The organism is Methylobacterium adhaesivum (assembly GCF_022179065.1).
GTDB classification, from domain to species: Bacteria; Pseudomonadota; Alphaproteobacteria; order Rhizobiales; family Beijerinckiaceae; genus Methylobacterium; species Methylobacterium adhaesivum.
Window position 1 is genome coordinate 225,240 of record NZ_BPQD01000001.1, and the last position, 110,414, is coordinate 335,653.

109 protein-coding genes (2 of these 109 cut by a window edge) are annotated in these 110,414 nt (G+C 70.4%); 47 read left to right on the forward strand and 62 right to left on the reverse strand.

The genetic code is table 11. The features are described 5' to 3' along the window. The 14 genes from MFF01_RS01050 to MFF01_RS01115 form a co-directional block, all read right to left on the reverse strand. Positions 1–649, reverse strand: the 5' portion of a protein-coding gene (locus MFF01_RS01050; RefSeq protein WP_238221259.1) for an ATP-binding cassette domain-containing protein. The gene continues 209 nt to the left of window position 1, outside the view; the window shows 649 of its 858 coding nt (coding positions 1–649); its start codon is at positions 647–649; its stop codon lies off the left edge, out of view. Between the two features lie 44 nt (positions 650–693). Further along, positions 694–1,479 (reverse strand): aliphatic sulfonate ABC transporter permease SsuC, encoded by a 786-nt coding sequence (gene ssuC / locus MFF01_RS01055; protein WP_238221260.1) that lies wholly within the window; start codon positions 1,477–1,479, stop codon positions 694–696. A 4-nt stretch (positions 1,480–1,483) separates the two neighbouring features. Beyond that, positions 1,484–2,434 carry an aliphatic sulfonate ABC transporter substrate-binding protein gene (locus MFF01_RS01060; RefSeq protein WP_238221261.1) on the reverse strand — a complete coding sequence of 317 codons (951 nt, stop codon included), beginning with the start codon at positions 2,432–2,434 and terminating at the stop codon, positions 1,484–1,486. After that, positions 2,431–3,012, reverse strand: coding sequence for an FMN reductase (msuE, locus tag MFF01_RS01065; RefSeq protein ID WP_238221262.1), 582 nt, complete (start codon positions 3,010–3,012; stop codon positions 2,431–2,433). The genes MFF01_RS01060 and msuE overlap by 4 nt, the downstream gene beginning before the upstream one ends. Positions 3,013–3,409: 397 nt before the next feature. Next, positions 3,410–3,850, reverse strand: coding sequence for a protein tyrosine phosphatase family protein (locus MFF01_RS01070; RefSeq protein ID WP_238221263.1), 441 nt, complete (start codon positions 3,848–3,850; stop codon positions 3,410–3,412). A 217-nt stretch (positions 3,851–4,067) separates the two neighbouring features. Further along, the gene (dnaQ, locus tag MFF01_RS01075; protein WP_238221264.1) at positions 4,068–4,793 is read right to left on the reverse strand and encodes a DNA polymerase III subunit epsilon; all 726 of its coding nucleotides are present in this window, start codon (positions 4,791–4,793) and stop codon (positions 4,068–4,070) included. A gap of 58 nt (positions 4,794–4,851) precedes the next feature. After that, positions 4,852–5,460 carry a dephospho-CoA kinase gene (gene coaE, locus MFF01_RS01080; RefSeq protein WP_238221265.1) on the reverse strand — a complete coding sequence of 203 codons (609 nt, stop codon included), beginning with the start codon at positions 5,458–5,460 and terminating at the stop codon, positions 4,852–4,854. Beyond that, on the reverse strand, positions 5,457–6,296 hold the full coding sequence (locus MFF01_RS01085; RefSeq protein WP_238221266.1) for a shikimate dehydrogenase: 840 nt from the start codon (positions 6,294–6,296) through the stop codon (positions 5,457–5,459). The genes coaE and MFF01_RS01085 overlap by 4 nt, the downstream gene beginning before the upstream one ends. Then, entirely contained in the window at positions 6,293–7,273 is a 981-nt protein-coding gene (locus MFF01_RS01090; RefSeq protein ID WP_238221267.1) for a cation diffusion facilitator family transporter, read from the reverse strand. The genes MFF01_RS01085 and MFF01_RS01090 overlap by 4 nt, the downstream gene beginning before the upstream one ends. Positions 7,274–7,373: 100 nt before the next feature. Next, positions 7,374–8,303: an AEC family transporter gene (locus MFF01_RS01095; protein WP_238221268.1), complete on the reverse strand. Its 930-nt coding sequence runs from the start codon at positions 8,301–8,303 to the stop codon at positions 7,374–7,376. Positions 8,304–8,344: 41 nt separating this feature from the next. Further along, positions 8,345–8,962, reverse strand: coding sequence for a Maf family protein (locus MFF01_RS01100; RefSeq protein ID WP_238221269.1), 618 nt, complete (start codon positions 8,960–8,962; stop codon positions 8,345–8,347). Positions 8,963–9,059: 97 nt separating this feature from the next. Next, positions 9,060–9,296 (reverse strand): hypothetical protein, encoded by a 237-nt coding sequence (locus tag MFF01_RS01105; protein WP_238221270.1) that lies wholly within the window; start codon positions 9,294–9,296, stop codon positions 9,060–9,062. A gap of 98 nt (positions 9,297–9,394) precedes the next feature. Then, on the reverse strand, positions 9,395–10,522 hold the full coding sequence (locus MFF01_RS01110; protein ID WP_238221271.1) for a glycosyltransferase family 61 protein: 1,128 nt from the start codon (positions 10,520–10,522) through the stop codon (positions 9,395–9,397). Further along, on the reverse strand, positions 10,519–11,349 hold the full coding sequence (locus MFF01_RS01115) for a pyruvate, water dikinase regulatory protein (protein WP_238221272.1): 831 nt from the start codon (positions 11,347–11,349) through the stop codon (positions 10,519–10,521). Before MFF01_RS01115 ends, MFF01_RS01110 begins: the two co-directional genes overlap by 4 nt. A 519-nt stretch (positions 11,350–11,868) precedes the next feature. Here MFF01_RS01115 and MFF01_RS01120 point away from each other — a divergent pair. Together MFF01_RS01120 and hemJ are read left to right on the forward strand one after the other, a co-directional pair. After that, positions 11,869–12,999, forward strand: a complete 1,131-nt coding sequence (locus MFF01_RS01120; RefSeq protein ID WP_238221273.1) for a uroporphyrinogen decarboxylase — start codon at positions 11,869–11,871, stop codon at positions 12,997–12,999. After that, entirely contained in the window at positions 12,999–13,448 is a 450-nt protein-coding gene (gene hemJ / locus MFF01_RS01125; RefSeq protein WP_238221274.1) for a protoporphyrinogen oxidase HemJ, read from the forward strand. Before MFF01_RS01120 ends, hemJ begins: the two co-directional genes overlap by 1 nt. Before the next feature lie 24 nt (positions 13,449–13,472). Here hemJ and MFF01_RS01130 read toward each other — a convergent pair whose 3' ends face one another. Beyond that, positions 13,473–13,898 carry a VOC family protein gene (locus MFF01_RS01130; RefSeq protein ID WP_238221275.1) on the reverse strand — a complete coding sequence of 142 codons (426 nt, stop codon included), beginning with the start codon at positions 13,896–13,898 and terminating at the stop codon, positions 13,473–13,475. 88 nt (positions 13,899–13,986) lie between these two features. Between MFF01_RS01130 and MFF01_RS01135 the strand changes: the two genes are divergently transcribed. Together MFF01_RS01135 and MFF01_RS01140 are read left to right on the forward strand one after the other, a co-directional pair. After that, positions 13,987–14,673, forward strand: coding sequence for a helix-turn-helix transcriptional regulator (locus MFF01_RS01135; RefSeq protein ID WP_238221612.1), 687 nt, complete (start codon positions 13,987–13,989; stop codon positions 14,671–14,673). Positions 14,674–14,765: 92 nt separating this feature from the next. Next, the gene (locus MFF01_RS01140; RefSeq protein WP_238221276.1) at positions 14,766–15,116 is read left to right on the forward strand and encodes a lysozyme inhibitor LprI family protein; all 351 of its coding nucleotides are present in this window, start codon (positions 14,766–14,768) and stop codon (positions 15,114–15,116) included. Between the two features lie 77 nt (positions 15,117–15,193). Here the strand turns inward: MFF01_RS01140 and hisG are convergent, their stop codons facing one another. The 3 genes from hisG to hemH all read right to left on the reverse strand — a co-directional run bounded on the left by hisG (position 15,194) and on the right by hemH (position 18,471). After that, entirely contained in the window at positions 15,194–16,168 is a 975-nt protein-coding gene (gene hisG / locus MFF01_RS01145) for an ATP phosphoribosyltransferase (RefSeq protein WP_056172589.1), read from the reverse strand. A 10-nt stretch (positions 16,169–16,178) separates the two neighbouring features. Continuing rightward, entirely contained in the window at positions 16,179–17,333 is a 1,155-nt protein-coding gene (locus MFF01_RS01150) for an ATP phosphoribosyltransferase regulatory subunit (protein WP_238221277.1), read from the reverse strand. A gap of 64 nt (positions 17,334–17,397) precedes the next feature. Then, entirely contained in the window at positions 17,398–18,471 is a 1,074-nt protein-coding gene (gene hemH, locus MFF01_RS01155) for a ferrochelatase (protein WP_238221278.1), read from the reverse strand. A 102-nt stretch (positions 18,472–18,573) separates the two neighbouring features. On the opposite strand from hemH, the gene MFF01_RS01160 reads away from it, so the two are divergent. From MFF01_RS01160 to MFF01_RS01175, 4 genes are all read left to right on the forward strand, one after another. Beyond that, positions 18,574–19,527, forward strand: a complete 954-nt coding sequence (locus tag MFF01_RS01160; protein ID WP_238221279.1) for a class I SAM-dependent methyltransferase — start codon at positions 18,574–18,576, stop codon at positions 19,525–19,527. Between the two features lie 72 nt (positions 19,528–19,599). After that, a complete protein-coding gene (locus MFF01_RS01165) occupies positions 19,600–21,129 on the forward strand; it encodes a bifunctional metallophosphatase/5'-nucleotidase (protein WP_238221280.1) in 1,530 nt (509 codons plus the stop codon). Between the two features lie 9 nt (positions 21,130–21,138). Further along, on the forward strand, positions 21,139–21,831 hold the full coding sequence (locus MFF01_RS01170; RefSeq protein ID WP_238221281.1) for a uracil-DNA glycosylase: 693 nt from the start codon (positions 21,139–21,141) through the stop codon (positions 21,829–21,831). Between the two features lie 97 nt (positions 21,832–21,928). After that, entirely contained in the window at positions 21,929–22,345 is a 417-nt protein-coding gene (locus tag MFF01_RS01175; RefSeq protein ID WP_238221282.1) for a hypothetical protein, read from the forward strand. A gap of 124 nt (positions 22,346–22,469) precedes the next feature. Here the strand turns inward: MFF01_RS01175 and MFF01_RS01180 are convergent, their stop codons facing one another. Together MFF01_RS01180 and MFF01_RS01185 are read right to left on the reverse strand one after the other, a co-directional pair. Next, positions 22,470–24,143, reverse strand: a complete 1,674-nt coding sequence (locus MFF01_RS01180; RefSeq protein WP_238221283.1) for a formate--tetrahydrofolate ligase — start codon at positions 24,141–24,143, stop codon at positions 22,470–22,472. A gap of 186 nt (positions 24,144–24,329) precedes the next feature. Beyond that, the gene (locus tag MFF01_RS01185) at positions 24,330–24,551 is read right to left on the reverse strand and encodes a heavy-metal-associated domain-containing protein (RefSeq protein WP_238221284.1); all 222 of its coding nucleotides are present in this window, start codon (positions 24,549–24,551) and stop codon (positions 24,330–24,332) included. 245 nt (positions 24,552–24,796) lie between these two features. Here MFF01_RS01185 and MFF01_RS01190 point away from each other — a divergent pair, with 245 nt between their 5' ends. Further along, positions 24,797–26,314, forward strand: a complete 1,518-nt coding sequence (locus MFF01_RS01190; RefSeq protein WP_238221285.1) for an EAL domain-containing protein — start codon at positions 24,797–24,799, stop codon at positions 26,312–26,314. A gap of 206 nt (positions 26,315–26,520) precedes the next feature. Further along, entirely contained in the window at positions 26,521–27,426 is a 906-nt protein-coding gene (locus MFF01_RS01195; protein WP_238221286.1) for a TIGR01459 family HAD-type hydrolase, read from the forward strand. A 90-nt stretch (positions 27,427–27,516) separates the two neighbouring features. On the opposite strand, the gene MFF01_RS01200 is transcribed toward MFF01_RS01195, so the two are convergent. Then, entirely contained in the window at positions 27,517–28,050 is a 534-nt protein-coding gene (locus tag MFF01_RS01200; protein ID WP_238221287.1) for a protein phosphatase CheZ, read from the reverse strand. Between the two features lie 154 nt (positions 28,051–28,204). Next, positions 28,205–28,588, reverse strand: coding sequence for a response regulator (locus MFF01_RS01205; protein ID WP_018046001.1), 384 nt, complete (start codon positions 28,586–28,588; stop codon positions 28,205–28,207). A gap of 265 nt (positions 28,589–28,853) precedes the next feature. Between MFF01_RS01205 and MFF01_RS01210 the strand changes: the two genes are divergently transcribed. Then, positions 28,854–29,876 (forward strand): bifunctional riboflavin kinase/FAD synthetase, encoded by a 1,023-nt coding sequence (locus MFF01_RS01210; protein ID WP_238221288.1) that lies wholly within the window; start codon positions 28,854–28,856, stop codon positions 29,874–29,876. A gap of 669 nt (positions 29,877–30,545) precedes the next feature. On the opposite strand, the gene MFF01_RS01215 is transcribed toward MFF01_RS01210, so the two are convergent. The 3 genes from MFF01_RS01215 to MFF01_RS01225 all read right to left on the reverse strand — a co-directional run bounded on the left by MFF01_RS01215 (position 30,546) and on the right by MFF01_RS01225 (position 33,330). Further along, positions 30,546–31,310, reverse strand: coding sequence for an anti-sigma factor family protein (locus MFF01_RS01215; protein WP_238221289.1), 765 nt, complete (start codon positions 31,308–31,310; stop codon positions 30,546–30,548). A gap of 207 nt (positions 31,311–31,517) precedes the next feature. Then, positions 31,518–32,129 (reverse strand): sigma-70 family RNA polymerase sigma factor, encoded by a 612-nt coding sequence (locus MFF01_RS01220; protein ID WP_238221290.1) that lies wholly within the window; start codon positions 32,127–32,129, stop codon positions 31,518–31,520. Between the two features lie 88 nt (positions 32,130–32,217). After that, positions 32,218–33,330 (reverse strand): patatin-like phospholipase family protein, encoded by a 1,113-nt coding sequence (locus tag MFF01_RS01225; RefSeq protein WP_238221291.1) that lies wholly within the window; start codon positions 33,328–33,330, stop codon positions 32,218–32,220. 363 nt (positions 33,331–33,693) lie between these two features. Here MFF01_RS01225 and ispG point away from each other — a divergent pair, with 363 nt between their 5' ends. Both ispG and MFF01_RS01235 read left to right on the forward strand, forming a co-directional pair. Next, positions 33,694–35,001: a flavodoxin-dependent (E)-4-hydroxy-3-methylbut-2-enyl-diphosphate synthase gene (gene ispG, locus MFF01_RS01230; protein WP_238221292.1), complete on the forward strand. Its 1,308-nt coding sequence runs from the start codon at positions 33,694–33,696 to the stop codon at positions 34,999–35,001. 224 nt (positions 35,002–35,225) lie between these two features. Beyond that, entirely contained in the window at positions 35,226–37,172 is a 1,947-nt protein-coding gene (locus MFF01_RS01235; RefSeq protein WP_238221293.1) for a potassium transporter Kup, read from the forward strand. Positions 37,173–37,263: 91 nt separating this feature from the next. On the opposite strand, the gene MFF01_RS01240 is transcribed toward MFF01_RS01235, so the two are convergent. The 3 genes from MFF01_RS01240 to MFF01_RS01250 all read right to left on the reverse strand — a co-directional run bounded on the left by MFF01_RS01240 (position 37,264) and on the right by MFF01_RS01250 (position 41,286). Next, complete coding sequence (locus tag MFF01_RS01240; RefSeq protein WP_238221294.1) at positions 37,264–37,671, reverse strand: GNAT family N-acetyltransferase; 408 nt, start codon at positions 37,669–37,671, stop codon at positions 37,264–37,266. Positions 37,672–37,675: 4 nt separating this feature from the next. Next, positions 37,676–40,570 (reverse strand): preprotein translocase subunit SecA, encoded by a 2,895-nt coding sequence (gene secA / locus MFF01_RS01245; protein WP_238221295.1) that lies wholly within the window; start codon positions 40,568–40,570, stop codon positions 37,676–37,678. Positions 40,571–40,980: 410 nt separating this feature from the next. After that, positions 40,981–41,286 (reverse strand): hypothetical protein, encoded by a 306-nt coding sequence (locus MFF01_RS01250; protein WP_238221296.1) that lies wholly within the window; start codon positions 41,284–41,286, stop codon positions 40,981–40,983. Positions 41,287–41,535: 249 nt separating this feature from the next. Between MFF01_RS01250 and MFF01_RS01255 the strand changes: the two genes are divergently transcribed. The 3 genes from MFF01_RS01255 (at position 41,536) to MFF01_RS01265 (ending at position 43,690) form a co-directional block, all read left to right on the forward strand. Beyond that, positions 41,536–42,426, forward strand: coding sequence for a peptidylprolyl isomerase (locus MFF01_RS01255; RefSeq protein WP_238221297.1), 891 nt, complete (start codon positions 41,536–41,538; stop codon positions 42,424–42,426). A gap of 121 nt (positions 42,427–42,547) precedes the next feature. After that, positions 42,548–43,108 carry a DUF4337 domain-containing protein gene (locus tag MFF01_RS01260; RefSeq protein WP_238221298.1) on the forward strand — a complete coding sequence of 187 codons (561 nt, stop codon included), beginning with the start codon at positions 42,548–42,550 and terminating at the stop codon, positions 43,106–43,108. Between the two features lie 78 nt (positions 43,109–43,186). Continuing rightward, complete coding sequence (locus MFF01_RS01265; protein ID WP_238221299.1) at positions 43,187–43,690, forward strand: phosphate-starvation-inducible PsiE family protein; 504 nt, start codon at positions 43,187–43,189, stop codon at positions 43,688–43,690. 8 nt (positions 43,691–43,698) lie between these two features. Here MFF01_RS01265 and MFF01_RS01270 read toward each other — a convergent pair whose 3' ends face one another. Both MFF01_RS01270 and MFF01_RS01275 read right to left on the reverse strand, forming a co-directional pair. Continuing rightward, a complete protein-coding gene (locus tag MFF01_RS01270; protein ID WP_238221300.1) occupies positions 43,699–46,017 on the reverse strand; it encodes a Tex family protein in 2,319 nt (772 codons plus the stop codon). Between the two features lie 83 nt (positions 46,018–46,100). Beyond that, positions 46,101–47,576 carry an OpgD/OpgG family glucan biosynthesis protein gene (locus MFF01_RS01275; RefSeq protein ID WP_238221301.1) on the reverse strand — a complete coding sequence of 492 codons (1,476 nt, stop codon included), beginning with the start codon at positions 47,574–47,576 and terminating at the stop codon, positions 46,101–46,103. Between the two features lie 228 nt (positions 47,577–47,804). Here MFF01_RS01275 and mdoH point away from each other — a divergent pair, with 228 nt between their 5' ends. After that, complete coding sequence (gene mdoH, locus MFF01_RS01280) at positions 47,805–49,715, forward strand: glucans biosynthesis glucosyltransferase MdoH (protein ID WP_238221302.1); 1,911 nt, start codon at positions 47,805–47,807, stop codon at positions 49,713–49,715. Between the two features lie 45 nt (positions 49,716–49,760). Here the strand turns inward: mdoH and MFF01_RS01285 are convergent, their stop codons facing one another. Then, positions 49,761–50,177, reverse strand: a complete 417-nt coding sequence (locus MFF01_RS01285) for a hypothetical protein (protein ID WP_238221303.1) — start codon at positions 50,175–50,177, stop codon at positions 49,761–49,763. A gap of 75 nt (positions 50,178–50,252) precedes the next feature. Then, complete coding sequence (locus MFF01_RS01290) at positions 50,253–51,428, reverse strand: trans-sulfuration enzyme family protein (protein WP_238221614.1); 1,176 nt, start codon at positions 51,426–51,428, stop codon at positions 50,253–50,255. Positions 51,429–51,607: 179 nt separating this feature from the next. Between MFF01_RS01290 and MFF01_RS01295 the strand changes: the two genes are divergently transcribed. Then, positions 51,608–52,126: a TspO/MBR family protein gene (locus MFF01_RS01295; RefSeq protein ID WP_238221304.1), complete on the forward strand. Its 519-nt coding sequence runs from the start codon at positions 51,608–51,610 to the stop codon at positions 52,124–52,126. A 28-nt stretch (positions 52,127–52,154) separates the two neighbouring features. On the opposite strand, the gene hemA is transcribed toward MFF01_RS01295, so the two are convergent. Next, entirely contained in the window at positions 52,155–53,471 is a 1,317-nt protein-coding gene (gene hemA, locus MFF01_RS01300; RefSeq protein ID WP_238221305.1) for a 5-aminolevulinate synthase, read from the reverse strand. Positions 53,472–53,796: 325 nt separating this feature from the next. Between hemA and MFF01_RS01305 the strand changes: the two genes are divergently transcribed. Further along, positions 53,797–53,967, forward strand: coding sequence for a hypothetical protein (locus MFF01_RS01305; protein WP_238221306.1), 171 nt, complete (start codon positions 53,797–53,799; stop codon positions 53,965–53,967). 137 nt (positions 53,968–54,104) lie between these two features. Next, entirely contained in the window at positions 54,105–55,394 is a 1,290-nt protein-coding gene (gene murA / locus MFF01_RS01310) for a UDP-N-acetylglucosamine 1-carboxyvinyltransferase (RefSeq protein ID WP_238221307.1), read from the forward strand. 44 nt (positions 55,395–55,438) lie between these two features. On the opposite strand, the gene MFF01_RS01315 is transcribed toward murA, so the two are convergent. After that, entirely contained in the window at positions 55,439–55,759 is a 321-nt protein-coding gene (locus MFF01_RS01315; RefSeq protein ID WP_373319584.1) for a hypothetical protein, read from the reverse strand. Between the two features lie 276 nt (positions 55,760–56,035). Here MFF01_RS01315 and MFF01_RS01320 point away from each other — a divergent pair, with 276 nt between their 5' ends. From MFF01_RS01320 to MFF01_RS01335, 4 genes are read left to right on the forward strand one after another with little or no spacing between them, the layout of a single operon-like run. Continuing rightward, a complete protein-coding gene (locus MFF01_RS01320; RefSeq protein ID WP_238221308.1) occupies positions 56,036–56,503 on the forward strand; it encodes a DUF2948 family protein in 468 nt (155 codons plus the stop codon). After that, positions 56,500–57,795: a histidinol dehydrogenase gene (gene hisD, locus MFF01_RS01325; protein ID WP_238221309.1), complete on the forward strand. Its 1,296-nt coding sequence runs from the start codon at positions 56,500–56,502 to the stop codon at positions 57,793–57,795. Before MFF01_RS01320 ends, hisD begins: the two co-directional genes overlap by 4 nt. Before the next feature lie 4 nt (positions 57,796–57,799). Continuing rightward, positions 57,800–58,300 carry a UPF0262 family protein gene (locus MFF01_RS01330; protein WP_238221310.1) on the forward strand — a complete coding sequence of 167 codons (501 nt, stop codon included), beginning with the start codon at positions 57,800–57,802 and terminating at the stop codon, positions 58,298–58,300. Between the two features lie 60 nt (positions 58,301–58,360). Continuing rightward, positions 58,361–58,822 (forward strand): arsenate-mycothiol transferase ArsC, encoded by a 462-nt coding sequence (locus tag MFF01_RS01335; RefSeq protein ID WP_238221311.1) that lies wholly within the window; start codon positions 58,361–58,363, stop codon positions 58,820–58,822. Here MFF01_RS01335 and MFF01_RS01340 read toward each other — a convergent pair. Then, complete coding sequence (locus MFF01_RS01340) at positions 58,800–59,678, reverse strand: C40 family peptidase (protein WP_238221312.1); 879 nt, start codon at positions 59,676–59,678, stop codon at positions 58,800–58,802. The genes MFF01_RS01335 and MFF01_RS01340 overlap by 23 nt on opposite strands. A gap of 228 nt (positions 59,679–59,906) precedes the next feature. Between MFF01_RS01340 and MFF01_RS01345 the strand changes: the two genes are divergently transcribed. Then, on the forward strand, positions 59,907–60,257 hold the full coding sequence (locus tag MFF01_RS01345; protein WP_238221313.1) for a hypothetical protein: 351 nt from the start codon (positions 59,907–59,909) through the stop codon (positions 60,255–60,257). Between the two features lie 40 nt (positions 60,258–60,297). Here the strand turns inward: MFF01_RS01345 and MFF01_RS01350 are convergent, their stop codons facing one another. The 3 genes from MFF01_RS01350 to MFF01_RS01360 form a co-directional block, all read right to left on the reverse strand. Beyond that, positions 60,298–60,981 (reverse strand): SDR family oxidoreductase, encoded by a 684-nt coding sequence (locus tag MFF01_RS01350; RefSeq protein WP_238221314.1) that lies wholly within the window; start codon positions 60,979–60,981, stop codon positions 60,298–60,300. 106 nt (positions 60,982–61,087) lie between these two features. Then, entirely contained in the window at positions 61,088–61,798 is a 711-nt protein-coding gene (locus tag MFF01_RS01355) for an MgtC/SapB family protein (RefSeq protein ID WP_238221315.1), read from the reverse strand. Between the two features lie 45 nt (positions 61,799–61,843). Next, entirely contained in the window at positions 61,844–62,743 is a 900-nt protein-coding gene (locus tag MFF01_RS01360) for an alpha/beta fold hydrolase (RefSeq protein ID WP_238221316.1), read from the reverse strand. Between the two features lie 258 nt (positions 62,744–63,001). Between MFF01_RS01360 and MFF01_RS01365 the strand changes: the two genes are divergently transcribed. From MFF01_RS01365 to panC, 9 genes are all read left to right on the forward strand, one after another. After that, complete coding sequence (locus MFF01_RS01365; RefSeq protein ID WP_238221317.1) at positions 63,002–64,006, forward strand: AAA family ATPase; 1,005 nt, start codon at positions 63,002–63,004, stop codon at positions 64,004–64,006. 8 nt (positions 64,007–64,014) lie between these two features. Beyond that, complete coding sequence (locus MFF01_RS01370; protein ID WP_238221318.1) at positions 64,015–64,938, forward strand: DUF58 domain-containing protein; 924 nt, start codon at positions 64,015–64,017, stop codon at positions 64,936–64,938. Positions 64,939–64,962: 24 nt separating this feature from the next. Further along, the gene (locus MFF01_RS01375; RefSeq protein ID WP_238221319.1) at positions 64,963–65,427 is read left to right on the forward strand and encodes a DUF4381 family protein; all 465 of its coding nucleotides are present in this window, start codon (positions 64,963–64,965) and stop codon (positions 65,425–65,427) included. A gap of 1 nt (position 65,428) precedes the next feature. After that, positions 65,429–66,445 carry a VWA domain-containing protein gene (locus MFF01_RS01380; RefSeq protein ID WP_238221320.1) on the forward strand — a complete coding sequence of 339 codons (1,017 nt, stop codon included), beginning with the start codon at positions 65,429–65,431 and terminating at the stop codon, positions 66,443–66,445. Then, entirely contained in the window at positions 66,442–67,371 is a 930-nt protein-coding gene (locus MFF01_RS01385) for a vWA domain-containing protein (protein ID WP_238221321.1), read from the forward strand. The genes MFF01_RS01380 and MFF01_RS01385 overlap by 4 nt, the downstream gene beginning before the upstream one ends. Further along, positions 67,371–68,291 carry a tetratricopeptide repeat protein gene (locus MFF01_RS01390; RefSeq protein WP_238221322.1) on the forward strand — a complete coding sequence of 307 codons (921 nt, stop codon included), beginning with the start codon at positions 67,371–67,373 and terminating at the stop codon, positions 68,289–68,291. The genes MFF01_RS01385 and MFF01_RS01390 overlap by 1 nt, the downstream gene beginning before the upstream one ends. Before the next feature lie 194 nt (positions 68,292–68,485). Continuing rightward, the gene (locus MFF01_RS01395) at positions 68,486–69,748 is read left to right on the forward strand and encodes a hypothetical protein (protein WP_238221323.1); all 1,263 of its coding nucleotides are present in this window, start codon (positions 68,486–68,488) and stop codon (positions 69,746–69,748) included. A gap of 62 nt (positions 69,749–69,810) precedes the next feature. Then, positions 69,811–70,215, forward strand: a complete 405-nt coding sequence (locus MFF01_RS01400) for a hypothetical protein (RefSeq protein ID WP_373319587.1) — start codon at positions 69,811–69,813, stop codon at positions 70,213–70,215. A 70-nt stretch (positions 70,216–70,285) separates the two neighbouring features. Then, positions 70,286–71,146 (forward strand): pantoate--beta-alanine ligase, encoded by an 861-nt coding sequence (gene panC / locus MFF01_RS01405; RefSeq protein ID WP_238221324.1) that lies wholly within the window; start codon positions 70,286–70,288, stop codon positions 71,144–71,146. Here panC and MFF01_RS01410 read toward each other — a convergent pair. From MFF01_RS01410 to MFF01_RS01425, 4 genes are all read right to left on the reverse strand, one after another. After that, a complete protein-coding gene (locus tag MFF01_RS01410) occupies positions 71,136–72,299 on the reverse strand; it encodes an extracellular catalytic domain type 1 short-chain-length polyhydroxyalkanoate depolymerase (RefSeq protein WP_238221325.1) in 1,164 nt (387 codons plus the stop codon). The genes panC and MFF01_RS01410 overlap by 11 nt on opposite strands. A 565-nt stretch (positions 72,300–72,864) precedes the next feature. After that, entirely contained in the window at positions 72,865–75,117 is a 2,253-nt protein-coding gene (locus MFF01_RS01415) for a xanthine dehydrogenase family protein molybdopterin-binding subunit (RefSeq protein WP_238221326.1), read from the reverse strand. Positions 75,118–75,129: 12 nt separating this feature from the next. Then, complete coding sequence (locus MFF01_RS01420; protein WP_238221327.1) at positions 75,130–76,143, reverse strand: FAD binding domain-containing protein; 1,014 nt, start codon at positions 76,141–76,143, stop codon at positions 75,130–75,132. Then, on the reverse strand, positions 76,140–76,646 hold the full coding sequence (locus tag MFF01_RS01425) for a (2Fe-2S)-binding protein (protein WP_238221328.1): 507 nt from the start codon (positions 76,644–76,646) through the stop codon (positions 76,140–76,142). The genes MFF01_RS01420 and MFF01_RS01425 overlap by 4 nt, the downstream gene beginning before the upstream one ends. Before the next feature lie 218 nt (positions 76,647–76,864). Between MFF01_RS01425 and MFF01_RS01430 the strand changes: the two genes are divergently transcribed. From MFF01_RS01430 to gltX, 8 genes are all read left to right on the forward strand, one after another. Then, positions 76,865–78,262 (forward strand): M20/M25/M40 family metallo-hydrolase, encoded by a 1,398-nt coding sequence (locus tag MFF01_RS01430; protein WP_238221329.1) that lies wholly within the window; start codon positions 76,865–76,867, stop codon positions 78,260–78,262. Positions 78,263–78,368: 106 nt separating this feature from the next. Further along, on the forward strand, positions 78,369–79,040 hold the full coding sequence (locus tag MFF01_RS01435; protein WP_238221330.1) for a hypothetical protein: 672 nt from the start codon (positions 78,369–78,371) through the stop codon (positions 79,038–79,040). Further along, entirely contained in the window at positions 79,037–80,881 is a 1,845-nt protein-coding gene (locus tag MFF01_RS01440) for a glycosyltransferase (protein WP_238221331.1), read from the forward strand. The genes MFF01_RS01435 and MFF01_RS01440 overlap by 4 nt, the downstream gene beginning before the upstream one ends. Next, positions 80,878–82,932: a glycosyltransferase gene (locus MFF01_RS01445; RefSeq protein WP_238221332.1), complete on the forward strand. Its 2,055-nt coding sequence runs from the start codon at positions 80,878–80,880 to the stop codon at positions 82,930–82,932. Before MFF01_RS01440 ends, MFF01_RS01445 begins: the two co-directional genes overlap by 4 nt. Further along, positions 82,929–83,798 (forward strand): hypothetical protein, encoded by an 870-nt coding sequence (locus MFF01_RS01450; RefSeq protein WP_238221333.1) that lies wholly within the window; start codon positions 82,929–82,931, stop codon positions 83,796–83,798. The genes MFF01_RS01445 and MFF01_RS01450 overlap by 4 nt, the downstream gene beginning before the upstream one ends. A 96-nt stretch (positions 83,799–83,894) precedes the next feature. After that, the gene (locus tag MFF01_RS01455) at positions 83,895–85,079 is read left to right on the forward strand and encodes an FIST N-terminal domain-containing protein (RefSeq protein ID WP_238221334.1); all 1,185 of its coding nucleotides are present in this window, start codon (positions 83,895–83,897) and stop codon (positions 85,077–85,079) included. 65 nt (positions 85,080–85,144) lie between these two features. After that, on the forward strand, positions 85,145–86,431 hold the full coding sequence (locus MFF01_RS01460; protein ID WP_238221620.1) for a hybrid sensor histidine kinase/response regulator: 1,287 nt from the start codon (positions 85,145–85,147) through the stop codon (positions 86,429–86,431). A 9-nt stretch (positions 86,432–86,440) separates the two neighbouring features. After that, positions 86,441–87,787, forward strand: coding sequence for a glutamate--tRNA ligase (gltX, locus tag MFF01_RS01465; protein WP_238221335.1), 1,347 nt, complete (start codon positions 86,441–86,443; stop codon positions 87,785–87,787). A gap of 7 nt (positions 87,788–87,794) precedes the next feature. On the opposite strand, the gene MFF01_RS01470 is transcribed toward gltX, so the two are convergent. Beyond that, positions 87,795–88,094: a hypothetical protein gene (locus tag MFF01_RS01470; RefSeq protein ID WP_238221336.1), complete on the reverse strand. Its 300-nt coding sequence runs from the start codon at positions 88,092–88,094 to the stop codon at positions 87,795–87,797. A gap of 197 nt (positions 88,095–88,291) precedes the next feature. After that, complete coding sequence (locus tag MFF01_RS01475; protein WP_238221337.1) at positions 88,292–89,311, reverse strand: tyrosine recombinase XerC; 1,020 nt, start codon at positions 89,309–89,311, stop codon at positions 88,292–88,294. 144 nt (positions 89,312–89,455) lie between these two features. Here MFF01_RS01475 and MFF01_RS01480 point away from each other — a divergent pair, with 144 nt between their 5' ends. Beyond that, positions 89,456–90,046 carry a histidine phosphatase family protein gene (locus MFF01_RS01480; protein ID WP_238221338.1) on the forward strand — a complete coding sequence of 197 codons (591 nt, stop codon included), beginning with the start codon at positions 89,456–89,458 and terminating at the stop codon, positions 90,044–90,046. A 5-nt stretch (positions 90,047–90,051) separates the two neighbouring features. On the opposite strand, the gene MFF01_RS01485 is transcribed toward MFF01_RS01480, so the two are convergent. The 8 genes from MFF01_RS01485 to MFF01_RS01520 form a co-directional block, all read right to left on the reverse strand. After that, positions 90,052–91,062, reverse strand: a complete 1,011-nt coding sequence (locus MFF01_RS01485) for a nickel/cobalt transporter (protein WP_238221339.1) — start codon at positions 91,060–91,062, stop codon at positions 90,052–90,054. Continuing rightward, complete coding sequence (locus MFF01_RS01490) at positions 91,053–91,736, reverse strand: DUF1007 family protein (protein WP_238221340.1); 684 nt, start codon at positions 91,734–91,736, stop codon at positions 91,053–91,055. The genes MFF01_RS01485 and MFF01_RS01490 overlap by 10 nt, the downstream gene beginning before the upstream one ends. A gap of 148 nt (positions 91,737–91,884) precedes the next feature. Further along, positions 91,885–92,235 carry a hypothetical protein gene (locus MFF01_RS01495; RefSeq protein ID WP_238221341.1) on the reverse strand — a complete coding sequence of 117 codons (351 nt, stop codon included), beginning with the start codon at positions 92,233–92,235 and terminating at the stop codon, positions 91,885–91,887. Between the two features lie 250 nt (positions 92,236–92,485). Then, entirely contained in the window at positions 92,486–92,959 is a 474-nt protein-coding gene (locus tag MFF01_RS01500; protein ID WP_238221342.1) for a cytochrome c-type biogenesis protein, read from the reverse strand. Further along, a complete protein-coding gene (locus tag MFF01_RS01505; RefSeq protein WP_238221343.1) occupies positions 92,956–94,962 on the reverse strand; it encodes a heme lyase CcmF/NrfE family subunit in 2,007 nt (668 codons plus the stop codon). Before MFF01_RS01505 ends, MFF01_RS01500 begins: the two co-directional genes overlap by 4 nt. A gap of 31 nt (positions 94,963–94,993) precedes the next feature. Continuing rightward, positions 94,994–95,518 (reverse strand): cytochrome c maturation protein CcmE, encoded by a 525-nt coding sequence (gene ccmE, locus MFF01_RS01510; protein WP_238221344.1) that lies wholly within the window; start codon positions 95,516–95,518, stop codon positions 94,994–94,996. 163 nt (positions 95,519–95,681) lie between these two features. Beyond that, positions 95,682–97,283 carry a c-type cytochrome biogenesis protein CcmI gene (ccmI, locus tag MFF01_RS01515; protein WP_238221345.1) on the reverse strand — a complete coding sequence of 534 codons (1,602 nt, stop codon included), beginning with the start codon at positions 97,281–97,283 and terminating at the stop codon, positions 95,682–95,684. A gap of 152 nt (positions 97,284–97,435) precedes the next feature. Then, the gene (locus tag MFF01_RS01520; protein ID WP_238221346.1) at positions 97,436–98,857 is read right to left on the reverse strand and encodes a sensor histidine kinase; all 1,422 of its coding nucleotides are present in this window, start codon (positions 98,855–98,857) and stop codon (positions 97,436–97,438) included. 111 nt (positions 98,858–98,968) lie between these two features. On the opposite strand from MFF01_RS01520, the gene MFF01_RS01525 reads away from it, so the two are divergent. Next, positions 98,969–99,208: a type II toxin-antitoxin system VapB family antitoxin gene (locus MFF01_RS01525; protein WP_238221347.1), complete on the forward strand. Its 240-nt coding sequence runs from the start codon at positions 98,969–98,971 to the stop codon at positions 99,206–99,208. After that, positions 99,208–99,609, forward strand: a complete 402-nt coding sequence (locus MFF01_RS01530; RefSeq protein WP_238221348.1) for a type II toxin-antitoxin system VapC family toxin — start codon at positions 99,208–99,210, stop codon at positions 99,607–99,609. The genes MFF01_RS01525 and MFF01_RS01530 overlap by 1 nt, the downstream gene beginning before the upstream one ends. 2 nt (positions 99,610–99,611) lie before the next feature. Here MFF01_RS01530 and MFF01_RS01535 read toward each other — a convergent pair whose 3' ends face one another. The 6 genes from MFF01_RS01535 to MFF01_RS01560 form a co-directional block, all read right to left on the reverse strand. Next, complete coding sequence (locus MFF01_RS01535; RefSeq protein WP_056090205.1) at positions 99,612–100,289, reverse strand: response regulator transcription factor; 678 nt, start codon at positions 100,287–100,289, stop codon at positions 99,612–99,614. Between the two features lie 30 nt (positions 100,290–100,319). Then, entirely contained in the window at positions 100,320–100,685 is a 366-nt protein-coding gene (locus MFF01_RS01540) for a PepSY domain-containing protein (RefSeq protein ID WP_238221349.1), read from the reverse strand. Positions 100,686–100,781: 96 nt separating this feature from the next. Beyond that, positions 100,782–100,982, reverse strand: a complete 201-nt coding sequence (locus MFF01_RS01545) for a hypothetical protein (protein WP_238221350.1) — start codon at positions 100,980–100,982, stop codon at positions 100,782–100,784. A 26-nt stretch (positions 100,983–101,008) separates the two neighbouring features. Continuing rightward, entirely contained in the window at positions 101,009–101,362 is a 354-nt protein-coding gene (locus MFF01_RS01550; RefSeq protein WP_238221351.1) for a hypothetical protein, read from the reverse strand. Positions 101,363–101,395: 33 nt separating this feature from the next. Further along, a complete protein-coding gene (locus MFF01_RS01555; RefSeq protein ID WP_238221352.1) occupies positions 101,396–101,896 on the reverse strand; it encodes a hypothetical protein in 501 nt (166 codons plus the stop codon). Between the two features lie 35 nt (positions 101,897–101,931). Next, positions 101,932–102,540 carry a lysozyme gene (locus MFF01_RS01560; protein WP_238221353.1) on the reverse strand — a complete coding sequence of 203 codons (609 nt, stop codon included), beginning with the start codon at positions 102,538–102,540 and terminating at the stop codon, positions 101,932–101,934. Between the two features lie 138 nt (positions 102,541–102,678). Here MFF01_RS01560 and MFF01_RS01565 point away from each other — a divergent pair, with 138 nt between their 5' ends. Then, complete coding sequence (locus MFF01_RS01565; protein ID WP_238221354.1) at positions 102,679–102,951, forward strand: hypothetical protein; 273 nt, start codon at positions 102,679–102,681, stop codon at positions 102,949–102,951. Positions 102,952–102,955: 4 nt separating this feature from the next. Here MFF01_RS01565 and MFF01_RS01570 read toward each other — a convergent pair whose 3' ends face one another. The 3 genes from MFF01_RS01570 to MFF01_RS01580 form a co-directional block, all read right to left on the reverse strand. Beyond that, positions 102,956–104,518 carry a DUF2793 domain-containing protein gene (locus tag MFF01_RS01570; protein WP_238221355.1) on the reverse strand — a complete coding sequence of 521 codons (1,563 nt, stop codon included), beginning with the start codon at positions 104,516–104,518 and terminating at the stop codon, positions 102,956–102,958. 306 nt (positions 104,519–104,824) lie between these two features. Further along, positions 104,825–108,694 carry a baseplate multidomain protein megatron gene (locus MFF01_RS01575; protein ID WP_238221356.1) on the reverse strand — a complete coding sequence of 1,290 codons (3,870 nt, stop codon included), beginning with the start codon at positions 108,692–108,694 and terminating at the stop codon, positions 104,825–104,827. Between the two features lie 59 nt (positions 108,695–108,753). Then, on the reverse strand, positions 108,754–109,197 hold the full coding sequence (locus MFF01_RS01580) for a DMT family transporter (RefSeq protein WP_238221357.1): 444 nt from the start codon (positions 109,195–109,197) through the stop codon (positions 108,754–108,756). A gap of 214 nt (positions 109,198–109,411) precedes the next feature. On the opposite strand from MFF01_RS01580, the gene MFF01_RS01585 reads away from it, so the two are divergent. Next, positions 109,412–109,798, forward strand: coding sequence for a LysR family transcriptional regulator (locus MFF01_RS01585; RefSeq protein WP_238221358.1), 387 nt, complete (start codon positions 109,412–109,414; stop codon positions 109,796–109,798). 181 nt (positions 109,799–109,979) lie between these two features. Here the strand turns inward: MFF01_RS01585 and MFF01_RS01590 are convergent, their stop codons facing one another. Further along, on the reverse strand, positions 109,980–110,414 hold the 3' portion of the coding sequence (locus MFF01_RS01590) for a hypothetical protein (RefSeq protein ID WP_238221359.1). Its footprint extends 654 nt past the window's final position; the window shows 435 of its 1,089 coding nt (coding positions 655–1,089); the start codon falls outside the window, past its right edge — the gene reads right to left on this strand; it ends in the stop codon at positions 109,980–109,982.

A 110,414-nucleotide genomic window follows, 5' to 3' on the forward strand; every position in this document is an offset into this window, starting at 1 on the left:
GCCAGATCTCCTCGATCATCGCCTGCATGCCGATGCGGGTGAGGGCGTCGAGGGCTCCCAGGGGCTCGTCGAGGGCCAGAAGGCCGGGGCGTGAGACGAGGGCGCGGGCCAGCGCCACGCGCTGGCGCTGGCCGCCCGACAGGGTGGCGGGCCAGACCCAGGCCTTGTCGGCGAGGCCGACTTCGGAGAGAGCGCTGAGGGCGCGGGCGCGGCGCTCGGCCTTGGTGCCGGTCTCGCCCAGGCCCACGGCGACGTTGTCCGCCACATTGGCCCAAGGCAGGAGGCGCGGCTCCTGGAACATGATGCGCTTCGGGGGCGCCCGCACCGCCTCGGATTCGAGGACGACGCGGCCGGAACTCGGCTGCTCCAGGCCGAGGATGAGCCGCAGCAGGGTGCTCTTGCCGCAGCCCGAGCGGCCGACCACGGCCACGAACTGCCCGGCCGGGATGTGGAGGTCGAGGTTCTCGATCACCGTGTGGCCGTCGAAGGCCTTCGACAGGTCGCGGACGGTGACGGCGAGGCCGCCCGTGGCGGCGCTCTCCGGCTGTCGGGCGCGGGGGGGCGGTTCCTTCGCCGGCCTGTCGGCCGGCTGCCAGAGGGGCAGGGTTTCGGGCGCGGCGTCGTGGGCGCGCAGGGCGGTGGCAATCATAGCCAGATCCGTTGAAAGTCTAGGCGGGAGCGAGGCTTTCAGCCTCAGACGGTCCGGTAGGCGGGATTCCAGGCCAGGCACGTGCGCTCGAGCCAGCGGGTCAGCACGTCGGCGAGCTTGCCCAACGCCGCGTAGATCACGATGGCGAGGACCACGACGTCGACGAGCATGAACTCGCGGGCCTGCATCGCCATGTAGCCGAGCCCCGAGGAGGCCGAGATCGTCTCCGCCACGATGAGGGTGAGCCACATGATGCCCAGCGCGTAACGCAGGCCGACGAAGATCGACGGCAAGGCCCCGGGCAGCACCACCCGGGTGAACAGGCTCCACGGCGACAGGCCGTAGACCCGGCCCATCTCCACGAGCTGCGGATCGACGGAGCGGATGCCGTGCAGGGTGTTGGCGTAGACGGGGAAGAACACGCCCAGCGCCACGAGGAAGAGCTTGGCCTCCTCGCCGATGCCGAACCACAGGATCACCAGGGGGATGAGGGAGAGATGGGGCACGTTGCGCACCATTTGCACCGTGGTGTCGGTGAGCCGGTCGGAGACCCGCGACAGGCCGTTGGCGAGGCCGAGGGCAAAGCCGATGCCGCCGCCGACGGCGAAGCCCGCCAGCGCCCGCAGGGTGCTGATCCAGAGATTGGCCCAGAGTTCGCCGGTGCGGCCGAGCTGCCAGCCCGCCGCGATCACGTCGAGGGGGGCCGGCATGAACCGGGTCGAGACGAGGCCGGCGGAACTCGCCGCCTGCCAGCCGAGGACGATGCCGAGCGGCAGCAGCCAGGGGGTGAGGCGCTGGGCTGCGCCGTCGAGGATGCGGGGACGTGCCATGGGATCAACCCTTCGCCTCCGCCCACACGGCGTCGGCGACGCGGATGGGCTTCGGGATGAGACCGGCCGCGTGGAAGCGGTCGGCGATGGCCTGTTGCTCGGCCACGAGTTCGGGCGTCATCGGGCCGATGACGTAGTCCGTGCGGGCGACGGCGCGCTCGGTGGCGGCGAGCGGCACCCCGGTGCCGCGCGACAGCAGGTCCGCGACGGCGGGCCGGTTGGCCTCGCACCACGTCGCCACGCCGGACAGGGTTTCGATCACGGCCTTCACGATCTCGGGCCGGGCCTGCGCCACGGTGCGGTTGGCGAGGAAGAAGTTGTTGGGCCGGGCGATGTCCGTCGCGAGCGCCAGGACGCGCACGCCGGGACGCCCCTGTGCGATGGCGAAGTAGGGGTCCCAGATCGTCCAGGCATCGACTTGCCCGCTGGCGAAGGCGGCCGCCGCATCCGCCGGCGCCAGGGTCACGGGGACGATGTCGGCGTAGGTCAGGCCGGCTTTCGCCAGGGCCGCCAGGGTGAGGTTATGGGAACTCGACGCCTTGGCGAAGGCGACGCGCTTGCCCTTGAGATCGGCCAGGGTGCGGATGGGGGAGCCCTCCGCCACGAGGATCGCCGCCCCCGACCCGGCCGCGCCCTGGGCCGCGGCGTAGACGAGGTTGCTCCCCGCCGCCTGCGCGAAGATCGGGGGGGCGTCGCCCGTCTGGCCGAAATCGATGCTCCCGAGGTTGAGCGCCTCGAGGAGCGGCGGACCAAACGAGAACTCCGTCCAGGCCACGGCGTATCCGAGGGATTTCAGACGCGCCTCAAGGACGCCCTGCTGCTTGGCGACGACGAGGATGCCGTTCTTCTGATAGCCGATGCGGAACACCGGGTCCGCCGCGCGGGCGGACAGGGGAGCGGCGGAACCGGCCGCCGCCGCGAGGGCCGCCGTGAGGAGGGTGCGCCGGTCGATCATCGGGCGGCTCCGGCCACGGCGCGGGCGGTCTGGCGCGCGGCCGAGGCGTGGATGAGTTGGCCGGCGAGCTGCCCGGCCGCATCGGCGACACGGGCGCGCACGCCGGGTTCGGTGAGGGCACCGTCGGTGAAGTCGGCGTCGGACGCGTAGACGGCGGTGGGCAGGGCGAGCGCCCCGAAGAACCCGAACAGGGGCCGGAAGGCGTGCTCGACCACAAGGGCGTGGCGGGCACCGCCGCCCGTGGCGACGATGGCGACGGGCTTGCCCGCGAGCGCCGTCGGATCGACGAGGTCGAACAGGTGCTTGAACAGGCCCGTATAGGCGCCCTTGTAGACCGGCGAGCCGACGATGAGGGCGTCGGCCCCCTCAATGGCCTCGACGATGCGCCGGGCCGGCAGGGACAGATCCTGGCGCGACCAGGCCGCCCCAAGGGCGGCACCGGCATCGACCATGTCGAACAGCTGGATCTCGGCCTGGACCTGGGTCTCGGTCTGCGCCGCGACAGCCTCGACGAGGCTGCGTGTCTTCGAGGGGCGCTGCAGGTTCGCGCTGAAACCCACGATGCGGGGACGGGTCATGACGGTTCCGATCGGACAGCTTTTCAAAGGATAAACAGCATCGCGAGAAGCAACGCTGTCTTCACGAAAAGATGTCCCACGGTCACCCGTCGGTCAATAAAACGTTCCCGCAAAGATCGGACCGGACAAAGATGAACTTAGTCTCGATCCCGACCGCGAACAGGATATTCTTTCGCGTCGCGCCCGCAGCCCTCGAAATCCCGGGTGCCCCGCACCATCGCGTCAGCCGGGGGTGTCATTCCGTCGCCGGGTCATCGCTCCGGGTCGAACGGGCGCAACCAGCCCCCTCTCCTGGAAGGAGAGGGAACCCGCGTTTCACCGCTTCGCCGAACTAATCCGGCGGGAATGGATGCGGGCTTCGCGATCCGGCGACCGCTTCGATCACGCGGAGGCCGGATCAGCCGGCGGTGTCGGGCGCGTTGGCGTCGAGCCAGGCGAGGGCACCCGTGAGGTCGAAGCCATGCCGGGTGCCGAAGGCCAGGACCTCGTCGCGCCGCATGCGGCCGTCGAGGACGGCGGCGAGGACGTGAAGGGTCAAGGAGCGCGTTCCGGAGCGGCAATGGGCAATCACGGGGCCGGGGGCGGCCTTCACCGCCGCGCGGAACGCGTCGATCTCGGCGCGGCCGAGGGTGGGACCCGTCACCGGCAGGTGGTGATAGGCGAGGCCGGCGCTGGCGGCGGCGACCGCTTCGGCCGCCGTGCCGGGCTGGCCGGGCTCCTCACCGTCGGGCCGGTTGTTGATGAGCGCGGTCACGCCCGCGTCCTTCAGGGCTTCGATCTCGGCGAGCGTCGGCTGGCTCGCCACCGAGAGGGTGTCGTCGATTCGGGTCAGTCTCATGGATCTCCTCCCGTGTGTTCTCTCGCTTGAGTCATACGGTTTCCGGTTGATCCATTCGGTCCGTCACAGGCGCGGGTCCCCTCTCCTGGAAGGAGAGGGACAGGGTGAGGTGTGTGACCTTTTCCGGAGAGGGCCCACACCTCACCCCAACCCTCTCCTTCCAGGAGAGGGGGCTCGTTGCGTCTTACGGATCAGAGGCGATCAACCGAAAACCGTCTCAGGCCGTGGCGTCCTCGCCGAGGTAGTCGCGCCACACGGAGGACGGTCCGAGGGTGGCGAGGAAAGCGGCATGGCGGGCGCTCTCCTCCGGGGTGAGGCGATGGCGCAGGCGGCGGGGCCCGAGGGGGATCCCGTCGTCGGCCAGCGCCGGGCCGGTCTCGGCCGTCACGGTCTCGACGGCAGCAAGTCCCAGGCTCGTCTGCTTGCCGCCGAGCAGCTCGACATAGACCTCCGCCAGGATCTGCGAATCGAGGAGCGCCCCGTGCTTCGTGCGCCGGGTGGTGTCGATGCCGTAGCGCACGCACAGGGCGTCGAGGGTGTTCGACGCGCCCGTGTGCTTGCGCCGGGCCATCTGCAGGGTGTCGACCACGTCGGCGAGATCGATGGGCGGGGGCGCCGCGGCGCCCAGCCGCGCATATTCCATGTTGAGGAAGCCGACGTCGAACGGTGCGTTGTGGATCACCAGGGGCGAATCCCGCAGGAAGTCGCGCAGGTCGTCGACGATGTCGGCAAACAGCGGCTTGTCGGCCAGGAACGCATCCGAGAGGCCGTGGACTCCGAACGCGCCCTGGGAGACCGGACGCGTCGGGTTGCAATAGCGGTGGAAGGTCACCCCAGTCTGGACGTGGTTGATGAGTTCGACGCAGCCGATCTCGATGAGGCGGTCGCCGTTCTTGGCGTCCGTGCCGGTGGTCTCGGTATCGAGGACGATCTCGCGCAGCATCGCTCGGGCCCATGGAGGATCGGAAAGAGGCCGACCATGCGCCCGAGACCCGGCGGGTTCAAGGCGGAGCGGGCGTTGCGCGCAGCCGCCTCAGGATCGCGTCGACCTCAGCCTCGGCATGGGCGAAGCCGAGGCTCGTATCGAGGACGAAATCCGCCCGCGCCCGCTTCTCGGCATCGGGCATCTGCTTGGCGAGGATCGCCGCGAAGGCGGTGGCCTCCATGCCGGGGCGGGCGAGCACCCGCGCACGCTGGACCTCGGCCGGAGCGGTGACGACCAGGACCGCGTCGCACCGGGTGTCCCCCCCCGTCTCGAACAGGAGGGGAATGTCGAGGACCGCCACGGGCGCGTCGGCGTGAGCGGCGAGGAAGTCGGACGCCGCCTGGCGGGCGAGGGGATGGACCAGGGCTTCCAGGGCGGCGAGGCGCTCTGGCTTGCCGATCACCGCGGCCCGCAGGCGGGCCCGGTCGACGGACCCATCCTCAGCCAGGGTGCCGGGAAACGCCGCCCCGATGGCGCGGGCGGCGGCACCGCCCGGCGCGTAGAGGGCATGGACCGCCGCATCGGCATCGTGGACGGGCACGCCGCGCGCGCGAAACATCGCGGCGGTGGCGGATTTGCCCATGCCGATGGAGCCGGTGAGGCCGAGGATGACGGGCCGGCTCATCGGCCCTGCAGATCCGCGACGAGGCGTTCGCGCAGGGCCGGCGTCACGGCGGGCCGCACGCCGAACCAGCGCTCGAAACCCGGCACGGCCTGGTGCAGCAGCATCCCGAGCCCATCGACGGCGGGCAGGCCCCACGCCCGGGCTGCGGCGAGCAGCGGGGTCTCCAGGGGCACATAGACGATGTCGGCGACGCAAGCCGTGGCCGGCAGCGGCGTCAGGTCGAGGTCGAGGGCGCCGTGGCCGACCATGCCGAGGGACGTGGTGTTGACGAGGAGACCGGTGCCGGGGAGCGCCGCCGGCAGGTCGGCCCAGTCGCAGGCGGCGACCCGCTCGGGGTCGAGGGCGACGAGCGCCTCGGCGCGGGCCCGCGTGCGGTTGGCGACGCGGATGCGGGTGAGCCCGCGTTCGAGAAGGCCGACCACGATGGCCCGCGCGGCGCCCCCGGCCCCGAGCACAAGGGCAGTCCCGCCGCTGCGCTCCACCCAATCGGCGCCGAGACTTCCGTCGAGATGGGCGATGAAGCCCGGCGCGTCGGTGTTGTCGCCGACGAGACGGCCCTGCGCATCGAACGACACGGTGTTGACGGCCCCGATCGCTTTCGCGCGCGGGGTCAAGACGTCGACCAGGGCGAACGCCGCCTCCTTGTGCGGGATGGTGACGTTGCCGCCCGTGAACCCGCACGCGCGCAGGGTCCGGAGGAATTCCGGGAACGCGTCGGGCGCCACGTCGACGCGCTCGTAGGAGCCTTCGATCCCATGCTCGGCGAGCCAGTGACCGTGGATCAGGGGCGAGCGCGAATGGGCGATGGGATGTCCGACAACGAAGGCCTTCGTCACACCACGTCCTCCGGGGCCAGGATACAGGCGGGGCCGTCCGCCCCTTCGATCTGCACGGTGGCGTGCCCGATGCCGAAGGTCTTTCGCAGATCCTCGGCGAGGCCGAGGAGAAACACGTTGCCCGGGTGGCCGCCCGGCATGACGAGGTGGGCGGTCAGCGCGATCTCCGTGGTGCTCATGGGCCAGATGTGGAGATCGTGGAGCATGGCGACGCCGGGCCGGGCCGCGAGGAAGCCGCGCACGGCCTCCGGGTCGATGTTCGGCGGCACCGCCGAAAGGGCCATGATCATGCTGTCGCGCAGCAAGCCCCAGGTCATCCAGACGATGAGTCCGGCGATGATCAGGCTCACCACGGGGTCGATCCACAGGGCGCCCGTGAGGACGATGGCGAGGCCGGCGAGCACGACGCCGAGGGAGACGGCGGCATCGGCCGCCATGTGAAGGTAGGCGCCGCGGATGTTGATGTCGCTGCCCTTGCCGGAGGCGAACAGCAGGGCGGTGGCGCCGTTGATCGCGATGCCGATGCCGGCCACCACCATCACGGTCACGCCCGCCACCGGTTCGGGGCTCATGAGACGCAGGATCGCCTCCCAGGCGATGGCTCCCGTGGCGACCAGCAGGAACACGGCGTTGAACAGGGCGGCGAGGATCGAGGAGCCGCGCAGACCGTAGGTGAAGCGGGGGCTCGGGGCGCGCTTGACCAGCACCGAGGCGATCCAGGCGACGGCGAGGCCGAGCACGTCGGAGAGGTTGTGGCCCGCATCCGCCACGAGGGCCATGGATTGCGAGGCGAAGCCGTAGCCCGCCTCGACGATCACGAACCCGGTGTTGAGGGCGATGCCGATGGCGAAGGCCCGCCCGAACGAGGCCGGGGCGTGGCTGTGGCCGCCATGCCCGCCGTGGCTGTGGCGATGGCCGTGATCATGGCCCACGTGATCATGGCCCACGTGATCGTGGTCGTGGTGATGTCCGGCCATGGAGTCTCCGTGGCGCCCGGCCGAAGGATGTTGCAGCCGTCGGGTGCCCTTAACGATGATGCCCGCCACGATCCAGCCGGGATGGCGACGCGGGTCCGATTCAGACGGCGATCCCCTGGAGGCTCAGCAGAACCAGGGGAATGGCGAGGCCGGCGAGCAGCGTCTGGGCCGCGATGATGCCGGCCATCAGGGGGGCGTCCCCGCCGAGCTGGCGCGCCATGATGAAGGAGGAGGAGGCCGTCGGCAGCACCTGGAAGATGAGGGCGGTGGCAGCCGCCGGTCCGTGCAGGCCGAGGGCGCGGCAGGCGAGCACCGTCACGACGGGCATCACCAGGAACTTGATCCCCGAGGCGACGAGGACCGGCCGCATCCAGGTCCGGGCCGCCGAGAGGTCGAGGGCGGCGCCGACGCAGAGGAGGCCAAGGGGCAGGGACGCTTGGCCCAGGGCCTTGAGCATCGGCTCGAGCCCCGGCGGTAGGCCGAGGCCCGTCGCCTGGAGCAGGATTCCGCCGCAGCAGGCGACCACCAGGGGATTGAGGCCGAGCTGGCGCAGGATGGCGGCCGGCCTCGGCCGCCCGCCGGTGCCGAAGCGGGCGAAGACGAGGACGCACAGGATGTTCACGGTCGGCACGATGGCGGCGTTCGCCACCGCCGCCAGGGCGACGCCTTGCGCTCCGAAGACCCCGATGGTCGCCGAGACGCCGACGTAATTGTTGAACCGGATCCCGCCCTGGAACACCGAGGTGAAGGCGGGCCCGCGAAAGCCGAGGCGTCGGTGCGCCGCCAGGAGGGCGACGGCGACGGTGCAGGTGGAGACGATGAGGACGACGGCGAAGGCGAAGACCGGCACGCCGTCGAGATGGGCCGTGGCCAGCCCATGCACGAACAGGGCGGGCAGCAGCACGTAATAGCTGAGGCGCTCGGCCTGCGGCCAGAACGTCTGCCCGAGAATGCCGGTCCGGCGCAGACCGGCGCCGAGGGCGATCAGCAGGCCGATGGGCACCAGGGCGAGGACGACCGAGGCGATCATCGCGGCCCCGCCGCGGCGAGGCCGAGTTCCCGATCGGACATCTAGAACGCCAGCAGGTCGCGGGCGCGCAGGCGGGCCAGGAGCGGAAGAAGCGGCAGGCCGAGGATCGTGGTGTGATCGCCGACGATCTCGGAGAACAGATGGATGCCGAGGCCCTCGAGTTGATAGGCGCCGACGCTCGCCGTGGCGCCCGGTCCGGCCAGGGCCACGTAGGCGGCGATGGCCTCGGGCGCGAGGGGCCGCAGGGTGAGGTGCGCCGTCTCGACGAAGGTCTCGGTCTCGCTGGCGCCGATCAGGGCCACGGCGGAGTGGAGACGGTGGGTGCGCCCGGCGAGGCGCCCGAGCTGCGCCCGGGCCGCGTCGGCATCGGCCGGCTTGTGGAACACCGCGCCGTCGCATTCGAGCACCTGATCGGCCCCGACGACGATCCGATCCGGGGCACAAGCGGCCACCGCCTCGGCCTTGGCGAGGGCGAGGCGCCGGGCGAGGTCGGCGGGAGCGAGGCCGAGGCACGCGGCCTCGACGGCGCGCTCGTCGACGCCGGGACTCCGGGTCTCGACGGCAAGGCCGGCGGCCGCGAGCAGCGCGCGCCGCGTCGGGCTGGTGGAGGCGAGGAGGAGCGGTTCGGCACCGCGCCACGGAGAAGAGGGGGAATCCATCGCCCCAGTGTCACGGATCGCCGCGACACGACAAGCCGCACGGGTGTGCCGCGCGGTCCCTCGTCCCCCGAACCGCTTCGTCGCGGCGCGAACTCAGTCAGCGACGCATGCTGCGGAAGCGGCAATAGCGGCCCTCGTCCTGGAAGCCGCCCGGACACCGGGCGACGCAGGCGCCGGCCGCGAATTTCAGCGGCGGGCGGCAGGAATATTTGTGGCTCTTGTTGCGGCTTTGATAGTCCTGCGCCCGGCCGGCCTCGGCGGGCGAGACGGCGGCGGCGACCGGCCATCCGACGATGAAGGACAGGAGGGCGGCGCGGGCGAGACGATGCGGCATCGGGCATTCCAGGCGGAGCGGATACCGCGTCAACCGGCCTGGCCCCCGGTTGGTTCGCGCGAGGCGTGCACCGGACGGGACGAGGCGGTCCCGCGTCGTCAGGCGTTCGGTCGGCCCCAGTCGATCCAGTCGAAGGCGAGGTCGAGATCGGCGGGATCGACGCCGAAGCCGCCCCCGTCCGGCGCCGCCGCGCCGAGGACGTAGCCGTTGCGGTGATCGAGGGCCTGATCGATGCCCGATTGCAGGAATCCGAGATCGGCCGTGTTGTCCCGCGCCGCCATCACGAGGGTGCCGGGCGGCGAGAACATCGAGGCGTGGAGCCCGGACCCGTACTCGCCGCAGAGGGTCCCGGCGGAGGCGAACAGCGCCACCTGCTCGCGGATGCCGAGCCGTTCGGGGGACACGATGGCGAACCCCCGCCGGCGCGCCGTCTCCTCGAACAGGGCGCGCTCGCGCAGGGCCCGGCTGCTGTGGGTGAGGGCATTCACCGAGCGCGCCACGAAGATTTTCTGCCTTGAAGGGCGGCGGAAAGGTCCGAGGCACCGGGGTGCCGCGGCCGCGCGGAGGGCGGCACAGGCCTGCACGAACAGGGGCGACACCCGGCTGCCGAACCGCAGCGCCGAGGGAACCACGAGGTCCCGGCACAGCACCACTTCGCGCGTGCGCTCGTAGAAGGCGCATTGGTGCGGCGCGATCCCGAGGAGCGCGAGCCAGTGCCGCGCGAAATCCGGCGTGTCCGACGGCATCAGGAACGTCAGCCGGCTGAGACGCTCACCGATCAGGCGCAGCAGATGGAGTTTGGGCAGAAAATCCACGAGCCAGTGGCCGTAGCCGAGATGGCCCGCTCCGGTGAGGAGCACGACGGGGTCGTGAATGTACCGGCGCGGCGCTTGGGCGAACCACGCCTGGGCCGGCGCGTAATGGGCCGCGATGTAGTCCGGGCCGACGTTGAGGTCATGACCGACGTTGAAGCGCCCCTCCGTCATCACGATCCCCTCGCCCAGCACAGTGGCGTCGCGCAGGCGGTAGACGGCGGCGCCGAGGACGACGCTCTGGGCGTGGTAGAGGCGCAGCCAATCGTCGGTGACGGCGCCGAGGAGCAGCGACGGCGCCGCAAGCTGCGCGCGATGGGCCCGGCCCACCGCGATCATCGATCCGCGCCCGCCCTCCACGGAGGCGCGCAGATCGACGGCGGCGTCCGCGATGGGCCGGCCCCCCGCGCTCACGCCACGAGGAACTTCAGCCGGTGCTCGCGATGCAGGTCGAGGATGGCGGCGGCCGTCTCCTCGATGGAGCGGCGCGTCACGTCGATGGTCGGCCAGCGGTGCTTCGTGCACAGGCGCCGGCACGCCGCGATCTCGTCGGCCACCGCCCCGCGATCGACATAGAGGGAGGAATCGTCGGCCTTGAGGCTGAGCAGGCGGTTCTGGCGGATCTGGACGATGCGCTCGGGGCTCGCCAGCAGGCCGACGAGGAGGGGCTTGCGTGCGTGCTCGAGGGAGGCCGGCAACGGCATTCCGGGCACGAGGGGGAAGTTCGCGGTCTTAAGCCCGCGATTGGCCAGATAGATGGCGGTGGGCGTCTTCGAGGTGCGGCTCACGCCCACCAGGATCACGTCGGCCTCGTCGACGTCGAGGGGCAGGTTGCCGTCGTCGTGCGCCAGGGTGAAGTTCATGGCGTCGATGCGCTTGAAGTACTCGGCGTTGAGCATGTGCTGGGCGCCGGGCCGGGCCGTCGAATCCGCGCCCAGATAGGATTGCAGCAGGGCGTGCACGGGCTGGAGCACGGAAAGGCAGGGCGAGCCTGTCTCGCGGCAGGCCGCCTCCAGGCGCTCGGTGAGATCATGGCCGACCAGGGTGTAGAGCACGAGACCGGGCGCGGCCTCGATCTCCGAGATCACCCGCTCGAGCTGCGGCCCGGACCGCACGAGGGGATAGACGTGCTCGATGGCCGAGACGCCCTCGTACTGGGCGGCCGCCGCGCGCCCGACATTGATCAGGGTCTCGCCGGTGGAATCCGACACGAGATGAAGGTGGAAGTAGCTGCGGCTCATCGCGAAAGCGGTCTCCTTGCGATCAGGAGACAAGGAGTGGTCCGGCCCTGTCCACCGCCTGCGCCTCAGGGGAGTCGATGAATGTGGATAAGCCGGCTCGCCACCGGGGTCCAGGCAAGAGCTGCCCCGACTTGTCGACTCTGGCGTACACACGCCGTCCGACGCACGTCGCCGCGACGCGGTTTTGGGAGAATCAGGGACCATGCGGCGCCGGGCGGCGCAGCGCAGTGCGCAAGGCACTGTTCGGCATCGTCTATCCGGGACATTGCTCCCAATCTGTTAAAGCCCTCTTAACGCCGTGGCGGCGGGGACGGCCTGTGGACGTTTTTCCGCTCCCGTCATCCGGCCCCCTAAAAGAAAAAACAGAGTCCTAGAATCTCTCTTTCCTTTTAGAAGGGCCGTGTGGGGATCGATCCGTGGCGATCTCGTCTCGAAGGACGGTCAGGACGGTTTTCGAGGGGAGACAGCCGGGTCATCGGTGCTACAACCCGGTCACGGAGCTTGAGTGTCGGAGATCGGATGAGCCAGGGTGATGGGGCGGACCGCGTGGTCCTGCGGGTGCTCTCCGGCGAGGCGCAGGCGCGGCCGCCCGCCTGGATGATGCGTCAGGCTGGCCGCTACCTGCCCGAGTACCGGGAGGTCCGCGCCAGGGCCGGCTCGTTCCTCGACCTCTGCTACAATCCGGATTTCGCCACCGAGGTCACCCTGCAGCCGATCCGCCGCTTCGGGTTCGAGGCGTCGATCCTGTTCTCCGACATCCTCGTGATCCCCGACGCCCTGGGTCAGAACGTGCGCTTCGTCGAAGGGGAGGGGCCGCGCCTCGATCCGATGGCGGGCCGGGCCGAGTTCGAGCGCCTGCGCCAGGCCGACGATCCGGCGATCTTCTCGCACCTGGCCCCCGTGTTCGAGACGGTGCGGCGCCTGCGGGCCGAGCTTCCCCGCGAGACCACGCTGCTCGGCTTCTGCGGCGCGCCCTGGACGGTGGCGAGCTACATGATCGGTGGGCGCGGGACGCCCGACCTCGCGCCGTCGCGGGCGCTCGCCCGCCACGACACCGCCCTCGTCGAGGCGCTCATCGACCGCCTCGTCACGGTGCAGACCGAGTACCTCGTGCGCCAGCTCGAGGCCGGGGCCGATGCCGTGCAGATCTTCGAATCCCATGCCGGGTCGCTCCCCGACGCGCGCGGCACTGCCGAGCCCGAGGAGGCCCCGGTCAACGAGGTCGCCGAGAGCGCCCTCCCGGAGGGGACCGAGCGCGATGCCCTCACCCGCTGGTCGCTCCAGCCCATCGCCCGGATGATCGCCGGTGTCCGCGCCCGCGTGCCCGGTGCGAGAATCATCGTGTTCGCCCGGGGCTCGGGCCTCGACGGTCACGCCCGCGTGGTGCCCGAGACGGCGGCCGATGCCGTGGGCGTTGACTGGTCGGTGGATCTGGCGGCGCTCAGGGGCCGTGTGCCGGCCTCGACGGTCACGCAGGGCAACGTCCATCCCGATACGCTCATCGAAGGTGGTGCGGCCCTGGACGCGGCGGTGGACGGCGTGCTCGCGGCCACGGACGGCCTGCCGCACATCTTCAACCTCGGCCACGGCATCACGCCGCAGACACCCATCGCCCATGTCGAGCAGATGCTGAAGCGGCTTCGCGGCTGATGGACAGCCTCTACCTCTGGATCAAGGCCCTCCACATCGTCGCCGTCATCTCCTGGATGGCGGCGATGCTCTATCTGCCGCGCCTGTTCGTCTATCACGCCTCCCTGGTGCCCGGGCCGCACGCGCAAGCGCAGTCGGAAACCTTCAAGATCATGGAGCGCCGGCTCCTCAAGGCGATCATGACGCCGGCCATGATCGCCACCTGGGTGTTTGGGCTCGCTCTCGCCTGGCAGAGCGGGTTCTACGCCGCCGGCTGGCTGCAGGCGAAGGCGGCCCTCGTGTTCGCCATGACCGGCATCCACGGCTGGCTCGCCCGCATGGTCAAGGACTTCGCCGCCGATCGGAACACCCGCGGCCACAAATTCTACCGGGTGCTCAACGAGGGGCCGACGCTCCTGATGGTCGCCATCGTGGTGCTGGTGGTGGTGAAGCCGGCGCTGTGGGGATGATGCCGGCGCCGTCCCGGCGCGGGGTCAGCGCGCGGCGGGATCGCCCGCGACGTCTAGCACCCAGGTGATGCCGAACCGGTCCGTCACCATGCCGTAGAGGGGCGACCAGACCGACGGGGCGAGGGGCTGCAGGACCGTCGCGCCCTCGACGAGCTTCTCCCAGTAGGCAGTGATCTCGCCGGCGGACTCGCCGCGCACCGAGACGAAGAACGCGGCCTCCCCGGGATGCCAGGGACGGCGCGACGGCACGTCGAAGGCCATCACCCGAAAGCCGGCGTCGGACACCACCTGACCCCAGATCACCCGATCGGCCTCGGCAGGCTCCTCGACGGCCCCGGCCTCCTTGTATGTAACGACCGTCTGCGTGCCGCCGAACACGGCCTGGTAGAAGGTGAGCGCGGCACGGGCCTCGCCACGGAAGTTCAGGTGGGTGACGGCGTTCACGGTCATGTCGGCCTCTTTGCGTCCGGGGTTGCCTTGGCTGGTCTGCCGAGGCCGTGATACGCCACCCCTCCTGACAGTTTCCGGCAGTTGAATGATGGCCCGCACCGACCGGCTCTTCCGGCTGCTCCAGGCGATGCGCGTCCTGCCCGCGCCCGTGACCGCCGCGCGGCTGGCGGAGGAGACCGGGGTCTCCCTGCGCTCGCTCTATCGCGACATCGACAGCCTGCGGGCGGCCGGGGCCCGGATCGAGGGCGAGCGGGGCTACGGCTACCGACTCACCGAGGATCACGCCCTACCACCGCAGACCTTCGACCGGATGGAGATCGAGGCCCTGGCCCTGGGGCTCGCCGAGGTCAGGCACATGGGCGATCCGGCCCTGGCGGAGGCCGCCGCCTCGGTGCTCGCCAAGGTCGCCGCGACCCTGCCGGACGCGAGCGAGCAGCACCTGTTCCACGCCGTTTCACACGTCTACCGTCCCGAGGCGCGCTATCCGTCCGGCCTCGACATGAGCACCCTCCGCAACGGCTGCTGGCGGGAGACGGCCGTCTCGCTCCGGTACGCCGACGGGGAGGGGACGGTCACCGAGCGGACGATCCTGCCGCTGGCCATCGTCTATGCCGACCGGCGGCTCGTCGTTCTGGCGTGGTGCTGCCTGCGCGAGGCGTTCCGCATGTTCCGGACCGACCGGATTCTGGAGGCGCGAGCCGAGGCGACGAGCTTCCGGCCGCGCCGCGCATCCCTGCTGCGCAGCTATCTCACGGAATTGCGGGCGCGTGCCTGAGGCGCCGGGAACCTGGGCCGTCATCGTGCGTGGTATCGGCATCCCCTGTCCGGCGCGGACGTCGCGGGATACGTGCCAGGAGAGAAATACCCATGTCGCCGATCCGCATGGCCGCCTTGGCCGCCGTTCTTTCCTGCGGACCGATCGGCACCGCCGAGGCGGCGAGCTTCCCCTGCGAGAAGGCGGAAGCGGCGGACGAGAAGGCCATCTGCGCCACCCTCACCCTCAACGACCGCGACGTCGAAATGGCGACGCGGTTCGAAATCCTGCGCGCCATGCTGCCCATGGGTGGCAACGCCAAGCTGCGCGAGGATCAGGAGACGTGGCTCGCCGAGCGCCGTGCCTGCGGCGCCGACATCGCCTGCCTCACCCAGGCCTATGACAGCCGGCTGAAGACCCTGCGCGCCGTATTTTCGGAGTTCACCAAGCAGGGACCGCTCTGAGTGTCTCTCACGGAACTCCGTTGCGCCGCCGTGCGCGGACCGCGAACCGACGGTGACCGGGAGTTTCGGGAGGCACGCTAACCCAGACGGGCGAGAAGCCGGTCCATCAGCGGGTTGTCCGGCGTGAAGGCGTAGTCGATCTTGCGCACGCTGACCGAGCCGGCCCCGGCCTTCACCAGGGCGTCGGCCAGATCGAACACCGCGTCGACGGGGCAGTGCAGCACCATCTCGCCCCGCCCTTCCGGGGCGCCGTAGGGCAGCTCGGCGTCGTGCAGGGCGGAGATGCCGGCGAGATCGATGTCGCCGTCGTCCGGCATGGCGGCCCGGACCTCGCGGGTGGTGCGGGCGCGCTCCTCGGCTTGGATGCGGCCGAGCACCGCCCGCAGGGCGTTGCGCGGGCTCGGGCCCCAGGCGGCGTTGAGGGAGGCGACGAGGTTCGCCTCCGAGCGCAGGATGATCCCGTCGTCGAGGATCTTCAGGGCGTTGGCGGCCAGCGTCGCCCCCGTGGTGGTGATGTCGACGATGATCTCGGCCGAGCCCGCCGCCGGCGCGCCCTCGGTGGCGCCCAGGCTCTCGACGATGCGGTAATCCGCGACCCCGTGCTCGGCGAAGAACCGGCGGGTGAGGTTCACGTATTTCGTGGCGATGCGCAGGCGCTTGCCGTGGCGCACCCGCATCTCGGCGGCGACCTCGTCGAGGTCGCTCATGGCTCGGACATCGATCCAGGCTTGCGGCACGGCGACCACCACCGTCGCCTGACCGAAGCCGAGCGGGGTCAGCAGTTCCACCTGTCCACGCGCCTCGGGGAGGGATTCGCGGATGAGGTCCTCGCCGGTGATGCCGAGATGGGCGGCGCCGGAGGCGAGCTGCGCGGCGATCTCGGAGGCCGAGAGGTAGCGCACCTCCACGCCGGGCACGCCGACAAGCTTGCCGCGATAGTCGCGGGCGCCCGTGTTCTGGGCGAGCTTGAGGCCGGCGCGGGCGAAGAAGGCGGCGGCGTTCTCCTGCAGGCGCCCCTTGGAGGGCACGGCGAGGACGAGGGGATCGGTCATCGGCGCCGGCTCAACCATGGGAGGTGTCGGAAGGGGCGACCCGCGAGAGCCACACGGCGCAGCCCACCGCCGGGACCGGGATCGGGCTGCCGAGATGCTGCAGCAACCCGTCGTAGCGCCCGCCGCCGACGAGGGGCAGGCCGGGGGCACCGGCCGCCGTCACCTCGAAGATGAAGCCGGTGTAGTAGTCGAGGTTGCGCGCGAAGCCCCCCGAGAAGGCGAAGCGTTCGACGGGCAGGCCCCGCGCGGCCATGAAGCCCGTGCGCTCCTCGAACAGAGCGAGCGCTGCTTCCAGGGGCGGATGGTCGAGGCCGGCGGAACGGATGAGATCCCGCATGGCCGTCGCGGCCGTATCGGGATCGCCCGCGATGGCCCGGTAGCGCTCGACCACGGCGCGGTTCTCGGCGTTGAGGCCGGCCCCCCCGCTCGCCTGGGCGGCGGCCTTCGACAGGAAGCGTTCGGCGATCTCGCCGGCGCTGCGCCCGCCGACCCGCGAGATGCCGGCGATGGACAGCACGTCCTCCACGAAGGCGCGCACGCCTCGGGGGTCCTGGCCCTGGATCGCCGCGAGCAGGCCCGCATGCGGGTCCTCCTGGCGCACGCCGTTGGTGACCTCGTCCAGCGACCGGCCGGCCGCGATGGCCCGCAGGGTCCGGCGCTTGGCGGCCGGGGGCACTGCCAGGGCGTCGAGGAGCGCGTCGAGGAGACCCATGTCGCCGAGCCGCACGGCGACGTCGCTCCGGCCCATGGCGGCGAGGCCCTCCAGGGCGAGGCCGAGCACCTCGGCATCCGCCGCCGGCGTGTCGGTGCGCCCGACGGATTCGATGCCGGCCTGGAGGAACTCGTCCGGCTCGTCCCGGCCGAGGCGAAACACCGGCCCGCAATAGCTGTAATCGGCCGTCGCGGCGGTGCCCTGCGCGAGGTGGTGCCGGCAGACGGGAATCGTGAATTCCGGCCGTAGGCAGAGTTCGGCCCCGCCCGCATCCTGGGTCACGAAGATGCGCCGGCGGATGTCCTCGCCCGACAGTTCGAGGAACGGCTCCACGGGCTGGAGCACGGGCGGGGTCACGCCCGCATAGCCGGCTTGCGCGAAATGGGCGAGCAGGCGCGCCGTACCGTGCGATTGTCCGCCAGCGATCGCGCCGCCGGTCTCCGGGTTCATCATAGGTCCGCCCGCCTCGTCATCGCGCCCTCGTAGCAACCGGAATCCGGCTTGGCGACCGCCCCGCTTATAGCCAGCCCTGCAATTCGCGCCGGACCACGGTCTCGATCACCTTGAGGCCCAGCGCCCCGTCGTTGAGGCAGGGAATGTAGGCGAAGTGCTCGCCGCCATTGTCTTCGAAATAGTGCCGGTTCTCGCCGTCGAGCTCTTCCAGGGTCTCGAGGCAGTCCGCCGAGAAGCCGGGTGCGACGATGGCCATGCGCTTGACGCCGCTCTTCGCCAGGGCCTGTACGGTCTCGTCCGTGTAGGGACGCAGCCATTCCTCGTTGCCGAACCGCGACTGGAAGGTGGTGCGCATCTTCTCCGCCGAGAAGCCGAGCGCCTCGCGCACGAGGCGGCCAGTCTTCACGCACTGGCAATGGTAGGGGTCGCCCTTGAGGAGATAGCTCTTGGGCACCCCGTGGAACGAGGTGAGGATCACCTCCGGCTCGAAATCGAGCTTGGCCAGGCCCTCGCGGATCGAGGTGGCGATGGCCTCGATGTAGACCGGATCGTCGTGATAGGGCGCCGAGACCCGCAGGGTCGGCTGCCAGCGCATCTTCATCAGGGCCTTGAACGCCTGATCACACGCGGTCGCCGAGGTGGCGGCGGCATATTGCGGATAGAGCGGCACGAGGAGGATGCGGTCGCAGCCCTGGTCGAGGAGCGCCTGGATGCGTTTGTCCATCTCGGGTTTGCCGTAGCGCATGGCCCAATCGACCACGACGCTGTCGCCCATGGCCGCCTGCAGGCCCTCGGCCTGGCCCCGGGTGATGGTCTTCAGCGGCCCCTCGTCGCGCTCGGTGTTCCACACGCTCGCGTAGTCGCGGCCCTTCGGCCCCGGGCGCTTCGTAAGGATGATGAGGTTGAGGAGCGGCCACCAGATCAGGCGCGGCACCTCGATGACCCGGCGGTCGGAGAGGAATTCCTTGAGATAGCGGCGCATCGGCCAGTAGCTCGTGCCCTCCGGCGTACCGAGGTTGGTGAGGAGCACGCCGATGCGGCCCCAGCGCACGGGCGGGTGCTCGGCCGGCAGGGGAGCGGTGTTGGTCTGGAGCGGCATGCTGTCCTGCAGGGACGTCGGGGCGACGTGTTCGGTCATCGGGTTTCCGGGCTCGCCGCGCGGGCGGCAAAGTTGTGTCGGGTCGGATATCTATCTAGAGCAGGCGGCCTGCCAGCATCACCCGATGGATTAGGGCGCGACATGCCGTCTCCCCGGTACTTCTTCAACCACTTCATGCCGTTCACGGGCTATCCCTATACGGGTGCGCCGACCGCCTGCAATCTCTGCGGCTCGACGCGCAGCGTGACGGTGGCCGAGACGGACCGCCGGCTGAAGACGCTGCGCTCCATCGCCTGCGAGCAATGCGGTCTCATTCGCACGGATCCGATGCCGACCCCGGCGGAGCTGGCGGACTATTACGCCACGGCCTACCGGGCCGATTACCAGCTCGCCTTCGCGGGCGGTCCGCCGCGCAATCACCTCAACCGGTCCGCCCGCGAGGCGGCGTTCCGCGCCGACCTCCTCGCGCCCAAGCTGAAAGCCGGCGCCCGCGTCCTCGATTTCGGCTCGGGGTCCGGCGAGTTCCTGGCGGCCGTGCGTGCCAAGGGCTGCGAGGCCATCGGCGTCGAGCCGGGGCGGGATTACGCCGCCTATGCCCGCACGCATCACGGCGTCGAGGTGCTCGACGACGCCGACGACGCCCGCTTCCCGGCCGGGCATTTCGACGTGATCACGACTCACCACGTCATGGAGCACCTGCGCGATCCGGCCGACGTCATGGCCCGCCTGTCGCGCTGGCTGAAGCCCGACGGCGTGCTCTACGCCGCGGTGCCGAACATGGCCGCCACGGGCAAGCCGCCGCACGAGCGCTTCCACTTCGCCCACGTCCACGGCTTCGTGCGCGAGACCTTCGACCTCACGGCGCGGCGCGCCGGCCTCGTGCCGCATCCTGATTACTGGCGCGAGGACACCACGGTGGTCTACGCCAAGACCGACGCCCCCGTGGGCCGCCTCGCCGTGCCGGGCCTCGCCGAGCGCCTCGCCGTGGACCTCAAGCCGATGCCGGCGGGCGCCTACCTCGCCTCCGGCGCCTGGATCTGGCCGATGCTGCGCCGGAACGCCAAGGCCGTGCGCGACACCTTCGTGGCGCGCTGAGACCCCGTCGCACTGGCGTCGCGGAGGAAGTTCAGGACGGGAGCCCCCGGCCCCCACGTCGAGACCCGCCCCATGCCGCAGCCCAATCGCCGCCAGACCTTCGGCCTCGGACTCGGGGCGGGCCTCGGCGTCGGTCTCGGCGCGCAGGCCGAGGCGGCGGGTCCCGCCGCGGCCGAACCGACCTTCACCCTGCTCCTCGTCAACGATCTCTACCGGATGTCGGAGACCGAGGGACGCGGCGGGTTCGCCCGCCTCAACGCCATCGTGAAGGCGGAACGGGCGCGGGGCGTGCCGCTCCTTTACGCGCATGCCGGCGACACCCTGTCGCCGTCCCTGATGTCGGGCTTCGACCAGGGCGCGCATATCGTCGAACTCCTCAACCTCGCGCCGCCCGACGTGTTCGTGCCGGGCAATCACGAGTTCGATTTCGGCCCGGCGATCTTCGCCCGGCGCATGGGCGAGGCGCGCTTTCCCGTGTTCGCCGCCAATCTTCGCGACGGCGCGGGGCGTGCCCTGCCCGGCATTCGGGACCGCGCCCTCGTCACCCTCGGGGGCATCCGGGTCGGTCTCGTCGGCATCGCGCTCGCCAGCACGCCGGACAAGTCGCAGACGGGCGATCTGCGCTTCGGCCCCGAACGCGAGACCCTGGCGCGGGAAGCGGCGAGCCTGCGCGACGCGGGGGCCGACCTCGTGGTCGGCATCTGCCACACCGGGCGGGCGACGGACGAGGCCATCGTCGCCGCCCGCCTCGTCGACATCCTCCTGTCGGGCCACGACCACGATCTGGCGCTGCGCTACGACGGCCAGACCGTGATGGTGGAATCGAGCTTCGACGCCCACTACGTCACCGCCGTCGACGTCACCGTGCAGGTCACGGGTTCGGGCAACGCCCGCACCGTGACGTGGCGCCCGAGCTTTCGCGTCCACGATTCGGCGGGTGTCGTCCCCGACCCCGAGACCCTGGCGGTGGTCCGCCGCCTCGAAGGCGACCTGTCGCGGGAACTCGACGTCCCCCTCGGCGAGACGCGCCTGCCACTGGACAGCCGCATCGCCTCCGTGCGGGTCCGCGAGGCGAGCTTCGGCAACCTCGTGGCCGATGCCCTGCGCGCCGGGACGGGGGCGGACCTCGCCATCGTCAACGGCGGCGGCATCCGCGGCGATACCCTGTATCCGGCCGGCCGCGTGCTCACCCGCCGCGACATCCTCCTCGAACTGCCCTTCGGCAACACCACGGTCCTGGTCGCCCTGAAAGGCGCGCAGATCCGTGGCCTCCTGGAGACGGGCCTTTCCGAGTTCGGGCGCCCCGCCGGCCGTTTCCCGCAGGTCTCAGGTCTCGTCGTCACCGTCGATCCCGCCGCACCGGTCGGGTCCCGGATCGTCGCGCTGACCCATGACGGCGTGCCCCTCGACCTGGAGAAGACCTACACGGTGGCCTCGAACAACTTCCTCTACGACGGCGGCAACGGCTACGGCGAACTGGCCAAGGGGCGCACCCTCATCGGCCGCACCGACGGCACCCTCGTCGCCAATGCGGTGATGGCCTACATCCGGGCGAACGCGCCCCTCGCGGTTCCCGCCGAAGGCCGCATCCTGACCCGTTGAGGAGTGCCGATGACCGGCCCCGTCGCCGACGCCCTGAAGCGCTTTCGCCGCTCGGACTCGCCTTGGCTCGCCCTGCCGTTCTTCGAAGGCGACGCGGCCGACACCGTGGCGGCTCGGGTCGATGCCCGGATCGCCGAAGGTATCGCCGTGCTGCCGGCGCCGGAGACCATCTTCAATGCGCTCACGCTGACGCCGCTCACAGAGGTCAAGGCCGTGATCCTCGGCCAAGACCCGTATCCGACGCCCGGCGACGCCCACGGCCTCGCGTTCTCGTATGTCGGGTCGCGGCGCCTGCCGGCCTCCCTCAAGGTGATCTTGGCCGAACTCCCCGACGCGAGCGCCGAACCGAGGACCGGCGACCTCACGCCCTGGGCCCGCCGGGGCGTGCTGCTCCTGAACACCGCCCTCACGGTGGAGAAGGGCAAGTCCGGCGTGCACCTGCGGTACGGTTGGGCGGCCCTCACCGACCAAGCCGTCGAAGCCGTCTCGAAGCGGGCGGAGCCGGCGGTGTTCCTGCTTTGGGGGGCTCAGGCCCGGGCGCGCGCGGCCCTCGTCGACACGACCCGCCACGGCGTCATCGAATCCGGCCATCCGTCGCCCTTGAACCGGCAGCGCGATTTCCCCGGCTCGCGGCCCTTCGCGGCGGCCAATGCCTGGCTGAAGGCGCACGGTGTGGCGCCCATCGACTGGCGCCTGGAATGAGGTGACGCGGCCCCTTGGAGGCGGGGGGAGGGCGGTCTATCTCCGTCGAGCCCTAAGCGGAGCCTAAGAATCCGCCGCACCCCGAGGAAACGTCACGATGCTTGCCCGTCCCCTTCTCGCGATCAGTCTCGCCCTCGCCCTGCCGGCGGCGGCCCAGGCCCAGATCCGCAACGCGCCCCAGCCGCGGGCGCTGGAATTCGCCGCCTACATCTTCGCCGCCGCCAATGTCTGCGGCTACCGCATCGGCGCCGATCAGTTCGACGCGCTTCTGGAAAAGCAGGGAACGCGCTCGGCCGATGTCGGCCCGCGCGGGCCGTTCGGCGGTCGAGTCCAGACGATCTTCGCCCTGATGTCGAACCAGATGCAGCTCAACCGCGAGAAGGCGTGCCTCGCGGTGGCCGGCGAATACGGCCCCGAGGGCAACATCGCCAAAAATGTGCTGCTGCCGCCGATGCCGGCCGGTGCCCCGAACGAGGCCGCCCCGGCCGAGCCTGCTCCGAAGCCTGCGCAATAAAAAGCGATGCCGGAGGCTCCGAAGGGCCTCCGGCATCGGCAGGAACGTCGAGGTGGCGTCGGGCTCCGCCCGGCACCCGCCAAAGGGATGATCCCTTTGGCAACCCAGATGCTTCGAAAGACGCCTAGAACAGGCCTTCGATCTGGCCGTTGGCGTCGAGGTGGATGCCCTCCGAGGCCGGGACTTTGGGCAGGCCCGGCATGGTCATGATCTCACCGCAGATCACCACGACGAAGCCGGCCCCCGCCGAGAGGCGCACGTCGCGCACCGCGATGGTGTGGCCCGAGGGGGCGCCCATGAGGTTCGGGTCGGTGGAGAACGAGTACTGGGTCTTGGCCATGCAGACGGGCAGGTTGCCGTAGCCGTCCTTCTCGAACTGGGCGAGCTTGGTGGCGGCCTTGGATTCCACCTGGATGTCGGCGGCGCCGTAGAGCTTCGTCGCGATGGTGCGGACCTTGTCGGTCAGCTTGGTCTCGGTCTCGTACGCGAAGGCGAGGGGCTTCTGCTCGCCTTCGGCCAGCTTCACCACGGCCTGCGCCAACGCCTCGGCACCGGCGCCGCCCTCAGCCCAATGCTTGCAGGTGATGGCCTCGACCTGAAGCTGGTCCCGGCACAGCTCCTTGAGCTTGGCGTGTTCCGCATCGGTGTCGGCGTAGAAGTGGTTGACGCCGATCACCACGGGCAGGCCGAAGCTGCGCACGTTGGCGACGTGGCGGGCGAGGTTGGCGAACCCCTTCTCCAGGGCGTCGATGTTCTCGGAGCCGAGTTCCTTCTTCGAGACGCCGCCATGCATCTTGAGGGCGCGCACGGTGGCGACGATCACCACCGCCGAGGGCTTCAGGCCGGCCTGTCGACACTTGATGTCGATGAATTTCTCCGCGCCGAGATCGGCGCCGAAGCCCGCTTCCGTCACCACGTAGTCGCCGAGCTTGAGGCCGGCGCGGGTGGCGATGACCGAGTTGCAGCCATGGGCGATGTTGGCGAAGGGGCCGCCATGGATGAGGGCGGGGTTGCCCTCAAGGGTCTGGACGAGGTTCGGCTGCAGGGCGTCCTTCAGGAGCACCGTCATGGCGCCGGTGGCCTTCACGTCGGCCAGCGTCACCGGCTTGCGGTCGCGGGTCTCGGCGATGACGATGCGGCCCAGGCGGGCTTCGAGGTCGTCGAGGTCGCGTGCGAGGCAGAATACCGCCATGACTTCCGACGCCACGGTGATGTCGAAGCCGTCCTCGCGCGGGAAGCCGTTGGCGACGCCGCCGAGGGACTGGGTGATGGCGCGCAGGGCCCGGTCGTTCATGTCGACCACGCGGCGCCAGTGGATGCGGCGCACGTCGATGTTGAGCTCGTTGGCCCAGTAGACGTGGTTGTCGATGAGGGCGGCGGCCAGGGAGTGCGCCGAGGTGATGGCGTGGAAGTCACCGGTGAAGTGCAGGTTGATCTGCTCCATCGGCACGACCTGGGCCTGGCCGCCGCCGGCCGCCCCGCCCTTCATGCCGAAGCAGGGACCCAGCGACGGCTCGCGCAGGCACATCACGGTCTTCTTGCCGATGCGGTTGAGCGCGTCGCCCAGGCCCACCGTCGTGGTGGTCTTGCCCTCGCCGGCCGGGGTCGGGCTGATGGCGGTGACCAGCACGAGCTTGCCCTCGGGCTTGCCCTCCAGACCCTTGATGAAGCCGTGGTCGATCTTGGCGATGTGCTTGCCGTAGTGGTGGAGCGCCTCGTCCGGGATGCCGATCCGGGCGGCGACCTCGGTGATCGGCTTCAGCGTCGCCGCGCGGGCGATCTCGATGTCTGACGGCATGCCTCGTCTCTCCCGATTTTTTTCCACGCCGAAGGGGGCGCGTTTTGGCGTCTGCGATCCCGGCGCCGTCAGGCGCACGCGGAACCGCCTTGTGTGTGATCACACCAGTTTGGTGGAACGGACAAGGAAAAGCGCGTCGGAAATTTTCAACGCGCGCACAAAATTTCATTCAGGATCGAGGATCCGTCACCCGGTCATGGCGGTCGCGGTATATCCGGCCTGCGTCAGGGCTTCGGCGACGGTCAGGGCCTGTTCGCGGCTGGTGACCGCGACGCGTCCGTGGTCGAGGTCAACCGCGACCTGCGCCTCCGGGTCGAGGCGCAGGATCGCCCGCCGCACCGCCTCGGCGCAGCCGTCGCAGGTCATGCCGTCCACCTGCATCAGCAGGTTCGAGCGGGTTGCATCCATGGGGCCGGATCTCTCGTCCTCAGCGCAGGTCCGGCCATGTTGATCGGGTGCGACAGCGATGCAAGCACGGTTGGTGAAGGCGGAAGTCACACATGCTGAAAATTGCGTGTGTTCCGTCGTAGATATCTTGTGGGGGTCAGGCGTCTCGGCGACAAAAGCGTTCAGGCCGGGCTCGCCTCGCGGCAACGGCCCGGAAACCCGTTTTCGCGTCCTGAGCCGTGCACCTTAAAATAGAAAGTCTCTCGATGGCCCGAATCGTCGGCCGGCGTCGCGGCCTATTGATTCTGAGTCTCCTCGGACTCGCCGGTCTGCTGGGGCTCGGTGCCATGGCGCCCGCCTCCCTCTATGCCCCCCTCGCCGGCGCCTTCGGACTGGCCCTCGCGAGCGGCCTCGGCGGTTTCTTCGTCTATCGCCGGACGGAAACCCTCACCGCCCGTCTCGACAAGCTCTCGGGCGAGGTCGACCTGATGTCCCAACGCCTCGGGCGCATGGAATCCGTCACGCGGCTCATCGCCGAGCAGCAGATGCGCGAGCATCTGCGCATCGACGAGGCCGGCCCCAGCGCGCCGGTCCACGAGGAGCTGGTCCACGAGGAATCGGACACGGACACGTCGGCCCTTGCCGCCAGCGTCGAAGAGGTCACCGCCGAAATCGGTCTTCTCAGCGGCATCGTGCGCGAGCTCGCCGCCGTGGTGGCGGCGCAGGACGGGGAGATCGCCATCTTGAAGGCGACGCCCCCCGCGCGGCTGGCGCCCCCCGCTCCCCCGGTCCCCGTACCGCCGCCGCCCGCCGAACCCGAGATCGCAGTGCTGCCCCAGGCCGCCACGGCGCAGGCGAAGCCGTGGACACCCCGGCTCCTCGATGCGGCCACCCCTGAGAACGCGGCCCGCGTGGCCGCGCACGAGAGCGCAGTCCTGGCGGCCTTCGATGGAGACGGCCTCGAGATTCATCTCCAACCCCTGGTTTCCCTGCCCCAGCGCAAGGTCGTCTCCTACGAGGCGGTGGCGCGCCTGCGCGTTGCGGGGGGCGACGAACTCGCGTCCGGTACCATCCTCACGCCCGACGCGTTTCTGTCCGTCCTCGAACGCCACGGTCGCACCACCGATCTCGACCGGCGGATGCTCCAGCGCGCAGCCACCGTGGCGCGGCATCTGGCCGGGCGCGGCAGCCGGGCGGCCGTCGCCTACGGCCTGTCGCCCCTGTCCCTGTTCGAGCCGGGATTCCTGCGTTCCCTCAACCGCCTCGTAGCCGACGAGCCGGACCTCGCCGGGCGCCTGATCGTTGCCCTGCCGCAGACGAGCTGGCGCAACCTGGACGCCGAGCAGTCCGCTCTTCTGGTGGGCCTGCGCGGCCTCATCGGCGTGATCCTCGACCGCCCCGTTGATCTCGATCTCGATCCCACGACCCTCGCCGATCACGGCGTCGCGCAGGTGAAAGTGCCCGCCGACATGCTCCTGCGGCCGAGTGCGCACGAGGCCATGACCAATATCGTCGTCGAGGATCTCGTCCCCACCCTCAACCGGGCGGGCATCCAACTCGTGGTTACCCGTGTCGAGCGCGAAGCCGATGTGCCGGATCTCCTCGACCTCGGCGTGCCCCTGGCACAGGGGACGGTGTTCGCTCCGGCCCGCGCCGTGCGCGCCGAGGTGCTGTCCGCCCCGGCGCCGGAACTCCTGGCGCCGCCCCCGCCGCCGGTGAACGACGATCCGGAGCCGCCGCCGCAGCGACGCCCGTTCCGGGATTTCCTGCGCCGCGCGGGTTAGCCGGCACGGCGTGAGGGGAGCGCGAGCCTCCGCGGCCGCCCGATCCGCCCACGTTGATTTCGAAGGCCCCTCAGCCTACGGCGTCGGAGATCCGACGCCGTAGGCTTCTCTTTTGCGCAAGGGCCCGCGTCGAATTTCCGCTCTCGTCCCGGAGCGGTGCCCCACCCAGCGATGAACCGCGCTTTCGACGCGACACAGGCTCCCGCATGACCGCCTCTCCCCCCGACTTCGCGCCCGTGCCCACGATTTCGGGCCTCGGTGCCATCGCCGACCGGTTCGACGTGATCCTGTGCGACGTCTGGGGTGTGCTGCATGACGGCGTGCGCGCGCATACCGGTGCGGGCGAGGCCCTGATCCGCTTCCGGGACCTCCCCGGCGGCACCCGGCCGCGCCGGGTTGTCCTCGTCTCCAACGCCCCACGTCCCTGGAAGGGCGTGCAGACGATCCTCGACGGATACGGCGTGCCGCGCGGGGCATACGACGCCATCCTGACGTCGGGCGACCTCACCCGCAGGCTCCTGACCGAGACGCCGGGGGCCAGCATCCATCATCTCGGTCCCGAGCGCGACGCGACGATCTTCGACGATCTCGATCTACGCCTCGTCGCTGCGGAGGCGGCGGAGGTCGTGGTCTGCACGGGATTGTTCGACGACACCCGCGAGACGGCGGACGATTATCGACCGACCCTCGAGCAATGGCGGGCGCGTGATGTCCCGATGATCTGTGCCAATCCCGACCTCGTGGTCGAGCGCGCCGGATTGTTGATTCCCTGCGCCGGTCTCATCGCAGAAGCTTATGAGGCCCTCGGCGGCCGGGTCACCTATGCGGGCAAGCCCTATCGGCCGGTCTACGCGGCGGCGCTCGAGATAGCCGGCGCCCTCGATGGGCTCGCGGATCCGGAGCCCACGCGGGTCCTCGCCGTGGGCGATGCCCTGCGGACCGACATTGCTGGCGCGTCTGGGTTCGGTCTGCCGAACCTCCTCGTGGCCCGGGGGATCCATGCCGAGGAACTCGGCGTGGCGACGGAGCAGGCGAGCCTCGGCGACGTGGCACTCTGGCTTGCCCGTCAATCTGTACAACCGGATGCCATCGTCGAACGACTGGTCTGGTAACGTGCCACGTCCCAATCCCGCCGATCCGATGGGAACGGGGAATTGGGACGTCACGGGCGCACCGCGCGGTATCGGCGATCCGGTGACGGATCAGTCGAACATCGCGTCGATCTCGTCCTGGGCCGTCGCCGGTCCCTTGACCTGAGGCCCGTTCAGGATGAGCAACTCGTTGCGGGCACGGCGCTTTGCCTCTTCCGCGTCGACGCCGCCCTCGTCGCGGGCTTTCACGGCCGCGGCAAAGCGCGACAGGCGACCCTCCAGGTTGCGCAGGGCTTCGACGACCTTGCCGATGCGTTGACCGGTAATGTCCTGGAAGGTGCAGGCCTCGAAGATATCGTTCATCCGCGCCTCGACGGTGGAGCGGTAGTTCGCGTCGTCTGGAAGGCAGAGGATTTCCTCGGCCACATTCATGATCGAGTTCGTCGCTCCGGCCGTCGCGTCGACGACGCAGCCGAGTTCTTCGTGCGCCATGGGCAGACGGTCGCGCGTCAGCTCGTTGGCCCGAAGCGCTGCGATCTCGGTTCGAAGGTGCGCGATGTAGTCCGCGATCTCCACGAGTTCGCCGATCAGGGATGATTTCTGCGGCGCGGCGTTCTGCTTACGCGCCCTGCTTGCGAGTGCCATCGCCTCCCGCCTCTCCTTGCCCGACGTCCGAATCTCTAACCTGTTCACGGGTGGGACGGGGCGAAACCCAGGCGATCCATCCGGATCGCGTGGTCCGCCTCCCGTCTATCACCGCGCGATCGAATCGATACGCCCCGACGGATCGATGCCCGTATCAGGCGCCGCAGACCGCTTCGATCTTGCTCTTCAGGGTCGCGGCATTGAACGGCTTGACGATGTAGTTGTTCACACCGGCCTTCTTGGCGGCGATGACGTTCTCGGTCTTCGACTCGGCGGTGACCATGATGAACGGCGTGGTGCGCAGGGCTTCGTCGGCGCGCACGTGGCGCAGCAGCTCGTAGCCCGTCATCGGCTCCATGTTCCAGTCGGAGATCACGAGGCCGTACTTACGGTTCTTCAGGCGGGCGAGGGCGGCGGTGCCGTCGGAGGCGTCGTCGACCTCCTCGAAACCGAGCTGCTTCAGGAGGTTGCGGATGATACGGACCATCGTCTGATAATCGTCGACGACAAGGATCGGCATGCCGAGATCGAGGGCCATGGTTGCGTGTGCTCCGTCAGGTCGAGACCGACGCGATCACGCCGCGCCGGCTCGGGATTGGGCCGGGGCAGATCGATGTTCGAGCCCCTTGATCCTGAAACTATGGCCCATCCGCTTGAGAAGCCGTTAATCGCGGGCGGCTTTCGGCATCCCGCGACGAGGCGGCGTGCCTCGCTTGACCCCTCCGGCAGATTTCGACAGGTTCCGCCGCGACACGCGACGTCTCCGGACCACGCCCGCTCCGCCACAGCCAAGCTAGGATCAGATGCCGTCCGGCGACAAGACAGCTTTGTCGGTTCAGGCTCCTGCGCTGGGCCGGCGTTTCACGGTTTGCCGCGAGGACGAACCGATGCCGTCGATCCTTTCCGGCGCCATCGCGGCCATCGGTAACTTCGACGGCGTTCATTTCGGTCACCGCGCCCTCATCGCCGCCGTGCGCGAGACCGCCGCTGCGGCCGGTCGTCCGGCCGTGGCCCTCACCTTCGAGCCGCATCCGCGGGCGTATTTCACACCGCATCTACCGATGTTCCGCCTGTCCGACGCGGCAGCCAAGGAGCGCGTGTTCGCCCGGCTCGGCCTCGACGGGCTCGTGGTGCGCCGCTTCGATGCCGGGCTCGCCGGCACCGGCGCACGGGCCTTCGTCGAGACCCTGCTGGTGCGCGACCTCGGGCTCTCCGGCGTCGTCGTGGGGCACGATTTCCATTTCGGGCGCGGGCGCGAGGGCACGCCGGCCGTCCTCGCCGACCTGTGCGCGGGCGCGGGACTGAGCTGCCGCATCATCCCGGCCGTTTCCCTTCCCCCCGTTGCCGTGGAGAATGCGATGGAGCCGGTTTCCTCAAGCGCGATCCGGACGGCTCTGGCCGCGGGCGACGTCGGCCGGGCCAATGCCCTGCTCGGTTATCGCTGGTTCGTGTCCGGAGTTGTGCAGCACGGGGACAAGCGCGGCCGCACCCTGGGCTATCCGACCGCCAATGTCGCACTGACCGATTGTGGTCTCGCCCACGGAATCTACGCCGTGCGGGTGGCCCTGGCCGATGGCAGCGTGCGGGACGGCGTGGCGAGTTACGGCCGTCGCCCCACCTTCGACGACGGTGCGCCGCTCCTCGAAGTCAACCTGTTCGATTTTTCCGGCGATCTTTACGGACAGACGATCACCGTCGAGGTCGTGGGGTACATCCGGGGCGAGGAACGCTTCGACTCGGCCGAAAGCCTCATTGCCCGGATGGATATCGACGCCGAGCAGGCCCGGGCGATCCTGGCCACCGACCGGGTCCCATCGATGCTGTAGACCTTCGCGGGCCAATCCCAACCCTACCGCGCGCGACCCCCGTTCGCTCCGCGGGGTCGTCGGACCCGCGAAGGATGCGGAAACGTTTCGTTAACCATCCCGGTACAAGGATTGGGGTACTCCGGGAGCGGCTTCGTTGCTCAACCGGGTTGGACCACGGGGCCGGGGCGGATGACGCCGGATGTACGCGCATCCGCTTCCTGGCCTCCGTGGCCGTTCCTCCGAAGAACTTCTCAGCTCGCGAAGACTCTCAGTTTCGCCGAATTTGAGGGATTATCTTGGGCGCGACGGTCGGGCTCCCTTCCGGAGCCACGATGTTCCGGTCAAGCAGCAGGTGCCCCGATGATCAAAACCTTGACGGTCGTCTTGACGGTTGCCCTCGTCCTCGCCCTCGCGGGTGTCGCGCGGCTGGTCCTTATGCCGTTCCGGGGCCTGTTGGCGCTCGGTCGCCGGCGCCTCGCCGCCGCCTGACCCGGCTCCGCTCGATCGAAGCGGACGGGGATCACGAAGCTCGCGCGGCGCTCGAACGAAGCTCAAATCCGGCGTTCCGAAGGGATCGACCGAAGTTGGTCAGACAGGCCGTGTGCCGCCCGGCGGGGCGGCACGAAACACCAAGGTGTATCGAGGACCACGCGACCTGTGGCTGGGACACAGACCGCAGCGGGGTCCCTACAGTTTCGCGCGCTTTGCGGCCAGACGCTGTGCGGCGGCCTGGATGCCGGCATGGTCTCGACCGCTCAAGGCGTAGGCCGTCCGCCCCTTGACCCAGTAAGCGGTCTCGCCGTCCCCCGGACTCGCGACTTCGCCCTCACCCGGACCGGCCTTGCCGCCTTGGGTCGCGAACAGGGAGAGCTCGCCCAGGGCGCCGCCATCGATCACCACCTCCACGCTGGTCCCATTCCGGGCGGGGACGATCTGCACGTCGCGCACGGTCCAGTCGCTCGGGAGATCGGGAAGGGTGATGCCCGTGGCACCGGCGATGCCGGCGCGGTCGTAGACCGTCGTGCGCTGCGCGGCCAAGCGCTCCCGAATTTGCGCCGCTTCGCGCGCGTTGCGGGCATCGGCCACCAGGGTCGGGTCCACGGGGGCCGCGAAGGTATCGGGCACGCCGAGTAGGAAACTGTCCGAATGTGCGAGCCATCCGGCGCCGACGAGGAGCGCGATGACGGCGGCGCGGCGCAGACGGTCTCCGGCGCGGCGCCAAGCCAGGGACCGATCAAGGCGACGGGCTGCCATGCGATTGCGCTCGGGCCCCGGGCCGGGCAACTGGGCGAACGCCTCGCGCAGGGCGTCGCGATCATGCATCTCGGCCATGACCCGGGCGGCGGTCTCGGGGTGATGCGCGAGATGAGCCTCCACGTCGAGCCGTCGCATGGCATCGAGCTGCCCGTCGACGAAGGCGGTGAGATCGGTATCGGTAATCGGATCGACCATCGCTGTCGTTTCCATTCGGTTCTGGCCTGCGTCGTGGGCCGATAGTCTTCCGCCCGGATCGTTGGGCCGCCGCCGGTTTCGGCGACGTCTCCGTCCGACCGTTCCCTGGTCTCGCGAGGCGGGGATTTGGATGATACCGACCAGCCATCGGTCTTCATCCTCGGCCTGCCGCAATCCGACTCCGTGCCGGTCCGTCCTGAGTGTCGGTCAACTCTTGCCGGCGGCGCGTCCGCCGAGCCCCGTCCCGGCCTTGTCTTGGCTGGGAACGAGACGCAGGCGTGGTCTCTCGGCGGGCTGGGGCTCGCGCTCGGGCAACGCGCGCTCACCCTCCTCGAAAGCCCGGAGGGCGGCACGGCCACGGCCCAGCCGCGACATCAGGGTCCCGATCGGAATGCCGAGAACGGCGGCGGCATCGGCGTAAGCCATGCCCTCCAGCGTCACGAGATGAAGGGCGGCCCGTTGCTCTTCCGGCAGGGTGAGGAAGGCGCGGCGAATCTGCGCCAGGCGGACCTGGGCTTCCTGGGCCGGCGGAGCGACCTCTTCGCTCATTTGCACCAGGGTCTCGGCATGACGCGACTCAACGCGTTTGCGGCGCTGCTCGTCGATGAAGACGTTGTGCAGCACCGTCATCATCCAGGTACGCAGGTTGGTGTTGGGACGGTGAATCTGGCCCGACTCGAGAGCCCGCACCAGAGCGTCATGTACGAGGTCGTCCGCGCGCAGGCTGTCGCGCGTCAAGGATCGCGCGTAGCGCCGCAGAGGCACCATCAAGTCGACGATGGAGCTGGCTGAGCCGGGCCGGATCGATTCGCTCGTCATATGATCATCAACGCGTGAGCGACGGGATTAATCCCGTCCGCTCGAAACGAGCGCGTCGTCTGTATCGAAGATTCCGGCGCGGGGGCTCTTAGGTGTAGGTGGCCTGGAGGTTCAGGCTGCAGGTCCGTCCGACCTGATCGTAGGTCTCCGCGAGCCAGGCCTGAGCCGCATTCCGGCCCTTGTCGCGCAGGCGCTCGAACACCCGCCAGCGCGCGTCGAGGCGGGTTGAGGCCTGATAATCGTCGAGAGCGCCGGTCCCGTCGATGCGGTGAACGTATTGCGACTTGTAGTCGCCCTGGACGAGCACGCCCTCGGCGATGAGGCCGTCGAGGAAATCGATGGCGCGCAGTTCGCGCATGAGGTTGGCGTTGAAGGTGATCTCGTTGAGACGGTCCTGGATCTCCTGCTGCGTGCGCGGGGTCTCCCGGCGCTCCACCGGGTTGATTTGCACGAGGAGGATGTCGCGGGTCTCCGCGCCCCGATACAGGGGATAGAGGGGCGGGTTGCCGAGATAGCCGCCGTCCCAGTAGGGCACGCCGTCGATCTCCACCGCCTGGAACACCGTCGGCAGACAGGCCGAGGCCATGAGGTGGTCGACCTTCAGGTCCGCGCGCTCGAACACCGCGAGCTTGCCCGTCCAGACGTTGGTCGCCGACACGAACAGCGCCGCCGTCTCCGCTTTGCGCAGGCGTTCGAAGTTCACCTGCGCCGCGAGGGCCTTGCGCAGGGGATTGTAGTTCAGCGGGTTCGACGCATAGGGACTGGTCTTCAGCACCCGGCCCCAGAACTCGACGACGGGATTGTCCTTCCACAGGGCGAACAGGCCGTTGAGGGCGCCGCGCTGGGCAGGCCAGAGGTCGCTGTCGAGGCTCACCTCGCGCCAGAACCGCTCCAGGGCCGCGCGGGCGCCGTCGGGGCCGCCTTCGAGCCAGCCGTCCACCATCACCACGGCGTTCATGGCCCCGGCGCTGGCCCCCGTGATCGCCTCGAAACCGAGACGTCCGTCCTCGATCAGCGCGTCGAGTACCCCCCACGTGAAGGCGCCGTGGGCACCGCCGCCCTGGAGCGCGAGCGCCACAGTCTTCTCCGTCCGGGGTCCGGCCATCACTCGCGTCGGCGCGGTGGCATGGTCCGGACAGGAGCCGCCCGGACCAATATCGGCCGGCGGATCGATGGCGTCGGGCTGGTTCGCGTCGAGCATGGGGGCCTCCGAGATATGGTGCACCGCAATATATGATGCGACACGGCAACAATCGGTCCGGGAGGCCACCGGTTCCCCGATCCCGCGCAGCCCAGCCCTACGCCGGGCGCCGTGAGCAACTCGACATCGCGCCCCGGATCGGACATGGGATAGGACCGACAGCAGACCGACGCCCTCGATCGCCGGGACGGCACTGGCTTGACGCCCGCCCACCGTCATCTCAGCTAAACGAGCGAGGGCTTAGAACAAGACGGCGTCGTGGACGCCACCGGCCGGGTTGCCCTGCCGGACCCGAGGGTGTCCTCGCAGATGGACCGATGTCGCCAAGGCCGGCGGAGGGTCCCCGGAGCGCACGGATCAACGATGGAAGCCATGGACGCGACCCCCGCCAACCCGATCAACGGCACCGCTCCCGAGATCGCCGGCCCGAATTCCCGCCACCGCACGGTCGGTGTCACCATCGGCTCGGGCGAAGGCGCCGTCACGGTCGGCGGCGGTGCCCCCATCGTCGTGCAATCGATGACCAACACCGACACGGCCGACATCGACGGGACCGTGGCGCAGGTGGCGCAACTGGCCCGGGCCGGCTCCGAACTCGTGCGCATCACCGTCGATCGCGACGAGGCGGCCGTGGCCGTGCCGCGGATCCGTGAGCGCCTCGACCGCATCGGCATCCACGTGCCCCTCATCGGCGACTTCCACTACATCGGCCACAAGCTGCTGGCCGATCATCCGGCCTGCGCCGAGGCACTCGCCAAGTATCGGATCAATCCGGGCAACGTCGGCTTCAAGGAGAAGAAGGACACCCAGTTCTCGACGATCATCGAGCAGGCGATCCGGTACGGCAAGACGGTCCGCATCGGCGCGAACTGGGGCTCCCTGGACGAAGCGCTCCTCACCCACCTCATGGACGAGAACGCAAAGCTGCCCCGGCCCATCGATGCCCGCGCGGTGATGCGCGAGGCGATGGTGCGCTCGGCCCTGTCCTCGGCCGAGCGGGCCGTGGAACTCGGCCTTCCCAAGGACCGGATCATCCTCTCGGCCAAGGTCTCGGCGGTGCAGGACCTCATCGCAGTCTACCGCGAGGTGGCGCGCCGCTCGGACTTCGCCATCCATCTCGGCCTGACCGAGGCCGGCATGGGCTCGAAGGGCCTCGTTGCGGCGTCCGCCGCCATCGGCGTGCTGCTGCAGGAAGGCATCGGCGACACCATCCGCTACTCGCTCACCCCGGAGCCCGGCGGCGACCGCACCGTGGAGGTGAAGGCCGCGCAGGAACTCCTGCAGACCATGGGATTCCGCACCTTCGTGCCCCTCGTGGCGGCCTGCCCGGGCTGCGGCCGCACCACGTCCACGACCTTCCAGGAACTCGCCCGTGACATCCAGAACTGGATCGTCCAGTCCATGCCGGAGTGGAAGAAGGCCTATCCGGGGGTCGAGGGCCTCAACGTCGCGGTGATGGGCTGCATCGTCAACGGTCCGGGCGAATCGAAGCATGCCGATATCGGCATCTCGCTCCCCGGCACTGGCGAGACCCCCACGGCTCCGGTCTTCATCGACGGCAAGAAGGCCATGACCCTGCGCGGGCCGACGCTGGCCAAGGATTTCGAGACCGTGGTGACCGACTACATCGAGCGCCGCTTCGGATCCGGCGCGCGCAGCGCAGCCGAGTAGGGCGCCCCGCAGTACCCGCCGTCTCCGGCGTCCCGTGCCCTGCCCTGTCGGCCGAACGGCAATCCCGCACGGGTTGCCGTTCTCCCATGCTGCGCCGCGTGATAGCGTGAACGCAGACCAACCTTGCCGCCCGACGCCGTCGGGTCCGGCCCCGCGTTTCTTCGCCCGCCTTCGAAGGCGCCCCGCGAAAAGCCCGGGTTCGCAACACGTCGCGATCGAGCCGCATGACGCAATCCGCCACTCCAAGCGTGCCCGGTCCGAAGTCCGAGGGCGGAGATCCGTCCGCGCTGGGCTCCGACGCGGAGACCGGGCGTGCCCACGGGCCCGCCGGCTTGTGGCCGCTGGTGCTGGGCTCCATCGGCGTCGTTTACGGCGATATCGGGACGAGCCCACTCTACGCCTTCCGTGAGGCGCTAGTTTCGGCCCGCGCCGACGGCATCCTGCTCCGCGAGGAGGTGCTGGGCGTCGCCTCCCTGATCCTGTGGGCCTTGCTGCTCATCGTCACCATCAAATACGTCGTCATCCTCATGCGGATGGACAACAATGGCGAGGGCGGCATCCTCTCGCTCATGGCCCTCGCGCGCTCGGCGCTCGGCGGCTCGCGCATCGTGTTCATGTTCGGCCTGCTCGGCGCCTCGCTGTTCTACGGCGACGCCATCATCACCCCCGCCATCTCGGTTCTCTCGGCAGTGGAGGGGCTCAAGCTCGTTACGCCGGCCTTCGACGCCTACGTCCTGCCCATCACCATCGCGATCATCGTACCCCTGTTCCTCATCCAGAACCGGGGAACGGGGAAGGTCGCGACCTTCTTCGGGCCGATCATGGCCACGTGGTTCGCCGCCATGGCGCTCGCCGCCCTGCCGCACATCGCCGCCACGCCGGACGTGTTCTGGGCGATCAACCCGTACTACGCGCTGCATTATCTGCTCGGCCACGGCACCGGCGCCCTCGTGGCGCTGGGAGCGGTGTTCCTCGCGGTGACGGGGGCCGAGGCCCTGTTCGCCGATCTCGGGCATTTCGGCCGCCGGCCGATCCAGATCGCGTGGCTCTACCTCGTGGCGCCCTGCCTCGTGCTCAACTATTTCGGCCAGGCCGCCCTGGTGCTGGCGAAGCCCGACACCACCGACCCGTTCTTCCAGCTCGTGCCGGAATGGGGCCTGCTGCCCATGGTGCTGCTCGCCACCGCCGCCACGGTCACGGCGAGCCAGGCGGTGATCACCGGCGCCTTCTCCCTATCGCGTCAGGCGATCCAGCTCGGTCTGCTGCCGCGCCTCGAGATCCGCCACACCTCGGAATCGCATTCGGGGCAGATCTACCTGCCGCAGATCAATGCCCTCCTGATGGTCGGCGTCGTCATCCTGGCGGTCCTGTTCCGCTCCTCCGCCGCCCTGGCCTCGGCTTACGGCATCGCTGTCACCGGCACGATGCTCATCACCGCGAGCCTCGCCTTCCTCGTACTGTGGAAGACCTGGAAGTGGTCGCCGCTGGCCGCCGGCCTCGCGATCCTGCCGTTCGCGGCCCTCGAATTCCTGTTCCTGCTCTCGAACCTGCTCAAGGTGTTCGAGGGTGGGTACGTGCCCCTGCTGTTCGCCGGCGCCCTCATCGTGGTGATGTGGACCTGGGTGCGCGGCGTCGCGATCCTCATCAACAAGACCCGCAAGACCGACGTGCCGCTCACCGAGCTCGTCGGCATGCTGGAGAAGAGCCCACCCCACCACGTGCGCGGCACGGCGGTGTTCCTCACGAGCGATCCCTACATCGCGCCGGCGGCCCTGCTGCACAATCTCAAGCACAACAAGGTGCTGCACGAGAAGAACGTCGTGCTTACCGTGGAGACCGTGGACACCCCCCGCGCCCGGGCGGCGGACCGGGTCCACATCGAGCCCATCGGCCCGCATTTCTCCAAGGTGGTGATGAAGTTCGGCTACATGGAGTCGCCCAACATCCCCCGGACCCTGACGCTCCTGAAGAAGCAGGGCTTCAAGTTCGACATCATGGCGACGTCGTTCTTCCTGTCGCGGCGTTCCATCCGCCCGGCCGCCCATTCGGGCATGCCGCTCTGGCAGGACCGGATCTTCATCACGCTGGCCAAGAACGCCAACGACGCGACGGACTTCTTCCAGATCCCCACCGGACGGGTGGTCGAAGTGGGAACCCAAGTGACGGTTTGAGAGGCATCGCTCGGCCGATTCTCCGACCGAAGAACCTCGCACATCCGGCGTCCGGGTCCGGGTTTGCAAGATTATGGGCCGCTGTCGCCCCTCACATCTCCCGGTCGTACCGGAACGCGTCGGGGACGCGGGGCATGGCGATGCGCTCGTAGAAGGTGATGGCGTCGGGTGCGGCCGTCAGCAGGAGCGAACCCTGTGGCCCCACGGCGGCACGCGTCGCGGCGATCAGGCCCTGGCCGATGCCGAGCCCCTGCGCCGCGCGACAAACGGCGAGATCCGACAGGTAGGCGCAGAAGGAAAAATCGGTGAGGGTGCGCGCCACCCCAACCAGAACTCCGTCGCGGCGGGCCGTGACGACGAGGTCGGCCGCCGCCAGCATCTTTTCCAACCGTGCAAGATCGTCCGCGGGCCGGCGGGGGGCCAGACCCGATTCGACGAGGACGCGGCGGAACTCCGCCACGTCGAGGTCCGGTTCGACGCCGTAGACGACGTCGCTCATGGCGTCAGGCGGCGAAGGTACCGTGGCAGTGCTTGAACTTCTTGCCTGAACCACAGGGGCAGGGCTCGTTGCGCGCGACCCGGCCCCAGGTGGTGGCGTCCGTGGGATCACGCTCGAGCACGGCCGTGTCCGTCGGCATCGCCTGCGCCGCGTAGCCATAGGCCGGACCGCCCCCACCGTCGCTGCCCGTGCCGCGACCCGAGAAATCCATTTCGTTCTCGCCGGTGACGGGATCGAGGTGCTGGGCGAACATCGGCGGCAGGGCGGGGGAACCGAACGGCGCCGCCTCGGACGCCGGATCCTCGTACATGATCTCGATGCGGGCGAGCTGCTGCGTCACCTGCTCGCGCAGGCTTCCGACGAGGCTGTTGAAGAGGTCGAAGGCTTCCGACTTGTACTCGTTCAGGGGGTCGCGCTGGGCCACGCCGCGCCAGCCCACCACCTGACGCAGGTGGTCGAGCGTCACGAGGTGTTCGCGCCAGAGGTGGTCGAGGGTCTGCAGCAGCACCTGCTTCTCGACATAGGTCATCACCTCGGGCGTGTTCTTCTCGGTCCGGGCGGCGTAGGCCTCGTCGGCCGCCTGGCGCAGGCGGTCGCGCATCTCCTCGTCGGCGATACCCTCTTCCTTGGCCCAATCCTCAACCGGAACGTCGAGGTTCAGCACGGTCTGGACCCGTTCGCGCAGGCCCTCGATATCCCACTGCTCGGCATAGGCGTTCTCGGGCACGTGGATGGCGACGAGATCGTCGACGACGCCGTGGCGCATCTCGTCGACCGTCTCGCGCACGCTCTCCTGGCCCATGAAGTCGCGACGCTGCTCGAACACCACCTTGCGCTGGTCGTTCATGACGTTGTCGTACTTGAGCACGTTCTTGCGCATGTCGAAGTTGCGCGCTTCGACCTTCTGCTGCGCCTTCTCGATGGCCTTGTTGATCCAGGGGTGGATGATGGCCTCGCCCTGCTCAAGGCCGAGCCGCGTCAGCATCCCGTCCATGCGGTCGGACCCGAAGATCCGCATGAGATCGTCCTGCAGCGACAGGTAGAACTTCGAGCGGCCGGGATCACCCTGGCGGCCGGAGCGGCCGCGCAGCTGGTTGTCGATGCGGCGCGATTCGTGGCGCTCGGTGCCGATGATGTAGAGGCCGCCGGGCAGGGCCTTCTTGCGGCCCGCCTCCGGATCGGCCGGCTCGCCCGACGCCAGCACCTTGTCGCGATACTCCGCGATCTCCGCCTTGATCGCCGCGATCCTGGCCTCGCGCTCGGCGCCCTCGGGAATGCCCGCGAGTTCCTTCTCGACGCGCATCTCGACGTTGCCGCCGAGTTTGATGTCGGTGCCGCGCCCGGCCATGTTCGTCGCGATGGTGATGGCTCCGGGCACGCCGGCTTCCGCCACGATGTAGGCTTCCTGCTCGTGGAAGCGGGCGTTGAGCACGGCGAAGCGCTTCGTCACCCGGCCCTCGCGGGCGGCGGCGTAGACGTCGGTCAGGGCGTTGAGGTCCGAGTAGTCGAGCGGCGTGAAGCCGGCCTTCACCAGAAGCTCGGCCAAGTGCTGCGACTTTTCGATGGAACCGGTGCCCACCAGAATCGGCTGGTGGCGCGCATGCGCCTTCTCGATTTCGGCGATGATCCCGTCGTACTTCTCGCCCACCGTCCGGTAGACCTCGTCGTCCTCGTCGACGCGCTCGACCTCCTTGTTGGTCGGGATGTCGACCACCTCGAGCTTGTAGATCTCGGCGAACTCGTCAGCCTCCGTCGAGGCCGTGCCGGTCATGCCGGCGAGCTTGGAATAGAGGCGGAAGTAGTTCTGGAAGGTGATCGAGGCCAGCGTCTGGTTCTCGGGCTGGATCGTGACCCGCTCCTTGGCCTCCAGGGCCTGGTGCAGCCCTTCCGAGTAGCGCCGGCCCTGCATCATGCGGCCGGTGAACTCGTCGATGATCACCACCTCGTCGTTCTTGACGATGTAGTCCTTGTCCAGGGTGAACAGGGTGTGGGCGCGCAGCGCCTGGTTCACGTGGTGGACGAGGGAGACGTTGTGGGCGTCGTAGAGGTCACCTTCCTTCAGGAGGTCGGCCCCGCGTAGCAAATCCTCGATGAATTCGTTGCCGCTCTCGGTGAGCGAGACCGTGCGCTGCTTCTCGTCGAGGTCGTAATGCTCCTTCTCGAGATGGGGCATCAGCGCGTCGACGGAGACGTAGAGCTCCGACCGGTCGTCCACGGGGCCGGAGATGATGAGCGGGGTGCGGGCCTCGTCGATGAGGATCGAGTCGACCTCGTCCACGATCGCGAAATTGTGGCCGCGCTGGGCGAGCTGCGACAGCTCGTACTTCATGTTGTCGCGCAGGTAGTCGAACCCGAACTCGTTGTTGGTGCCGTAGGTGATGTCGCAGGCATAGGCCTCTTTGCGCTGCTCGTCGTCGAGACCATGGACGATGGTACCGACGGTGAGGCCGAGGAAGCGGTAGACCCGGCCCATCCACTCGGCGTCGCGGGACGCGAGGTAATCGTTGACCGTCACGACGTGGACACCGAGGCCCGACAGGGCGTTGAGGTAGACCGGCAGGGTCGCCACCAGGGTCTTGCCCTCGCCCGTGCGCATCTCGGCGATGCCGCTCTCGTGGAGCACCATGCCGCCGATGAGCTGCACGTCGAAGTGGCGCTGGCCGAGCGCGCGCTTGGCCGCTTCCCGCACGGTGGCGAAGGCGGGCACGAGGATGTCGTCGAGGGTCTTGCCGGCGGCGAGTTCGCCCTTGAGCATCGCCGTGCGCGCCCGCAGGTCCGCATCGGACAGGGTGGCCAGCTGCGGTTCCAGGGCGTTGATCTCGGCCACGCGGGGACGGTAGCCCTTCACCCGCCGGTCGTTGGACGAGCCGAAAATCTTCTTGGCGAGGGCACCGAGCATCGTGAACCTACGGTCGATCGAAAAGCGTGAAGGCGAATGTTGGCCGGGCTTATAGAGGTAAATATTGCCCGGCGCATCCGAAAGAGCCGCGTCCGCCGATCGGCATGCTGCGCCGTCGGATCGGGGAGCGGCTCGGCCTCACTTCGGCTCACAGGACGAGGGCGGGCCGCCGGTTCTCGATGAGGCGGACCAGCGCCAGGGCCGTGACATCCGAGGATCTGGGGTTCGCGGGGAGCGGTCGGTTTGCGATGGTCATGTCGAGAGGGCCGAAATCCCCCGCGCCCGAAGGTGGTGTGGTTGCCCGTCGCGCTCGGGTCGGCACGCGTTCGATCCACGTCCCACCGAAGCCGATCTCTGCACCCCGCTGTTTTTCTTGTGATCCATCACCCCGAGCCCCCCGCGAGCGAGGGTCAGTTGATCTCGCAGAATCCCGCGCCGGAGCCGACGATGCGCCCGCTGTCGCACCGGGTCTGCGCCGTGCGGTCGCCCTTGATCGGGGCGGTGGCGGCCGGGGCACCCAGGGGCGGCATCGTCAGGCCCGCGGCGGGAGCCTCACGCAGCGGTGGCCCGGCCGGAGCGGACCCGATGCTGCCGGTGGCGTTGGGAACGACGACGATGCCGGGCGAGCGTCGCCCATAGGCCGCCGCGTCGGAGGCGGCGAGGACCAGAGTCGTGCCGAGCAGGATCGCACCGAGAGGGACCCGATTTGCACGCACGCGACACCTCCTCCGGACCAAGTCCGATGAAGGCTACGGTGCGACCCGTTAACGCCGCATCGCCGCGACCCTGCGGATGCGATGGATCACGCCCATCCGGCTTGCCGTGGACTCCCTTGCCATCGGCTCCGGCGCACGCCACCTGTGTCGGCGCGAATCACGCGGCCCTTCCGGCCGCCGCCCCCGCACCGCCCCCGAACGCTCGCAGGCCGGGACTGCGACGGGGCGCCACGCCCGAAGGACGCCGCGATGTCGATCACCCACGCCCTCCTGCGCACCAGCGCCCTCGCGCTGTTCCTGGCAGCACCCCTGACGGGGGCCCAAGCGCAGCAGCCCGCCGCCGCTGCACCGGCACCGGCGGTTCCGGCGGCGCCCGAGACGGTGGTGGCCAAGGTGAACGGCGCCCCGATCACTCAGGGCGATCTCGCCATCGCGGCGGATGATCCGGCCTTGTCCCTGCCGGGCGTCGACGACGCACAGAAGAAGAATCTGCTGGTCGACTACATGATCGACCTCAAGGTCGGTGCGCAGGCCGCCGATGCAGCCAAGGTCGCCGACGCGCCGGACTTCCAGCGCAAGCTCGCCTATTTCCGCGACAAGCTTCTCCTCGACGAATACCTCGAGCGCGAGGCCAAGAAGGCCGTGACGCCGGAGGCGGCACGCGCCCTCTACGAGCAGACCGTGAAGGCGATGAAGCCCGACGAGGAGGTCCATGCCCGCCACATCCTCGTGGACAACGAGGACGACGCGAAGAAGATCGCCGCGCGGATCAAGGGCGGCGAGGACTTCGCCAAGGTCGCGGCCGAGGCCTCGAAGGATCCGGGCTCCAAGGCCGAGGGCGGCGATCTCGGCTGGTTCACGAAGGAGCGCATGGTGGCGCCCTTCGCCGAGGCCGCGTTCAAGCTCAACGCCGGTCAGGTCTCTGACCCGGTCAAGACCCAGTTCGGCTGGCACGTCATCAAGGTCGAGGAGAAGCGCGTGAAGCCGGTGCCGACCTTCGACGAGATGAAGGATCAGGTCGATCAGTACATCACCCGCAAGACGCAGCAGGACCTCATCCTCAAGCTGCGCGAGGGCGCCAAGATCGAGCGCACGGCTGCCGCCCCCGCCGAGGGCAAGGGCGACGCCAAGAAGCCCTGAGACCGAGGACCTGAGACCATGAGGTGACGCCGCCGCCGCATTCCGGCGGCGGCGGCGGTTTTCCGGTTGCGCTTCGCCCCCGGATCGGCTGTGACTGCCGCCGTCGAAACGGGGAGGCAGCATGTCGGGTGGTCACGGGGGAGGCGGCGGATCCAACAAGCGCGTGGCGCTTCTGATCTCGGTGCTGGCACTGTTCCTGGCGCTCGCCGAGACGCTGGCCAAGGGTGCACAGACGGAGGCGCTCAGCGCCAACGTCGAATCATCGAACCAGTGGGCCTACTTCCAGGCTCGTACCATCCGCGGCACCATTCTCAAGACCGCCGACGAGACCCTGGCCCTGCTGCCGCCGGACGCCGCCAATTCCGAGGCGATCAAGGCCAAGCGCGCCGAGTGGGCGAAAACCATGGCCCGCTGGGAGAGCGAGCCCGCCACGGGCGAGGGGCGCAAGGAACTGAGCGAGAAGGCGCGCCACGCCCAGGAAGTGCGCGACAAGGCGCTGCACCGCTACCATCATTACGAATTCGGCTCGGCCGCCTTCCAGATCGGAATCGTGCTGGCCTCGGCCGAGGTCATCACCGGCATCTCGGCCCTCGTCTTCGGTGGTGCGCTCCTCGGTCTCGCCGGCTTGGCGATGCTTGGCTTCGGCCTCTACGCACCCGACGTTCTCCCGTTCTTTCACTGACACTCGACAAGGCTCCGCTTCGCCTGCCAGATTGCCCCCACGACCGGTGATTGAGTCCGGCGTCGGGGTGGATGCGCCATGGCGGACGACGCGGAAGAGAGCCGGCTCACGCGGATCTCGGGGTTCCTGTTCATGCACACGGAGCACGCGGTCTACGCCGTGCTTGGAATCCTGCTCGCCGCCACCGCGATCCTGGCGCTGGTCGATGCCACCGGGCTCCTCGTCGGGGCGATCCGTGAACTCGGCGGGTCGGCCAAGCTCCTGGAGATCGTCGACCGACTCCTGTTCCTGCTGATGCTGGTGGAGATCCTGCACACGGTGCGGGTGTCCATGCGCTCGGGCAAGCTCACCTGCGAGCCGTTCCTTATCGTCGGGCTCATCGCGTCGATCCGGCGCGTGCTGGTGATCACCCTGCAATCCTCCGAGGTGATGCACGGCGCCCTGACCCCGGAGCGCGAGGCGCTGTTTCGCATCTCGATGATCGAACTCGGGGTGCTCGGCGGCCTCATCCTCGTGATGGTGCTGTCGATCTTCCTCCTGCACCGCGCCCGCGACGACGCGCAGGTGGCGGGGCAGGAGTAGTTTTAGCTTTAGCGCCGCTGCTTCGATTCGGCGGCGCGCCGCAGGGCCTCGGCCATCGCGCCGCCGGGCTCCGCTTCGGCCTTGGGCGGCGGGGCCGCCTGCATCCGGGCAGGGGCCGGGCGCTCCTCGCGCCGGCCGGGACGGGGCGCCTGCCCGTCGTCCGAGCGCATGGAGAGGGCGATGCGCTTGCGGCCGGGATCGACCTCGACGACGCGCACCTGAACCACGTCGCCGGGTTTGACCACCTCGCGCGGGTCCTTCACGAAGCGGTCGGCGAGCACCGAGATGTGCACCAGCCCGTCCTGGTGCACGCCGATATCCACGAAGGCGCCGAAGGCGGCGACGTTCGTGACCACGCCTTCGAGGCGCATGCCGGGCTTGAGGTCCGAGATCTTCTCGACGCCGTCCTGAAAGGTCGCGGTCCGGAAGGCCGGGCGCGGATCGCGGCCGGGCTTCTCCAGCTCCGCCAGGATGTCGGTAACCGTAGGCAGGCCGAAGGTCGCGTCCGTGAATTTTTTCGGGTCCAGGCCGCGCAAGGTGCTCGCGTTGCCGATCACCGCCTGGATCGGCTGGCCCGTGGCGGCGAGGATCCGGCGCACCACCGGATAGGCTTCCGGGTGGACGCCCGAGGCGTCGAGGGGATCGGACCCGTCGCGGATGCGCAGGAAGCCGGCGGCGAGTTCGTAGGCCTTCGGCCCGAGGCCCGCGACCTTCTTGAGGGCGGCACGGCTGCGGAACGGGCCGTTGGCGTCGCGGTGCGCCACGATGTTGGCGGCGACCCGCTCGGTGAGGCCCGACACACGCGCCAAGAGGGGCGCGGACGCCGTGTTCACGTCGACGCCGACGCCGTTCACACAATCCTCCACCACCGCGTCGAGGGAGCGCGACAGCTTCCCTTCTGCCAGATCATGCTGGTACTGCCCGACGCCGATGGCCTTCGGCTCGATCTTCACGAGTTCGGCCAGCGGGTCCTGCAGGCGCCGGGCGATGGAGACGGCACCACGGATCGAGACGTCGAGGTCGGGCAGTTCGGCGCTGGCGTAAGCCGAGGCCGAGTAGACCGAGGCACCGGCCTCCGACACCATCACCTTGGTGAGCCTCAACTCCGGCTGCTTGGCAATGAGCTCGGCGGCGAGCCGGTCGGTCTCGCGCGAGGCCGTGCCGTTGCCGATGGCGACGAGTTCGACCCTGTGCGCGCGGCAGAGCTTGGCCAGCGTCATCAGGGCGCCGTTCCAGTCCCGGCGCGGCTCGTGCGGGTAGATCGTGTCGATGGCCACCACCTTGCCGGTGGCGTCCACCACAGCGACTTTCACGCCCGTGCGGAAACCCGGATCGAGACCGAGCGTCGGGCGGGCACCCGCCGGGGCCGCGAGGAGGAGATCACGCAGGTTGCCGGCGAACACCCCGACCGCGCCGGTCTCGGCCACCGCCCAGAGGCGGGCGCGCAGGTCCGTGTCGATGGCGGGCTTCAGCTTCGTCCGCCAGGTCTTGCGCACGGTGTCCAACAGGAAGGCGTCGCCCGGCCGGCCGGCATCACGCACGCCAAAGGTCTTGGCGATGCGCAACTCCTGCGAGGAGGGCTGACCTTTGGCCGGTTCGTCGCCGACGGCGTCCGCGAGGTCGAGGTCGAGCACCTCTTCCTTCTCGCCCCGGAACAGGGCGAGGATGCGATGCGAGGGCAGGCGCGTCAGGGGCTCCGAGAATTCGAAGTAATCCGAAAACTTCTCGCCGGCTGCCGCCTTGCCCTTCTTCACGGTGGAGACCATCCGGCCGCGTTGCCAGCCGGCCTCGCGGAGCGACCCCACGAGTTCCGGGTCCTCGCTGAAGCGCTCGATGAGGATCGCGCGTGCGCCCTCCAGGGCGGCCTCCGCGTCGGCCACGCCCTTGGCGGCATCGACATACCCCCTCGCCGCCGCCTCCGGCGCCTGGTCCGGCCGGGCCAGGAGGGCTTCGGCGAGGGGGCCGAGGCCGGCCTCGCGGGCGATCTGCGCCTTGGTCCGACGCTTGACCTTGAACGGCAGGTAGAGGTCTTCCAGCCGCGCCTTGGTGTCGGCGGCGAGGATCCGGGCGCGCAAGGGGGCGTCGAGCTTGCCCTGGGCCTCGATGCTCTCCAGCACCGCCGCGCGCCGCGCCTCGAGGTCGCGCAGATAGGCGAGGCGTTCCTCGAGGGTGCGCAGCTGCGCGTCGTCGAGGGTGCCGGTGGCCTCCTTACGGTAGCGCGCCACGAACGGCACCGTGGCGCCGCCGTCGAGGAGGTCGACGGCGGCCTTCACCTGCCACTCGGCCACGCCGAGTTCCGTGGCGAGGATTGCGTTGATGCTGGCCATGCGACGTCTCCCGGTGGGGCCGGGTGTCTACAGGGCACGGCGCCGAGCGGTCAAACGCGCCCGCGCCGCGATTCGCCGTGCGCTCAGGCCGCCGCGTCCCAGGTTTCCGTGATCGCCCGGCCCGAAAGCAGCAGGCGGGCGCGCAGCACCACGTCGCCGGCCGGGCGGGCTTCGGGCGGGCGCCACTCGACGTAGAGGCGCCAGCCCCCGGTCTGGGGCACGAACTCGATGAACGGATCCACCAGGGTGCCGGCGCTCGCCGAAAGGTCGGCGGTGACGGCGGCGGCCGGATCCCGAGGCAGGCCGGGGCCTTCGAAATCCACGGCGTAGAGGCGCCGGCCCGGGCTCGGCGGTGTCGTCGGGCGCAGGCGCTCGGCCGAGCCGACGCGGGTCGAGACCACGCGGGCGAGGTTGCCCGGAACGACCGCCACGGGCTCCGCCCCCACGGTGGTCAGGGTGTAGCGTGGGGAAAGGGCGCTGCCGGCCGCCACGGGGGCTTCGGCCACGAAGGCCGCCACGATGTTGTCCATGTACTCTTCCCGCGACGGGATCTCGAACAGCTGGACCGCACCCGCCCCGAACCCGGATTCCGGCGTCACCCAGAGGCCCGGACGGGATTCGTGCCGGGCCTGGGTGTCGAGGTAGGCCGAGAATGTCCGCTCGCGCTGGAGGAGCCCGAACCCGTCGAGGGAATCGACGGCGAAGGCCGAGATCTGCGGAGCGCGGCGCCCGTTCACCAGGGGCCGCCACAGCCGGTCGCCGCGTGTCGCGACGGCGAGCCCATCGGAATCGTGCACCTGGGGCCGGAAATCGTCGAAGGGTTCGGCGCCCGGCGCTCCCGGTCCGTTCTGCCCGTGTAGGAACATGCTGGTCAGCGGCGCGAGGCCGAGGCGCGCGATGGCGCTGCGCGGGTGGAGGGAGGTTTCGACCCGCATGACGGAGGGATCGCCAGGGGTGACGCGGAAGCGGTAGGCCCCCGTCAGACTCGGCGATTCGAGCAGCGCGAGGATCTCGACGGTACGGGTCCCGTCTTCCGGCGCGCCGATCCAGAAGGCGGTGAAATCCGGAAACTCCTCCGCGCCGGGACCCCCCGTGCCGATGGCCGCACCCCGCGCCGACAGGCCGTATTCTTGGCCCTTGCCGCGCAGGCGGAAATACGAGGCGCCGAGGAAGACGAGGAACTCCTCCTGGATGTCCGGTCGGGCCTCGTCGAAGGCATAGTGCAGGCGAAAGCCGGCAAACCCGAGATCGGATGGGAAGGTCTGGCCCCGGAGGGTCGGGCCGAGGTCGAACAGCTCCGAGCCGTAGGCGATGGGCACGGCCGGGCCGTCCGCCGGCTGCAGGAAAAGCTCGACCCGCTTGGCCTGCAGGAAGCCGCGGTGGAACAGCTGAGCCGAGAAATGCGGCCCGAGGCGCAGGCTCGCGCCGGGGTGAAAGGTGATCGCCCGGTAGGCGTCGTAGGTCAGGGCCTTGAGGGCGGGCGGCAGATCGTCGGGGCGCGGCCGGTACGGGGCGGCCGCGAGCGCCTTCGCGTGCCCGGCGAGGGACGTGAAGGTCATGGGCGCTCCCCGATCGGGTAGGGGGGCGGCCATCGTTCGGGCGACATTCAGTTCGGTGATACTAGGAAGAAGCGTGCCCACGGCTGCACCGAGTGTAGTCTTCAGGGCGCGTCGCCGCGAGACGGGCTCCGTCGGCCCGTTTCCGTCACGACCGTTGCCATCGTCCATCGTGTGCCTGTCCCCGTGATCGGGCATTGCTGGCTTCCCTCGCACGAGAATCCCGCACCCATGTCTCAGCGGTTGTCGCACGACGCCCCGGCGGTCGATATCCCGACCGGCAAAATCCCGGGCGGGCTCGAGGGCCCCGCGGAGCGGTCCTACCTCGGGCGCCGGCTGCTGCTGGCCCTGCCGACGCTCGCGACCGCCGGCCTCATCGCGGCCCTGGCGGTGATGGCCTACGGCCGCCCGGCCGGGTGGCTCGGCGCCTCCGTCCTTGTCCTGTTCTGCCTGGTGATGGCGTGGCAGGCGTTCGTCGCCTGGCAATACGTCTACGGACTTCTGGCCAGCGCGGTCGGCGACCGGGCGAAGTCGGACCTCGAACGCCGGTCCCTGACCGTGCCGGCCCGCGCCTCCGGCCGGAGCCGGACGGCGGCCGTCGTCGCCATCCACGCCGAGGACGCCGTGGCGGTCTTCGCGGCCCTGCGGGTCATGGCCCGCTCCCTCCAGCGCGAGGGCGGCGACGGGTCCGACATCGACCTCTTCGTCCTATCGGACACCCGCGACGGCGCCATCGCGGCCGTGGAAGAGCACGAATTCGCCCGGATCACCACCTGGGCGGCCGGGAACGGCCCCGGCCTGCCGCGCCTGCGCTATCGTCGGCGCCGCGACAATGCGGGGCGCAAGGCCGGCAACATCGCCGAGTTCTGCCGGACCTACGGGGCGGAGTACGATTTCATGATCGTGCTCGATGCCGACAGCCTCATGACCGGCGCGGCCATGCGCCGCCTCGCCCGCCTCATGGAGGAGAGCCCCCGCGTCGGCCTGATCCAGACCGTGAGCTACGCCACGGGGCGCGACACCCTGTTCGCCCGCATCCAGCAATTCGCCGTGCGCCTCTACGCGCCCCTCTCCATCCGCTGCCTCGAGACGTGGCAGGGGCCGGACGGCAGCTACTGGGGCCACAACGCGATCCTGCGGGTCGAGGCCTTCGCCGACAACGCCGAACTGCCGGTGCTGCCGGGGCGTGCCCCCCTCGGTGGCGAGATCCTCTGCCACGACATCGTCGAGGGCGCGCTGCTGCGCCGGGCCGGCTGGGAGGTGCGCCTCCTGCCCGAGATGGGCGGCACCTGGGAGGAGATGCCGACGAACCTCGTCGATCTTCTGGGCCGCGAGCGCCGCTGGTGCCAGGGCAACATGCAGCACCTGCGCGTGGTGCCGATGCCGGGCCTGCGCGCCGCCAGCCGCTGGCACCTTGCGGTGGGCATCCTCTCCTACATGGCCTGCCCGCTCTGGGTGGCGTTCCTGGCGCTTGGCACCGTCCAGGCCGCGACGACGGGGGATCTCGGCCTGCTCGGCTACGGCCTCACCGGCACGGGTGCGGCCGCTCATGCCCTGGCGCTCCTGGTGGTGACCGTGCTGGCCCTGCCGAAGCTCCTCAGCCTCGCCCATGTCCTCGCCTCGGCCGAGCGCCGGGCGGCGTTCGGCGGCACGGCCTCGCTCCTGAAGAGCGCCGCCCTCGAACAGGCGGTGTGGGTGCTGCTGTGGCCGGTGATGACGCTGTTCGCGGCGGGCGCCGTCGCCACCACCTTCGTCGGCCGGGTGGTGCGCTGGGACGCTCAGGTCCGCGACGACCGCCGGGTGCCGTGGGCGGAGGCCTGCCGGCTCCAAGTCGATACCCTCGTGGCCGGCGGCCTCCTCGTTGGGCTCCTCACCTATGCGGCCGACCCGTGGCTCGCCCTGTGGATGGCGCCCGTGGCCCTCGGCCTCCTGTCGAGCCCGGTCCAGAGCGTGCTGACCAGCCGGGCCGATCTTGGCCGCCGAGCGCAGGACCGGGGCCTGTTCCTCACCATCGACGACACTGCGCGCGCCGCCGATCTCACAGCCCTCGCCCAGGTCCGGGGCGGCGCCGAGGCCCGGCCCGATCGGCCCGCGGTCCCGGACGCGATAGCCCTGCGGCCGAGCGAGTCCCCGGTGGTTTGACGAACTCGTACCGGGCGACCGTGGACCGCTCCCGGTCCGCCCGGGTCACTGCGCCGGCTTGTCGAGCACCTTCTGGGGGTCCGTGCGCTGACTCGGATGCGGCTCCTTGGTGACGCTGTCGCCACCCTGCTTGCCGTCGGACTTCAGGCCCGTGCCGCTGGCGAGTTCGAGGCAGGTCACCATCTCGACGTAGGACGGAAATCCGCCGGCGTCGAATTGCTTCTCGCATTGGCGCTTGGCCGCCGGAGTGAACTCGCCCCAGCGTCGCTTCACCTCGTCCTTGGCGGAACGCTCCGAGCGCAGGCATCCGTCCTTGCTGGCATTGTCGTTGACGCCGGCCGAGGCCGCCGACTGGCAGGTTTTTTCGATGTCGAGGGTCGGCGGGCCGTCCGCCGCCCCGGCGGGCGCCACGGTCAGCACGAGGGCCGCGAGTCCGGCCAGGAGGGATTGGGGGTTCGTCATCGCGGGTCTCTCAGGGGGGCGGCTTTGACCGACAACGCGACGCCGCGCCGTTGGCCCCGTCGACGGACCAGAAAATCACGCCGCCCCGGGGGAATCGCCACCGCGAAGGGCCGTGTCGAGGTCGTCGAACAGGTCGTCGATGTCCTCGAGGCCCACGGACAGGCGCAGGAGATCGGGCGGGCAGGGCGAACCCGGTCCCTCGACGGAGGCTCGGTGTTCGATGAGGCTCTCGACGCCGCCAAGCGAGGTCGCCCGCTTCCACAGCCGCACCCGGGCGGCGGTGGCGATGGCCGCCGCTTCCCCGGCCGCCACGCGGATCGACAGCATGAAGCCGAAGCCCCCCTCCATCTGGCGTGCCGCGATCGCATGGCCCGGATCCTCGGGCAGGCCGGGATAGAGCACCGCGCTCACCGCTGGATGGGCCTGGAAGCGCCGGGCGAGTTCGGCCGCCGAGGCCGATTGGGCCGCGGCCCGCAGGGGCAGGGTGCGCAGGGACCGCATGAGCAGGTAGGCCTCGAACGGCCCGAGGATGGCGCCGCCCCCGGCGCGGAGGGTGACGAGGCGGCTCCAGAAATCGTCCGCCTCGGCCCCCGCGAGCACGCCCGCCACCACGTCCGAATGCCCGTTGAGGATCTTCGTCGCCGAATGCATCACGATGTCGGCGCCAAGCGTCAGGGGCCGCGTGTGGATCGGCGAGGCGGCGGTGGAATCGACGGCGAGCCGCGCTCCGGCCGTATGGGCGAGGCGCGCGGCCGCCGCGATGTCGGTGACGGTCCAGAGCGGATTGCCGGGAGTTTCGATCCAGACGAGCTTCGTCGTGCCCGGCCGCAGGGCGGCGCGCAGGGCGTCGAGATCGTCCATCGCGACGAAATCGACCGCAATCTGACGGCGGGGCAATTCCTCGCGCAGCCACCGCTTGAGGGCCCAATACATGACGGTGGGGGCCACCACGTGGTCGCCGGGTTCGAGGGCCGAGAACACCGCGGTTGCCGCCGCCATGCCGGAGCCGAACAGGAGCGCGCCGGCCGGGGCCTCCTCCAGCATGGCGATGACGCTTTCCGCCTCGCGCACGGTGGCGTTGTCGGGGCGCGCATACGAGAAGCCCGACGAATAGCCGTTGTCGGGGTCGCGCAGGAACGTCGTCGAGACGTGGAGGGGCGCCACCACGGCGCGCGTGACGGGCTCGATCCGCCCCATGGCCTGGGCGGCGAGGCTGCGGGCCCGGAAGGGGGGGAGCGGAGTGTCCGACATGGCGTCCGTTTCGCGGGATGCGGCGCTGCCCGAACCGGCCTCGTCGAAGGCGTCCGTCGCGCGGATCCATGAAACCATGGCGGCTCGCGTCGCGTTCCGCAACGGCGCCCGATACGCGATAAGGCCGCGCGAGAAACAGTTCTTCCGGTCGATCGACGGCCGGGAGCCAGGACCCGACCATGACCGCCACCCTGCACGTTCCCGACAAGCCGGCCCTGTCGCGCTATCCCCGTCTGGCGGTGGCGATCGTGCCCGTGCTGCTGACGAGCGTGTTGGGCGGGCTCTCCACGGGTCCGAACATCGAGGGCTGGTACGCGGGCCTGACCAAACCGTCGTTCAACCCGCCGAACTGGGCATTCCCGGTGGCGTGGACGCTTCTCTACACCCTCATTGCCTTCTCGGCGTGGCGGCTCCTCGGGGCCATGCCCCGCACCGGGCCTTCACGGGAGGGCTGGCGACTGGCGGTGATCGCCTTTGCCGTGCAGCTCGCCCTCAACGCCGCGTGGACCCCGACGTTTTTCGCCGCGCATGCCGTCGGCGCGGCCGTGGTGGTCGCCGCCGCGATGTTCGTGATGATCCTGTGGACCATCCGCCTGACCTGGCGCTTCGACCGCCTCGCGGCGGCGGTGCTCGTGCCCTACGCCGCCTGGGTCGGCTTCGCGACGGTTCTCAACGCGGCGATCTGGCGCCTGAACTAGGCGTCGGCCCGAACGAAAACCGGCCTGATTATTCCGCCGCCTCGACGAACACCGTGCCGGCGCGCGGCAGATCGAGGGTGTCCCAGGTCTCCATGAGCGCCGCCGTGAGCTTGGCGATCCGGGCGTCGTCGTGGAACGGCGAGGGCGTGATGCGCAGGCGCTCGGTGCCGCGCGGCACGGTGGGGTAGTTGATGGGCTGGATGTAGATGGCGTGGTGTTCGAGCAGGTGGTCGGCCGCCGCCTTGCACAGCTCGGCATCGCCCACCATCACGGGCACAATGTGGGTCTCTGTGTGCAGGACGGGCAGGCCGGCGGCCTCCAGGGCCGCCTTGGTGCGGTTGGCCTGGCGTTGGTGCGCCTCGCGCTCGGTGTTCGAGCGCTTGAGGTAGCGCACGGAGGCGCGGGCCGCCGCCGCGATGGCCGGGGGCAGGGCGGTGGTGAAGATGAAGCCCGGCGCGTGGCTGCGCACGGCGTCGCACAGGGCGGCGGAGCCGGTGATGTAGCCGCCCACACAGCCGTAGCCCTTGGCGAGCGTCCCTTCGATGACGTCGACCCGGTGCATCACGCCGTCGCGCTCGGAGATGCCACCGCCGCGCGGCCCGTAGAGGCCGACCGCGTGGACCTCATCGAGGTAGGTCATGGCGCCGTAGCGCTCGGCGAGATCGCAGATGGCTCCGATGTCGGAGACGTCCCCGTCCATTGAATAGACGCTCTCGAAGGCGATCAGCTTCGGCCGATTGCCGGCGGCGATCAGCAGTTCCTCGAGATGGGCGAGGTCGTTGTGGCGGAAGATGCGCTTCTCGCAACCGGAGTGGCGTACGCCCTCGATCATCGAGTTGTGGTTGAAGGCATCCGACAGGATGAGGCAGTTCGGGATCAGCTTGGCGATGGTGGAGATGCCGGCCTGGTTCGAGACGTAGCCCGAGGTGAAGACGAGGCCCGCTTCCTTGCCGTGCAGGTCGGCGAGTTCGCGCTCCAGGTCCACCAGGGGCGAATTGTTGCCCGCGATGTTGCGGGTGCCGCCGGCGCCCACGCCGCAGCGTGCCGCCGTTTGGGTCATGGCGCCGACCACGTCGGGGTGCTGACCCATGCCGAGGTAATCGTTCGAACACCAGACGGTGATCTCGGAGGTGCCGCCATCGGGCTTGCGCCAATGCGCCGTGGGGAAGCGGCCGGAGATGCGCTCGATATCGGCGAAGACGCGGTAGCGGCGCTCGTCGTGCAGGCGGTCGAGGGCGGTGCGGAAGTGGGCGTCGTAATCGGCCCGGCCTTTGCTTTGACGGGTCTCGGTAACCGTCAGGGTCTCGATGATCTCGCTCGTCGCGGGCATCCGGTTCACGGGCATCCGTCCTTCACGCTTGGGCTGTCGGCCGGTGGTGGGAGCGCGGCCTCCGGCGGGATCGTTGTTGCGAGGACCCTCCTGCCAGATGGAGGTTTCGCCTTTGGTTTCCTCGAAGGGCCGTGATCCCCGAACCGGAGACGGCGAACCCCGCGTCGCGACTGGCTCCTGCAGTGCGGTCGGCACGATACAGGCGAACTTGGAATTGGTTCAAGTCGACAACCGCAGCCCTGGTCTGAACCTTGGCCTTGTCCGAACCTTGGCCTTGCACGCGGGACGGTCTACCCGTCGCCGGGGCGACGATGCATCGCGTGACGCCGACCGGGAAGCCATGACCGAACAGACGGACAAGCGGGCCGAGCGCCTGAAGGCAGCCCTGCGGGAGAACCTCCGCCGCCGCAAGGCCCAGGTACGCGGCCGCTCCGAGGCGCCGGCCGAACCGCCCCGGCGGGAGGGGGACACGGACGATCCGCCGCAACGGGCCTCGGACGATCCGACGTGAGCGGCCGCACGATCCCTTTTCCGACATAACTCACGTATACGCCCCCTCGCGATACGAAAGGCGGGCCGTGGGCTCTCCACGAGACCGGCCCGGCCTCTGCCTGGGACGCGGGACGCAAAGCGTAAGGTTGAACAGCAATGGACCGCATCACCATCACCGGCGGCAGACCGCTCCACGGCGTGATCCCGATCTCGGGCGCCAAGAACGCGGCCCTGCCCCTGATGATCGCCAGCCTGATGACCGGCGAGACCCTGGAGCTCGGCAACGTGCCGCGGCTGGCCGACATCAACGCCCTGCTGCGCATCCTCGGCAATCACGGCGTCGACCACATGGTGGTGGGCAAGCGTCCGGGCCAGACCACGGAGACCGGCCAGACCATCCGGCTCACGGCCTCCAACGTCATCGACACCACGGCGCCCTACGAACTCGTCTCGACCATGCGCGCGAGCTTCTGGGTGATCGCCCCCCTGCTGGCGCGCTTCGGCGAGGCCCGGGTCTCGATGCCGGGCGGCTGCGCCATCGGTACCCGCCCCGTCGATCTCCTCCTGATGGCGCTGGAGAAGCTCGGAGCCACCGTCGAGGTCGATGGCGGCTACGTCATCGCCCGCGCCAAGAACGGCCTGCGCGGCGGCGAAATCCATTTTCCGAAGGTGACCGTTGGCGGCACCCACGTGGCGCTGATGGCGGCGGCCCTGGCCAACGGCTCGACGCTCATCGAGAACGCGGCCCGCGAGCCCGAAGTCGTCGATCTCGCCGCCTGCCTCACGAAGATGGGCGCGCGGATCGAGGGCGCCGGCACCCCGCGCATCACCGTCGAGGGCGTGTCCCGCCTGCACGGGGCGCGGCACGACGTGCTGCCCGACCGGATCGAGACCGGCACCTACGCCATGGCGGTGGCGATGACCGGGGGCGACGTGACCCTCGAGAACACCCGCGCCGACCTTCTGCACAGCGCCCTCGACATCCTCGCGACCACGGGCGCCGAGATCACGAGCGGCGTCGACACCATCCGCATCCGCCGCAACGGCGGCGGCATCGCGGCGGTCGACGTCACCACCGATCCGTTCCCGGGCTTCCCCACGGACCTGCAGGCGCAGTTCATGGCGCTGATGACCCTGGCCAAGGGCCAGTCGAACATCCGCGAGACGATCTTCGAGAACCGCTTCATGCACGTGCAGGAACTGGCGCGCCTCGGGGCGAAGATCCGCCTGGAGGGCGATCTCGCCATCGTCGAGGGCGTCGAGCGCCTCAGGGGGGCGCCCGTGATGGCCACCGACCTGCGCGCATCCGTCTCCCTCGTCATCGCCGGATTGGCCGCCGAGGGCGAGACCAGCATCAACCGGGTCTACCACCTCGACCGCGGCTTCGAGGCCTTGGAAGCCAAGCTCGCCCGCTGCGGCGCCGAGATCACCCGCGTCCGCTCGTGAACGCGGGGGAACGCCGGTCCCGACGGACCGGCGTTCCTTCAAAATCAGCCGCCGACGGCGCCGCGCTTGTAGCCGAAGCCGGGAATCTCGCAGCCGCAGGGCGCGTTGTAGGGCGCGGGCCGCGTGACGCAGTTGCCGCGTGCGGTGACGCAGAGGCTTCCGCCGCGCCCGCCACGGGGGCGTCCTTCGTAGCGGTCGTCGAAGTAGCGGTCCCGGCGGCGCTCATAGCGATCTTCGTCGTAGCGCCGCTCGTAGCGCCGGGGGCGATCGTCGTCGTAGCCGTAATATTGGGCCTTTGCCTCGAAGGCGCCGAGGCCGCTGCCGAAGGTCGCCGCCGTCGCGATCGCCAGGAGAATGCGCTTCACCGAACTGTCCTTTCCGTCATCCCCGGCCCGATGCCCGACGCCGTCGGATCGAGGTGGGTTCCGGGGCCGTGGTCCTGAGAGCTAGACCGATGCGGATGAACGGAGGCTGAGACCTCCCGTTCCCCGGAGCGAGGCGCGTCGCGCCGGAAAACGCCCATCGGAGCGTGGCGGTGCCCGGGCACATGGTTGCCGTGGGCCGGCGGTCTCGCTACCTACGGGTCCGACGGTTGCCATCTCCCGGTGCCGGCCCAACCCAGAGAGCGCGACACCCCCGCCATGGAGCTTCTCAAGCTCGCCGCCCTCGATGCCGACGACCTTGCCGTGCTCTCGGCCCACCTGCAGGATGCGATCGTGCGGACCGAGGATCTCGCCTACCTCGCCGACACCCACCGCTTCGTGCTCGTGGCGCGGCGGTTCGACTGGGCGGCGGAGGAGGGCGCGCCGCCGCGCCGCCGCCTGACGGGCATGCATTTCGAGCGCGTGCTCGGCGTGCGCAGCCGCGGCATCGTGCCGGGCGCGTCCTCCGAGACGCCCCTGGAACTCCTGGCCGTCACCTTCACGCCGGGCGAGGCGCCGTCCGGCACCGCCACGCTCGTCTTCGCCGGCAGCGCCGCGATCCAGCTCGATCTCGAATGCATCGAGGTGCGCCTGAAGGATCTCGGCCCCGTCTGGGAGGTCGACGGCCGCCCCGATCACGAGGCCGTCGCCGCCGGCCGCGCCGCCGTCGAGGGACGCCCATCATGATCCGCCTCGAATCCGCTGCCGCCGATTTCGCGGAGAGCTTCGCCCGTCTGCTCACGGTCAAGCGCGAGATTTCCGAGGATGTCGACGAGACCGTGCGCGGCATCATCAGTGGCGTCGTCGCGGGCGGCGATATCGCCCTCGTCGATTACACCCGCCGGTTCGACCGTGTCGGCGAGGAGTTCACCGCCGCGTCCCTGCGGGTGACGGAGGCGGAGATCCAGGCGGCCATCGCGGCCTGTCCGCCCGAGGCCCTGGAGGCCCTGCGCTTTGCAGCCCGCCGCATCCAGGCCTTCCACGAGGGGCAGGTCCCGAGCGATCACCGCGCGACGGACGCGCTCGGTGTCAGCAGCGGCTGGCGCTGGACCGGCCTCGAATCCGTCGGTCTCTACGTGCCGGGCGGAACGGCAAGCTATCCTTCGTCCGTGCTGATGAACGCCATTCCGGCCCGCGTCGCCGGGGTGCCGCGCGTCGTCATGGTGGTGCCGATGCCGGAAGGGACGATGAACCCCCTCGTCCTCGCCGCCGCCGATCTCTCGGGCGTGCACGAGGTCTACCGGGTCGGCGGCGCACAGGCCGTGGCGGCCCTGGCCTACGGGACGCAGACCATCGCGCCGGTGGCGAAGATCGTCGGGCCGGGCAACGCCTGGGTGGCGGCGGCAAAGCGCCGGGTGTTCGGGCAGGTGGGGATCGACATGATCGCCGGCCCGTCCGAGGTGCTGATCCTGGCCGACGCGCACGCCAACCCCGACTGGGTCGCGGCCGATCTCCTGGCCCAGGCCGAGCACGATGTCGCGGCGCAATCGATCCTCATCACCGATTCGGCCGACCTCGCCGACGCCGTCGAAGCGGCGGTGGAGCGGGCGCTGACGACCTTGCCCCGGCAGGAAATCGCGCGGGCGAGCTGGCGCGATTACGGTGCCATCGTGGTGGTGCGGACCTTCGACGAGGCCGTGCCCCTCGTCGACCGCCTCGCCCCCGAGCACCTCGAGATCGAGACGCAGGACGCCGAGGCGTTGGCCGCCAAGGTGCGCAACGCCGGGGCGATCTTCCTCGGCTCGCACACGCCGGAGGCCATCGGCGATTACGTCGGCGGACCCAATCACGTCCTGCCGACCGCCCGCTCGGCGCGGTTCTCCTCGGGGCTCGGCGTCCTCGATTTCATGAAGCGTACGACGATCCTGCGTTGTACGCCCGAGAGCCTGCGGGCTCTGGGACCCTCGGCCATCGCCCTCGGACGTTCGGAGGGCCTCGAAGGCCACGCCCGTTCGGTGGCCATCCGCCTGAACCTGTGAGGGGATGATGCCCGGCGCGGCCAGATCCACAGAGCCGAAATCCCCCAACCGTCTCGTGGCGGTGACCCTCGACGAGGAGTCCATCGGCCGGGGCAATCCCGACCAGGAGCACGAGCGCGCCATCGCGATCTTCGATATCCTCGAGGAGAACAGCTTCACGATTCCGGGGCGTGAGGGGCCGTTCGCCCTCATCCTGGGCCTCGTCGAAAGCAAGCTCGCTTTCGCGATCCGGACCGAGTCAGGCGACCCGGTGATGACGCACCTCCTGTCGCTGACCCCGTTCCGCCGGGTGATCCGCGATTACGAGATGATCTGCGAGAGCTATTACAACGCCATCAAGACCGCCTCGCCCACCCAGATCGAGGCCATCGACATGGGCCGGCGCGGCCTGCACAACGAGGCGTCCGACCTGCTGAAGCAACGCCTCGAAGGCAAGGTCGACCTCGACCACCAGACGGCCCGGCGCCTCTTCACCCTGGTCTTCGCCTTGCACTGGAAGGCCTGAGGTCCCCGGCGCGGCGGGGATCGCATCGTGCTGGCGTGAGTGCCCGGAGGCAGTGACCGGATGGCGGACGAGGCCGGCCCGAAGAAGAAGCGCGTCCAATCGGCCCTGTTCATGTGCAACTTCAACGCCGTGCGCTCCCTGGCGGCGGAAGCCATCGCGCGCCATTACTTCGGCAAGTCCATCTACGTTCAATCGGCCGGAGTGCGCTCGGGCGAGCCGGCCGATCCGTTCATGGTGGCGGCGCTGGACGAGATCGGCATCGATGCCGCGCGCCACAAGCCGCGCACCCTCGCCGAGCTCGAGGAGTGGGAGGGCCTGAACTTCGACCTCATCGTGACCCTGGCGCCGGAAGCCCACCACGCGGCCCTGGAACTCACCCGCACCAACGCCGTCGAGGTCGAATACTGGCCGACGCCCGACCCCACCAACTTCCACGACGGCACCCGCGACCAGCGCCTCGACGGCTACCGCGACGTGCGCGACGGGCTGATCTACCGGATCAAGTCGCGCCTGAAGGGCTGAGCCGCCGGATCGACGTCACCGGGCCGTAGCTGTTCTCCAGGATACGGGCGACGGCGACGGTGAGAGGCTCCACCGCCACCGCCATGTGGAAGCCGTTGGCGTGGATGAGGCGAGTGGCGTCGAGCATGAGGCCGACATGGCCGCGCCAGAACACGAGGTCGCCGCGTCGCAGACCGTCGAGGCCGGGCGGCAACGGGTCGCCGAGGCCCCGCTCCTGCTGGTCCGCGTCGCGGGGCGCCGCGATCCCCGCCGCCGCGAGGCAGAGCTGGACGAGGCCCGAGCAATCGAGGCCGAGGCTGGTGCGGCCGCCCCAGAGATAGGGGGTGCCGACGAGCCGCTCGGCGGTCCCGGCGAAATCGGGCTCCGTCGTGGCCAGCGCCGCACAGTGGGTGGCGAACACGTGCTCGCCGGTCGCGAGGCGCAGGTACTGTCCGGCTTGCGCCACCCCCGTGAGGCGGGCGCCGAGGGTGAGGTATCCGGCGGCGGGAAGCTTCAGGTCGGGGCCGGGATACAGGAAGGTGCGCAGGGCCGTGACCCGGTGCGTCGGTGCCGGGTCGGACGGCCCCAGGGCCGCCTCGGGCAGGTAGCCGACGTAGCCGTCCTCGGCGAGGCGCACCCAGGCGAAGCCTTCATCGACGTCGTAGACCGTCACCGCGTCGCCCATCACCGCTTCGGTGTCGAGGCCGGCATCGAACCGGGGCGAACGCCGCAGGGGCGCCGACGGCACCGCGACGCGGCGGGCCTCCCCGGCGACGTAGCGGTCCGCCGTGACCCGCCCCCGCAGGCGGATGTCGGCCAGATCGGCCCGGGCGGGCGTGAGGCGCGAGTCGGTGGTGTGGGGGAGATCGTCGAGCATGGCCCGATTATCCGGTCTGCCCACCGGGACCGCAACGGCGTGGCACTTCGACGCGGGTTTGGGAGGCGTTCGCGCTTGGCTCGCGGCTTGCTGCCGTTTCGGGCGTTCGCGCCGACAGGCTGATCCGGGGGAGCCGGCGCTTCCGTCGTTTCAGCAATGTGCCCGACGCAACGGCCCGAGGCGCTTTTGTGCACTGCACATAACGCGTGGGCGGCGTATGATTGTCAGATGCCGAGCGCGAGTCCCGTCGTGAAGAAGACCCCGAAATCCTTCCAGGATCTACCGCCGATCCGGGTTCGTCGGGAGCCGCCGACGATCCCCGAGGCCGTGGCCGCCGCCCAGGATCTCGCCGACGAACTCGAACATCAGGTCGAGATCGCCGCCGGCCTCATCGGCCTACCCGTCGATGAGATCCGCCCCCATGTCCTCGCCGCCGCGAAGGCGAAGCCGGAACGGGTGCCCGAGCGCATCCTGACGGCCGGAAGCCCGAACCGGGCGCCCCGCACGGTCATCGTCGAGCGGCGCACGCGTCCGCCCGTCATCGTCGAGCGGCGCGGCCGTCCGCCCCTGGGCCGATAGGCCTCGACCGCTCCGGTCACCCGGGCGGCCGGGCGCGGCTCTACCAGTCGAGCGTCTTGCCGGTGTAGTCGACATAGACGCAGCCGGCCTGGCCGAGATGGCTTTCGATCACATGGGTCATGCCCGTGACACTGGTGCCGACATCGATATCGGCGTCGGCTCCGCCCATTTCCGTCCGGACCCAGCCAGGATGCATCAGCATCACACCGAAGCCCGCGTCGCGGTGCCGGATCTCAAAGCTGCGCGCCAGCGTATTCAGGGCCGCCTTGCTCGCCCGGTAGTTTTCCCAGCCGCCCGACTCGTTGAGGCCGACGCTGCCGAGGATCGAGCTCATGAAGGCGACGAGGCCCGTCGGCGCGAGCCGATCAAGAAAGGTCTCGGCGAAGCGGATCGGGCTGATCGCGTTGGTGAGGTAGACCTGGGCGGCGACGTCGCGCGGCACGGCGTGGAGGGGATCGTGCGCCTGCGTCGCGACGCCGGCCACCACGAAGATCAGATCGTAGCGTTCGCCGGATAGTTTTTCGTGAAGGCTCGAGACCGCGCTGTCGTCGTCGATATCGGCGGTCTCGACACGCAGGGCGTCCGACGCCAGGGCGGCGAGGCCCGGCGAAGGCGAACGCTGGGTGGCGGTGACCCGCCAGCCGCGCTGCAGGAAGGTCTCGACGAGGCCGAGACCGAGGCCGCGCGAGGCCCCGACGATGAGCGCGTTCTTCTGGTCTGCCATGGTGTCCGAATCCTTGCAGGGACTGATGCGTGCACGGAGATCGGTCGCCGATCATCCCACGGCAATGCGGCGCGACCCGATGCGGGTGCGTCTCCGCACGCTCCCTTCAATCCGCCGTCTGCACCGACCACGTGGCATGGGTGACGAACGGCATGCGCTCCAGGGCGGCCGTCACCGCATCGAGCTCTCCGGAGGTCACCGCCGTGGCGACGAGGGTCGCCACCACCTCGACGGTGTCCTCGCCGCGCTCCACCACCTCGATGCCGCCGACCGGATACTGTGCCGCCTCCAGGCGCTCGACAAGGAGGTCGCGGGCGGGGCCGGCAGCGTCCGCGTGCACCGTCACCTGCACCTCGTAGGTCGCCTCCGTCTGGCTCTCGTCGATGGGCGCGCGGTTGATGGCGTTGACGAGGGGACGCAGGAGGGTGTTGCCGGCGAGCACCGCCGCCGTGACGAAGGCGGCCTCGAGGGGAAAGTCCGCCCCCGCGAAGGCCCCCACGGCGGCCGAGCACCACAGGGTCGCGGCCGTGTTGAGGCCGCGCACGTTCATGCCCTCCTTCATGATCACGCCGGCCCCGAGGAAGCCGACGCCGGAAATCACGTAGGCCACCGTGCGGGTGCCGCCGGCCGCCCCTTCGAGGCGCATGCCGAGATCGACGAACGCTGCCGCGCCCACTGCCACGAGGACGTTGGTGCGCAGGCCCGCCGTGCGCTGCCGATACTGGCGCTCCGCCCCGATCAGGGTGCCGAGGCCGAAAGCGACGACGAGGCTGATGGCTGAGTTGACGAATTCGGGAAGCGGCGACGACGGGAGCATGCCGCCCTATCGCGGTCCCGCGTGACGGAACCGTGACAGGTCCGGCTAGGCAACAAGAAAGGCGCGCAGGGCGTCGAGGGTGCCGGCGGGATTCTCCTCGGCGAGGAAGTGTCCCGAGGCGAGGTCGACGGCCGTCGCCTTCGGCGCGAAGGTGCGCTGCCAGGCGGTGAGCGGCGTCTCGGCGCTGCGGTCGAGATAGCCGTCACCGGCCAGGATCAGGGTCGGGCAGGTGATCGTGCGCCCGGCCGCGAGGTCGGTCAGATCCGCCTCGCGGTCGCGCGTCGCCCCGGCGCGGTAATCCTCGCACATGGCGTGGATGCGCTCGGGCACGGCCCAGCCCTGCCGGTACAGCGCCAGGGCGGCCGGCGCGAACGCGTCGAGCGACTTGGCGTTGCTCCAGTCGCGCAGGAGGCCCTCGAAATACCCGTCCGGATCCTGCCCGATCTCCCGCTCCGGCACGGGCGCCGGCCGGGCCAGGGACCGCCAATGCGAAGGCTTGTCCGACGCCTCGATGCGCTCCCACTGCACCAGGGTCGGCAGGATATCGAGCAGCGCGAGGCGGGCGACACGGCCGGGCTCGTCCAGGGCCAGGCGGTAGCCGAGCCGCGCCCCGCGATCGTGTCCTAAGAGCGCGAAATGCACGTGGCCGAGATGCTCCATCACGGCCACGATGTCCTGCCCGAGGGTGCGCTTGGCGTAGGTCTCGTGCGCCGCATCGCCCGCGGGCGCCGCCGACCAGCCGTACCCCTTGAGATCGAGGCAGATCACCCGGTGGGTCTCGGCCAGGGCGGGCGCGATCCGGTGCCAGCACGCGTGGGTTTGGGGAAAGCCGTGCAGGAGGAGGACGGGGGCCGCGTCCTCCGGGCCGCCGATGCGGGCGAAGAAGCGCCCGGCCGGGATGTCGATCCAAGAGGCGGAGAAACCGGGGAAGAGATCCGTGGTCATGGGCGGGCTCCATCGACGGAGACCGAAAACTAGGGCGCTCGTCGCGCACCGACCACGCGCAGCCGGGGTTTTTGCCCGAGGGCGGCCGTGCGGCTATCGGGCCGGACGCGCGGGATTGACGGTTGACCCTCGCACCGGCACACCCGCAGCATGTGGATCGCTTAAGAATCCGCACCCAAAAATCGTCGAGGAGACGCGCATGGTACGGATCGCCGTCCTTGCCCCGAAGGCAGTGCCCGCCCGCGTGGGGGCTTGCGCATGAGCGGTGCCGTGCTGGCCGAACGTCCGGCCGCGTCCTCCGTCGATCCCGCCCTGCACGCGCGCATCCTCGCCCTGCGCGACGGTCTGCTGCACGGGCTGATCGGCGCCGACGTGATGGTGGAGCGTCTGCTCATCGGCCTTCTCACGGGTGGCCACCTCCTCATCGAGGGCGCGCCGGGGCTCGCCAAGACCCGGGCCGTCAAGCGCCTGTCGGACGGGCTCGACGGCTCCTTCGCCAGGATCCAGTGCACGCCCGACCTCATGCCCGCCGACCTCACCGGCACCACCGTCTGGCGCCAGGATGCCGGCGATTTCGAGTTCCTGCCCGGGCCCCTGTTCCACTCCCTCGTCCTCGTCGACGAGGTGAACCGTGCCCCGCCCAAGGTCCAGTCGGCCCTGCTGGAGGCCATGGCCGAGGGGCAGATCACCGTTTCGGGCCACACCCACGGCCTGCCCGACCCGTTCATGGTGGTGGCGACCCAGAACCCCATCGAGCATGCCGGTACGTTCCCCCTGCCCGAGGCCCAGCTCGACCGTTTCCTCCTCCACGTGGTCGTGGAGATGCCCGACGAGGCCGCTGAGCGCCGCATCCTCGACCTCGTCGAGGGCGAGCTGAACCACCACGCCGAGGCGATGCCGGTGAAGCTCTCGGTCGCCGAGATCCGCGCCGCGCGGGAGGCGGCCCTCGGTGTCTACGTCGCGCCGGCCCTCAAGGACTACCTCGTTCGCCTCGTGGCCGGCACCCGCACGGATGCCGCCGCCCCGGACCTGCGCGCCGCCATCGAGCATCCGGCCTCGCCGCGCGGGACCTTGGCCCTCATGCTCGCCGGCAAGGCCCGCGCCTATCTGCACGGGCGTGATCACGTCATCCCCGAGGACGTGTCGAGTCTCGCCGCCGACGCGCTGGCCCACCGCATCGGTCTCACCTGGCGGGCCGCCGCCGAAGGCAAGACGGCGCGCGGCATCGTCCGCGACCTCGTCCAGCGGGTGCGGGCGCTCTGATCGCCGCCATGGCCTCCTCGTCCGTTCCCGATCCGACGCAGGCGCCCGGCATCCACCTCTCGGGCGAGGCTCTCATGGGCCTGCGCCACCTCGCCCGGCGCGGCACGTCACCGGCCACCCGCACCCTGGCGGGCCTGCCCGGTGGGATCGTGACCCGCCGGCGCGGGCGCGGTTCCGAGCCCGACGACGTGCGCCTGTGGTCGGAGGGCGATGACCGCCGGCACATCGACCGCAACGCCACCGCGCGCACGGGCATCCTGCATGTCCGCACCCACCACGACGAGCGCGACCGCGCCGTGGTGCTCCTCGTGGACCTGCGTCCGTCCATGCTGTTCGGCACCCGCCGGGCCCTACGCTCGGTGGCCGCCGCCGAGGCCCTGGTACTCCTCGGCTGGCGGGTGGCGGGCGATGGCGGTCGCGTCGGCCTCGTGGCGGTGGGGGCGGGCGAGCCCGTGGTGGTGCGCCCCGCCGGGGGCGAGCGCGCCATGACCGCCGTCACCGGGGCGCTCGCCATGGCGCATGCCCGGGCGCTAGCGGATGCCGCGACCCAGGACCCGCCCCTGTCGCGCGCCCTGACCCTGGCCCAGAGCCTGCTGCCCTCGGGCGGCCATCTCGTCCTCGGCACGGCCCTGGACAATCCGGGGGACGAGTTCGAGCACCTCCTCACGGTGATGGCTGAGCGCCTGTCGATCCGCCTCGTCCTCGTGAGCGACGCCTTCGAGCGGACCCGCCCGCCCGGCTTCTACCCCTTCGCCACCCCGGACGGACGGCGCGGCACGGTGCAGGCGAGCCGCACGGACACGGCGGCGTCGAGCGCCGACGCCCGCCTCGTCGACTATGCGCGGCGCGGCATCGAGGGCCTGCGCCTCGACGTCGAGGCCGGGCCGGAAGCCTACGCCCCGCTGATGGAACGGCTCGATGCGGTGCTTTAAGATCCAGGCTGACGGACGGTGCCCGTGACCCCCGGCGACGCCCCCGCCAGCCTCGACCAGTTGCGCGGTCTCCACCTGCCGGCCGATGCCGCGGGCGCGGCGCAGGGGCCGGTGGTGCTCGCCATCGCCCTGGGCTTCACGGCGGCCTTGCTCGTCGGCCTGGTGCGGTTCCTGCGCGTGCGCCGACGCGGCACCATGCGCCGGGTCGCCCTGCGCGAGCTCGCCGCCGCCAATGCCCTGCCGCCGGAATCGCGCCGGGTCGCCCAGGCACGCCTCCTGCGCCGGCTCGCCCGTACCCTGCGGGGCGACACGGCGGCCTCGGCTCAGGGCCCCGAATGGGCCGCCACCCTCGACGGCCTGTTCGCCACGGACTTCTTCACGAAGGGGGCCGGACGCACCTTCGCCGACGGGCTCTACCAGCGCGACCCGCCCGCGCCCGAAATCATCGACGCCGAACTCGTCCGGCTGATGCAGCGGATCGGGGCCTGACATGCCGAATTGGCTCACCGCCCTGGCCTCGGCGTTCGACTTCGCGAGTCCCTACGCCCTGCTACTCCTGCCCCTGCCGCTCCTCGCCGCCCGGCTGATGCCGTCCGAGCGGGTCGGTTCGAGCGGAGCCCTGCGGGTGCCGGCCTCCCTCGTCGCCGCGGCAGCCCGGGGTGACAGCGTCGCCGCCCGCGGCCGCGGCCGCGCCGTCCTGGTCTGGACCCTGTGGGCCGCCCTGGTGGCGGCGCTGGCCGGCCCCCGCCTTGTCCTACCCGCGACGGCGCTCCCGGCCTCGGGCCGCGAGATCATGTTGGTGATGGATCTCTCGGGCAGCATGGAGCGGCGCGACTTCTTCCTCGACGGTCAGACGGTGAACCGCCTCACGGCCGTCAAGCGCGTCGGGACCGACTTCATCCGCCGCCGGGCGGGCGACCGGATCGGCATCGTGATCTTCGCCAACGAATCCTATGTCGCCGCGAGCCCGAGCTTCGACACCGCCACCGTCGCCCGGGCGCTCGACGAGGCGACCATCGGCCTCGTCGGCCGCTCCACGGGGATTGGCGACGGCCTCGGCCTCGCCCTGAAGCGCCTCACCCCGCCGCCTTCGGCCGAGACCGGCGAGGCCGGGCCGCCCGTGACCGACAAGGTGGTGATCCTGATGACCGACGGGGCCAACAATGCCGGTCAGACCACGCCGCGCGACGTGGCTGGGCTGGCCAAGGAGCTCGGCGTCCGGGTCCACACCATCGCGCTCGGCCCCCGCGACCTCTCGAACGCCGACGGCGAGCAGGATGTCGTCGACACCGAGACCCTGCGGGAGGTGGCGGACCTCACCGGCGGCCGGATGTTCCGGGTGAAGACCACCGACGACCTCGTGGCCATGGCGGACGCCATCGACGAGATCGAGGGCGGGCGGGCCAAGGCGCCGCCCCTGCCCCTGCGCAAGGATCTGTGGCCATGGCCCGCCGCCCTCGGCTTCCTGTGCGCCGCCGGGCTCCTCGCGGCGAGGCGGATCGCGTGAACGTCCTCGATGCCTTCACCGTGCTGCGGCCCTGGTGGCTCGCGGCGATCCCCCTGGTCGCGGTCCTGGCCCTGCGCGCCGCCTGGCGCTCCGCTCCCCTCGGCGATTGGATCAAGGCCGTGGATCCCGGGCTCATGGCGCTCCTGGCGCAACGGGGTGGCGTGCTCGGCGGACGGCGGCAGGCGAACCTCGCCGCGGCCCTGGCGGCCGGCCTCGTCGCCGTGGCCCTGACGGGGCCGGCCGTGGAGCGGCCGGACGCCACGACGTTCCGCAACCTCGACGCCACCGTGGTGGTGGTCGACCTCTCGCGCTCCATCGCCGAGGGTGGACGCCTGAAGGATGTGCGCCAGATCGCCGAGAGCGTCGCCCAGGCGGCGGGCACCCGCAGCGTTGCCGTGGTGGTCTATGCCGGCGACGCCTACCTGGCCATTCCCCCGACCACCGACCGCGACGCCCTCGCCTCGACCCTGTTCGCCCTCGACGGCGACACCGTGCCCGACCGGGGCACCCACCCCGAGCGCGGCCTGGCGCTGGCCCGCCGAACCCTCTCGGAGGCCGGCGTCATCGCCGGGGACGTAGTGCTCGTCACCGATGGCGACGGCATCGGCGACGCGGCGTCCCGCGAGGCGGCGGCGATCCGTGCCAAGGGCTGGGCCCTGAGCGCCGTGTTCGTCCCGGCGGGGCCCGGCCTGCCGGCGGGCTCGCCCAAACCCGACCGGGTGGCCCTGGAACGCCTCGTCTCCACCGGGGGAGGGGGCTTCGCGAGCCTCGACGCACCGGGGCCCGTCCTCGACCGGGTCGGCGCCAGCACGGCGCAGCACCTCGCCGCCGGCGGGTACACCGTCCTGGCCTTCACCGATCTCGGGCGCTGGCTCATCCTGCTCGCCCTCGTGCCGGCCCTGATCCTGTTCCGCCGGAGCGCCTGATGAGACGCCTGTCGCTCCCCGCTCACCTCCCGGCCAAGTTCCAGGCTTTGCCACGCCATTGGACCGTGTGGGCACGGCGGGTCGGCCTCGGCCTCGCCGGAGCCGGCATCCTCGGGCTCGCCCTGGTGTCGCAGCCGCGCACCGGTCTCGGGCGCGGGCTGATGAGCCTCGGCCTGCCCGGAGCCGCCGCCGCCATCCTCGACGATCCGGCCTGGCGCGGCCCGGCCCTCTATCAGGCCGGGCGCTACGAAGAGGCCGCGGCCTTGTTCCGCGCGGCCGGCCGGCGCGGCGCCTACAACCTCGGCAACGCCCTGGCGCGGGCCGGCGATCTTCAGGGCGCCCTCGACGCCTACGACGAGGCCCTCACCTACAATCCGCGCGACGCCGACGCCCAGGCCAACCGCTCCCTCATCGCCCGCCTCGTCGACGAGGGAGCGGGGGACCCCGGCAAGGGCGGCGGCGTGGCCAACGCCACGGCGACCACGGGCGCGCGCTACAACAAGACCGCGAACCAGGACCCCAACGACGACACCCAGGCGACCTCCAGCGGCGAGGGCCTCGCCGGCAACAAGGAGGGCGGCACCACCTCCTCGACGCCGGGCAACAGCAAGGTGGCGCGACGCGGTAAGGCCGAGCAGGTCTCGGTGGAGTCCGGCAAGGGCGAGGCGCGGGGCTCGGCCAGCGACGCCGCCGGGCGCGGGCGCACGGGCGCGGGCTCCGCCATGGTCGCGGCCGCTCCCGAGAAGGAGGTGCGCCGGGTGACCAAAAGCTTCGAGGCCCACGAGATCCGGCCCGACCGTCTCTGGCTGCAGACCCTGCCGGACGATCCCGGCCGTTATCTCAAGCTGCGGCTCAAGGCCGAGCAGGCCGTGCGTGTGGAGGCCGGGACCGCCGTGCCGGGGGGGAGCAACCCATGGTGAGCTTCGGCTGCGAGCCCAAACCGTCGTCCCTGGCCAGTCCTGGCGGAAGAGCCACACCCGGCTCCCCCTCCTGGAAGGAGAGGGCTGGGGTGAGGTGTGGTCCCTCTCCGAAAAGGTCACACACCTCACCCTGTCCCTCTCCTTCCAGGAGAGGGGAGCCGCGCGCGTCTCGAACTTGGTCGGCGCGTGCGCGCATGGGCGGACTCACGGCCTTCGTCCTGCCAATCCTGCTTCTCTTCTCCCTCTCCGCCCGCGCCGAGATCGCCCCCGGCGACCTCACCCTCACGGTGACCCCGGAGCGCAACGGCAATGCCGATCCGTTCGCCCGCGAGATGGTGCTGCTGCGCATCCACGGCGTCTATCGCCAGCCGATCCTGCTGGAGGAGGTGATCCAGCCGTCGCTGGCGAACTTCAGCTGGACGCAGCTCGGCCGCGACCTCTGGACGAAGACCAAGATGCCCGATGGGCAGAACGCCATCGCGTTCGACCGGGTGGTGGCGATCTTCCCGCACCATCCGGGCGACTTCACCATCGAGCCGTTCCTGCATCGCCTCACCGTCAACGACGGCGGTACCCGCAAGGTGGTGGACGTGCCCTCGCCCCCGGTGCAGCTTGGCGTGGCGAACTGGACGAAGCCCGTGGGCGGGCCCGATGCCAAGGAGCCGTGGTGGCTGCCGGCCCGCGAGGTCACCATCACGGATTCGTGGAGCCCCGATCCGGAGACCGTGAAGATCGGCGAGAGCACCCGCCGCATCGTCACCCTGGAAGCCCACGGCATGGTCGCCGAGGGGTTGCCGCCCCGGCCGGTCATGCGCACGCGCGGCATCCTCACCTTCGCCGGCCCCGTGACCCGCGAGACCATCATCACCCCCACGGGCCCCATCGCCCGGGCGACCTACCAGTGGGACGTCCGGCCGGCCATCGCGGAGGTGATCCCCTTGGATGCCATCGCGATCCCGTGGTTCGACACCGTGTCGCGCACCCTGCGGGAAGCCGAGATCCCGGCCCGCCAGATCGGCGGCGGCCTGCCCGACCGGGACGAGGACGCCAAGCCCCCGGCGCCGGTCTCACCCTTCGCCGTGGCGGCGTCGGCCCTGGCGGCCTTCGGCCTCGGCTTGGCCCTCCTCGGGTTCGGAAGCCCGACGCGGGCCCGTCCACGCCTCGACCGGGCGACCCGCCGCGCCCTCGCCGCCGCTGCCTCGGCGGGCGATGCGGCGGCGTTCCGGTCCCGCCTCGCGCCCGCGCTTCGGGAGAAGCCGGACCTCGCGCAGGCCTGGCGCGCGAGCCCCGAGATCGCCGCGGGCCTCGATGCCCTCGACGCGACCCTCTACGGACGCGGCCCGGCGACCGGCCTCGACTTGGCCGACCTCGCCCGGCGTCTCGCCCGGCCCGTCCCCGGCGCCACCCGTCCGGCCACGGATCATGGCCGTCTGGCCAGCCTCGATGGGCGTACCTGACGGGTATGGTTAACCCTCGGTTTACGCCCCTCTGCCAACCCTGGCGGGCGGGGAGTTGATCGATGACGTTGAACTTGGCGACGACGAACGTGGTGACGAAGCGGCCCTGGTACCCGGCCTGTCTGATTGCTCTGGGCCTCCTGGCCGGCGGTCCGGCCGGGGCGGCGGATTACGGAATGGCGGAGCGTTCGTTCGGGGGCGGGGGCGAGGTCTACGGCGGCGAACTTCCGCCGCGCTACTTTCCCCGTGTGGACGAGGAGGCCCGGGCCGTGCCCAAGTTCGCGCCCCCGCGCCGCCGCCTGGCCGGCTGCATCCCACGTCGCGTTCCGATCCCCACCGACCGGTGGGATGATCCAAGCTATGTCGGCTCCGCCTACGGTCTCGGCAAACCGAGCTATTACGGCTTCACGCCCCCGCTCGGGGTCGACGATCCCTACGGCCGGCCGCTCTTGCCCTACTGCCCCTGACGGGCTGGCGCGGGCGCAGGCGGGCGATTAGGTCTGGGGCCGAACGTGCGATCCAGACAAGGCTTCTTCCGTGTCCGATACATCCCTCATCCGGTTCGAGGCCGTGGCGCCCCTGCGCGCGCAGGTGGCGGCGTGGCGTGCGGCCGGCGAGCGTGTCGTGCTTGTGCCAACCATGGGAGCGCTGCATGCCGGCCACCTCGCTCTGGTGGCGCGGGCGCGCGAACTCGGCCGGCGCACGGTCGCGAGCATCTTCGTCAATCCGACGCAGTTCGGCCCGACGGAGGATTTTTCTCGGTATCCGCGCGACACCGAGACCGACCTCGCCCTGTTGGCCGAGGCGGGGGCGGATGCGGCCTACCTGCCCGATGTCGCGACCATGTACCCGCCGGGCTTCTCCACCCGTGTCGAGGTCGATGAGGTATCGCAAGGCCTGTGCGGCGCGTTCCGGCCTGGGCATTTCTCGGGGGTCGCTACCGTGGTGACGAAGCTCCTCAATCAGGTTCAGCCCGACATCGCCCTGTTCGGCGAGAAGGATTACCAGCAGCTCCTGGTGATCCGCCGCGCCGTGCGCGACCTCGACCTGCCCGTGGAAATCCAGGGCGTACCCACCCTGCGCGAAGCGGACGGTCTCGCCCTGTCCTCGCGCAACCGCTACCTCAGTCCCGAGGAGCGCCGTGCCGCCCCGCGCCTGCACGCGGTTCTCGCCAGCATCGCGCGCGGTCTCGCGGCCGGTGCCGAAGCGGGTTTGCTTCTGGCTGAAGGCCGGGCCGAACTGGAGGCGGCGGGCTTCGGGCCGGTGCAGTATCTCGAGGTCCGCGACGCCGAAACCCTGGCTCCGGTGGAACGGGCCGACCGGCCCGTGCGGATCCTAGCAGCGGCTTACCTCGGCCGCACCCGCCTCATCGACAACCTCGCGGCCGTCACGCCTTGAGGGGATTGGCGAGGAAGAAGTTCAGCATGGCGCGCGATGCGTCGGGGCCGCGCGGATCGGTGTAGCTTCCCGCCAGGGTACCGCCCGACCAGGCGTGACCGAGGCCCCGGACCATCCAACCCTCGGCGCGGACATGACCGGTCGCGTCGGCGTAGCGAGTGCGGATGTAGGGGAGGCCCCCGGGGCTGACGTCTTCGATGACTTCGGGGGTCAGCCCGGAGATGCCTGCCTGGGCGAGGGCCTGCTCGCCGTTGAGGGGATTGACCGTGCCGTCGCTCTCGCCGTGGACGACGATGGTGGGCATCGGCGTGACCGGGGCCACGCAATCGGCTTCGGCCACGGGGCCGAGGCGCATTACCGTCAGCGCCGCCGACACGTCGCGGGCACACCCCGCCGCTAGGCCCGAATGGATGCCCACCGCCGCGAAGAGTTCGGGATAGGCATGGGCGATGTTCGCCGCCGCCGCCCCACCCGCCGAGAGGCCGGCGATGAAGACATGCCGGGGATTGATCCGGTGCGCCGCGACCACCGCCCGGGTCATGCCGGCGATGATGCCGGTCTCGCCGGTCTCCCGGTCCTGCTCGCCCGGTTGGAACCAGTTCCAGCAGCGCTGGCCGTTGGCCCGGCTCGTCTGGCCCGGATAGAGAACGTAGAAGCCGTGCGTCTCGGCCAGGGTGTTCATGCCCGTGCCGGCGGCGAAGTCGCTCGGCGACTGGCTGCAGCCGTGGAGCATCACCACCAGGGGGCGGGTGCCCGGATGCGTACCGGGCACGAACAGCTTGTACTCCCGCGTCCCGTGCGGGCCGGTGAAACGCCCATCGGCGAAGCTGCTCTCGTCCGTGGTGGGCGCCGGCGCCTCGGGGACTTCTGCCGCGCGGCCATGCGGCACGAGGCCGTGGACGCCGAGACCCTCGAGCACGGGAGCGACGCTGCGCTCGAAGCCATGGGCCACGGTCTTGACCACCTCGCGCAGGCGGTCGGTAAGGCCGGATTCGGCCGAATGGGATACGAAGCCGTGGGGCTCGTTCAAGCTCTCGGTCAGGCTGCGTTGCACCAGGGCCGAGGCATCCGTCAGGCGTCCGTGGGCGGTGAGTCGCGTCGCCTCCATGATGTCGGCCATGTGGCCTTGCATCCGGTTCTGTTGATCGCTCATCGAAGATTCGCTTTCAGGTTCGATGCGGCACCAGGGGACGCACGAACGGTCCGGGCGGAGCTCGAGGGATGGAAGGGGTCAGCGCGATCGTTCGGTGCGCGCTTCCGAGAGGGCAGGACCCGCGTACGGATCGCTCGGAGCGTCACCGGCGCCACCCGTGTCATACGAAGCGGACTTGGTGATCCGTCGACCGCGTCGAGCGAGCGGATGCCATGTCTGTGCGACCGGAAAGGCACGCTGGCTCGCCGAATCAGGTCGGCCGGCGGCATGACCGGGTACGAACGGATCGAAATGCAAGGAAGCGGTGCCGCATCGCGTGGCCGTCATCCCCACGCGCTGTGCCATCCGTGCCGCGGCTCGCGGCTCACCCACGATTTCCAGCACGCCGCATCCCACCGTTCCCAATCCACCCTGATAGTGGGGTAGGAATTGCTGCAGCGCAATATGAACGATCGCGCTGCAGTGCCATGGGACGCTGACATGTTCCGGGTGCAAATCTCAACGCCGCGTCGCTGTCGAATCCGGTGCGATTACCATGCGGCGTTTGTCAGCGGTAGAGCAGGGTTCAAGCTAGGATCTTGTCGATGGTGATCGGCAGATCGCGGATGCGCTTACCCGTCGCGTGGAACACGGCATTGGCTACCGCCGCAGCCGTGCCGACAATGCCGATTTCGCCCAAGCCCTTCACACCCATGGGGTTCGCCTTGTCCTCCTCGTCGACGAAGATCACATCGATGTCGTGGATGTCGGCATTCACGGGCACGTGATATTCGCCGAGGTTGTGGTTCATGAACCGGCCCAGCGTGTGGTCGAGCATCGACTCTTCTTCCAGCGCCGAGCCGATTCCCATGACCACGCCGCCGAGAATCTGACTGCGCGCAGTCTTGAGATTGATGATCTTGCCCGCCGCGATGGCGGAAACCACGCGGGTCACGCGCACGACGCCGAGATCCTCGTCGACCTTCACCTCCACGAACACGGCCGAGTGCGTGTAGGGCGAGAACGCTTTCTGATGAGCCGCATCCGGACCGGCCGATCCCGTCGCCTCGAGCGTATCGGTCCCCGTGGCCGCAAGCACGTCGGTGATGGCGATGCCACGCGATTCGTCACCGGTCACCGCGATGCGTCCATCCTTGAACACGGCCCGTTCGAAATCGACGTTCGCCAGCGGCGAATCGTCGAGGCCGCGTGCGAGGGTGAAGAGCTGCTTGGCCAGATCCTGGCACGCCCGCATCACCGCCGTGCCCGACGAGGCCGCCGTCCACGAGCCGCCGGCGAGGGGAGCCTCGGCGAGGTTGGTGTCGCCGAGCTTCGTCGTCACGTCCTCCATCCGCAGCCCGAGGGTGTCGGCGGCGATCTGGGTGAGGATGGTGTAGGTGCCGGTCCCGATGTCGCCGGTGGAATTGCCGACCACGAGCTTGCCGTCGGCCGTGAGAGTGGCCTGGGCGCCCGATTGCTGCATCATCGATTCCCAGATGCCCGTGGCCATGCCCCAGCCGACGAGCTCGCGCCCGTCGCGCATGGACCGGGGTTCCGGGTTGCGGGTGGACCAGCCGAAGCGTGCCGCACCCTCCTCGAAGCACGCCCGCAAGGACTTGGAGCTGAACGGCTTGCCCTCGGTCCGATCCGACTCGCTGTAGTTCTTGAGGCGCAGGGCGATGGGATCTTGCCCCGTCTCATGGGCGAGTTCGTCCATGGCGATCTCCAACGCCATGACGCCGGTGACTGCGCCGGGGGCGCGCATGTCGGAGGGGGTGTAGGTGTCGAGCTGGGCGAGCTTGTAGCTGAGCGCGACGTTGTCGCAATCGTAGAGCACCCCGGACCAATTGACGACGACCTCCTGGTAATCCTCGAAGTTCGAGGTGCCCGAGATGGCGTCGTGCCGGATCGACTGCAGTCCTCCCTCGGCGTCGGAGCCGAGCGACACGGTCTGGAGCACGTCGGGCCGATAGCCGAAGGAGAACATCTGGTCGCGGGTCAGGACGACGCGGACCGAGCGCTCCAGGGCGCGGGCGGCGAGGACTGCCAGGAACAGTTGGTATTGCGGGCGCAGGCCCGAGCCGAAGCCGCCGCCGAGATATGGATTGAGGACGCGCACGTCATCCTTCTTCATCCCGAAAACGCCGGCGATGTAGCCGTGGGTGTTCGCGACACCCTGGATCTTGTCGTAGACGGTGATCTTGCCGTCGCCTTCCCACACCACTGTGGAGGCATGAGGCTCCATCGGGTTGTGGTGCTCGACCGCCAAACGATAGTCCTGCGAGACCCGGATGGGCGCCGCATCGTAGGCACCCGCAGCGTCGCCCCAAGGGGCCGGCGGCGGCTTGATGCCCGAGCGCTTCTTGGGCGGATCATAGGCGAGGTCGCGCTGCGCGGTGAGATCCGTGGTCGGCGCCTCGGCCTCGTAGGCGACCTTGACCAGAGACGCGGCGTGACGCGCCGTATCGAAATCTTCCGCCACCACGAGGGCGACGGGCTGGCCGCTGTAATGAATCTTGTCGTCGTAGAGCGCCCGAAACGGCGAACCGGGCGGGGCGACGGCGTCCTGGTAATTGTAGTCGAGCCACGCCGTGCGCGGACGGTTCTCGTGGGTGAGCACCTTGAGGACGCCGGGCACCGCCTCGGCGGCGGACGCGTCGATGGCCGTGATGCGGCCGCGCGCGATGCCGCTCGATACCACGTAGCCGTGAGCGAGGTCGGGGGCCCCGAACTCGCCCGCATATTTCGCCTGACCGGTGACCTTGGCCGGACCATCGACGCGGCTGCGCGCCGTGCCGACATAGGTGTCCGTGCCGGAAGAGTTGATGGAATTGGCCATGTGCGAAAACCTCTAGGCGATGCGCTTGTCGGACTGGGACTGGGGCGTACCGGCGGCGGCCTGTGACAGGCCGCGGATGATGGCGCGCCGCGCGAGTTCGACCTTGAACGCGTTCTCGGATTGGGGCTGGGCGGCGGCCACCACGATGTTGGCGGCGGCCGCGAAGGTCTCGTGCGTCGCCGGCTTGCCAGCGAGATAGGCTTCAGCCTCGGCATCGCGCCACGGCTTGTGGGCGACGCCGCCGAGCGCGAAGCGGGCGGACCGGATGGTGTCGCCATCGAGCTTCATCACAGTGGCGACGGACACGAGGGCGAAGGCGTAGGAGAGCCGGTCGCGCAACTTCAGGTAGGTATGATGCGGCCCGAATTCCTCGTCGGGCAGATCGACGGAGAGGACGATCTCGCCGGGCTTCAGGGTGGTGTCCTGTTCGGGCGTATCGCCGGGCAGGCGATGGTATTCGCCGAACGGGATCACGCGCTCACCCTCGGGGCCCGCGACCCGTACGGTCGCGTCGAGGGCGGCCAATCCCACGCACATGTCGGAGGGATGGGTCGCGATGCAGTTTGGGCTGGTGCCGAAGATCGCGTGGATTCGGTTGACCCCGCCGATGGCCGGGCAGCCCGAGCCGGGCTGGCGTTTGTTGCAGGGCGTCGCCTCGTCGTAGAAATAATAGCACCGGGTGCGCTGGTTGAGGTTGCCGCCGGTGGTGGCGGCGTTGCGCAACTGCCCCGAGGCGCCGGCCAAGATCGCGCTGGCGAGGAGCGGATAACGCTCGTTCACCGCCGGGTCGTACGCCACCGTGGAATTCGTCACGAGGGCACCGATGCTGAGCCCCCCGTCGCGGGCTTCGATGGTCTTCAAGGGCAGGCGGGTGATGTCGATGAGGCGGCCGGGCTGCTCGACATTGTACTTCATCAGGTCGACGAGGTTGGTGCCGCCGGCGATGAAGCGCGCATTGCTGCCGCCTGCCATGGCCGTCACGGCATCGGCGACGGTCTCGGGCCGGACGTAATCGAAGCGGTTCATTTCGCGGCTCCCGACTGCATCACGTCTTCGATGGCGTCGACGATGTTGGTGTAGGCGCCGCAGCGGCAGATGTTGCCGCTCATGGCCTCGCGGATCTCCTCGCGCGAATGGGCGTGGCCTTCCGCCATCATGCCGACCGCCGAGCAGAGCTGGCCGGGCGTGCAGTAGCCGCATTGGAACGCATCGTGCTCGACGAAGGCCGCCTGGAGGGGATGCAATCCGGCGCCTTCGGCGAGCCCCTCGACGGTTGTGATGCTGGCCCCGTCCTTCATCACCGCGAAGGTGAGGCAGGAATTGATGCGCACGCCGTCGACGAGCACCGTGCAGGCGCCGCACTGGCCATGGTCGCAGCCCTTCTTGGTGCCGGTGAGGTCGAGGGTCTCGCGCAGGAGGTCGAGGAGGGTGGTCCAGGGGGCGACGTCGAGGGTGCGAGGCTGCCCGTTGATCGTCAGGTTGATGGCGATGGTGTTCGCCGCACCGGGCGACCCGCTTTCGATAAGCATGGCGTGTGTCCGTGACAGGAGCGGCGGCCGCATCGATGGGCGCCGGGCTTCGGGAATGGCGTCGCGACGGCCGGGCTGGGAAAAATCATCCACCCGCAGCCGGTTCACTCGATAACCGTTCCAGATTGTCCCTGTTCCCTGGTCCGCGGCCCCGCACGGGTTTGCGCCCTTCCGGCACCTCGGTTAACCCAGGTGCGAATCCAGTCGAAGGACGTCCGATGGCCGCGCTCGCTCCCGTTCTCAACGACATCGACCGCGATCTCGACAACGCCCTCGAGCGCCTGTTCGCGTTCCTGCGCATTCCCTCCGTTTCCACCGATCCCGCCTATGCCGCTCCCTGCCGCGAGGCGGCGCAGTGGCTGGAGGGCACCCTGACGGCTTTGGGCTTCGAGACCGCCATTCACGAGACCTCGCTGCACCCGGTGGTGCTGGCCCATGCGCCGAAGCCCGGCACACCGCATGTGCTGTTCTACGGGCATTACGACGTGCAGCCCGTGGACCCCCTGGCCCTGTGGGAGACGCCCCCCTTCGAGCCGCGCATGGCGAAGAACGCCAGGGGCGAGCAGGAGATCGTCGGGCGCGGCGCCTCGGACGACAAGGGCCAGGTGATGACCTTCATCGAGGCCTGCCGGGCCTGGAAGGCCATGGAGGGGGAGCTTCCCTGCGGCGTCACGATTCTCATCGAGGGCGCAGAAGAGAACGGCTCCCAGGGCCTGCCCGAATGGGTCGCGGCCAACCGCGAAAAACTCGGGGCCGACATCGTGCTCGTGTGCGACACGAGCATGTGGAACCCGACGACCCCGGCCATCACCACATCCTTGCGCGGTCTCGCCTATTTCGAGGTGAAGGTGACGTGCGCCGACCGCGACCTGCATTCGGGCTTCTTCGGGGGCGCGGCGCGCAACCCCATCCATGTTCTTTCGAAGATCATCGCCGACCTGCACGATGCCGACGGCAAGATCGCCCTGCCGGGCTTCTACGAGGGCGTGCGCGAGACCCCGCCGGAGATCCTCGAGCAGTGGAAGGGCCTCGACTTCACGGCGGAGAAATTCTTGGGTCCCATCGGCCTCCACGAGCCCGCCGGCGAGCGGGGCCGCATGCTCATCGAACTCATCCAGTCGCGCCCGGCCTGTGACGTGAACGGCATCATCGGCGGCTACACCGGCGAGGGCACCAAGACGGTGATCGCGGGGCAAGCCAGCGCCAAGGTCTCGTTCCGCCTCGTGGACGACCAGGATCCCGAAGTCCTGGCTCGGACCTTCGAGGCGTTCGTGCGTGAGCGCATCCCGGCCGACTGCTCCGTGGAGGTGATCTGCTACAAGGGCAGCCGCGCCATCAGCCTGCCGTTCGACATGCCGGAACTCGACCTCGCCCGCGCGGCGCTCGCCGAGGAATGGGGCGTGCCCGCCGTGACCATCGGGGCCGGCGGCTCGATCCCCATCGTGGGCGACTTCAAAAGATTGTTGGACCGCAACACCCTGCTCATCGGCTTCGGCCTCGACGACGACCGTATTCATTCACCCAACGAGAAGTACAGCCTCACGAGCTTCCACAAGGGCACCCGCTCCTGGGCTCGCATCCTGGCCGCCTTCGGCGCCGCCGGGCGGGCGGCCTAGGGGCGGCTCACGATCTTGCACCTCGTGAGAGACAGGATGGCTCGCGCATGAGCGGCCTCGCCCGGTGCGAGGGGCGGGCTCGCGTCCGGGGGAGGAGCCGGCCCGCATGACGGACCCGTCCGGCAAGACCGCCGCCGGGCAGCTGTTCGCGGCAGGCGAGGGGCTGTTCGTCGCCCGCTATCCCCTGTCGACCGCCCTGCCGATTCCCCTGGGGCTTGGCGAAGGCGACCTTCTGACCTGGGCGTTCTGCGGCCTGGGGCGGGCCATGGCCGAGCCCACGGCCCTCGTCGTGTTCGCGGCCGATGGGCCGCCCGGCCGTCTCACCGTCGCAACGCATTTCCACGACCTCACGGTAGCGTTGTCCGCCCCCCTGCCCGTCGCGACCCTCGACGCGGCGGCGTGGGCAGCCCTGTGTCCCGCGATCCTTGGGGGCCTGACGCCCGCGACCGTCGAGCGTCTGGCCGGATTGCTGCCGCACCTGGGGCCCGCCCTGTCGGCCCTCGCCGGGGCGTACGAGGGCCCGGCCGGTCCCGTGCTCGCCGTGACGGGCGAGACCGAGGTGAGCCTGACGGGGGCCGGCGTGCCGGATTACCTCGTGCTGCGGGCGGACTCCCTCTGGCGTTGCTGCCGCGTCGTACGGGCCAGCCTGACGTTCGGCCCCGAGCCCCGGACCCTCCTCGACCTCGCGCGCGTCGGAGGCGAACCCGGCCGGGGCCCGACCGATGCCGCCCTCCTCGTCCGGCCCGGTGGCGTCGACGTCGCGCGGGTCGCGCCATGACCCGACCGACTGTCCTCGTCATCGCCCCGATGCCGGCTTTTCCGACGAGCGCCGGCAACCGGCGCCGCCTCGTCACCACCTGCGAGTCCCTCGTGCGCGGCGGGTTTGCCGTCGATCTCGCCTATTTCGCCCACGAGGATCAGATCTACCGCCGCTTCGGACAGCACCCGCCCACGGACGCGGCGGCCATGGCGGAGACCTTCCAACGCACCTTCCGCATCGAGCCCGGCGCGGCGATCCCCCTGAAGACCCGGGCGCGGCATTTCGGCCTCGACGACTGGTGCCCCGACGAGGTGGTAGAGTTCGTGGCGTGGTACTGCGCGACCTACCCCGAGACCCGCATCGTCCTCGTGAACTACGTGTTCCTGTCGCGCTGCCTCGCGGCGGTGCCGGCCGGGATCCTCACCCTCATCGACACCCACGACCGCTTCGCCGATCGGCAGGCGCAGTATCGCCCGTTCCGGGCCGAGCCGAACTTCTTCTACACGGACGCGGCGGGCGAGGCGGAGGGGCTCGACCGGGCCGATATCGTGCTGGCGATCCAAGCGGAGGAGGCGGCCTATTTCGTGGGCCTCACCCGCGCCCGGGTCCATCTGCTGCCTCCGCATTTCCCGACGCGGCGGCCGTTCCGCGCGCCCGCGCACCTCGCCCGCATCGGCTTCATCGGCCATGGCAACGATCCGAACCTGTTCTCCATCGGCCGTTTCATCGATGCCTGGAGCACGGATTGGACGCCGGGCCGTCCGGTTCTGGTGATCGCGGGCGAGATCTGCACGGGTCTCGGCACTGCGCCCCGTCCGGGTGTCGAGTTAGCCGGCTATGTCGCGCGGCTAGAGGATTTCTACGATCGCGTCGACCTTGTGGTCGCGCCCATGCTCATGGGCAGCGGCCTGAAGATGAAGGTCGCCGAAGCCCTGTCCTTCGGCGTCCCGGTCATCGGTACCCGGATCGGTTTCGAGGGATTTTCACCCTCCGATCCAGCCCATCGCTGCGAGACCGTGGCGGAGGTCAAGGCTGCGGTGCTCGCCCTATCGGACGACGCGGCGGGCCTCGCCAGTCTGACCGAGGTCTGCGCCAGTCTATTTGCCGACTACAATGGCGTCACGCACTCTGCGGAAACGGCGCTCCTCGCGCTCCTGCGCCACCATGTCGGGGCCGATCCGGAGACGGAGGCGGAAGCTCCATCGGAGGTGCCGCGCGACGCGATCCGGACCACGGCCCTTCCCGTCGGCATCCTCACCTGCGTCACCGGCCTCGCTGGCTCCGAGTGGGACAGTGCCGAACACGGCCTCCTCGTCGCCACCGAACGGATGTCTCCGCCGGATGCCGGTCCTCATGCGCCGGAACGGCGACGCTGGTTCGCGCGTCCCGGCACCGGGCCGGAGATCGCGGACGCTGGCGGCTTGCCAGCGGTCGCGGTGGCTCTGGCACCCGAATGGGTGCGGACACGCAGGCTACCGCCGGCCCTGCGCGCCGCCTTGGCGGTGAAGATCGCGGGGGTCTTGCCCGACTGGGAGGCGCGGGCCCGCATCGTCGGGGCCGGGCAGGGTCGCATCGCCCTTGCCCTGGCCCTGCCAAGCCATCTCGTCACGGGCCAACACCCCGGCGCCGCCTTCCTCATCGCTTCCGAGGCCGCCGTGGAAGTGCAACTCGGCGCCGCGCGGCCCCTCGGCCTCGCCCAGGATCTTCCCTTCGTAAGCCAGACCCGCATGGACCTCTCCGCCGTGCCGGCGAGCCTCGTCTTGGAACAAGCCGATTTGCCGGCAAACGACAGCGTGCTCCTCGTCCTGCACGACGATCTCATCGGCCGCGTCGCGCTGCCCATCGGACCTCACGCATGACGTCCCCGTTCGACGCCCTCGATGCCGCCGCCGGCCGCAAGGCGGTTCTCGCGGAAGCCGCGCTCCTATGGAACGCCCTGTTCCTCAACGACGTCCGCATCGGCTTCGGCATCGAAACGGCGCCGCGCGTCTCCATCGTCCTCGTCGCGCGGGGCGCACGCCACATGCTGGCCTGGACCCTCTACCGCCTCGCCGCCGGGCAGCGGCTGGGAGGCGTCCCGTTCGAGGTCATCGTCGTCGACAACGCCTCCGATCCGGAGACCCGCGCCCTGTTCGAACGGATCGACGGCGCCACGGTGCTGCTGAACGACGAGAACACAGGCTTCGGCCCCGCCTGCAATGCCGGGGCGGCGCAGGCGCGGGGCGATTATCTCCTGTTTCTCAATCCCGATGTCGATCTCATGCCCGGTGCCCTGCGCGCCCTCCTCGACACCTTCGGCGAGTTCGACGATGTCGGCATCGCCGGGGCCCGCCTGGTGTTTCCCGGTGGCCTCCTGCAGGAGGCGGGGGCGAATTTTCGCGACGACGCCCAGACCACCCATCCGTACGGCCGGGGCGGGGCCGACCCGTTCGCGGCGGAAGCCTCCTTCGCCCGCGAGGTCGGCTACGTCTCGGGCGCGGTGCTGATGATCGAGGCCGGCCTGTTCCGGCAGCTCGGCGGCTTCGACGATCTGTTCGCACCGGCCTATTTCGAGGACACCGACCTGTGCGTGCGCTGCCATCAGGCCGGGCGCCGGGTGGTCTACCAGCCCCGCGCCATCGCGATCCACGTCGAGAACGTGACGAGCGCCCGGCGTGACGACGTCGAGCAACTGCTCGACCGCAACCGCGCGCGGTTCCGCGATCGCCACGCCGCCTGGCTGTTTGGCCAAGGCCCGCAGCGCACGGGGTTCGCCGCCCGCGACCACGACCCCTGGGCGCTGCGCATCCTCTACGTCGAGGACCGGGCGCCCCATCTCGACCTCGGCGCCGGCCTGCCGCGCGCCAACCATATCCTCAACGCCATGGCGGATCTGGGCTACGCGGTGACCCTCGCCTCGCTCCATGGCGAGCGCGAGGAGCCGGGCCGGCTCTACCGCGATCTCTCAACCCGCATCGAGATCGTCGAGCCCTGCGGCGAGGCGGGCCTGCGCCGCCTCGTGCAGGAACGGCCGGACTACTACGACGTGCTCTGGGTCAGCCGGCCGCCGAACATCGACCGGGTCTGCGGCGTGCTGCACGATCTCGGCCTCACCCCCCGCGATGTCGGGCGCACGCGCGTCGTGTTCGATTCAGAAGCGGTCTTCGCCCTGCGCGGCTTCGTCACCGAGGCCCTGTCGGGCGCCCCCGCCAACGGCCCCGCCCTGGCCCGTGCCTGCACCCGCGAAACCCGTCACTTCGCGGTCGCCGACCATGTGGTCTGCGTCTCGCAAGCCGAGGCGCGGGTGCTGCGCGCGCACGGCGTCCCCAACGCCACCGTGCTGGGCCACGCTCTGACCGCCCGCGACGCCGCGCCGGGTTTTGCCGCCCGCGACGGCTTCGTGTTTCTCGGGTCGCTCGCCCGCGAGGGCGAGCCCAATATCGATTCCCTCGACTGGTTCTTCGCCGAGGTCTGGTCGCACCTGCGGGCGCGGTTGCCACGGGCCCACGTCACCCTGGTCGGCGCCGTGGCGCCCTCGATCCGCGAGCGCCTAACGGGCGAGGGCGTGCGCATCCTCGGCCGGGTCGACGCGGTGGGTCCCGTCCTCGACGCCGCCCGCGTGGCCCTGGCCCCGACGCGCTTTGCCGCCGGCATCCCCCACAAGGTCCACGAGACCGTGGCGTGGGGCGTGCCGGGGGTCGTCACGCCGATCCTCGCCGAGCAGATCGGCTGGCCGGACGGCACCGGTTCCCTCGTCCGCGACTGGCGCGACCCGGCCGGGTTCGCCGAGGCCCTGGCGGACCTCCACACCGACGAAGCCCTCTGGAGCGCGGTTCAGGCGGCGGGCCTCGCCCGGATCAGGGACGAGTGCGATCCGACCGCCTATGCGCAGACCCTGCGGCACCTTTGCGAGGCCCCGACCTTCGCATGAGCATCCTTCCGTCCAGCTCCCGCCAACGCCTCGTCGCCCTGGCGAGCGGCCTCGTTCGCCGGCTCGTCATCGGTCGCGTGCCTCGGCTGTTCGACTCCGTCTTCTACCGGTCTACCTATCCGGACGTCGCCCGCTCGGGCCTCGACCCCTACCTTCATTACGTCTGGCGCGGTGCCGGGCGCGGCTACGATCCGAACGCAGATTTCGACACGGCGTTCTATCGCCGCCAAAGTGGACCGACCCGCCTCGATCCCGTCCGGCACTACCTGCGCGCGGGGTCCGCCGCCGGTCTCGATCCGAGCCCGGCCTTCAGCACGCTGATGTATCTCGCCCGCTATCCCGATGTCGGGCGGGCGGGCATCAACCCCCTGCTGCATTATCGTCAGGACGGCCGGCCCGAAGGCCGGATCGCCGCGCCCTCCGCCTCCGATCCGAACCAGTGGGTGGCGCTGGCCGGCGTGCGAGCGGCGCATCGCTGGGACTACCCCGCCGATGGCGCCACGCGCTTCGCCCTCACCTTCCGGCGCGACGTGGCCGTCGCGGCCTGTCCCGACCACGCCCCCCGGATCTGCCTCGTGTTGACCCTCGACGGCGCCGAGGTCGCCGCCCTCGTCGAGACCCTGGAGGAGTTTTCGGACGGCGTTCAGGAGGCCGTCACCCTGGAATTCGACACCACCCTGAGGCCCCATCCGCCACGCCCGACCGTGATCCTCGCCCTGGAGCAGGCCTTCCACGGCCGTGATGGGGATGGCGCGATCCTGCTGCGCTACGCCGAGGCCCGGCTCTGGGACCTCCTGCCCGAGCAGCCGCGCCTGTGCGCCCTCGGCGGGGGCGGCTGCCTCTCCATCCGGGGACCGACCCCCTGAAGCACCGGCGCTTGCACGCGCCCGGGCGGACTGACAGACTTGCCGGCGAAGGGACAAAGGGTGCCAAGCCCCACCTTCGTCGGGCGGGAGCGGACCGTGAGTGAGGGCACGCAGGTGCGCACGCATCTGTGCGGGATCAGGACGGCCTGGACGGAGGCGCCCGAGGCGGAGCTCGCCGTGGGCGAACTCGCGCGCGCCATCGGCCCGGCGGACCTGTCGCAGATCGTGGTGTTCTTCTCGTCCGATTACTGCGTCGAGGCCCTCAACCGGGCGTTGGCCGAAGGCTTTCCCGGTGTTCCGGTCGCGGGGTGCACCATGTCGGGCGGGATCAGCCCGGCGGGCGGGCTTGCGCGCGGCCTGGTGCTCATCGCGTTTCCGAGAGTGGGCTTTCGCATCGTCTCGACCGTGCTCGACGCCATCGACCACCGCGACGTCGCCCGCACGGCGGCCTCCGTGCGGGCGCTCCGCCGCGCCCTCGACGGCGAGGCTGCCGAGCCCGCGCCCGGTGGCCGCTTCGCCCTCTCGCTCATCGATGGTCTCGCCAATGCCGAGGAGACCGTGGTCTCGGCCATCGCCTGGGCGCTCGACGGCATTCCCATCGTGGGTGGCTCGGCCGGCGACGGCCTCGATTTTCGCGAGGCGACCCTCCTGCACGGCGGCGCGATCCACCGGCGGGCCGCCGTGCTGCTCCTCGTCGAGACGGCCTATCCGACGAAGATCTTCAAGAGCGACAACTTCGAGCCGACGACGACGAAGTTCGTGGTAACGGCCTCCGACAACGAGCGCCGCATCGTCTACGAACTCAACGCCGAGCCGGCGGCGCGCGAATACGCCATGGCGGTGGGCCTCGACCCCGAAGGGCTCTCGCCCATGAGCTTTGCCGCCTACCCGTTGGCGGTGCGGATCGGCGGCGAGTATTTCTGCCGCTCCATCCGCCGCCTCGACCCGGAGGACGGATCGCTCAGCTTCTTCTGCGCCATCGACGAGGGGGTGGTGCTCACCCTGGCCCGGCCGCGCGACATCGTCGCCGCCACACGCACCGAACTCGAACGCCTCGACGCCGAACTCGGCGGCCTCGACCTCGTCATCGGCTTCGACTGCATCCTGCGCCGCCTCGACGCCGAGCACGCCCAAGTCCGCCACGGCATCTGCGACCTCTACCGGCGCTACGACGTCGTCGGCTTCGAGACCTACGGCGAGCAGTACCGCGCCATGCACCTCAACCAGACCTTCACGGGGATCGCCATTGGGCGGCGGCCGCCTCCGAGCCCTGCCCCGTGAGCCTCGCCCTCGACACCGAGAGCGCGCGCCGCATCGCCAAGCTCGAGCGCATCAACGCCGCGCTCATGGCCCATGTCGAGCGCAGCATGGACCAGCAGGGCAGCGCCTACTCCCTGTTCCAGACCGCGATCATGCTGGAGGGACGCGTCCGTGCCCGCACGGAGGAACTGACGGGGCTGATGCACAGCCTGGAGCGCTCCAACACCGCCCTGGTGGCGGCCAAGGAGGAGGCCGAGACCGCCAACCGCTCCAAAACCCGGTTCCTCGCCGCCGCCAGCCACGACCTGCTTCAGCCCCTCAACGCCGCCCGGCTCTCGGCCTCGGCGCTCGCCGACATGCCCCTCACCCCCGAGGCCCTGGCGATCTCCGGGCAGATCGAGCGCGGGCTGCAGACCATCGAGGATCTGATCAAGACCCTCCTCGACATCTCGAAGCTCGATGCCGGTGTCGTGCGCCCGGCGATCCGACCGTTACGCCTGTCCGATCTCCTCGCCGGCATCGCGGCGAGCTTCCAGCGCACCGCCGAGGCCAAGGGCCTGCGCCTGCACGTGCGTGGCCGGGATTGCGTGGTGGCGAGCGATCCCGTGATGCTCGGCCGCATCGTGCAGAACCTCGTCTCCAACGCCCTGCGCTACACGGCATCCGGCGGCGTGCTCATCGCCGTGCGGCGGCGTGGAGGCGCCGTCCGCATCGAGGTGATCGATACGGGCTGCGGGATCAGTCCGGCCGAGCGCGCCCTGGTGTTCGAGGAGTTCTATCGCGGCGAAGCCGAGACCCTAGATTCCGAGCCCGGCCTCGGGCTGGGCCTGTCCATCGTCCAGCGCATGGCGGCCACCCTGGCCCACCCCCTGGCCCTCGCCTCCCGCTCCGGCCACGGCACCCGCGTGAGCCTCACCGTGCCGCTCAGCCCCGCCCCGCCAGAAGCCGAGGCCCGCGTCGGTCCCGTGGCCACCCGCCTGACGGGCGCGAAGATCCTTGTCGTCGAGAACGACCCCGCCACGGCCGACGCCCTCGCCCGGCTCTTACGCAACTGGGAGGCCGAGGTCGTCGTGTTTCGCGATCTTCCCGGGGTGAAGGCAGCGGGCGACCTCGCGCCGGATCTTCTCATCCTCGATTATCACCTCGACAACGGCGCCTGTGGCCTCGCCGTCGCCGAGCATTTTCGTAGCGCGGCCGGCGTGCTGCCGCCCGTCATCGTCACCACCGCCGACCACGGCGCCGAAATCGCCGCCGAGGTTGCGGCGCTCGGTTGGGAACTCGTCCACAAGCCGACGCGGCCGGCGCAGCTGCGTGCCCTTCTCACTGCCCTACTGGCCCGCACGGCGTTTTCCTCATCTCCGGCCGCCTGCTAGACGCTTTCCATGACCATCGATCACGCCGCTCCCCTGGTGCGCTTCGCGCCGTCGCCCACGGGCTATCTCCACCTCGGCAACGCCCGGCCGGCGCTGCTCAATTACCTGTTCGCGCGGGCGCGGGGCGGGCGCTTCCTCCTGCGTCTCGACGACACCGACCGGGAACGCTCGACGCAGGAATTCGCCGACGCCGTTGAGACCGATCTCGCCTGGCTCGGCATCGTGCCGGATCTGCGGGCCCGCCAGTCCGACCGGGCGGCGATCCACGATGCGGCGGCCGAACGCCTCAAGGCCGTCGGGCGGCTCTATCCCTGCTACGAGACCCAGGAAGAACTCGAGCGCCGCCGCCGGCGCCAGCTCGGGCGCGACCAGCCGCCCATCTACGACCGGGCATCGCTCAACCTCACCGAGGCGGAGCGCGCCGCCCTGGAAGCGGAGGGGCGCAAGCCCCATTGGCGGTTCAAGCTCGAACCGCGAACCGTCGCCTGGACGGATCTCGTGCGCGGCGAGGCCCATGTCGATTGCGCCTCCCTGTCCGACCCCGTGTTGATCCGGGCGGACGGCACCTACCTCTACACCCTGCCCTCGGTAGTGGACGACGCGGACTTGAGCATCACCCACGTGATCCGGGGCGAGGACCACGTCACCAACACCGGCGTGCAGGTTCAAATCTTCGAAGCTCTCGGCCATCCGGTGCCGGTCTTCGGCCACCACAACCTGCTGACCACGGCGGACGGGGAGGGGCTGTCGAAGCGCCTCGGCCACCTCTCGCTGCGGGGCTTGCGCGAGGCCGGCTACGAGCCGGCATCGGTGCGCTCGCTCGCGGTCCTCACGGGCTCGGCCGAGGCGGTGCGGGCGGTGGCGTCCCTCGACGAACTCGCCGGCCTCGTCGATCTCGCCCACATCTCGCGGGCGCCGGCGAAGTTCGATCCGCATGAACTCGACGGCCTCAACGCCCGGCTCATCCATGCCATGCCCGTCGAGGAGGTCCGCGACCGCCTGCACGCCCTCGGCCTGCCCGACAATATCATGGAGCCGTTCTGGCTTTCCGTCCGGGCGAACCTCGCCAAGGTCGCCGAGGCCGGCGATTGGTGGCGCGTGATCACCGGACCCGTCGCGCCGGTGATCGCCGATCCGGCCTTCACCGCGACGGCCGCCGAACTCCTGCCGCCCGAGCCGTGGGACGGGGAAACCTGGAAGACCTGGACCGGCGCCGTGAAGGCGCGGACCGGGGCCAAAGGCAAGGCCCTGTTCATGCCCCTGCGCCTCGCGCTCACCGGCCTCGAACACGGGCCGGATCTCGCCGGCCTGCTGCCGCTGATCGGGCGCGCACGAGTGCTGGAGCGGTTGGCGTAGGAGTGCCTCAGGAATTGTAGGTCACGAGACCAACCACCCAAGATCCATGCGCGTGCACGAGAGCATGGGCTTCGGTGTCGTTCGCAGTGGGGCGATCGGAGTCCGACCGTTCGATGCTGTAGACGTCGTAGCTCGCGGCACGGCTCGTGGGGCCGACGTGACCGAAACCCCGGGGCGCCCGTCCAAGCTGACGGTCGAACAGGCACACCGCATCGGCGGGGGACGCCACGTTGCCGGCTGGACCGAACCGGGCCGTATCGCCGTAGACCCGTCCGGTGATTTTCTCGATCGCAATGAAGCGTGCCATACCAATCCTTGGATGTACCGTCTCTCACCGAGTTGGTGCTCCCTGGCGGTGTGCGCAAGCGGCGTCGGTCGCGCCCGGTCCTTGTCTTCAGATCGGCGCCTTTCCCGAAAGCCGGTGTCGCCCTTCCGGGCCGGCGCTCCAAGTTGCCGTCAATCGGCTTGCATCGGATCGACGGGCGACGAGACCCGAGCGTCCGATCAGGCCGCGCTCGGTGCCCGCCGGCCCGCCCCCGCGCGCGGATGCGCGGCATCGAACGCATCCATGAGCCGGGTGGCGTCGACCTTGGTGTAGAGCTGGGTCGTCGAGAGGGAGGCGTGGCCGAGCAGCTCCTGGATCGCCCGCAATTCGCCCTGGCGGCCCAGCAGATGCGTGGCGAAGGAGTGGCGCAGGGCGTGCGGCGTCGCGCTCGGAGGCAAGCCCAGGGCCCCGCGCATGGCGGCGACGGCGTATTGGATGATCCGGGGTGAGAGCGGGCCGCCCTTGGCGCCGACGAACAGCGGCCCGTCCGGGTCTAGGGCATAGGGGCAGGCGGCGCGATAGGCGGCCATCGCCTGCTGCACGGCCGGGAGCACCGGCACCATCCGCATCTTGCCGCCCTTGCCGGCGACGGTGACCGAATCGATGCCCGGCCCGGGCGCATCCTTGGCGGGAAGGCCCAGCGCCTCCGAGATGCGAAGCCCCGAGCCGTAGAGCAGCGCGATCACCGCCGCGTCGCGGGCGATCACCCAGGGCTCGCGGTCCTCGCCGTCGCGCAGGGCCGTGCCGGTCATGGCTTTCGCGGCGGGGATCGGAATCGGCCGGGGCAGGCGGCGCTCCACCTTCGGCGAGCGCACGGCGCCGAGCGCCGCCACGGTGCCGTGGCCCTCACGGGCGAGATGGCGGGCGAAGGAGCGCAGGCCCGCGAGTTGGCGCATGAGCGAGCGCCCGCCGATGCCCTCGGCCCGGCGCGCGGCGAGGAAGCCGCGCAGGTCGCGGGGCTTGAGGGCGATGAGGGCTGGAATGGTCGGGCATCCGTGCCGGGCCTGCTGGTGGGCGAGGAACTGGCGCAGGTCGCGGGCATAGGCTTCCGCCGTGTTGCCCGCCATCCGGCGCTCGCGCAGCAACGCGTCCTGCCAGGTGTCGAAGGCGATCCGGAGGGCGGCGTCGCCCGGGAACGCCAGAGCGTCCGGAACTGCGTCCGCGACGGTGTCCGGCGGGGGCGGCGTAAGCTGGAGCATGGGGCGATCCGGCAGTTGACTGGCCGCCCACTCAACGCCCCCTCGGTTGACGCTCCGTTAGGGCGCGGTGCGACGCCGCCCTTTCCGCATCATGGCCTGCCGCCTATCTCGGCCGTAGCTCCTGCCCCTCCACGACGGATCCCCATGACCCCGACGCGCATCGTCTGCATCCGCCACGGCGAATCGACCTTCAACGCCGCCCACCGCCTCACGGGGCGCGACCCCGGCCACATCGATGCCCGCCTGACCGAGCGGGGACAGGCCCAGGTGGCGGCGGCCCGCGCCGATCTCCATGACATTCCCTTCGACCTCGTGGTGACCTCGCCCCTGACCCGGGCGATCCAGACCACGAAGGGCATCTTCACCGGCCACCCGGCGGAGCCGCGGATTCTCGTGGAGGTGCTGCACCGGGAGTGCCAGGAGAGCAGCTGCGACGTCGGGCGGGCGGCATCCGTGCTCGCCGCCGAGTTCCCCGACGTCGCCGTCGATCACCTGCCCGAGATCTGGTGGCATGCGGAGGGCGAGCCCGATGCCGACGGCATCCACATCGAGCCCCGCACCCTGTTCGACGATCGCGTCGCGGCGTTTCGCGATTGGCTGGCGGCGAGGCCCGAGCGGACCATCGCGGTGGTGGGCCACGGCACGTTCTTCTTCCACCTTACCGGCGTGTGGCTCGACAACTGCGAGACCGTCGAACTCGACCTCGGCCTCGACCGGATCACCCGGCGGGCCTGAGGCGTTCAGCCGCCCGACGCGAAGGCGAGGCCCGTGAGCATGGCAGCGCCGAGCACGAGCACGAAGGCGCCGGCGAGGAGTTCGAGGCCGGCCACCGCCCGGGTGCCGGCTTCCCCCCGCCCCCCGGCGAGACGCAGGGCAAGGGCCTTGGCGAAGACGGCGAGGCTCGCCAGGGCCCCCGTGGTGAGCGCCGTGCCGAGTGCCATGGCGAAGGTGGCGGCGATGCCGGCCCAGATCATGTTCTGGGATGCGGCGAACACGAGGATGAGGACCGCTCCGGCGCAGGGGCGCGAGCCGGCGGCGAGCACCACGCCGGCCCGCTCGCGCCAGGTGCCGAGGCGGGCGAGCGCTGCGCCGTCACTGAGGTGGACGTGGCCGCAGGCCGGGCCACAGGCGTTCGCCGGGACATCCCGCCCGAGGGCGGCGAGCCGCCCGGCCTTGCGCCAGGTGATCGCGAGACCGAGGCCCGCCACCAAGGCGAAGCTCACGGTCTCGATGACGGTGCCGGCGCGGGTCATCGAAGCGGCGGTGGTGCGGAGGAGAAGGCTGCCGATGCCGACGATGGCCACCGCCACTAGAGCCTGGAGCAGGGCGGCGGCGAAGCTCAGGGAAAAGCCGCGGGCCAGCGCCCGTTCCCCGGCAACGATGTAGCCGGCGATCACCGCCTTCCCGTGTCCGGGCCCGGCGGCATGGAAGATGCCGTAGCTGAAGCCGAGCAGCAGCATCGGCCCCCAGCCACCGCCGGCCTTGATGCCCTGGAGCGCCGCCTGAAGGCTCCGGGAAAAGCTCGATTGCAGGGCGAGGATCCAGCCGCCGAGGCCGCTGGCGGCGGGGGCGGCCTCGCGAAAGCCGATGCCGAAGGGCGAGCGCGGTGGCGGCGCCGCCACGTCCGGCCCAAGGGCGAGCATCAGGCCCGTGAGCAGCCCGGCGGCGAGCACCGTCGCGCCGACGGCCAAAACGAGGCGGCGGCCGAGGAGGGACGGCGGCCGCTCGGCGAGGGCGACGCCTACGGACACGCGACGATGATCCGGTTGGCGAATTGGCTGCCGTAATTGGCGGCGGCGGTGAGGGCCTCGAAGAAGGCTTCCGACATGCCGGGCTTCGCGTCGGCGGTCTTGGTCGCCACGGGCTTCGGCCGGGTCACCGTGGCGGCGCAGCCGGCGGGCGCGCCCGTGAGGCGGGCGGCATCGGCGTCCTCCGACAACGCGAAGGCGACGAAATAGGTGGGGTCGTAGATCTCGAGGGCCGCCACCCCACGCCCCGGCGCCACCGGGGTCTTGAGGGGGAGGAGGAAGGTCATGGTGAGCTTGCCGTCCACCATGCTCATGCGCGGCTCGGTCGGATCGGCGAAGAGCTGTTCCTTCCCGGCGATCTTGAGCTTGGTGAAGTAACCGAACTCAGCCAGGTTCGCGGTGTTCTCGCGGGCGAGATTCGCCAGTTCGTCGGGCGAGTAGGTGCCGTCGCCGTTGGTGTCGAGGCCCTGCACCACGAAGGCGGAATAGGACGGATCGAAGGTCCAGGCGTTGCGGATGCCGGTGACGCGCCCGCCCTCGCCATAGGCGATCTCCGCCTTGGAGGTCACGAAGACGTGAGGGTGCGCCTGGGCAATCCCGGTGAGCGCGAGGCTCGCCGCGAGGGCCAGACCCGGCTTCAGGACAGCGAGAAGGGGATGTCGCGTCGCGTTCGGCATGGGTCGGTACGCTCGCGATTCATGCTGAAGGAAGCGTAAACGCCGCGCCTTCGCATTCGGGGGGCGAGCCCATCCATCCCGGTCCAGTGGGGCGAAAGCGAGGCGCCACCCCGGTGCCCGGCCCGGCGGGGCCGGGCCGGACGAGAGATCACTCGGCGGAGGCGACGTCGACCCGGTCGCCCCGGCGCGAGAACGCGATGGTGGTCTCGCGGCCATCGGCGCCCAGCGCGCCCGGCACGGAGAGGTGCACGGTCTGGTCGGCGTTCAGCGTGGTGATCATGCGGATCACCTGCGGCTGCTCGGCTCCGGAATTGACCGACGCGAGGGTGGCGACGACGCGGTAACCGTCCTTGGTGGGGGTGTAATAGGCCGTGCCCCGGAAGGTGGCGAGGTCGATGGAGACCGGCTTGGCGATCTCGAGTTCGGTGGCCCGTGCGGCCGGAGCCGCGAGGGCGACGGCGAGGGTCGAGGCAGCGAGGGCGAGAGTGGTGAAGCGCATGGAGTTGACCTGTGCGGTTACTGTCCGCCGGGAGTGCCCGTACGGAGAGCCGGTTGCACCGGGAGGCCGCTTTATGCCGGGCGAATTGTGCGATGCACAGAGAGATTCTTCGCATCGCACAAATGCAGAATAAGCATGGCTATAAGAAAATTTACGTCGCGCATGAATAAAACGCAGAGGTGGGCGTTCGGTGCAAAGGAACCCTCGCTGGAGACGGCTGACCTTCCACACATGCGTGCGAACGGGACGATTACTCTCGCCGGGTCAGGGCGGCGATCTCGGCCTGCTCGGCGGCCGTGAGACCCTGCGGCGCGGCGTCGGCGCGGCGCTGGGACAGACGCCAAAGGCCGAATAGCCCGAGGCCGATGGCGGCCAGCGGCGTCAGCCAGAGCAGCAGCGTATGAAGGGCGAAGACGGGCCGCAGGAGCACGTACTCGCCGTAGCGACCAACGATATAGGACTGGACCTGATCGTTGCTGTCGCCGGCCTGGAGGCGCTCGCGGACGATGACGCGCAGATCCTTGGCCAGGGGCGCGTCGGAATCGTCGATGGACTGGTTCTGGCACACGAGGCAGCGCAGGCCCGCCGAGATGTCTCGGGCCCGCATCTCCATCGCAGGATCCTTCAGGACCTCATCGGGTTGCACCGCCCATGCCCCACCCGATGGGGCGAATGCCCCGAGGGCGATGAGGAGCCCGAGGACGAGGCGCGGCGCGGCGCTCATTCCGCCGCCGCCATGCCGGCCGGCAGGGCCTTCGCCCTAGCGCGGGCCGGGGCACCAACCCGCATGCGCCGATCGGTGAGCGAAACCGCGCCGCCAAGTGCCATCACCACGGCGCCGAGCCAGATGAGCAGCACCAGGGGCTTGTAGTAGAGGCGCAGGCCGATGCTGCCGCCCTCGGGCATCACCTCGCCGAGGCTGGCATAGACTTGGCTGACCCCGATGGTGAGAAGACCGGATTCCGTCACCGTCATCTTGCGGCTCGGGTAGAAGCGCTTGCCCGTCTCGACTGTGCCGATCATGTCGCCCGCCGTGTTGCGGATGGTGAGGAAGGCCGTGGTCTCGGAATAGTTCTCGCCCATGCGCGGGCCGACCCGGTCGAGGGTGGCGACGTAGGGGCCCGACGCTAGGGACTCCCCGGGCTTGAGGGTCTTCAGCCCTTCCGTCGCCCACCCTTGAGCGGCAATGCCGAGCACCACGATTCCGACTCCCGCATGGGCGAAGGCCGTGCCCCAGGCCGAGCGCGGCAGGCCGAGGGCCCGGCGCCAGACCACGCCGGCGCTGCGGGTCCGGCTGGCGCCGTAGCCGCGCGCCCGCGACACGATTTCCAGGGCGGAGCCGATGACGAGGTAGGCGCCGAGACCGATGCCCACGGGAGCCATCATCGGCCCGCCCCAGGTATAGGCCAGCACCGCGAGACCGACCACGAGGGCGACGGCGAGCGCCGCGAACAGGCGCTGGGTGGCGGCGTGCACGTCGCCTCGCTTCCACGCCAGGGTCTGGCCGAAGGGCACGATGAGGAGCAGCGGAATCGCCAGGGGGATGAAGGTGTAGTTGAAGAACGGCGGCCCGACGGAAATCTTCTCCGCGGTGAGCGATTCCAGCAGCAGTGGATAGAGCGTGCCGACGAACACGGTGGCGCAGGCGGCGGCGAGGAACAGGTTGTTCATCACCAGGGCGCCCTCGCGGGAGATCGGCGCGAACAGGCCGCCCTGGCGCAGCATGGGTGCGCGCCACGCGAACAGGGTCAGCGAGCCGCCGATGAACAGGATCAGGATGGCGAGGATGAAGATGCCGCGCGTGGGGTCGGTGGCGAAGGAGTGCACCGAGGTGAGCACGCCCGAGCGGACGATGAAGGTGCCCAGTAGCGAGAGAGAGAAGGTCAGGATGGCGAGGAGCACCGTCCACACCTTCAGGGCATCGCGCTTCTCCATCACAACGGTGGAGTGGAGGAGCGCGGTGCCGGCGAGCCACGGCATCAGGGAGGCGTTCTCCACCGGATCCCAGAACCACCAGCCGCCCCAGCCGAGCTCGTAATAGGCCCAGTACGACCCCATGGCGATGCCCAGCGTCAGGAAGCTCCAGGCGGTGAGGGTCCAGGGCCGTACGGCGCGGGCCCAGACGGCGTCGATGCGCCCGTCGATGAGGGCCGCGATGGCGAACGCGAAGGTGATCGAGAACCCGACATAGCCGACGTAGAGGAGCGGCGGGTGGATCGCGAGGCCGAAATCCTGCAGCAGCGGATTGAGATCGTTGCCTTCGACTGGGGCCGGGCTCACCCGGGCGAACGGGTTCGAGGTCGTGATGATGAACAGCACGAACACGAACGTGATGAGGCCCTGAACCGCGAGGGTGTTGGCCCGCAGGGTCGGCGGTACGGAGTTGCGCGCGACCGCCACGAGGGCGCCGAACAGGGCGAGGATGAGCACCCAGAGGAGCATCGAACCCTCGTGGTTCCCCCACACGCCGGACAGCTTGTAGAGGAAGGGCTTCATCGTGTGCGAGTTCTCGACCACGTTCTGGACCGAGAAGTCCGAGGTGGCGTGGGCGTAGGTGAGTGCGCCGAAGCTGAACAGGATGCAGGCGAACGTCCCCAGGGCCGCCGGCGTCGCCACGGCGCGCAGGGCCTGGTCGCCCGAGCGGGCGGCCCAGACCGGCATCACCGCCTGGACGAGGGACAGGGCGAGCGCCAGGGCGAGGGCGAAGTGGCCGACTTCGATCAGCACGGGGTGTCGTCCTTCTGGGGGAGCTTGCGGATCATCGCTCGCTGCGCTGACCGAGGGTCTTGTCGGTGATCGCCGTGCTGGCGTCGGCGGGCTTGGTGGCGGCAGGCTTCTCGACCATGCCCTTGCCCTCCTGCCAGCGCCCCTGCGCCTTGAGGGCGTCGGCGACCTCGCGGGGCATGTAGGATTCGTCGTGCTTGGCCAGCACCGTGTCGGCGCGGAAGATGCCGCCGGGCTCCAGGCGGCCTTCGGCCACGATGCCCTGGCCCTCGCGGAACAGGTCGGGCAGGAGGCCGCGATACTGCACCTGCACGGTGGCGTTGGTGTCGGTCACGGCGAAATCCACGGTCTGGTCCGGCCCGCGCTGGACCGACCCGTCCTTCACCAAGCCGCCGAGGCGGAACCGGGTGCCGGGGGCGACGCCCTGCGCCGCCACCTCGGTCGGCGAGCGGAAGAACACGATCGACCCGCTCATGGCCGACAGGATCAGGCCGAGCGCCAGGGCCAGCACGGCACCGCAAGCGGCGATGAGGATGAGGCGGCGGCTCTTGCGGGTCACGCGGGTTGTCCCGTCTGGGTTGTGGCGTCACGGAGCGCCGGCAGGCCTGAACGTGTCGGGGGCCGGCAGCACCGGATGAACCCAATCGTGTCCCGCCTCTGGCGTACAGGACGGTTTCGGACTCCGCGGCGCCCGGGTCAAGGTCGGGGACCGGGACCGATTGTCAGGGCCGGGGAGCCTCGAGACCGAGTTCGCGAGCGAGTTCGTCGAGGCGCTCCCGGGCCTGGGGCTCGGAACTCGGGGCCATGCGGGCCCGGTCGAGGGCCTGGAGCGCCTGGGTGCGCTCGCCGAGCACGGCATAGGAGCGCACGAGGCGTAGCCAGTCGTCGACGGTGCCGCCCTTGGCGGCCAGACGCCGGTCGAGGCTGGCGACCATGCCGCGGATGGCCGCGTCGCGCTCGGCGGCCGGCATGGCCTTCACGGCGGCCACGGCCGCTTCGGTGCCGGCCCTGGCGGCATCGGTCTTGGCGCCTTCGCCTCCGCTCGCCGCTTTCGGTGCCTCCTTCGGGGCGTCCGCTTTCGCGGCCTCGCCCCGATCCTCTGCTGTCTTGCTCGCCTCCGATCCCTCGGCCGCGTCCCGCGGGAGCTGGAATTCACCCGCCAGGGCGTCGAGGCCCCGCAGGGCGGTCGCGTCGGAGGAGAGGGCCGCACGAGCCCGTGCGAGGGCTGCGGCGGCCCGGTCGCGGTCTCCGAGTACGCTCAAGGACCGGACGAGGCGCAGCCACTCGTCGGCCGTGCCGCCTGTCTCGGTGAGGCGCCGGTCGAGGCCGTCGACCATGCCGCGGATGGCCGCGTTGCGTCCCTCCGGGGGCATCGCCTGAAGGGACGAGGCCGCACCGGCCTCGGGCGCCGGCCCGGCGCCGGGCTTGGCTGGGCCGGGTTTGGCTGGACCTGGTTTGGTCTGGCCGGCTTCAGGTGACGCCTCGCCCTTGAGGCGGGCGAGGCTGTCGCGGACGGCGGGCAGCCACGGCGCATCGGCGGGCGCGGTCTCGGCCAGATCCGTGAGGCGCTGGATCGCCAGGGGAATGTCGCCGTCGAGTTCGGCCGCGCGGGCGAGGTAGAAACGGGGCTTGGCCGCCGTACCGTCGAGGGCGACGGCGCGCTCGAACAGGGTCTTGGCCTGGGGCGGGATCACGCCGTTGTTGCCGGCGATGAGGGCTTCGCCCCAGTCGGAGAGGCGCGGCGCGGTCTCACCGAGGAGGCGGGTGGCGGCCTCGTAGGCATGGGCCGCGTCGTCGAACCGGCCCATGCGCATGTAGACGGGGGCGAGCACGGCCCAGCCGCGTCCGTCCTTCGGGTCGCTCGCGAGGCGCGCCTCGATCTGGCCGATGGCGTTGAGCAGCTCCTGCCCACCGTTCTGGATCGCCTGACGCTGGGCAGCGTTCTGCGCCGGCATGTGCGGAGACCCGTAGATCCCGTAGGCAATGAGGGCCACGAGGGGAATCGTCGAGAGGGCGAAGGCGGAGGCGGCCCGGCGCTGGCGCAGGGCCGGTTCGGCCATGCCGGGGGGGATGGGCACGCCGGCCCGGTTGGCGCGCAGCAGGCGCCGGCCGGCTTCCGTGCGCGCGGCCTCGGCCTCGGGCGCCGCGATGAGGCCGCGCGCGAGATCCCGCTCGATCTCGCGCAGCTGGTCCTCGTAGAACACGGTCTCGGTCGCCAAGCCGCCGGCCTCCGCCGGGGGATTGGCCCGGCGCGACATCGGCCAGAGCAGGGCGAGCACCGCCGCGCCGGTCATGAACGCCAGAATGAACCAGAGTGCCGTCATCACGCCTCGAAATCCCTCAGCCCCGCATGTAAGGCCACGCTCCGGCCCCTACGATGCGAACCTTCGGTGACACGGTGTCACGCGAAGGCCGGCGCGGTCCGACCTTAGCCGTGTGGACTGTCCCGGCAAACTGCCGCCGCGCGGAGGACGCCTCAAGCGTGGGGAGCTGCCCCCGTCGGGGCGTCCCCCGGCACTTCGATCACCGCGCGAAGCCCCCCGAGGCTCGCCGCCTCGAGGCGGAAGCGGCCGCGATAGAGGGCGGCGAGGTCGGCCACGATGGAGAGGCCCAGCCCCGAGCCCGGCTTGGTCTCGTCGAGGCGCCGGCCCCGCCCGAGGACGGCCTCCCGATCCTGCGGCGCGAGGCCCGGTCCGTCATCCTCGATGGAGACCATGAGGTGGGGATAATCGTCCTGCGCCACCGCCTCGGCCCGGATCGAGACCCGGCCGGCGGCCCATTTCGACGCGTTGTCGACGAGGTTGCCGATCATCTCCTCGAAATCCTGGCGCTCGCCGCGAAAGCGCAGGCCCGGCGGCACGTGGACCGCGTAGGCGATGTCCTTGTCGCGGTAGATCTTGCCGAAGGTGCGGACCAGCCCGGCCAAAGCCGGCTCGACCTCCGTGGAGGTGCCGAGCGTGCCGGCCAGCGCCGCCGCCCGCGCGCGGTCGAGGTGGTAGTTCACCTGATCGCGCATCACGGCGGCCTGCTCGCGGATCTTGGCCGAGAGGTCGCCGGGCGCGTCGGCTGCGCCGACCTCGTTGACGATGATCGAGAGCGGCGTCTTCAGGGCGTGGGCGAGGTTGCCGACCTGGGTGCGGGCGCGCTCCAGGATCTCGCGGTTGGTCTCGATGAGGAGGTTCACCTCGCCGGCCAGCGGCGCGATATCGCGGGGATACTCGCCGGTGATGCGGTCGGATTCGCCCCGGCGGATGGCGCCCAGCGCGTTGCGGAGCTTGGCCAACGGCGCGAGGCCGAAGCGGATCTGCAGGAGGGTGGTGAGGGCCAGCGACAGGCCGAGGAGCCCGAAGGTCACCATCAGGGAGAAGCGGAAGCGCCCGACATCGTTGGCGATCTCGTCCGCCGGACCGGCGACCCGCACGGTGTAGCGGCCCTCCTCGCCGAGATCGACGTCGCGCTCGATGATGCGCAGGGGGCGCTCGTCCTGCGCCTGGCCGTAGCCCTGGCGGATCTGACCGACCCCGGCCTTGGTGTCGGGGTCGCTGGCGGGCTTCAGGGGCACACCCACGAGGGAGCGCGAGGTGCGCAGGTCGCGGGGCTTCGCATCGGGCCGCCCGATCTGCCAATACCAGCCCGACAGGGGCAGGTCGAAGCGCGGATCGCTCAAGGTGAAGGACCGGCTTTCCGGATCGTTGGGCGAGACGAGATCGGTGGCGAGGTTGTTGGCGTAGACGAGGAGCCGACTGTCGAAGGCCCGCTCGGTGTTCTCCCGGTAGAGCGTGGTGAGAATGCCGGCGGCGATGAGCAGGATCGCCGAACTCGCCAGGAGCGCGGAGGTGGCGAGGCGCACGGCGATGGAGCGCCGACGCAGGGGAAGCCAGGCGGGAAACGGGCTCATTTGGGAAAGGGGCTCATGCCGGTCTCGTCGGGTCCGGACGCGCGGGGCCGTCGCGTAACGGTTGAAAGCTGACGGGTTGCGTCTGTACATCATCCGAACGGAGATTCGACGATGAGCCTCGACATCCACGATCCCGAGACCGAACGTCTGGTCCAGACCTTGGCGGCGCGGCGCGGCCTGTCTTCGGAGGAAGCGATCAAGCTCGCCGTCGGCAACGAGTTGCGGCGCGAGGCGCAGACGCCGAGCCTCTGGGAGCGGATCCGGCCGATCCGTGAAGGGATCGCTTCCTCTCCTTCCACCGGCCTGGCGGCTGACAAGGCCTTCTACGACCAAATCAGCGGCGACGCCTGATGTTCGTGGATACCTCCGCCCTCGTCGCCATTCTCACTGAGGAGGTCGAGGGAGAGGTTCTGTCCGCGCGCCTCGAGGCGGCCCGTCATCCGTTCACGTCGCCGATCGCCGTCTACGAGGCCGCGCTCGCGATCCGCCGGAAACGCCAGCGGCCCATGGCGACGATACGGGCGGATCTCGCCGCCTTTCTCAAGGCCGCTGGAATTCGCCTTGTCGCCGTACCACCGGCAGCGGCCGATCCGGCCCTCGACGCCTTCGCCCGCTACGGGAAGGGCACGGGACACCCGGCCCAGCTCAACATGGGCGATTGCTTCGCCTACGCCATGGCGGTGATCCACGATGCGCCGCTGCTCTTCAAAGGCGACGATTTCGCCCTGACGGACATCGCGGCGCGCGAATAGCCTCACACCCGCGGCGGCGGCTGGGTCGGGTCCACAAGATAGCCCAGTCCCCGCACGGTCTGGATCAGATCGACGGCGAGCTTCTTGCGCAGGCGACCGACGAACACCTCGATGGTGTTGGAATCGCGGTCGAAATCCTGATCGTAGAGGTGCTCGGTGAGTTCGGCGCGCGACACCACGCGGCCAGTGTGGTGCATGAGGTAGGAGAGCAGCCGGTATTCGTGGCTCGTGAGCTTGACCGGGTTGCCGTCCACGAACACCCGGCCCGAGCGGGTGTCGAGGACCACGGGCCCGCAGGCGATCTGGCTCGTGGCGTGGCCGGCCGCGCGCCGCAGGAGGGCGCGCACGCGGGCGAGGAGCTCCTCCATGTGGAACGGCTTCGTGACGTAGTCGTCGGCGCCGGCATCGAACCCGTCGACCTTGTCGGACCAGCGGTCGCGGGCCGTCAGGATGATGACCGGGGTCTTGATCCCGGCCCGGCGCCACTTCTGCAACACGCTGACCCCATCGGCCTTGGGCAGGCCCATGTCGAGGATGATGGCGTCGTAGGGCTCGCTCTCGCCGAGATAGCCGCCCTCCTCGCCGTCGAAGGCCTTGTCGGCGACGTAGCCGGCCTCCTCCAGGGCGCTGACCACCTGCCGGTTGATGTCCCGGTCATCCTCGACCACGAGCAGACGCACGGTCCCGTACTCCTCTGATGCGCTGAAGGTTCAGGGGCCGCTGATCTCGCCCGTGGTGGCATCGACCATCACGTGGACGAACTGCCCGTCCCGGCGCAAGGCCGTCAGCAGGTAGACCAGGGCCTCGTCGTGCCGGCACAGGCGGGCGCGCTGGATCTCAGCGCGGGGAATCACCTTGCGGGCAGCCCGGATGGCGGCCACGGGTTCGATCACCCGCTTGTCGGCCACGGCCTCGCGCAGGTCGGCGGCGCTGAGGCAGACATCGGGGTGGGGTGTGGCCTGGACCGGCGCGACGATGGCGGCCGCCGTGGTCTCCTCGGCCTGCGTGCCGATCGAGCCCGTCGCGAAACCCGCGACGGCCAGGCCGATCAGCAACAGGGCGAAGAAGATGCGCATGGATCTCGCATTAGGGCGGGGGCACTGAATGCGCCCTGAATGCCGGGGCAAGCGGAACCGGAGGGGTTCGGTTCCCCGCCCGGACAGCGCGAAGGTTCAGAGGCCCGAGCCCGGCGATCCGGCGAGGCGCGCGAGGGTTGCCCGCAGGGCGGCGCTCACGAGGATCTCGCCCTCGACGTGGTCCAGGGCGGCCTTGCGCAGGGCGATGGTCGAGAGGTCGAAGCGTCGGCGGGCGGCGCCGAGGCGAGCCTGCGCCGCCCGATGGGCGGACGGAGTCGTGCGGGCGAAGCGGAGCATGGGCGTTCTTTCGGTCGGGGTTGCGGTCAGGGGCGGATGAGCGGGCGTCCCTCGCCGAGGTGGCGCAGGATCGCGTCGAGCTTGTCCCGGATGCGGTCGTCGCCGCGCTCGACGCCCCGAGCCATCTCGCTCACGAGGCGCGAGAGGTCCTCGAGCACCCGCGTGCGGCTTTCCAGGGCGGCCGCTACGGCGGCGTTGGTCTGGGAGGCGCGCTCGAGGGCCGCGGCCGTGGCGCCGGTCTCCCCGAGGCGGGCATCCTGGGTCCGCACGGTCTCGCGGTAGAGGTGGAGGCAGGCGAGACCCGTCAGCACGGCGACGATCCAGCCGGCCCCGTCATGGGAGAACAGCAGGCGCGCACCCTCCAGGGCGAGCTTTTCCATGACGGGTCTCCGGTGACCTCGGGGCAGGTTGCCTCAGGGCAGGGGGCGCCCCGCCCGCGCGGCCTCCACGGCGGGGCGCAGGGTGTTGGCGAGGGTGGCCTCCTCCGCGACCGGCAGGCTGCGGAACACCTTCTCGGCCAGCCCCTCGCGTCCGCCGGCGGCGCGCACGAGCCAGGCCGGGGCCTCGTCGAGGCCGCGCTGCACCGCCCGGGCGATGACTTCGGAGCCCACGGGGACGCTGAGCGTCCGCCCGCGCACGGCGCCCGCGACGGCGTTGACGGCGTAATCGCCGACGTTGCGCACCAGCCGTTCCACCAGGGTGGCGGTGACGAGGGTGCGGAGCGGCCCGGCCAGACGCGCCAGGGCCGCCGTGGCGGCGGTGACGGCGAGGGGCAGGAGGAGGCCGGTGACGGCCTGCGCCGCCACCGCGACGGTGTCGCCCCACGGGACGGTCACGCTGGCGGGATCGAGGCCGGCGGCGGCGCAGGGCGTGGACGCGAGGGCGAGGACGAGGGCGGTGCGGATCGGCTGCATGGTTCGGGGATCTCCGGGGCGTGGACGCGAAGGGTTCAGGCGCGGGGGCGCCCGCCGAGGACGGCGCGGATCCGGGCGAGCCAGCCGGGCGCGGCCGGCGCCCCGCTCACGACGGGCGGAACCGTCCGTCGCGCCGGGGCGAGGGCGGGCAGGGTCTCGGCCGGGGCCGCGATGGGTGTCGCGTCGCCGCGCCGGGCGCGCGGCAGGGCGACAGCGTAGGGGGTGCGGAACTGGTCCTGCTCGGCGCCGCGACGCGGGATCAGGGCGGCGGGCCGGTCCCACATCATCATCGCCTGCGCCGCGCCCTCCGGGTCGCCGTCGTTCAGGCGGCGCACGAGGGTGGAGCGGCCGAACGCCGCCGGACCGATGTTGAAGCAGAGGGAGACGAGGGCGTCGAAGGCGTGCTGCGGCAGTGCCCGCGTCACCGCCGCCCGCACGGCCGCGACGAAGCGGACGACGTCGCGGTCGAACACCGCGTCGCACTCGGTCGGGGTGAGGACGAGGCCGGGGGTGACGAGGGGCGGCCCGGCCGCGCTGGTGTGCCCGATCCCGATGGTCCAGATGCCGGCGGAATCGCGGTAGGCATGGAGCCGCCGCCCCTCGCGGGCGATGAGCACGGCCTTGCCGATGGCGCTGAGGTCCATGGTGCACTCCGGGGTGTGGGAAGAGTTGGGGGTGTGGGAAGAGTCGGGGGTGTGGGGAAGGGAAGCCGGCGCGGAACGGAAGGGCGCGTCCGGGGGTTCGCTCGAGGAGCGGCCGGGGCCGGGCTCGGGAGGTGGATCATGGCGCGATCGCGCATCGTCGTAAGTCTTGCTGCCGGACTCCTGCTCGCGGGCGCGGGCGGTGCCTCGGCCCAGAACAGCGGCAGCGGCAGCGGGCTGACGCCCTTTGCCACGGAGAGCGGCAACGACCGTTCGGCCGGCGTGAACAACGGCAATTATCGTCCGCCACGCTACTACGGGCCGGGTGCCGTGGCGGCACCGCGCGGCTACGGGCGCCCGATCTCCGGTTACGAGCGCCGCCGGCCGGGGCCGTATTACGGCTCTCCGTACTGACGCGTCACGCGAGACCAAATCCGGAAAAGTCGCTGTCGGCGGCGGCGATGTAGCCGTCCGTGCCGGTGAACAGGGCGTGGACCGTGATGAGGTCGCCCGCCGCCAGGGACAGGGTGCAGCCGAGACTCACCGTGGAGACCCCGTCGATGGGGGCGGCGACGCCCCGGCGGCTGCCGTCGAGGGTGACGCCGTTGCGGTGGAACCGCGCCTGCAGGGAGGCCGGCGCGTTGGTGCCGTTGCGCTTGAAGGCGAGGGCCGCGGTGAAGGTGTAGACCCCCGCCTCCGGGACCACGAAGGCGTTGTCGGCGGCGCGGAACAGGCCCTGCGCGTTGAGGAGGCCGGTGTTGAAGCCGACCCGCGTCCACGCCCCCGCGCCGACGTAGTTGTCGTAGCTCGTCGCGGCGCGAAAGCACGGCGGGTTGCTGAGGCGCACCCATCCGGCGCCGGTATGGCCCCGGAAGGCGGCGAGGGTGCTGTCGAACACGATCTGCCCCGGCGCCGTGCCGGTCGCCGGCACGCCGGCCCGCGCCACGAGTTCGAGGGCGCCGTTGGCCCGCATCCGCACGACGGGACGCGGCGCGGTGCCGCCGAGATCCGTCGCCTCGATTACAAATCCGGCGCCCTGGGCCGTCGCGGAGAAATCCTCCTCGGCGATGCCCCGCAGGGTGACCCGTCCGTCCGTGCTTCCGCCGTCAAAGAACCCGCCGCCCGAGAGGCCGACGAGGCCATCCCCGGCGCGGATCGGGGCGGGAGCCTGCCGGCTGCCCCGGCCGCTGCGGGTCTGGATGACATTCTCGACGGGCCCGGCGCCGTAGGCGTCGAGGCACAGGCCCGGCCCCGCGCCTTCGCGGGCCACGTGCAGGGGCGCGCGGGCCATGGGCGCGCCGGGCAGGCCAAGGGCGCCGAGGCCGAGATGGCCCGTGGCCGGATCGGCCCGCCACGCGCCGCGCCACGTGGCGCCGTCGGCCGAGACCTTGAGGCCGAGGGCGTCCTCGCCGAGCAGCCCGAGTTCGGCCCGGCCCGAGTAGGCCGTCTGGAACAGGAGCGCCACGGCGTTGCCCGGCGCCGCCTTGTTGAGGACGACGGCGAGGCCGCCGCTGCCCCCGTCCGCGGGATCGCGCGCGGTCCACAGGGCGCGCTCCAACTTGGCCGCGAACGCCGTCCCGGCCTCCGCCTCGGTGCCGAGGCCGAGGGCATCGAGGTTGCGCAGGGCGCGTACGCCGTCGAACAGGCCGCCCCAGCGCGCGCCGTCGAAGCGGTAGAACGCATCCTCGTCGCCCACGTGGACGAGCCAGCCCGGCCGGGGGACGAGGCCGGTCCAGACGCCATCGCCGAACACGGCGATCTGCCCGGAGAGGCCGGCCCACGCCCCGGTGGGGGTCTGGGCCGCCACGAGGTAGCGGTCGCCCTCCGCCGGGTCGGCGGGGGGCGCGGCGAGGTCCTTGTCGCGGCAGGCGAGGTGGACGAGGGCGTCGAGGGCCAGGAGCGCCTCGTTGTGGGTCACGTGCTTGCCGGCCTGGGCCGCCGCGAGGAGCGGCAGAGCGAGGTGCGGGGTGGTCTGCGCCATGGACGGGCTCCGAGGGTATGCACGCGCTGCCGACGCATCGCGTCGGCAGCGCGGGTCCCCTCTCCTGGAAGGAGAGGGACAGGGTGAGGTGTGTGACGTGTCCGGAGAGGTCCCACACCTCACCCCAGCCCTCTCCTTCCAGGAGAGGGAGCACCGTCGCGGCTGCACCCGGCGTATCGCTCTTTTTGAAGGCGATCCGGCGGTGTGATCGGCGGGGGGATGTATGGCTCCGAACGGGCGGGTCTTCCGGATGGACGAGCCGCGTCGAGGCTCCGGGCAAGCCGGACGGGTTCACCCTCGACCGCGTCACCCCGCGCGGACCGGCACCCGCGCCCGCAGGGCCGGTCCCGGTCCGGTGAGGGTGCCCAGCGGCACGATGCTGGCCTCGATCCCCGTGGGCGGGCCGCCGAGATCCGCCGCCGCGTCGGCGTAGAGGACGGTGGTGTCGGCGGTCTCCAGGCTGCGCAGGACCGCCCCGCCCGGGTCGTGGATGTCGACGCGGTAGCCCTGCACCATCGGGTCGGGCGCCACGTCGACGGGGTCCCAGGCGTCACCCTCGCGCCGGACCCGGCGGGTCCAGGCAAGGCGAACCCCGTCGCCTTCGCGCCGCGCCCGGAGGTGGACGGGAGCGAGGGGCCGGAACGGAGCCAGGCCGGCGGTGGCCCGGCGCTCGACGAACAACGGGTCGGCCGGGTCGCGGATGGCCGGGCCGATGCGGTAGCGGAACGGCCGGCCGACCTCGTCGAGGCGGGTGACGAGGGGCACCAGGGCCTCGTCGAGGCGCACGACGAGGCTCCCCGCCGCCAGGGTGCGGGCGGCGGCACCCTCGCTGCCGGCGAGCCCCCGCAGGAGGCCGGTGAGGCGATAGGTGTCCGGCCCGACGAGGGTGATCCCCGCCGCCGCGACGATCTCGACCGCGCCGTCCCCATCCACGAGGGCGAAGCGGTTGGCGCCGGCAAGTGCCGCCGCCTCGGGCACGGAGGCGAGGCCCCCGGCCGCCCCGAGGCGCACGTCGAGGCGGGTCGCCCGGTCGAAACGCCAGAGTGGGCCGGGGGGCAGCGGCGTCAGGGTCTGCCCGAGGCAGGCCGGATGATCGACGAGGGTGTGGAGGGCGAGGGCCCCCCCATCCTCCGCCCGCCACACGGCGATCTCGCCCGGCCACGGCTCGGCCCGCACGGCCAGGACCTGCAGCGGCGTCGGGTCGCCGGTGTCCTGTGGCAGGTTGAGGATCGCCGCGAAGGGCGGCCCGGCCAGGGCCGGGGGCGACCGGCGCGGGGCCGGCTCCGGGGGCTCGCCCGTCCGGGCGGGCCGGCCGTGCCGGGGCACGGCGCGGGTCTCGATCCGGCGACCGGCCGGGCCGTCGGCGATGCGCACGATGCGGTGCGGGGCCGCCTCGCCCGGCAGGCTCAGGAGGTCGCCGGGTTCGAGGTCGATCCGGCGCGGGCTCAGGGCGAAGGCGGCGGTGTCGCGGGCGGCGAGGTCGGCATCGAGGATGGCTTCCGCCAGGGCCTCGGCGAGCGCCCGGCGCGTCACCACCGCCGCCTCCAGCCGGACCTCGCGGCGCCGTGCACCCGTGGGGCGCGAGGCCGCGGCGGTGATCCGGCGATAGGCCCCGCCCTCGGCGTCGGTCACGGTGAGCTCGAAGGAACGGGGCAGCTCGGATTCCTCGGCCCGCGTCAGGGCAAGGGGGGCATCGTCGTCGGGCGCCACGAGGTCGCCCGCCGGGATCGCCAGGGGCCGTTCCCCGCGCGGCCCCCGCACCGTCAGGGTGCCGGCGACTGCCGCGACGTCGAGGCCGTAGAGCCGGGCGAGAGGTTCGAGGGCGGCGCGGGCCGAGAGGGGCCGGTCGAGGACGTAGCCGTCGAGCTGCGCCGCGCCCGTGATCCGGGCCGGAACGTCGATCCCGCAATCGGCCAGGATCGCGGCCACCAGCCGGTCGAGTTCGAGGCCCTCGATCCGCCCGGTGATCCAGTGGCCCACCGACCAGTTGCCCGCATCCGCCCAGACCGTGTCGAAGTCCGGAAACGCCGGATAGGGGCGGGCATCCCAGCACCACACGAAGACGTGGTCCGGCGACACCATCGGGCCGCCATAGGTCGCCGAGACCGGGTTGTGGGCGGGCTCGAAGCCGGGTGCTCCGGGATCGAACCGTTCGAGGATGGCAGTGAGGCCGCGCGCCTGGATGAGGTCGTCGCGGCTCCCGTTCGAGAAGGGCGGCGACGCGCTCTCGGCGGATTTCGGATCGGGGAACACGTTCGGGCCGTTGGTGCCCTTGTCCACGGCCGGCTTGCCGATCTCGGTCAGCCAGATCGGCTTGCCCCCCGGCACCCAGGCGGTGGCGCGGGTCTCGCGGCCGCCGTCGCGCTCCCAATGCGGGTTGCTCCACCAGCCGACGAGGTCCTTCGGCCGGAACACCCAGGGCTTGCCCTGCGCCCCGTCGGTGATGGGGGTGCGCCGCTGCGCCGCCCGGTCGGCCTCGCTCGCGTAGTACCAGTCGAACGCTTCACCCGCCCCGAGGCGCGCCTTGAGGTAGGCCCGGTCGTAGATCGAATCGGCTTGCGCGAGGTCGGCATGGTCCGGCCCATCGCGCCAGTCGGTGAGGGGCGGATAGTAGTCGATCCCCACGGCGTGGATCGCGGAATCGGCGAACAGGCTGTCCAGGGGAAACCGCACGGTGGCGCCGTCGTCGCGGACATGGGCGCCGTATTCGGTCCAGTCGGCGGCGTAGACGAGGGGCACCGACGCGCCGAGGCGGTCGCGCACGGCATGGGCGAGCGTGCGAAATCCCTCCACGGCCGGGTAGGTGTCGCCCTCGCCACGCACGCGGGTGAGGCCGACGCATTCGGAGCCGACGACGAAGCCGGCAAGCGGCACGCCCCAGCCGGCGGCGAGGTCGGCGTAATGCAGCACGAGGCCGCGATACTGCGCGAAGAACGCCGCGACCTGGGCGGCGGCCGCCGCCGTGCCGTCCGGGCTCCCCGCCACGCCCGGCGCGGGATCGCAGGTGATGCGCCCGCGCCACGGGTAGGGCGGCTGGCCGGCGGCGGCGGGATCGCGGGGATCGGCCAAGGTGTTGCCCTGCGCCACGTCCATCATCAGGAACGGGTAGAGCACGACGGCGAGATCACGCCGGTGGAGTTCGGCCACGAGGCGGGTGAGGCCGGCATCCGACGGGGTGCCGCCATACGCCGGGTGGCCGTCAGGCGTCGTCGAGACTAGGCCGGCCTGCGCGCGGGTGAGGCCGGCGACGCGCCAGGAATCGCCCGTCGTCGCCTTCGCGGCGTTGTCGACCTTCGGCGCCACGGTGCAATGCCCGGCCCGCAGGTCGTCGCCGAACCAGCTCGCCACCACAGACACCGTCGTCAGGTTCGGGCACAGGGCCTGGAGGGCGTCGAGGGAGGCGATGACGTCGGTGACGCCCTGGAGCTGGAAGCGGTTGGCCGGCCGGCTCGCGCCGAGGCCGGCCTCCTCGGTGACGAGGGCGGGGTCGAGGCCGAATTCCGTCGAGCCCGGGATGAGGCAGACGGCGCGCACCCGGTCGGCGAGGCCCGCCACGGGGCGCACCACCTCGAAGGCGAATTGCGGCACGCGGTTGCCGAACTCGGCCAGGGCGAGGCGCTCGAACACGACGTAGGCGAGGCCGCGATAGGCCGGGGCCGTGCCCTCCTTGGCGACGATAAGCGGGTCCGGCTCCTGATCGGCCGTGCCCCGGTGCAGGCGCCAGGTCAGGGTGGTGAGGTCGAGTTCGCGCCCATCGGCCCAGATCCGCCGCACCTGAGCGACGGGTCCCTCGCACAGGCCGATGGCGAGGTCGACGGAATAGGCATAGGCCGTGCGCACCGTCTTCTGGCCGCCCCCGCCCTTGGCGGCGGACCCCGCCCGCTCCACGGTGGTGTTGGCGGTCTCCAGCGGCCGGGTCGCCCAGATCAGGGTGCCGCCGAGGCGCGCGCGGCCGTAGAGCCGGGGGATCGGGTCGCCCTCCGTCGAGGTCAGGCCCGCCACCTCCGTCAGGCGCGGCCCCTCGACGAAGCGGGGCCCCGAACCGCCGCCGAACAGGGCGCCGTCGATCCCCGAGCCCGTCGCCGCCCCGAGGGCCGAGCCGATGATGCCCCCGATGGGGCCGCCGAGCGCCGTACCGGCCGCCGCTCCGGCGGTTTGCAGGATCAGCGTGGCCATGGCGGGCTCCGGTAGGCTGTCGGGACCGGACCTCCGCGAGGCCGGAGAGGAAGGGGCCCTCAGCGCCGGATGAGGATCACCCCGCCGATGAGGAGGGCGACGCCGACGAGGCGCGGGCCGTCGAGGCTGCGCTGGGCGAGGCCGAGCCAGCCGAAATGGTCGAACGCCACGGAGGCCAGCATCTGGCCAGTGACGAGGAGGGCCATGAACGTGCCCGCCCCCAGAACCGGCACGAGGGCGATGCCGAGGGCGATGAACAGGGCGCCGAAGGCCCCGCCGCTCCAGGCCCACCACGGCAGGCGGGCCGCCACGCTCCAGGCGGGCAGGGGATCGCGCAGGGCGAGCGCCAGAAGGCCCATGCAGGCGAGCCCGACGAGGTAGCTCGTGAAACCCGCCCAGGCGGCGGAGTTCAGCGCCCCGCGCAGCTGCGTGTTCAACCCCTGCTGGATCACGATGGCGCCCCCCGCCATGGCGGCGAGGAGCAGGGCGAGGAGTGTCGGCATCGAAACCTCGGGGGGCATCCGCGCGCCCGGCGCGGTGCGCCTTGACAACCATCCGGCCGCCATGCCGTCAAATGCCGGTTTCCTCGCAATCCATGCGGATCGGGCATGTTGAATCCCGCCCACGTCGATCTGTTTCGCGCCGTGCTGCGCCATGGCGGCATGACGCGGGCGGCGGCGGTCTTGGGGGAACGGCCAGCCCCATGTCAGCCGCGCCATGGCGCAACTCGAAGCCACCCTCGGCTTCGCCTTGTTCGTACGCGGGCACGGCAGCGCCCGGCCGACGCCGGAGGGCGCGGCGTTCGCCCGCGAGGTCGAGCGCACCTATGCCGGGCTCGATCACCTCACCCGCGCGACGCGGGAGATCCGCGAACTCGGCACCGGGCTGCTTGATAGTCGTCGCTCGCCGCCGCCTCCTCGCCGAGCATTCCGGGGCGCGGGTGGTCCTGCACGTGCCTGCTTCCGATACAATCTGGGCTTGGGCAGCCTCAGCGTCGATGCTGTCTGCATCATGCCGCGCGGGCATGCCCTGGCCCGGTGGCGCGCAAACTGGATTGCTGATCTCGCGGACGATATGAAGATCGCGGTCGAGTTGCGGGGTTAAGAAGGCCCGTCACAGCGGTCACGATGATGGCGATGGCGGTGCGCATTCGGTGAAGGCGGAACCCGCGACAATTTCGTAGATTTACTTACCGCTATCTGAGCAAAACAAATAGAGCTGAGAATTTGAAAAGGGCTTGTAAAAGCTAGGTTTGCGGCTGTATTTGTGTTGTAAGTTTTTGTGGTTATTGGGGCTGCGGATTTGCGTCTGGGATAGCACGTATGCAATCACGCTCTATCTTCAAAAATACCTCGAAAATCTTTTTTGGCTGCGTAGAGACTCGTAATGTCATTCTAATAATCCCATGCGGAATATCAGATTCATTATAAGATTCTTCCCAATCAACACTGGAAACCCCGGAAAACGCCCCATCAAGCATGCCCCATATAAAGCTTCGGCGCATTTCTTCGCTTTTACTTACTTCGAAAAGATACAGTGCTTCCCTAGCGCCGTTGGCAATCGTTTTGCTGCTGCGGGCCGCCTGATTGACCCCCCAAGCCCCATCAAGAGTTTCGGCGGGCTTTCTCAGCCAATGCGCAGATAACCCATCCAAGTCTAATTTTGCATTAAATGATGCTTCATCGCCATTGTTAGTGATTGCTAGCACCCAATGGTTCTC

Coding starts and splice junctions, on each gene's coding strand:
- ssuC (WP_238221260.1), bottom strand. CDS start 1,479: ATGGCACGTCCCCGCATCCTCGACGGCGCAGCCCAGCGCCTCACCCCC.
- MFF01_RS01060 (WP_238221261.1), bottom strand. CDS start 2,434: ATGATCGACCGGCGCACCCTCCTCACGGCGGCCCTCGCGGCGGCGGCC.
- msuE (WP_238221262.1), bottom strand. CDS start 3,012: ATGACCCGTCCCCGCATCGTGGGTTTCAGCGCGAACCTGCAGCGCCCC.
- MFF01_RS01070 (WP_238221263.1), bottom strand. CDS start 3,850: ATGAGACTGACCCGAATCGACGACACCCTCTCGGTGGCGAGCCAGCCG.
- dnaQ (WP_238221264.1), bottom strand. CDS start 4,793: ATGCTGCGCGAGATCGTCCTCGATACCGAGACCACCGGCACGGACGCC.
- coaE (WP_238221265.1), bottom strand. CDS start 5,460: ATGAGCCGGCCCGTCATCCTCGGCCTCACCGGCTCCATCGGCATGGGC.
- MFF01_RS01090 (WP_238221267.1), bottom strand. CDS start 7,273: ATGGCCGGACATCACCACGACCACGATCACGTGGGCCATGATCACGTG.
- MFF01_RS01095 (WP_238221268.1), bottom strand. CDS start 8,303: ATGATCGCCTCGGTCGTCCTCGCCCTGGTGCCCATCGGCCTGCTGATC.
- MFF01_RS01100 (WP_238221269.1), bottom strand. CDS start 8,962: ATGGATTCCCCCTCTTCTCCGTGGCGCGGTGCCGAACCGCTCCTCCTC.
- MFF01_RS01105 (WP_238221270.1), bottom strand. CDS start 9,296: ATGCCGCATCGTCTCGCCCGCGCCGCCCTCCTGTCCTTCATCGTCGGA.
- MFF01_RS01115 (WP_238221272.1), bottom strand. CDS start 11,349: ATGAGCCGCAGCTACTTCCACCTTCATCTCGTGTCGGATTCCACCGGC.
- MFF01_RS01120 (WP_238221273.1), top strand. CDS start 11,869: ATGAGCCAGGGTGATGGGGCGGACCGCGTGGTCCTGCGGGTGCTCTCC.
- hemJ (WP_238221274.1), top strand. CDS start 12,999: ATGGACAGCCTCTACCTCTGGATCAAGGCCCTCCACATCGTCGCCGTC.
- MFF01_RS01130 (WP_238221275.1), bottom strand. CDS start 13,898: ATGACCGTGAACGCCGTCACCCACCTGAACTTCCGTGGCGAGGCCCGT.
- MFF01_RS01135 (WP_238221612.1), top strand. CDS start 13,987: ATGGCCCGCACCGACCGGCTCTTCCGGCTGCTCCAGGCGATGCGCGTC.
- MFF01_RS01140 (WP_238221276.1), top strand. CDS start 14,766: ATGTCGCCGATCCGCATGGCCGCCTTGGCCGCCGTTCTTTCCTGCGGA.
- hisG (WP_056172589.1), bottom strand. CDS start 16,168: ATGACCGATCCCCTCGTCCTCGCCGTGCCCTCCAAGGGGCGCCTGCAG.
- MFF01_RS01150 (WP_238221277.1), bottom strand. CDS start 17,333: ATGATGAACCCGGAGACCGGCGGCGCGATCGCTGGCGGACAATCGCAC.
- hemH (WP_238221278.1), bottom strand. CDS start 18,471: ATGACCGAACACGTCGCCCCGACGTCCCTGCAGGACAGCATGCCGCTC.
- MFF01_RS01160 (WP_238221279.1), top strand. CDS start 18,574: ATGCCGTCTCCCCGGTACTTCTTCAACCACTTCATGCCGTTCACGGGC.
- MFF01_RS01165 (WP_238221280.1), top strand. CDS start 19,600: ATGCCGCAGCCCAATCGCCGCCAGACCTTCGGCCTCGGACTCGGGGCG.
- MFF01_RS01170 (WP_238221281.1), top strand. CDS start 21,139: ATGACCGGCCCCGTCGCCGACGCCCTGAAGCGCTTTCGCCGCTCGGAC.
- MFF01_RS01175 (WP_238221282.1), top strand. CDS start 21,929: ATGCTTGCCCGTCCCCTTCTCGCGATCAGTCTCGCCCTCGCCCTGCCG.
- MFF01_RS01180 (WP_238221283.1), bottom strand. CDS start 24,143: ATGCCGTCAGACATCGAGATCGCCCGCGCGGCGACGCTGAAGCCGATC.
- MFF01_RS01185 (WP_238221284.1), bottom strand. CDS start 24,551: ATGGATGCAACCCGCTCGAACCTGCTGATGCAGGTGGACGGCATGACC.
- MFF01_RS01190 (WP_238221285.1), top strand. CDS start 24,797: ATGGCCCGAATCGTCGGCCGGCGTCGCGGCCTATTGATTCTGAGTCTC.
- MFF01_RS01195 (WP_238221286.1), top strand. CDS start 26,521: ATGACCGCCTCTCCCCCCGACTTCGCGCCCGTGCCCACGATTTCGGGC.
- MFF01_RS01200 (WP_238221287.1), bottom strand. CDS start 28,050: ATGGCACTCGCAAGCAGGGCGCGTAAGCAGAACGCCGCGCCGCAGAAA.
- MFF01_RS01205 (WP_018046001.1), bottom strand. CDS start 28,588: ATGGCCCTCGATCTCGGCATGCCGATCCTTGTCGTCGACGATTATCAG.
- MFF01_RS01210 (WP_238221288.1), top strand. CDS start 28,854: ATGCCGTCCGGCGACAAGACAGCTTTGTCGGTTCAGGCTCCTGCGCTG.
- MFF01_RS01215 (WP_238221289.1), bottom strand. CDS start 31,310: ATGGTCGATCCGATTACCGATACCGATCTCACCGCCTTCGTCGACGGG.
- MFF01_RS01220 (WP_238221290.1), bottom strand. CDS start 32,129: ATGACGAGCGAATCGATCCGGCCCGGCTCAGCCAGCTCCATCGTCGAC.
- MFF01_RS01225 (WP_238221291.1), bottom strand. CDS start 33,330: ATGCTCGACGCGAACCAGCCCGACGCCATCGATCCGCCGGCCGATATT.
- ispG (WP_238221292.1), top strand. CDS start 33,694: ATGGAAGCCATGGACGCGACCCCCGCCAACCCGATCAACGGCACCGCT.
- MFF01_RS01235 (WP_238221293.1), top strand. CDS start 35,226: ATGACGCAATCCGCCACTCCAAGCGTGCCCGGTCCGAAGTCCGAGGGC.
- MFF01_RS01240 (WP_238221294.1), bottom strand. CDS start 37,671: ATGAGCGACGTCGTCTACGGCGTCGAACCGGACCTCGACGTGGCGGAG.
- secA (WP_238221295.1), bottom strand. CDS start 40,570: ATGCTCGGTGCCCTCGCCAAGAAGATTTTCGGCTCGTCCAACGACCGG.
- MFF01_RS01255 (WP_238221297.1), top strand. CDS start 41,536: ATGTCGATCACCCACGCCCTCCTGCGCACCAGCGCCCTCGCGCTGTTC.
- MFF01_RS01260 (WP_238221298.1), top strand. CDS start 42,548: ATGTCGGGTGGTCACGGGGGAGGCGGCGGATCCAACAAGCGCGTGGCG.
- MFF01_RS01265 (WP_238221299.1), top strand. CDS start 43,187: ATGGCGGACGACGCGGAAGAGAGCCGGCTCACGCGGATCTCGGGGTTC.
- MFF01_RS01270 (WP_238221300.1), bottom strand. CDS start 46,017: ATGGCCAGCATCAACGCAATCCTCGCCACGGAACTCGGCGTGGCCGAG.
- MFF01_RS01275 (WP_238221301.1), bottom strand. CDS start 47,576: ATGACCTTCACGTCCCTCGCCGGGCACGCGAAGGCGCTCGCGGCCGCC.
- mdoH (WP_238221302.1), top strand. CDS start 47,805: ATGTCTCAGCGGTTGTCGCACGACGCCCCGGCGGTCGATATCCCGACC.
- MFF01_RS01285 (WP_238221303.1), bottom strand. CDS start 50,177: ATGACGAACCCCCAATCCCTCCTGGCCGGACTCGCGGCCCTCGTGCTG.
- MFF01_RS01290 (WP_238221614.1), bottom strand. CDS start 51,428: ATGTCGGACACTCCGCTCCCCCCCTTCCGGGCCCGCAGCCTCGCCGCC.
- MFF01_RS01295 (WP_238221304.1), top strand. CDS start 51,608: ATGACCGCCACCCTGCACGTTCCCGACAAGCCGGCCCTGTCGCGCTAT.
- hemA (WP_238221305.1), bottom strand. CDS start 53,471: ATGCCCGTGAACCGGATGCCCGCGACGAGCGAGATCATCGAGACCCTG.
- MFF01_RS01305 (WP_238221306.1), top strand. CDS start 53,797: ATGACCGAACAGACGGACAAGCGGGCCGAGCGCCTGAAGGCAGCCCTG.
- murA (WP_238221307.1), top strand. CDS start 54,105: ATGGACCGCATCACCATCACCGGCGGCAGACCGCTCCACGGCGTGATC.
- MFF01_RS01320 (WP_238221308.1), top strand. CDS start 56,036: ATGGAGCTTCTCAAGCTCGCCGCCCTCGATGCCGACGACCTTGCCGTG.
- hisD (WP_238221309.1), top strand. CDS start 56,500: ATGATCCGCCTCGAATCCGCTGCCGCCGATTTCGCGGAGAGCTTCGCC.
- MFF01_RS01330 (WP_238221310.1), top strand. CDS start 57,800: ATGATGCCCGGCGCGGCCAGATCCACAGAGCCGAAATCCCCCAACCGT.
- MFF01_RS01335 (WP_238221311.1), top strand. CDS start 58,361: ATGGCGGACGAGGCCGGCCCGAAGAAGAAGCGCGTCCAATCGGCCCTG.
- MFF01_RS01340 (WP_238221312.1), bottom strand. CDS start 59,678: ATGCTCGACGATCTCCCCCACACCACCGACTCGCGCCTCACGCCCGCC.
- MFF01_RS01345 (WP_238221313.1), top strand. CDS start 59,907: ATGCCGAGCGCGAGTCCCGTCGTGAAGAAGACCCCGAAATCCTTCCAG.
- MFF01_RS01350 (WP_238221314.1), bottom strand. CDS start 60,981: ATGGCAGACCAGAAGAACGCGCTCATCGTCGGGGCCTCGCGCGGCCTC.
- MFF01_RS01355 (WP_238221315.1), bottom strand. CDS start 61,798: ATGCTCCCGTCGTCGCCGCTTCCCGAATTCGTCAACTCAGCCATCAGC.
- MFF01_RS01360 (WP_238221316.1), bottom strand. CDS start 62,743: ATGACCACGGATCTCTTCCCCGGTTTCTCCGCCTCTTGGATCGACATC.
- MFF01_RS01365 (WP_238221317.1), top strand. CDS start 63,002: ATGAGCGGTGCCGTGCTGGCCGAACGTCCGGCCGCGTCCTCCGTCGAT.
- MFF01_RS01370 (WP_238221318.1), top strand. CDS start 64,015: ATGGCCTCCTCGTCCGTTCCCGATCCGACGCAGGCGCCCGGCATCCAC.
- MFF01_RS01380 (WP_238221320.1), top strand. CDS start 65,429: ATGCCGAATTGGCTCACCGCCCTGGCCTCGGCGTTCGACTTCGCGAGT.
- MFF01_RS01390 (WP_238221322.1), top strand. CDS start 67,371: ATGAGACGCCTGTCGCTCCCCGCTCACCTCCCGGCCAAGTTCCAGGCT.
- MFF01_RS01395 (WP_238221323.1), top strand. CDS start 68,486: ATGGGCGGACTCACGGCCTTCGTCCTGCCAATCCTGCTTCTCTTCTCC.
- MFF01_RS01400 (WP_373319587.1), top strand. CDS start 69,811: ATGACGTTGAACTTGGCGACGACGAACGTGGTGACGAAGCGGCCCTGG.
- MFF01_RS01410 (WP_238221325.1), bottom strand. CDS start 72,299: ATGAGCGATCAACAGAACCGGATGCAAGGCCACATGGCCGACATCATG.
- MFF01_RS01415 (WP_238221326.1), bottom strand. CDS start 75,117: ATGGCCAATTCCATCAACTCTTCCGGCACGGACACCTATGTCGGCACG.
- MFF01_RS01420 (WP_238221327.1), bottom strand. CDS start 76,143: ATGAACCGCTTCGATTACGTCCGGCCCGAGACCGTCGCCGATGCCGTG.
- MFF01_RS01425 (WP_238221328.1), bottom strand. CDS start 76,646: ATGCTTATCGAAAGCGGGTCGCCCGGTGCGGCGAACACCATCGCCATC.
- MFF01_RS01430 (WP_238221329.1), top strand. CDS start 76,865: ATGGCCGCGCTCGCTCCCGTTCTCAACGACATCGACCGCGATCTCGAC.
- MFF01_RS01435 (WP_238221330.1), top strand. CDS start 78,369: ATGACGGACCCGTCCGGCAAGACCGCCGCCGGGCAGCTGTTCGCGGCA.
- MFF01_RS01440 (WP_238221331.1), top strand. CDS start 79,037: ATGACCCGACCGACTGTCCTCGTCATCGCCCCGATGCCGGCTTTTCCG.
- MFF01_RS01445 (WP_238221332.1), top strand. CDS start 80,878: ATGACGTCCCCGTTCGACGCCCTCGATGCCGCCGCCGGCCGCAAGGCG.
- MFF01_RS01450 (WP_238221333.1), top strand. CDS start 82,929: ATGAGCATCCTTCCGTCCAGCTCCCGCCAACGCCTCGTCGCCCTGGCG.
- MFF01_RS01460 (WP_238221620.1), top strand. CDS start 85,145: ATGGCCCATGTCGAGCGCAGCATGGACCAGCAGGGCAGCGCCTACTCC.
- gltX (WP_238221335.1), top strand. CDS start 86,441: ATGACCATCGATCACGCCGCTCCCCTGGTGCGCTTCGCGCCGTCGCCC.
- MFF01_RS01470 (WP_238221336.1), bottom strand. CDS start 88,094: ATGGCACGCTTCATTGCGATCGAGAAAATCACCGGACGGGTCTACGGC.
- MFF01_RS01475 (WP_238221337.1), bottom strand. CDS start 89,311: ATGCTCCAGCTTACGCCGCCCCCGCCGGACACCGTCGCGGACGCAGTT.
- MFF01_RS01480 (WP_238221338.1), top strand. CDS start 89,456: ATGACCCCGACGCGCATCGTCTGCATCCGCCACGGCGAATCGACCTTC.
- MFF01_RS01490 (WP_238221340.1), bottom strand. CDS start 91,736: ATGCCGAACGCGACGCGACATCCCCTTCTCGCTGTCCTGAAGCCGGGT.
- MFF01_RS01495 (WP_238221341.1), bottom strand. CDS start 92,235: ATGCGCTTCACCACTCTCGCCCTCGCTGCCTCGACCCTCGCCGTCGCC.
- MFF01_RS01500 (WP_238221342.1), bottom strand. CDS start 92,959: ATGAGCGCCGCGCCGCGCCTCGTCCTCGGGCTCCTCATCGCCCTCGGG.
- ccmI (WP_238221345.1), bottom strand. CDS start 97,283: ATGACGGCACTCTGGTTCATTCTGGCGTTCATGACCGGCGCGGCGGTG.
- MFF01_RS01520 (WP_238221346.1), bottom strand. CDS start 98,857: ATGAGCCCGTTTCCCGCCTGGCTTCCCCTGCGTCGGCGCTCCATCGCC.
- MFF01_RS01525 (WP_238221347.1), top strand. CDS start 98,969: ATGAGCCTCGACATCCACGATCCCGAGACCGAACGTCTGGTCCAGACC.
- MFF01_RS01530 (WP_238221348.1), top strand. CDS start 99,208: ATGTTCGTGGATACCTCCGCCCTCGTCGCCATTCTCACTGAGGAGGTC.
- MFF01_RS01540 (WP_238221349.1), bottom strand. CDS start 100,685: ATGCGCATCTTCTTCGCCCTGTTGCTGATCGGCCTGGCCGTCGCGGGT.
- MFF01_RS01545 (WP_238221350.1), bottom strand. CDS start 100,982: ATGCTCCGCTTCGCCCGCACGACTCCGTCCGCCCATCGGGCGGCGCAG.
- MFF01_RS01550 (WP_238221351.1), bottom strand. CDS start 101,362: ATGGAAAAGCTCGCCCTGGAGGGTGCGCGCCTGCTGTTCTCCCATGAC.
- MFF01_RS01555 (WP_238221352.1), bottom strand. CDS start 101,896: ATGCAGCCGATCCGCACCGCCCTCGTCCTCGCCCTCGCGTCCACGCCC.
- MFF01_RS01560 (WP_238221353.1), bottom strand. CDS start 102,540: ATGGACCTCAGCGCCATCGGCAAGGCCGTGCTCATCGCCCGCGAGGGG.
- MFF01_RS01565 (WP_238221354.1), top strand. CDS start 102,679: ATGGCGCGATCGCGCATCGTCGTAAGTCTTGCTGCCGGACTCCTGCTC.
- MFF01_RS01570 (WP_238221355.1), bottom strand. CDS start 104,518: ATGGCGCAGACCACCCCGCACCTCGCTCTGCCGCTCCTCGCGGCGGCC.
- MFF01_RS01575 (WP_238221356.1), bottom strand. CDS start 108,694: ATGGCCACGCTGATCCTGCAAACCGCCGGAGCGGCGGCCGGTACGGCG.
- MFF01_RS01580 (WP_238221357.1), bottom strand. CDS start 109,197: ATGCCGACACTCCTCGCCCTGCTCCTCGCCGCCATGGCGGGGGGCGCC.
- MFF01_RS01585 (WP_238221358.1), top strand. CDS start 109,412: ATGGCGCAACTCGAAGCCACCCTCGGCTTCGCCTTGTTCGTACGCGGG.